This is a genomic window from Ruegeria sp. AL12 (assembly GCF_056540885.1).
Map to the genome: position 1 here is coordinate 1 of NZ_JBQFXN010000006.1, position 111,674 is coordinate 111,674.

107 protein-coding genes, 2 tRNA genes, 2 pseudogenes and 2 riboswitches are annotated in these 111,674 nt (G+C 57.5%); of the genes and pseudogenes, 50 read left to right on the forward strand and 61 right to left on the reverse strand.

Annotated features, from left to right (window positions below; translation table 11 throughout):
- Positions 1–417: 417 nt before the first annotated feature.
- A tRNA-Thr gene (locus tag ACR0C6_RS14915) sits at positions 418–493 on the reverse strand.
- A 235-nt stretch (positions 494–728) separates the two neighbouring features.
- Here ACR0C6_RS14915 and ACR0C6_RS14920 point away from each other — a divergent pair.
- The 4 genes from ACR0C6_RS14920 to arsB are packed head-to-tail and all read left to right on the forward strand — an operon-like array spanning position 729 to position 4,829.
- Positions 729–1,556, forward strand: a complete 828-nt coding sequence (locus tag ACR0C6_RS14920) for an arsenate reductase/protein-tyrosine-phosphatase family protein (protein ID WP_480446560.1) — start codon at positions 729–731, stop codon at positions 1,554–1,556.
- On the forward strand, positions 1,553–2,551 hold the full coding sequence (locus ACR0C6_RS14925) for an ArsJ-associated glyceraldehyde-3-phosphate dehydrogenase (RefSeq protein WP_480619998.1): 999 nt from the start codon (positions 1,553–1,555) through the stop codon (positions 2,549–2,551). Before ACR0C6_RS14920 ends, ACR0C6_RS14925 begins: the two co-directional genes overlap by 4 nt.
- Positions 2,548–3,813: an organoarsenical effux MFS transporter ArsJ gene (gene arsJ / locus ACR0C6_RS14930; protein ID WP_171116943.1), complete on the forward strand. Its 1,266-nt coding sequence runs from the start codon at positions 2,548–2,550 to the stop codon at positions 3,811–3,813. Before ACR0C6_RS14925 ends, arsJ begins: the two co-directional genes overlap by 4 nt.
- The gene (arsB, locus tag ACR0C6_RS14935) at positions 3,810–4,829 is read left to right on the forward strand and encodes an ACR3 family arsenite efflux transporter (protein ID WP_480620000.1); all 1,020 of its coding nucleotides are present in this window, start codon (positions 3,810–3,812) and stop codon (positions 4,827–4,829) included. The genes arsJ and arsB overlap by 4 nt, the downstream gene beginning before the upstream one ends.
- A gap of 74 nt (positions 4,830–4,903) precedes the next feature.
- On the opposite strand, the gene cobO is transcribed toward arsB, so the two are convergent.
- From cobO to ACR0C6_RS14960, 5 genes are all read right to left on the reverse strand, one after another.
- Positions 4,904–5,503 carry a cob(I)yrinic acid a,c-diamide adenosyltransferase gene (cobO, locus tag ACR0C6_RS14940; protein WP_171233952.1) on the reverse strand — a complete coding sequence of 200 codons (600 nt, stop codon included), beginning with the start codon at positions 5,501–5,503 and terminating at the stop codon, positions 4,904–4,906.
- A 56-nt stretch (positions 5,504–5,559) separates the two neighbouring features.
- On the reverse strand, positions 5,560–6,495 hold the full coding sequence (locus ACR0C6_RS14945) for a DMT family transporter (RefSeq protein ID WP_171724766.1): 936 nt from the start codon (positions 6,493–6,495) through the stop codon (positions 5,560–5,562).
- A gap of 45 nt (positions 6,496–6,540) precedes the next feature.
- Complete coding sequence (locus ACR0C6_RS14950) at positions 6,541–7,203, reverse strand: HD domain-containing protein (protein WP_480620002.1); 663 nt, start codon at positions 7,201–7,203, stop codon at positions 6,541–6,543.
- Positions 7,187–8,287, reverse strand: a complete 1,101-nt coding sequence (gene aroC, locus ACR0C6_RS14955; protein ID WP_480620003.1) for a chorismate synthase — start codon at positions 8,285–8,287, stop codon at positions 7,187–7,189. Before aroC ends, ACR0C6_RS14950 begins: the two co-directional genes overlap by 17 nt.
- A gap of 119 nt (positions 8,288–8,406) precedes the next feature.
- The gene (locus ACR0C6_RS14960) at positions 8,407–8,847 is read right to left on the reverse strand and encodes a 6,7-dimethyl-8-ribityllumazine synthase (protein ID WP_480620005.1); all 441 of its coding nucleotides are present in this window, start codon (positions 8,845–8,847) and stop codon (positions 8,407–8,409) included.
- Positions 8,848–8,966: 119 nt separating this feature from the next.
- Positions 8,967–9,166: riboswitch (FMN riboswitch) on the reverse strand.
- Positions 9,167–9,220: 54 nt separating this feature from the next.
- Here ACR0C6_RS14960 and ACR0C6_RS14965 point away from each other — a divergent pair.
- The gene (locus tag ACR0C6_RS14965; RefSeq protein WP_224858081.1) at positions 9,221–9,832 is read left to right on the forward strand and encodes an FMN-binding negative transcriptional regulator; all 612 of its coding nucleotides are present in this window, start codon (positions 9,221–9,223) and stop codon (positions 9,830–9,832) included.
- Between the two features lie 19 nt (positions 9,833–9,851).
- On the opposite strand, the gene ACR0C6_RS14970 is transcribed toward ACR0C6_RS14965, so the two are convergent.
- Positions 9,852–10,298: a c-type cytochrome gene (locus ACR0C6_RS14970; protein WP_480446567.1), complete on the reverse strand. Its 447-nt coding sequence runs from the start codon at positions 10,296–10,298 to the stop codon at positions 9,852–9,854.
- Positions 10,299–10,759: 461 nt separating this feature from the next.
- Between ACR0C6_RS14970 and petA the strand changes: the two genes are divergently transcribed.
- From petA to ACR0C6_RS14985, 3 genes are read left to right on the forward strand one after another with little or no spacing between them, the layout of a single operon-like run.
- Positions 10,760–11,344 (forward strand): ubiquinol-cytochrome c reductase iron-sulfur subunit, encoded by a 585-nt coding sequence (petA, locus tag ACR0C6_RS14975; protein ID WP_152459513.1) that lies wholly within the window; start codon positions 10,760–10,762, stop codon positions 11,342–11,344.
- 15 nt (positions 11,345–11,359) lie between these two features.
- Complete coding sequence (gene petB / locus ACR0C6_RS14980; protein ID WP_480446568.1) at positions 11,360–12,691, forward strand: cytochrome b; 1,332 nt, start codon at positions 11,360–11,362, stop codon at positions 12,689–12,691.
- A 17-nt stretch (positions 12,692–12,708) separates the two neighbouring features.
- Positions 12,709–13,500, forward strand: coding sequence for a cytochrome c1 (locus ACR0C6_RS14985; RefSeq protein ID WP_152459511.1), 792 nt, complete (start codon positions 12,709–12,711; stop codon positions 13,498–13,500).
- 145 nt (positions 13,501–13,645) lie between these two features.
- On the opposite strand, the gene mtaB is transcribed toward ACR0C6_RS14985, so the two are convergent.
- Both mtaB and dapF read right to left on the reverse strand, forming a co-directional pair.
- The gene (gene mtaB / locus ACR0C6_RS14990; RefSeq protein ID WP_480620008.1) at positions 13,646–14,902 is read right to left on the reverse strand and encodes a tRNA (N(6)-L-threonylcarbamoyladenosine(37)-C(2))-methylthiotransferase MtaB; all 1,257 of its coding nucleotides are present in this window, start codon (positions 14,900–14,902) and stop codon (positions 13,646–13,648) included.
- A complete protein-coding gene (gene dapF / locus ACR0C6_RS14995) occupies positions 14,899–15,741 on the reverse strand; it encodes a diaminopimelate epimerase (RefSeq protein WP_480446570.1) in 843 nt (280 codons plus the stop codon). The genes mtaB and dapF overlap by 4 nt, the downstream gene beginning before the upstream one ends.
- 210 nt (positions 15,742–15,951) lie before the next feature.
- Here dapF and ACR0C6_RS15000 point away from each other — a divergent pair.
- Positions 15,952–16,027: transfer RNA gene (locus tag ACR0C6_RS15000), tRNA-Lys, on the forward strand.
- 423 nt (positions 16,028–16,450) lie between these two features.
- Here the strand turns inward: ACR0C6_RS15000 and ACR0C6_RS15005 are convergent.
- From ACR0C6_RS15005 to ACR0C6_RS15020, 4 genes are all read right to left on the reverse strand, one after another.
- The gene (locus ACR0C6_RS15005) at positions 16,451–16,795 is read right to left on the reverse strand and encodes a YidH family protein (RefSeq protein ID WP_480620010.1); all 345 of its coding nucleotides are present in this window, start codon (positions 16,793–16,795) and stop codon (positions 16,451–16,453) included.
- 154 nt (positions 16,796–16,949) lie between these two features.
- Positions 16,950–17,450 (reverse strand): Dps family protein, encoded by a 501-nt coding sequence (locus ACR0C6_RS15010; protein WP_480446578.1) that lies wholly within the window; start codon positions 17,448–17,450, stop codon positions 16,950–16,952.
- A 69-nt stretch (positions 17,451–17,519) separates the two neighbouring features.
- Positions 17,520–19,145 carry an acetolactate synthase large subunit gene (locus tag ACR0C6_RS15015; protein WP_480620012.1) on the reverse strand — a complete coding sequence of 542 codons (1,626 nt, stop codon included), beginning with the start codon at positions 19,143–19,145 and terminating at the stop codon, positions 17,520–17,522.
- 51 nt (positions 19,146–19,196) lie between these two features.
- Entirely contained in the window at positions 19,197–19,358 is a 162-nt protein-coding gene (locus ACR0C6_RS15020) for a DUF1328 domain-containing protein (RefSeq protein WP_093961673.1), read from the reverse strand.
- Positions 19,359–19,481: 123 nt separating this feature from the next.
- On the opposite strand from ACR0C6_RS15020, the gene ACR0C6_RS15025 reads away from it, so the two are divergent.
- The gene (locus ACR0C6_RS15025; RefSeq protein WP_480620014.1) at positions 19,482–19,766 is read left to right on the forward strand and encodes a hypothetical protein; all 285 of its coding nucleotides are present in this window, start codon (positions 19,482–19,484) and stop codon (positions 19,764–19,766) included.
- Positions 19,767–19,932: 166 nt separating this feature from the next.
- Here ACR0C6_RS15025 and ACR0C6_RS15030 read toward each other — a convergent pair whose 3' ends face one another.
- Positions 19,933–20,787 carry a formate/nitrite transporter family protein gene (locus ACR0C6_RS15030; protein WP_480446581.1) on the reverse strand — a complete coding sequence of 285 codons (855 nt, stop codon included), beginning with the start codon at positions 20,785–20,787 and terminating at the stop codon, positions 19,933–19,935.
- Positions 20,788–20,975: 188 nt separating this feature from the next.
- Between ACR0C6_RS15030 and ACR0C6_RS15035 the strand changes: the two genes are divergently transcribed.
- The gene (locus ACR0C6_RS15035) at positions 20,976–21,167 is read left to right on the forward strand and encodes a PLDc N-terminal domain-containing protein (protein ID WP_171172676.1); all 192 of its coding nucleotides are present in this window, start codon (positions 20,976–20,978) and stop codon (positions 21,165–21,167) included.
- 93 nt (positions 21,168–21,260) lie between these two features.
- Here the strand turns inward: ACR0C6_RS15035 and ACR0C6_RS15040 are convergent, their stop codons facing one another.
- On the reverse strand, positions 21,261–21,659 hold the full coding sequence (locus ACR0C6_RS15040; RefSeq protein ID WP_480446582.1) for a hypothetical protein: 399 nt from the start codon (positions 21,657–21,659) through the stop codon (positions 21,261–21,263).
- 63 nt (positions 21,660–21,722) lie between these two features.
- Between ACR0C6_RS15040 and ACR0C6_RS15045 the strand changes: the two genes are divergently transcribed.
- Complete coding sequence (locus ACR0C6_RS15045) at positions 21,723–22,472, forward strand: Crp/Fnr family transcriptional regulator (protein WP_171172678.1); 750 nt, start codon at positions 21,723–21,725, stop codon at positions 22,470–22,472.
- Between the two features lie 87 nt (positions 22,473–22,559).
- Here the strand turns inward: ACR0C6_RS15045 and ACR0C6_RS15050 are convergent, their stop codons facing one another.
- The 3 genes from ACR0C6_RS15050 to ACR0C6_RS15060 all read right to left on the reverse strand — a co-directional run bounded on the left by ACR0C6_RS15050 (position 22,560) and on the right by ACR0C6_RS15060 (position 24,197).
- Positions 22,560–23,129, reverse strand: coding sequence for a PRC-barrel domain-containing protein (locus ACR0C6_RS15050; RefSeq protein WP_480446583.1), 570 nt, complete (start codon positions 23,127–23,129; stop codon positions 22,560–22,562).
- A gap of 154 nt (positions 23,130–23,283) precedes the next feature.
- A complete protein-coding gene (locus tag ACR0C6_RS15055) occupies positions 23,284–23,904 on the reverse strand; it encodes a PRC-barrel domain-containing protein (protein WP_480620015.1) in 621 nt (206 codons plus the stop codon).
- A 95-nt stretch (positions 23,905–23,999) separates the two neighbouring features.
- A complete protein-coding gene (locus ACR0C6_RS15060; RefSeq protein ID WP_093961665.1) occupies positions 24,000–24,197 on the reverse strand; it encodes a CsbD family protein in 198 nt (65 codons plus the stop codon).
- A gap of 212 nt (positions 24,198–24,409) precedes the next feature.
- Here ACR0C6_RS15060 and ACR0C6_RS15065 point away from each other — a divergent pair, with 212 nt between their 5' ends.
- From ACR0C6_RS15065 to ACR0C6_RS15080, 4 genes are read left to right on the forward strand one after another with little or no spacing between them, the layout of a single operon-like run.
- Positions 24,410–24,919, forward strand: coding sequence for a hypothetical protein (locus ACR0C6_RS15065; protein ID WP_480446585.1), 510 nt, complete (start codon positions 24,410–24,412; stop codon positions 24,917–24,919).
- A complete protein-coding gene (locus ACR0C6_RS15070) occupies positions 24,912–25,310 on the forward strand; it encodes a phage holin family protein (RefSeq protein ID WP_171116901.1) in 399 nt (132 codons plus the stop codon). The genes ACR0C6_RS15065 and ACR0C6_RS15070 overlap by 8 nt, the downstream gene beginning before the upstream one ends.
- Positions 25,303–26,064: a hypothetical protein gene (locus ACR0C6_RS15075; RefSeq protein ID WP_480446586.1), complete on the forward strand. Its 762-nt coding sequence runs from the start codon at positions 25,303–25,305 to the stop codon at positions 26,062–26,064. The genes ACR0C6_RS15070 and ACR0C6_RS15075 overlap by 8 nt, the downstream gene beginning before the upstream one ends.
- A gap of 9 nt (positions 26,065–26,073) precedes the next feature.
- The gene (locus ACR0C6_RS15080) at positions 26,074–27,075 is read left to right on the forward strand and encodes an AI-2E family transporter (RefSeq protein ID WP_480446587.1); all 1,002 of its coding nucleotides are present in this window, start codon (positions 26,074–26,076) and stop codon (positions 27,073–27,075) included.
- Here ACR0C6_RS15080 and ACR0C6_RS15085 read toward each other — a convergent pair.
- The 4 genes from ACR0C6_RS15085 to ACR0C6_RS15100 are packed head-to-tail and all read right to left on the reverse strand — an operon-like array spanning position 27,072 to position 31,039.
- Complete coding sequence (locus tag ACR0C6_RS15085; protein ID WP_480620016.1) at positions 27,072–28,568, reverse strand: phospholipase D family protein; 1,497 nt, start codon at positions 28,566–28,568, stop codon at positions 27,072–27,074. The genes ACR0C6_RS15080 and ACR0C6_RS15085 overlap by 4 nt on opposite strands.
- A complete protein-coding gene (locus tag ACR0C6_RS15090) occupies positions 28,546–30,306 on the reverse strand; it encodes a sensor histidine kinase (RefSeq protein WP_480446589.1) in 1,761 nt (586 codons plus the stop codon). The genes ACR0C6_RS15085 and ACR0C6_RS15090 overlap by 23 nt, the downstream gene beginning before the upstream one ends.
- Before the next feature lie 6 nt (positions 30,307–30,312).
- Entirely contained in the window at positions 30,313–30,858 is a 546-nt protein-coding gene (locus ACR0C6_RS15095) for an RNA polymerase sigma factor (protein WP_480446590.1), read from the reverse strand.
- Positions 30,851–31,039: a NepR family anti-sigma factor gene (locus tag ACR0C6_RS15100; protein WP_170452416.1), complete on the reverse strand. Its 189-nt coding sequence runs from the start codon at positions 31,037–31,039 to the stop codon at positions 30,851–30,853. The genes ACR0C6_RS15095 and ACR0C6_RS15100 overlap by 8 nt, the downstream gene beginning before the upstream one ends.
- 94 nt (positions 31,040–31,133) lie before the next feature.
- Here ACR0C6_RS15100 and ACR0C6_RS15105 point away from each other — a divergent pair, with 94 nt between their 5' ends.
- Both ACR0C6_RS15105 and ACR0C6_RS15110 read left to right on the forward strand, forming a co-directional pair.
- The gene (locus ACR0C6_RS15105) at positions 31,134–31,949 is read left to right on the forward strand and encodes a response regulator (protein ID WP_480446591.1); all 816 of its coding nucleotides are present in this window, start codon (positions 31,134–31,136) and stop codon (positions 31,947–31,949) included.
- 61 nt (positions 31,950–32,010) lie between these two features.
- Positions 32,011–32,946, forward strand: coding sequence for a mechanosensitive ion channel family protein (locus tag ACR0C6_RS15110; RefSeq protein WP_171725980.1), 936 nt, complete (start codon positions 32,011–32,013; stop codon positions 32,944–32,946).
- 355 nt (positions 32,947–33,301) lie between these two features.
- On the opposite strand, the gene ACR0C6_RS15115 is transcribed toward ACR0C6_RS15110, so the two are convergent.
- The 4 genes from ACR0C6_RS15115 to ACR0C6_RS15130 all read right to left on the reverse strand — a co-directional run bounded on the left by ACR0C6_RS15115 (position 33,302) and on the right by ACR0C6_RS15130 (position 34,940).
- On the reverse strand, positions 33,302–33,616 hold the full coding sequence (locus tag ACR0C6_RS15115) for a hypothetical protein (protein ID WP_480446592.1): 315 nt from the start codon (positions 33,614–33,616) through the stop codon (positions 33,302–33,304).
- Complete coding sequence (locus tag ACR0C6_RS15120; protein WP_480620017.1) at positions 33,613–34,059, reverse strand: DUF5681 domain-containing protein; 447 nt, start codon at positions 34,057–34,059, stop codon at positions 33,613–33,615. Before ACR0C6_RS15120 ends, ACR0C6_RS15115 begins: the two co-directional genes overlap by 4 nt.
- A 149-nt stretch (positions 34,060–34,208) precedes the next feature.
- Entirely contained in the window at positions 34,209–34,733 is a 525-nt protein-coding gene (locus ACR0C6_RS15125) for a hypothetical protein (RefSeq protein WP_480446594.1), read from the reverse strand.
- A complete protein-coding gene (locus tag ACR0C6_RS15130; protein ID WP_480446595.1) occupies positions 34,734–34,940 on the reverse strand; it encodes a transcriptional coactivator p15/PC4 family protein in 207 nt (68 codons plus the stop codon).
- Between the two features lie 39 nt (positions 34,941–34,979).
- Between ACR0C6_RS15130 and ACR0C6_RS15135 the strand changes: the two are divergent.
- From ACR0C6_RS15135 to ACR0C6_RS15160, 6 genes and pseudogenes are all read left to right on the forward strand, one after another.
- Positions 34,980–35,318 (forward strand): annotated as a pseudogene (locus ACR0C6_RS15135) (integrase core domain-containing protein); the annotation flags it as partial.
- A 21-nt stretch (positions 35,319–35,339) separates the two neighbouring features.
- Entirely contained in the window at positions 35,340–36,335 is a 996-nt protein-coding gene (locus tag ACR0C6_RS15140) for a thermonuclease family protein (RefSeq protein WP_480620018.1), read from the forward strand.
- A 1,288-nt stretch (positions 36,336–37,623) separates the two neighbouring features.
- The gene (locus tag ACR0C6_RS15145; protein WP_152456701.1) at positions 37,624–37,917 is read left to right on the forward strand and encodes a putative quinol monooxygenase; all 294 of its coding nucleotides are present in this window, start codon (positions 37,624–37,626) and stop codon (positions 37,915–37,917) included.
- Between the two features lie 41 nt (positions 37,918–37,958).
- Positions 37,959–38,417, forward strand: a complete 459-nt coding sequence (locus tag ACR0C6_RS15150) for a GFA family protein (RefSeq protein ID WP_152456702.1) — start codon at positions 37,959–37,961, stop codon at positions 38,415–38,417.
- A gap of 180 nt (positions 38,418–38,597) precedes the next feature.
- Positions 38,598–39,425 (forward strand): class I SAM-dependent methyltransferase, encoded by an 828-nt coding sequence (locus ACR0C6_RS15155; protein ID WP_254705291.1) that lies wholly within the window; start codon positions 38,598–38,600, stop codon positions 39,423–39,425.
- A 135-nt stretch (positions 39,426–39,560) separates the two neighbouring features.
- Positions 39,561–40,460 carry a hypothetical protein gene (locus ACR0C6_RS15160; protein WP_480446597.1) on the forward strand — a complete coding sequence of 300 codons (900 nt, stop codon included), beginning with the start codon at positions 39,561–39,563 and terminating at the stop codon, positions 40,458–40,460.
- Positions 40,461–40,618: 158 nt separating this feature from the next.
- On the opposite strand, the gene ACR0C6_RS15165 is transcribed toward ACR0C6_RS15160, so the two are convergent.
- A complete protein-coding gene (locus ACR0C6_RS15165) occupies positions 40,619–41,179 on the reverse strand; it encodes a TetR/AcrR family transcriptional regulator (protein ID WP_480446598.1) in 561 nt (186 codons plus the stop codon).
- A 215-nt stretch (positions 41,180–41,394) separates the two neighbouring features.
- Between ACR0C6_RS15165 and ACR0C6_RS15170 the strand changes: the two genes are divergently transcribed.
- Together ACR0C6_RS15170 and gntH are read left to right on the forward strand one after the other, a co-directional pair.
- Positions 41,395–42,195, forward strand: a complete 801-nt coding sequence (locus ACR0C6_RS15170) for an outer membrane protein (RefSeq protein ID WP_480446599.1) — start codon at positions 41,395–41,397, stop codon at positions 42,193–42,195.
- Positions 42,196–42,303: 108 nt separating this feature from the next.
- Positions 42,304–43,527 carry a guanitoxin biosynthesis MBL fold metallo-hydrolase GntH gene (gene gntH / locus ACR0C6_RS15175; protein WP_480446600.1) on the forward strand — a complete coding sequence of 408 codons (1,224 nt, stop codon included), beginning with the start codon at positions 42,304–42,306 and terminating at the stop codon, positions 43,525–43,527.
- A gap of 165 nt (positions 43,528–43,692) precedes the next feature.
- Here gntH and ACR0C6_RS15180 read toward each other — a convergent pair whose 3' ends face one another.
- Together ACR0C6_RS15180 and ACR0C6_RS15185 are read right to left on the reverse strand one after the other, a co-directional pair.
- Positions 43,693–45,636: a DUF3604 domain-containing protein gene (locus ACR0C6_RS15180; protein ID WP_480620019.1), complete on the reverse strand. Its 1,944-nt coding sequence runs from the start codon at positions 45,634–45,636 to the stop codon at positions 43,693–43,695.
- A 350-nt stretch (positions 45,637–45,986) separates the two neighbouring features.
- Positions 45,987–47,837, reverse strand: a complete 1,851-nt coding sequence (locus ACR0C6_RS15185) for a bifunctional 2',3'-cyclic-nucleotide 2'-phosphodiesterase/3'-nucleotidase (RefSeq protein WP_480620020.1) — start codon at positions 47,835–47,837, stop codon at positions 45,987–45,989.
- Between the two features lie 19 nt (positions 47,838–47,856).
- Here ACR0C6_RS15185 and ACR0C6_RS15190 point away from each other — a divergent pair, with 19 nt between their 5' ends.
- Positions 47,857–48,015, forward strand: a complete 159-nt coding sequence (locus ACR0C6_RS15190; protein WP_254430193.1) for a hypothetical protein — start codon at positions 47,857–47,859, stop codon at positions 48,013–48,015.
- A 465-nt stretch (positions 48,016–48,480) separates the two neighbouring features.
- Here ACR0C6_RS15190 and ACR0C6_RS15195 read toward each other — a convergent pair whose 3' ends face one another.
- Positions 48,481–48,972 carry a P-loop nucleotide/nucleoside kinase family protein gene (locus tag ACR0C6_RS15195; protein WP_480446602.1) on the reverse strand — a complete coding sequence of 164 codons (492 nt, stop codon included), beginning with the start codon at positions 48,970–48,972 and terminating at the stop codon, positions 48,481–48,483.
- A gap of 16 nt (positions 48,973–48,988) precedes the next feature.
- Positions 48,989–49,888 carry a LysR family transcriptional regulator gene (locus ACR0C6_RS15200; protein WP_480446603.1) on the reverse strand — a complete coding sequence of 300 codons (900 nt, stop codon included), beginning with the start codon at positions 49,886–49,888 and terminating at the stop codon, positions 48,989–48,991.
- A 6-nt stretch (positions 49,889–49,894) separates the two neighbouring features.
- On the opposite strand from ACR0C6_RS15200, the gene ACR0C6_RS15205 reads away from it, so the two are divergent.
- The 6 genes from ACR0C6_RS15205 (at position 49,895) to ACR0C6_RS15230 (ending at position 56,658) form a co-directional block, all read left to right on the forward strand.
- Positions 49,895–50,632 (forward strand): class I SAM-dependent methyltransferase, encoded by a 738-nt coding sequence (locus ACR0C6_RS15205; RefSeq protein WP_480620021.1) that lies wholly within the window; start codon positions 49,895–49,897, stop codon positions 50,630–50,632.
- 444 nt (positions 50,633–51,076) lie between these two features.
- The gene (locus tag ACR0C6_RS15210; RefSeq protein WP_480620022.1) at positions 51,077–52,624 is read left to right on the forward strand and encodes an arylsulfatase; all 1,548 of its coding nucleotides are present in this window, start codon (positions 51,077–51,079) and stop codon (positions 52,622–52,624) included.
- Positions 52,625–52,892: 268 nt separating this feature from the next.
- The gene (locus ACR0C6_RS15215; protein WP_480620023.1) at positions 52,893–53,345 is read left to right on the forward strand and encodes a potassium channel family protein; all 453 of its coding nucleotides are present in this window, start codon (positions 52,893–52,895) and stop codon (positions 53,343–53,345) included.
- A gap of 175 nt (positions 53,346–53,520) precedes the next feature.
- Positions 53,521–54,600, forward strand: a complete 1,080-nt coding sequence (locus tag ACR0C6_RS15220; protein WP_480620024.1) for an AI-2E family transporter — start codon at positions 53,521–53,523, stop codon at positions 54,598–54,600.
- Positions 54,597–55,661 carry an HlyD family secretion protein gene (locus ACR0C6_RS15225; protein WP_171640271.1) on the forward strand — a complete coding sequence of 355 codons (1,065 nt, stop codon included), beginning with the start codon at positions 54,597–54,599 and terminating at the stop codon, positions 55,659–55,661. Before ACR0C6_RS15220 ends, ACR0C6_RS15225 begins: the two co-directional genes overlap by 4 nt.
- Positions 55,651–56,658 (forward strand): DUF2955 domain-containing protein, encoded by a 1,008-nt coding sequence (locus ACR0C6_RS15230; RefSeq protein ID WP_171207152.1) that lies wholly within the window; start codon positions 55,651–55,653, stop codon positions 56,656–56,658. The genes ACR0C6_RS15225 and ACR0C6_RS15230 overlap by 11 nt, the downstream gene beginning before the upstream one ends.
- Positions 56,659–56,924: 266 nt before the next feature.
- On the opposite strand, the gene ACR0C6_RS15235 is transcribed toward ACR0C6_RS15230, so the two are convergent.
- From ACR0C6_RS15235 to ACR0C6_RS15280, 10 genes are all read right to left on the reverse strand, one after another.
- A complete protein-coding gene (locus ACR0C6_RS15235) occupies positions 56,925–57,674 on the reverse strand; it encodes a proteasome-type protease (RefSeq protein WP_152459500.1) in 750 nt (249 codons plus the stop codon).
- Positions 57,675–57,685: 11 nt separating this feature from the next.
- The gene (locus tag ACR0C6_RS15240; protein ID WP_152459499.1) at positions 57,686–58,483 is read right to left on the reverse strand and encodes a transglutaminase family protein; all 798 of its coding nucleotides are present in this window, start codon (positions 58,481–58,483) and stop codon (positions 57,686–57,688) included.
- 3 nt (positions 58,484–58,486) lie between these two features.
- Complete coding sequence (locus ACR0C6_RS15245) at positions 58,487–59,428, reverse strand: alpha-E domain-containing protein (protein ID WP_152459498.1); 942 nt, start codon at positions 59,426–59,428, stop codon at positions 58,487–58,489.
- A gap of 2 nt (positions 59,429–59,430) precedes the next feature.
- Complete coding sequence (locus ACR0C6_RS15250) at positions 59,431–60,849, reverse strand: circularly permuted type 2 ATP-grasp protein (RefSeq protein ID WP_171172167.1); 1,419 nt, start codon at positions 60,847–60,849, stop codon at positions 59,431–59,433.
- A 280-nt stretch (positions 60,850–61,129) separates the two neighbouring features.
- Positions 61,130–61,816: a D-lyxose/D-mannose family sugar isomerase gene (locus ACR0C6_RS15255; protein ID WP_480446609.1), complete on the reverse strand. Its 687-nt coding sequence runs from the start codon at positions 61,814–61,816 to the stop codon at positions 61,130–61,132.
- A complete protein-coding gene (locus ACR0C6_RS15260) occupies positions 61,813–63,090 on the reverse strand; it encodes an amylo-alpha-1,6-glucosidase (RefSeq protein ID WP_480620027.1) in 1,278 nt (425 codons plus the stop codon). Before ACR0C6_RS15260 ends, ACR0C6_RS15255 begins: the two co-directional genes overlap by 4 nt.
- A 12-nt stretch (positions 63,091–63,102) precedes the next feature.
- A complete protein-coding gene (locus tag ACR0C6_RS15265) occupies positions 63,103–64,143 on the reverse strand; it encodes an ABC transporter ATP-binding protein (RefSeq protein ID WP_171233370.1) in 1,041 nt (346 codons plus the stop codon).
- A 23-nt stretch (positions 64,144–64,166) separates the two neighbouring features.
- Entirely contained in the window at positions 64,167–65,003 is an 837-nt protein-coding gene (locus ACR0C6_RS15270) for a carbohydrate ABC transporter permease (RefSeq protein WP_152459493.1), read from the reverse strand.
- Positions 65,000–65,845 (reverse strand): carbohydrate ABC transporter permease, encoded by an 846-nt coding sequence (locus tag ACR0C6_RS15275; protein WP_152459492.1) that lies wholly within the window; start codon positions 65,843–65,845, stop codon positions 65,000–65,002. Before ACR0C6_RS15275 ends, ACR0C6_RS15270 begins: the two co-directional genes overlap by 4 nt.
- 74 nt (positions 65,846–65,919) lie before the next feature.
- On the reverse strand, positions 65,920–67,188 hold the full coding sequence (locus ACR0C6_RS15280; protein WP_480446612.1) for an ABC transporter substrate-binding protein: 1,269 nt from the start codon (positions 67,186–67,188) through the stop codon (positions 65,920–65,922).
- A 212-nt stretch (positions 67,189–67,400) separates the two neighbouring features.
- Between ACR0C6_RS15280 and ACR0C6_RS15285 the strand changes: the two genes are divergently transcribed.
- Positions 67,401–68,411 carry a LacI family DNA-binding transcriptional regulator gene (locus tag ACR0C6_RS15285; protein WP_152459490.1) on the forward strand — a complete coding sequence of 337 codons (1,011 nt, stop codon included), beginning with the start codon at positions 67,401–67,403 and terminating at the stop codon, positions 68,409–68,411.
- Between the two features lie 37 nt (positions 68,412–68,448).
- Here ACR0C6_RS15285 and ACR0C6_RS15290 read toward each other — a convergent pair.
- The 3 genes and pseudogenes from ACR0C6_RS15290 to ACR0C6_RS15300 all read right to left on the reverse strand — a co-directional run.
- Positions 68,449–68,580, reverse strand: a pseudogene (locus ACR0C6_RS15290) (integrase); the annotation flags it as partial.
- Between the two features lie 518 nt (positions 68,581–69,098).
- Positions 69,099–70,181 (reverse strand): FAD-binding oxidoreductase, encoded by a 1,083-nt coding sequence (locus tag ACR0C6_RS15295; RefSeq protein ID WP_480446613.1) that lies wholly within the window; start codon positions 70,179–70,181, stop codon positions 69,099–69,101.
- 5 nt (positions 70,182–70,186) lie between these two features.
- Positions 70,187–71,401: an aromatic ring-hydroxylating oxygenase subunit alpha gene (locus ACR0C6_RS15300; RefSeq protein WP_480446715.1), complete on the reverse strand. Its 1,215-nt coding sequence runs from the start codon at positions 71,399–71,401 to the stop codon at positions 70,187–70,189.
- Between the two features lie 121 nt (positions 71,402–71,522).
- Positions 71,523–71,726, reverse strand: a riboswitch (cobalamin riboswitch).
- 54 nt (positions 71,727–71,780) lie between these two features.
- On the opposite strand from ACR0C6_RS15300, the gene ACR0C6_RS15305 reads away from it, so the two are divergent.
- The 3 genes from ACR0C6_RS15305 to ACR0C6_RS15315 all read left to right on the forward strand — a co-directional run bounded on the left by ACR0C6_RS15305 (position 71,781) and on the right by ACR0C6_RS15315 (position 72,477).
- Entirely contained in the window at positions 71,781–71,921 is a 141-nt protein-coding gene (locus tag ACR0C6_RS15305) for a hypothetical protein (RefSeq protein ID WP_480446614.1), read from the forward strand.
- A gap of 71 nt (positions 71,922–71,992) precedes the next feature.
- On the forward strand, positions 71,993–72,244 hold the full coding sequence (locus ACR0C6_RS15310) for a hypothetical protein (RefSeq protein ID WP_480446615.1): 252 nt from the start codon (positions 71,993–71,995) through the stop codon (positions 72,242–72,244).
- A gap of 8 nt (positions 72,245–72,252) precedes the next feature.
- Positions 72,253–72,477 carry a hypothetical protein gene (locus ACR0C6_RS15315; protein WP_480620030.1) on the forward strand — a complete coding sequence of 75 codons (225 nt, stop codon included), beginning with the start codon at positions 72,253–72,255 and terminating at the stop codon, positions 72,475–72,477.
- A gap of 29 nt (positions 72,478–72,506) precedes the next feature.
- Here the strand turns inward: ACR0C6_RS15315 and ACR0C6_RS15320 are convergent, their stop codons facing one another.
- The 5 genes from ACR0C6_RS15320 to ACR0C6_RS15340 are packed head-to-tail and all read right to left on the reverse strand — an operon-like array spanning position 72,507 to position 76,713.
- A complete protein-coding gene (locus tag ACR0C6_RS15320) occupies positions 72,507–73,049 on the reverse strand; it encodes a DUF3833 family protein (RefSeq protein WP_480446617.1) in 543 nt (180 codons plus the stop codon).
- On the reverse strand, positions 73,046–73,663 hold the full coding sequence (locus ACR0C6_RS15325) for a DUF3833 domain-containing protein (RefSeq protein WP_480446618.1): 618 nt from the start codon (positions 73,661–73,663) through the stop codon (positions 73,046–73,048). The genes ACR0C6_RS15320 and ACR0C6_RS15325 overlap by 4 nt, the downstream gene beginning before the upstream one ends.
- Complete coding sequence (locus tag ACR0C6_RS15330) at positions 73,660–74,883, reverse strand: MFS transporter (RefSeq protein ID WP_480620032.1); 1,224 nt, start codon at positions 74,881–74,883, stop codon at positions 73,660–73,662. The genes ACR0C6_RS15325 and ACR0C6_RS15330 overlap by 4 nt, the downstream gene beginning before the upstream one ends.
- Positions 74,883–75,428, reverse strand: coding sequence for a hypothetical protein (locus ACR0C6_RS15335; protein WP_253283522.1), 546 nt, complete (start codon positions 75,426–75,428; stop codon positions 74,883–74,885). Before ACR0C6_RS15335 ends, ACR0C6_RS15330 begins: the two co-directional genes overlap by 1 nt.
- Complete coding sequence (locus tag ACR0C6_RS15340; RefSeq protein WP_480446620.1) at positions 75,382–76,713, reverse strand: NAD(P)/FAD-dependent oxidoreductase; 1,332 nt, start codon at positions 76,711–76,713, stop codon at positions 75,382–75,384. Before ACR0C6_RS15340 ends, ACR0C6_RS15335 begins: the two co-directional genes overlap by 47 nt.
- Before the next feature lie 193 nt (positions 76,714–76,906).
- Here ACR0C6_RS15340 and ACR0C6_RS15345 point away from each other — a divergent pair, with 193 nt between their 5' ends.
- Positions 76,907–77,632: an SDR family NAD(P)-dependent oxidoreductase gene (locus tag ACR0C6_RS15345; protein WP_480620034.1), complete on the forward strand. Its 726-nt coding sequence runs from the start codon at positions 76,907–76,909 to the stop codon at positions 77,630–77,632.
- A 3-nt stretch (positions 77,633–77,635) separates the two neighbouring features.
- On the opposite strand, the gene ACR0C6_RS15350 is transcribed toward ACR0C6_RS15345, so the two are convergent.
- Positions 77,636–79,288, reverse strand: a complete 1,653-nt coding sequence (locus ACR0C6_RS15350) for a Y-family DNA polymerase (RefSeq protein ID WP_480620036.1) — start codon at positions 79,286–79,288, stop codon at positions 77,636–77,638.
- Positions 79,289–79,350: 62 nt separating this feature from the next.
- Positions 79,351–79,638 (reverse strand): I78 family peptidase inhibitor, encoded by a 288-nt coding sequence (locus ACR0C6_RS15355; protein WP_171117012.1) that lies wholly within the window; start codon positions 79,636–79,638, stop codon positions 79,351–79,353.
- A gap of 130 nt (positions 79,639–79,768) precedes the next feature.
- Here ACR0C6_RS15355 and ACR0C6_RS15360 point away from each other — a divergent pair, with 130 nt between their 5' ends.
- Together ACR0C6_RS15360 and ACR0C6_RS15365 are read left to right on the forward strand one after the other, a co-directional pair.
- Positions 79,769–80,881, forward strand: coding sequence for an S-(hydroxymethyl)glutathione dehydrogenase/class III alcohol dehydrogenase (locus ACR0C6_RS15360; protein WP_171233384.1), 1,113 nt, complete (start codon positions 79,769–79,771; stop codon positions 80,879–80,881).
- Positions 80,882–80,970: 89 nt separating this feature from the next.
- Complete coding sequence (locus ACR0C6_RS15365; protein WP_480446623.1) at positions 80,971–81,699, forward strand: NYN domain-containing protein; 729 nt, start codon at positions 80,971–80,973, stop codon at positions 81,697–81,699.
- 8 nt (positions 81,700–81,707) lie between these two features.
- Here the strand turns inward: ACR0C6_RS15365 and ACR0C6_RS15370 are convergent, their stop codons facing one another.
- The 3 genes from ACR0C6_RS15370 to ACR0C6_RS15380 form a co-directional block, all read right to left on the reverse strand.
- Positions 81,708–82,646, reverse strand: coding sequence for a DMT family transporter (locus tag ACR0C6_RS15370; RefSeq protein WP_152459476.1), 939 nt, complete (start codon positions 82,644–82,646; stop codon positions 81,708–81,710).
- A gap of 135 nt (positions 82,647–82,781) precedes the next feature.
- Positions 82,782–83,195, reverse strand: coding sequence for a group III truncated hemoglobin (locus ACR0C6_RS15375; RefSeq protein WP_480446625.1), 414 nt, complete (start codon positions 83,193–83,195; stop codon positions 82,782–82,784).
- A gap of 49 nt (positions 83,196–83,244) precedes the next feature.
- Positions 83,245–86,163 (reverse strand): error-prone DNA polymerase, encoded by a 2,919-nt coding sequence (locus ACR0C6_RS15380; RefSeq protein WP_480620038.1) that lies wholly within the window; start codon positions 86,161–86,163, stop codon positions 83,245–83,247.
- A gap of 110 nt (positions 86,164–86,273) precedes the next feature.
- On the opposite strand from ACR0C6_RS15380, the gene ACR0C6_RS15385 reads away from it, so the two are divergent.
- Entirely contained in the window at positions 86,274–86,738 is a 465-nt protein-coding gene (locus ACR0C6_RS15385; protein WP_480620040.1) for a DUF1203 domain-containing protein, read from the forward strand.
- On the opposite strand, the gene ACR0C6_RS15390 is transcribed toward ACR0C6_RS15385, so the two are convergent.
- Entirely contained in the window at positions 86,735–87,727 is a 993-nt protein-coding gene (locus tag ACR0C6_RS15390; protein WP_480620188.1) for an ABC transporter ATP-binding protein, read from the reverse strand. The genes ACR0C6_RS15385 and ACR0C6_RS15390 overlap by 4 nt on opposite strands.
- 87 nt (positions 87,728–87,814) lie before the next feature.
- Here ACR0C6_RS15390 and ACR0C6_RS15395 point away from each other — a divergent pair, with 87 nt between their 5' ends.
- The 3 genes from ACR0C6_RS15395 (at position 87,815) to polA (ending at position 91,413) form a co-directional block, all read left to right on the forward strand.
- On the forward strand, positions 87,815–87,991 hold the full coding sequence (locus ACR0C6_RS15395) for a zinc-finger domain-containing protein (RefSeq protein ID WP_152459472.1): 177 nt from the start codon (positions 87,815–87,817) through the stop codon (positions 87,989–87,991).
- Positions 87,992–88,073: 82 nt separating this feature from the next.
- The gene (locus tag ACR0C6_RS15400) at positions 88,074–88,544 is read left to right on the forward strand and encodes a hypothetical protein (protein WP_480620042.1); all 471 of its coding nucleotides are present in this window, start codon (positions 88,074–88,076) and stop codon (positions 88,542–88,544) included.
- A gap of 70 nt (positions 88,545–88,614) precedes the next feature.
- A complete protein-coding gene (gene polA, locus ACR0C6_RS15405; protein ID WP_480446628.1) occupies positions 88,615–91,413 on the forward strand; it encodes a DNA polymerase I in 2,799 nt (932 codons plus the stop codon).
- Between the two features lie 20 nt (positions 91,414–91,433).
- Here polA and ACR0C6_RS15410 read toward each other — a convergent pair whose 3' ends face one another.
- Positions 91,434–91,664, reverse strand: coding sequence for a DUF2798 domain-containing protein (locus tag ACR0C6_RS15410; protein ID WP_171117031.1), 231 nt, complete (start codon positions 91,662–91,664; stop codon positions 91,434–91,436).
- A 74-nt stretch (positions 91,665–91,738) separates the two neighbouring features.
- Entirely contained in the window at positions 91,739–92,494 is a 756-nt protein-coding gene (locus ACR0C6_RS15415; RefSeq protein WP_480620044.1) for a hydroxypyruvate isomerase family protein, read from the reverse strand.
- 182 nt (positions 92,495–92,676) lie between these two features.
- Between ACR0C6_RS15415 and ACR0C6_RS15420 the strand changes: the two genes are divergently transcribed.
- Positions 92,677–93,621, forward strand: a complete 945-nt coding sequence (locus ACR0C6_RS15420) for a DMT family transporter (RefSeq protein WP_480620046.1) — start codon at positions 92,677–92,679, stop codon at positions 93,619–93,621.
- Here ACR0C6_RS15420 and ACR0C6_RS15425 read toward each other — a convergent pair.
- The gene (locus tag ACR0C6_RS15425; protein ID WP_480620048.1) at positions 93,604–94,179 is read right to left on the reverse strand and encodes a DUF1285 domain-containing protein; all 576 of its coding nucleotides are present in this window, start codon (positions 94,177–94,179) and stop codon (positions 93,604–93,606) included. The genes ACR0C6_RS15420 and ACR0C6_RS15425 overlap by 18 nt on opposite strands.
- Positions 94,180–94,243: 64 nt before the next feature.
- On the opposite strand from ACR0C6_RS15425, the gene ACR0C6_RS15430 reads away from it, so the two are divergent.
- The 4 genes from ACR0C6_RS15430 to ACR0C6_RS15445 are packed head-to-tail and all read left to right on the forward strand — an operon-like array spanning position 94,244 to position 100,921.
- On the forward strand, positions 94,244–95,251 hold the full coding sequence (locus ACR0C6_RS15430; protein WP_152459465.1) for an AAA family ATPase: 1,008 nt from the start codon (positions 94,244–94,246) through the stop codon (positions 95,249–95,251).
- Positions 95,248–96,123, forward strand: coding sequence for a DUF58 domain-containing protein (locus tag ACR0C6_RS15435; protein WP_480446632.1), 876 nt, complete (start codon positions 95,248–95,250; stop codon positions 96,121–96,123). The genes ACR0C6_RS15430 and ACR0C6_RS15435 overlap by 4 nt, the downstream gene beginning before the upstream one ends.
- On the forward strand, positions 96,120–98,882 hold the full coding sequence (locus ACR0C6_RS15440; protein ID WP_480620050.1) for a DUF4159 domain-containing protein: 2,763 nt from the start codon (positions 96,120–96,122) through the stop codon (positions 98,880–98,882). Before ACR0C6_RS15435 ends, ACR0C6_RS15440 begins: the two co-directional genes overlap by 4 nt.
- The gene (locus ACR0C6_RS15445) at positions 98,879–100,921 is read left to right on the forward strand and encodes a hypothetical protein (protein ID WP_480620052.1); all 2,043 of its coding nucleotides are present in this window, start codon (positions 98,879–98,881) and stop codon (positions 100,919–100,921) included. The genes ACR0C6_RS15440 and ACR0C6_RS15445 overlap by 4 nt, the downstream gene beginning before the upstream one ends.
- On the opposite strand, the gene pbpC is transcribed toward ACR0C6_RS15445, so the two are convergent.
- A complete protein-coding gene (gene pbpC / locus ACR0C6_RS15450) occupies positions 100,918–102,954 on the reverse strand; it encodes a penicillin-binding protein 1C (protein WP_480620054.1) in 2,037 nt (678 codons plus the stop codon). The genes ACR0C6_RS15445 and pbpC overlap by 4 nt on opposite strands.
- Before the next feature lie 36 nt (positions 102,955–102,990).
- Positions 102,991–108,420, reverse strand: coding sequence for an alpha-2-macroglobulin family protein (locus ACR0C6_RS15455; RefSeq protein ID WP_480620056.1), 5,430 nt, complete (start codon positions 108,418–108,420; stop codon positions 102,991–102,993).
- 116 nt (positions 108,421–108,536) lie between these two features.
- Between ACR0C6_RS15455 and ACR0C6_RS15460 the strand changes: the two genes are divergently transcribed.
- Positions 108,537–110,795, forward strand: a complete 2,259-nt coding sequence (locus ACR0C6_RS15460) for a response regulator (protein ID WP_480620058.1) — start codon at positions 108,537–108,539, stop codon at positions 110,793–110,795.
- A 90-nt stretch (positions 110,796–110,885) separates the two neighbouring features.
- On the opposite strand, the gene yaaA is transcribed toward ACR0C6_RS15460, so the two are convergent.
- On the reverse strand, positions 110,886–111,656 hold the full coding sequence (gene yaaA / locus ACR0C6_RS15465; RefSeq protein WP_480620060.1) for a peroxide stress protein YaaA: 771 nt from the start codon (positions 111,654–111,656) through the stop codon (positions 110,886–110,888).
- Between the last annotated feature and the right edge of the window lie 18 nt (positions 111,657–111,674).

The following is a 111,674-nucleotide window of genomic DNA, read 5'->3' on the forward strand; positions in this document are numbered from 1 at the left end:
CGAACGCCTGGGTTGGTTGAACGATCCGGATCTGATGGAAGGAACGAAGCCGAAGGGGATGCACTGGCGCACGTATTATCGCCTTGTTGCGCAGTTGGAGCATTGGGAGGAAATGTCGAACAAGTCGCTGCTGCGATACTTGGGTAGGCTGGCAGTTAACCTTAAGGCAACGTGAACTCAGAGCACTTCGGGGGCGGTGAATTCTTCACCGTGCTTCTTTCGCTAGACCCGCCGCTCAGGCTTTCGCGTGCTTCCGCAATTCAACATTTATTTTCACCAACAGTTACCAACCTTCGGAGTCCCTAAATATCCATCGGAAAACGCGGACACGGTGTTACAAAGGGTGGATATCGGGGTGGATAGAAAGGGAGGGAAAGCTGAAAATATCATTTAAATCAAATACTTACATCTGATATGTGGTGCCGCTGAAGGGACTCGAACCCCCGACCCCATCATTACGAATGACGTGCTCTACCAGCTGAGCTACAGCGGCACCGTAGGTCATACCGAACACATTATGACCTAATGCGAAGCTTCGTTTAAACTGTCAGCCTGGCGCCTGCAAGCCCGGTTGCCACCGTTTTGGCGTTGCCCAGCACGGCCGGGCCTTGAGTTGTGAACCGAAAGCCTGCGGCCAATCTTTCAAATTGGCGCTCTGATCCGTGAATTTTTTGTGACGACGTGGAATGAAATTGACTCACCGTCTATATTTCAATAATTCATGAAATATGATAGAACATATAACCGATCAATTGACCATCCTTGGCCACCCGCAGCGCATCACCGTGTTTCGCATGTTGATGCGACGGTTTCCTGACAGGGTTCCCGCGGGCGAGCTGGCGGCGGAGCTGGATATCAAACCCAGTACCATGTCGAACTACCTGAATGCTTTGCAGCGGTCGGGGCTGGTGAAACAGGAACGATCCGGGACGTCTCTGCTCTATTCGATTGAAATGAAAACTGTGCAGCAAATGCTCGATTTCCTGATCTTGGATTGCTGCCGTGGCCGCCCGGATATCTGCATGCCCTTTCCCAAAGACACCGCGACGAACCGAAAGTTCAATGTGCTGTTCATTTGTTCCGGCAACTCAGCCCGTTCGATTTTTGCCGAATCCTTGCTGCGACAGATCGGCGGCGACCGGTTCAACGTTTATTCAGCCGGGACGCGGCCCAGTTCAGAACTCAATCCCTTTGCTGTGCAGGTTCTGCGCGACAAGGGGCACGATATCTCGGTCCTGCGGCCGAAGAATCTGTCCGAGTTTTCGGCGCCGGACGCGCCCGTCATGGATTTTGTCTTTACTGTCTGCAATCAGGCCGCCAACGAGGAATGCCCGGCTTGGGAGGGTCAACCGATAAGTGGCCATTGGGGCGTGGAAGATCCGGTCAAGGCCGAAGGTACCGACGCCGAGAAAAGCCTGGCCTTTCAAACCGCCTACGGCGCACTGAAGCGTCGGATTCAGGCCTTTTGGTCATTGCCGGTCGAAAGCCTTGACCGGATCGCATTGCAATCCGCCGTTGATGAAATCGGGCGCACGCCTACCGAGGAAACGAAATGACCACCTACGCACTGAACGGCCTTGGCCGTATGGGAAAACTGGCCCTGAAGCCCTTGCTTGAAAAAGGCGCAAAGATAGCCTGGATCAACGATGCCGTCGGTGATCCCGAGATGCATGCGCATCTGCTGGAGTTCGACACAGTCCATGGGCGCTGGGACGCGGAATTCGACCATGATGCAGACAGCATCACGGTCAACGGTACCCGCCTGCCGTTCGTTGGCACAAAAGACCTGAGCGCGTTGCCGCTGGATGGTGTTGATGTGGTGATCGACTGCACCGGCGTGTTCAAGACCGAAGCGAAGCTGGCACCGTATTTTGACGCTGGGGTGAAGAAGGTTGTTGTCTCTGCTCCGGTCAAGGACGGGTCGACGGCCAATATCGTCATGGGTGTGAATGACGGAACCTACGACCCCGCGGCGCATAAGATCGTGACGGCGGCCTCGTGCACGACAAACTGTCTTGCGCCTGTCGTGAAGGTCATTCACGAAAACCTGGGCATCCGCCATGGATCGATGACGACGATTCACGACGTAACCAATACGCAGACAATCGTGGATCGGCCTGCCAAGGATCTCAGGCGCGCACGCTCGGCCCTGAACTCTTTGATCCCGACCACGACCGGGTCGGCCACGGCCATCACTCTGATCTATCCGGAACTCAAAGGTCGTCTGAACGGCCATGCGGTTCGGGTGCCGTTGCTGAACGCCTCGCTGACCGATTGCGTGTTCGAGGTTGAGCGTGAAACCACCGTTGAAGAGGTCAACGCCTTCTTCAAAGCCGCTGCCGAGGGCGAACTGAAGGGCATTCTGGGCTATGAGAGCCGCCCGCTGGTGTCCGCCGATTATACCGATGACGAACGCTCTTCGATCGTCGATGCGCCCTCGACCATGGTTGTGAACGGGACACAGGCGAAAATTTATGCGTGGTACGACAACGAGATGGGCTATGCGCATCGGCTGGTGGATGTCGCGCTGATGGTCGGGGCATCATTGTGACGCAACGCCCCGAAGGACTGTCGGCCTATATCGCGGTCACGGCTGCCTATTGGGCCTTCATGCTGACCGACGGGGCGCTCAGGATGTTGGTGCTGTTGCACTTTCACACCTTGGGCTTCTCGCCGGTGCAACTTGCCTATCTGTTTGTGCTTTATGAAATCGCCGGGATTGTCACCAACCTGTCCGCCGGTTGGATCGCCGCACGGTTCGGGTTGACCTCGACCCTCTATGCAGGGCTAGGGGTGCAGATTGTCGCGTTGCTCGCCATGACGCAGCTTGATCCGAACTGGACCGTCGCGGCTTCGGTCACTTTTGTCATGATCGTGCAAGGGGCCAGCGGAGTGGCCAAGGATCTGGCCAAAATGTCTTCGAAATCGGCGGTCAAATTGCTGGCTCCCTCCGAAGGAGGCGCGTTGTTTCGATGGGTTGCGGTTCTGACGGGTTCGAAAAACGCGGTCAAAGGGCTGGGATTCCTGTTGGGTGCCGCCATGCTTGCAACACTGGGCTTCCTTCCGGCAGTGCTTGCCATGGCCGCCGCTCTGGCGGTGATCCTGGTCGCGGTGATGTTGTTCATGCCAGCGGGCCTGCCGAAGGGGCGCAAGGGCGCAAAGTTCTCTGAGGTTTTTTCAAAATCAGCAAATGTGAACTGGTTGTCCGCGGCGCGTGTCTTCCTGTTCGGCGCGCGGGACGTCTGGTTCGTGGTCGGCATCCCGATCTATTTCTATGCTGTTCTTTCAGATGGCACCGAAGAGGGCAATCGGGCCGCGTTCTTCATGATCGGAACATTCATGGCGGTGTGGATCATCCTCTATGGCGCCGTGCAAGCCAACGCGCCAAGGATTCTTCGTGCGTCAGATCGAACCGAAGGTGATCTGATCCGTGCCGCACGCAGCTGGGCGGCGATCCTGTTCTGTGTTCCTGCGGCTCTGACACTGGCTGTTTTGCTGTCAAATGGGCCCGAGACCTGGCTGACCCTGACGCTGGTCGCAGGGCTTTTGGTCTTTGGTGCGATCTTCGCGGTCAACTCATCGCTGCATTCCTATCTGATTCTTGCCTTCACCCGGTCCGAGCGTGTGACGATGGATGTCGGCTTTTATTACATGGCAAACGCGACGGGGCGGTTGGCCGGCACCGTCTTGTCTGGCCTGACCTATCAGGTCGGGGGGCTGCCCATGGTGCTGGGCACAGCGGCCGTGATGGTCGGGCTTGCCGCGCTGACCTCTGGCAAACTTACGGGTCAAACGGCTGAGGCGCTGTCATGAGCATTTTTGAACGGTATCTCACGATCTGGGTTGCGCTTGCGATGATCGGTGGCGTCCTGATCGGACTGGCCGCGCCGGGGCTGGTGCAGCTGGTGGCAAGCGCCGAAATTGCCAGCGTCAACCTGGTGGTGGCAGTGCTGATCTGGGCAATGGTTTACCCGATGATGGTAAACGTCGATTTCGGCGCAGTCGCCGGAGTCGCCCGCCAGCCACGTGGTCTGATTGTGACGCTAGTGGTGAACTGGCTGATAAAGCCTTTCACCATGGCACTGCTGGCCGTCCTGTTTTTCGACTATGTCTTCGCACCCTGGATCGCGCCCGAAGATGCGGCGCAATACACTGCCGGTCTGATCCTGCTGGGGGCCGCCCCTTGCACCGCCATGGTGTTTGTATGGTCGCAGCTAACCAGAGGCGACGCGACATACACGCTGGTTCAGGTCTCGGTCAATGATCTGATCATGGTCGTGGCATTTGCGCCGATCGTGGCCTTTTTGCTGGGTGTCACCGACATCGAAGTGCCGTGGCAGACTTTGGTTTTGGCCACGGTCCTTTATGTGGTGCTGCCGCTTGTCGCCGGGTTGATCACCCGCCGCAGATTAGGCTCTAAACAAGCGATAGAAGCCTTTTCTTCGCGGGTAAAACCGTGGTCTGTCATGGGATTGATTGCAACCGTGGTCATCCTGTTCGGCCTGCAAGGTGAGACCATTCTGGCGAAACCTACGGTCATCGTTCTGATCGCCGTTCCCATTCTGATCCAAAGCTATGGTATTTTTGCCATTGCCTATGGTGCCGCTTATGCGCTGAAGGTTCCCCACCGGATCGCAGCGCCCTGTGCCATGATCGGGACATCGAATTTCTTCGAATTGGCCGTTGCCGTCGCAATCAGCTTGTTCGGTCTTCATTCCGGCGCGGCACTGGCGACGGTTGTGGGGGTCCTGGTCGAAGTGCCGGTGATGCTGTCGCTTGTGGCTTTCGCCAACCGAACACGCCAGCGTTTCCCGGAACCTGCGACATGACAGAATCGGTCAACGCGGTAGGGCGATGACCGGAACTGGCGGCTATGCACCGCCAGCCTTGCAGCAACGTTGCTTCAGAAATCCACGCCGCGCTGTGCTTTGATGCCCGCTTGGAACGGGTGTTTCTCCTCGGTCATTTCCGTGACCAGATCAGCATACTCACGCAGCGCGTTCGGCGCGTCGCGGCCAGTCAGGAATACGCTGGTCTTTTCCGAGCGCGCGTTCAAACCTTCGATGACCTGTTCGACCGACAGGTATTCGTAACGCAGGGCGATGTTGATCTCGTCCAGAACAACCAGATCGTATTCGCCGCTGGACATCAGGGCGCAGGCCTTGTCGAAGGCGGCATTGGCAGCTGCAATATCGCGCTCCCGGTCCTGTGTGTCCCAAGTAAAACCTTCGCCCATCGTATGCCATGTCACCAGATCACGCTCTTCGAAGAAACGGCGCTCGCCGGTTTTCCACTTGCCCTTGATGAACTGCACCACAGCAACCTTCTGGCCCCAGCCCAGGGCGCGAATGACCACGCCGAACGCGGCCGAGGACTTGCCTTTGCCCTTGCCGGTATTGATCAGGACCAGACCGCGGCCTGGATCCACGGCCTCGGACACTTTCTTGCGGTGCTGGGCCTGCACCTTCTGCATCTTTTCCTTGTGATCCTGCGCGTCGCTCATTTGGGAACCTCTTTGACTGTTCGGCCCAACCTAGGGGAAGATTGCAAAAGGTAAAGTCACGCTTTGGGGTCCGTAACCGACCGGGCCTTGCCGCGCTCCAGCCCCAACTGGTGTTCGCGCCAGATGACGACAACATTGCCTGCAATCACCAGCGCGGCACCGATCAGGATTGCAAGCGTTGGCAGTTCATCGAACCAGACATAGCCGATCACGATCGCAAAAAGCATCGTTGCATAGTCATAAGGCGCCAGCATCGAGGCCTGGCCAAACCGATAGGAAGATGTGACCAAAATCTGCGCGACGCCGCCGATCAGGCCCATCATGACCATGATCAGAGCCTGATTCCATGTGGGCATCGTCCATCCCCAGAATGCCGTCAGAGCGGACAGAAGCGTCGCGGTCATCGAGAAATAGAACACGATGGCCGCAGGGTGATCGACCTTGACCAATTGCCGGATATGGATCTGAACGAAGGCACGGGCGAGGGTTGCGCCCAACACGCATAACGCGCCGATGGTGGCGGCGACCTCCATCTCGGTGGTGCCAAGACGTGGCCAGATCATGATCAGGACGCCCAGCAGACCCAAAGCCACAGCGCCGATACGAATAAGCCGAATCCGTTCGCCCAGCATGACGGCGGCCAGAATCAGGGTGAAGATCGGTGTCGCGTACCCGATGGCAGTGACTTCCGGCAGGGGCAACAGGCTGAGGCCGGTAAAGGTAAGACCCATGGCGCTTGTTCCCAGAACACCGCGCCAGAAATGGCCCATGGGTTTCTTGACCACAAAGCCTTTCGACAACTCCCCCCGCGCGATGAGCCAAAGAATGATCACGGGGATTGCGAACAGGGACCGAAAAAACACCAATTGGCCCGGCGGGAATTCATCTGAAAGTGCTTTGACCAGCGCGGACATCGACGTGAACAGGAACAAGGCGCACAGCTTCAGCGTTACGGCAAGCAGAGGTCGATGCGAAGTTAAGGGTTTTGTCATCGGCGCGAACCTGCGTCTTTGACGGGCAAAGATCAACGGGTGGATTCAGCAATTCGCCCAGGATTGCGGCAAGGAACAGCCGATCTCGTCGGCGAATTCTTCAAGAAAGCGGATCATGCGCGCGGTGCGTTGTTCTGCAATCCGCCTTCCGGTCTCGGTCAACATGTCACCTGGCAGGCGCAGCAGTTTCACCTTCCAGTGGTCGAGCGAGAAATGAAGGTCATCCAGTGGCCGGGCTTGGGCAAAAGGGTCCGCAGGATGGTAAAGAGTACGCCCCAAGGCTCCGGAAACGGAAAAGTTGCGGGCGATACCGATGGCGCCCAGGGCGTCAAGGCGGTCCGCATCACGCAGAATGCGTGCCTCGATCGTCTCAGGCGGGATATCGGCCGAAAAACTATGGGCTTCGATCGCGTGCTGGATCGCGCGGACCTGATCGGCCTCAAACCCGATTTCTTTTAGAATAGGCTCTGATTCAGCTGCGGATCTGCGCGAGGCAAGATGCCGGTCGGGATCGTCCTTGGGCAGATTCACAAGATCGTGCAGATAACTTGCGGCCAGCAGCACGGACATATCGGTTTGATCATCAGCGATGGCCCGGGCGTTGGTCCAAACACGATCCAGATGGGCCAAATCATGGGCCGGTTCCGTTTCCATGCGATGTGCGACCACAGCCCGCAGGCGGGTGCGCAGATCAGCCGATCCGTCCACGGTTCTCTCCGATCTGGCCGCGATGCAACAGCAGGTGGTCGAGGATCACGCAGGCCATCATCGCCTCTCCTACCGGGACCGCGCGAATACCAACACAAGGGTCGTGACGGCCCTTGGTGATGATCTCGGTCTCTTCGCCTGATTTGGTGATGGTTTTGCGTGTGGTCAGAATCGACGAGGTCGGCTTGACCGCAAAGCGCACGACGATGTCCTGCCCGGTAGAAATGCCGCCCAGAATCCCGCCCGCATGGTTCGAGCTGTATTGAGGTCCGTTCTGCCCCATGAATATTTCGTCGGCATTGGCCTCGCCCGTCAGTTCAGCCGCGGCCATGCCTTCGCCGATTTCGACGCCTTTGACCGCGTTGATCGACATCATCGCAGCAGCTAGATCAGTGTCTAACTTGGCGTAAACCGGCGCGCCAAGCCCTGCGGGCACGCCGCGCGCCACAACTTCGACAATTGCGCCAACCGAGTTGCCGGACTTGCGCAGATCGTCCAGATAGGTGGCCCACGTCTCGGCGGCTTGCGCATCCGGTGTCCAGAACGGGTTCTGTTCGATCTGGGACCAGTCGAAATTGTCGCGCTCGATCTTGTGCGGCCCGATCTGGGTCATGTACCCGGTGATCTGCACGTTGGGTGCGATCTGTTTGATCGCCTCACGCGCCAATCCACCCGCAGCCACACGCGCGGCTGTTTCACGTGCAGAACTCCGCCCGCCGCCGCGATAATCCCGGATCCCGTATTTCTGCCAATATGTGATATCGGCATGGCCCGGGCGGAACTTGTCCATGATATCGCCATAGTCTTTCGAGCGCTGATCGGTGTTTTCGATCATCAGCTGCACAGGCGTTCCGGTGGTTTGCCCTTCGAACACACCGGACAGGATTTTCACCTGATCGGGTTCGCGCCGCTGGGTGGTGAACTTGTTCTGCCCCGGTTTGCGCTTGTCCAGCCAGTGCTGAATCATGCCCTCGTCGATCGTGACACCCGGCGGGCAGCCGTCAACAGTGGCACCCAAAGCGGGTCCATGGCTTTCACCCCAGGTGGTGACACGGAATAGATGGCCAAAACTGTTCATCGACATGGGGCGTGCTCCTTTGAGCGTCGTGATTAGCGGGGAGCGCCTTGAGCCTCAAGGGGATTTGCGAATTGGTGAGCGCCACCTTGCGGTGGCGCGAATGAATATTTTTGAAAAGATGAAGATCAGGCGGCCAGCATCAGCGCCGTTCGGGTCGCTGTGATTTTCAGCGCAGCTTGTGCGGCTTCGCGGCCTTTCTCAACAAAATGCGCGCGGTAGATGGCGTTGTGGTGATCGGTTTCCTGATACTGGTGCGGCGTCAGGGAAACGGACAGGACCGGTACGCCGGTATCCATGCCCGCGCGCATCAAACCGTCCACGACGGCCTGGGCCACGAAGTCGTGACGGTAAATGCCGCCATCCACGACAAATGCGGCGCAGGCGACAGCGGCGTAGCGGCCGGTTTGGGCCAGATCGCGGGCCAGCAGCGGCATCTCGAACGCGCCGGGTACGTCGAAAACATCGACCTGATCGGCCGGGATCAGTTCAAGAAATCCGTCCAGCGCGCGGTCGACGATGTCGGAATGCCAGTTGGCTTTGACAAAAGCATAGCGGGTGTGTGTCATCGTGATCTCCTTTCAGTTCGGTGGCCCGCTGGCGGTCGCGAAAACCTTCGCTGCCAGCCCGGCATGACACGTCACCCAAGGCGATCACGAGCAGGCGCGCCGGTTCACCGGCACGGCTTGCACGTTCTCTTCCATCCGGACTTTGACCGTCGGCTCTGGCCTCTCACCAGATCTGCTGACACTCTTTCGTGGTTCCACACTCTGTCCGAATACCGGCCTCTGCCGTTCGGATCGTGGACACGGCAGAGCCGCTCGCGGGCTTGCGGGTCATGGCCCGCATACCGCCGGTGGGGAATTCCACCCCGCCCTGAGAACGAGGCAGACTTTGCCAAGAACCAACCCCATCTGCAAGAGATTTGGCAGGAGGTCGCCCATGCACCCAAATCCAGCCTTCCGCGCCGAGGATCGAGCGCGTCATATTGAATTCGCCCGTGACCGGGCTTTTGGCGTTCTGGCGATTTCCGGCGACGGCGCGCCATTGATCAGTCACGTGCCCTTTCTGCTGTCTGAGGACGGTGCGGTGGTCGATCTTCATCTGGTGCGATCAAACCCCATTGTCCGTATGCTGCACGGGCCGAAAGAGGTCAGGATCGCGGTGCAGGGGCCTGATGGCTATGTCTCGCCCGACTGGTACGGTGTCGCCGATCAGGTTCCGACGTGGAACTATGTCGCCGTGCACCTGACCGGACGGCTTGAACTGCGCCCGCAGGACGAGCTGCGTGATTTGCTGGATCGACAAACCGCATTCTTTGAAGATCGACTGCTGCCCAAGGCGCCATGGGTCACCGGGAAAATGTCTGATGACGCGTTGGCCAGAATGATGCGGATGATCGTACCATGCCGGATGCAGGTAGAGGATATCCAGGGCACCTGGAAACTGGGCCAGAACAAGCCGGAGGAGGCAAGAATCGCTGCCGCCGACAAAGTGCCCGGCGGATTTGGCAGTGAAACCGGTCAGCTGGCCGCCTTGATGCACAAGGCGTAACCAGCACCGGGAAAAAGGATTACTCGGAACTGAACGTTGCCAGATAGGCGGCGATATCTTCCGCGCCTTTCCTGAGCTTGACGCTCATGTTCGGGCGGGCGGTTTCGTCATCCAGATACTCTTTGATGAAACCGATGGGGTCTTTGGAATAGGCGGCGATGTTTTCTTCGGTCCAGATCAGACCCTCTTCGCCGGCGCGGATCATGTCATCGGTGAACATGCCGACCGGCAGGCGCTCGCTGCCATAGCGATAGTCTTTTTCGGACCCGGCGACACGTCCGACGACGCCATAGAGATTCGGGCCGGTGATTCCGCCTTTGACCAGTACTTCGCCGTCCTTGATGATCGCATGACACGATGAACAGCGGTTGTACATCGCCTCGCCTTTCGCTGGATCACCTGCCGAAAGTGTTTGCGAGGACAGGGCCAATGTGAATATCGCAGTGGCCAGGGTGATTTTTGACATAGGGTTCTCCTTGCAGGAGTTCGCGCGTTTTTGCGCTGTCCGGTATTCACGGAAAAAGTGCAACTGTGTAATTGCGCTCAATTTTCGATTTAATTCATCTATTTGGCGAATATGATTTACTCAGCAGACAATCGTTGCTTCGTGATGCTGATTGTCAAGAATACGCTCTCAAATGACTGGCCGACTGGTGGTCAGAATCGGGCTGGATTTCGCCTGCAAAACGGAGTTCGAGGTTCGAATCAACCCCACTTGATTCGAAGCCGCAGGCAAAGTTGCGGACGAGAATCACCAAAAAAAGCCCCTCGTCACGTGCACGAAGGGACACATGCGGCGTATTGCGCGTTTATGAACGCTGGACGAACACTATTCTCCCCGATAGTAAGCGCGGTTAAGACACCGCATTCGTGCGGTGCGCGAGCTATTTGCCCGTCCTCGGGCGCCAGATAATCGGAGATAACCTCGTGTCCCACGCAGAAGACCACGAAGGCACCCGCAGAGATTTCCTGTACTACGTCGCTGGCGGCGCAGGTGTCGTTGCAACGGGTGCAGCCGTATGGCCACTGATCAACCAAATGAACCCGTCGGCAGACGTTCAGGCGCTGTCCTCGATCCGTGTGGATGTGAGCGGCGTCGAGCCGGGCACGCAACTGACGGTAAAATGGCTGGGAAAACCCGTTTTTGTCCGTCACCGCACCGGTGCCGAGATTCAGGAAGCACAGGAACAGGACGCCGAAGGTGTTGATGCGCTGCCAGATCCGCTTGCGCGCAATTTCAACCTGAGCGCAGATGCGCCTGCGACTGACGCAAACCGCGTCATGCCGTCACCGGAAGGCGAAGCGCCGGGTGCCTGGATCGTTCAGATGGGCGTTTGTACGCACCTCGGCTGTGTGCCTTTGGGGGATGCCGGCGACTTCGGTGGCTGGTTCTGCCCGTGCCACGGTTCGCACTACGACCTCGCCGGTCGTATCCGTAAAGGCCCCGCGCCTGAGAACCTGCCTGTCCCGCCCGCAGAATGGGTGGACAACAGCACAATCAAACTCGGCTAAGGGAGACCCAAACTTATGTCCGGAATTCCCCACGATCATTACGAGCCGAAGACAAACGGTGAGAAGTGGCTGAACAGCCGTCTGCCGATTGTTGGCCTGCTGTACGATACCCTTATGATCCCGACCCCCAAGAACCTGAACTGGTGGTGGATCTGGGGCATCGTTCTGGCATTCTGCCTGGCGCTGCAAATCATCACCGGTATCGTTTTGGTGATGCACTATACCCCGCATGTTGATCTGGCCTTTGCCAGCATCGAGCACATCATGCGCAACGTGAATGGCGGTTACTTTATCCGCTATCTGCACATGAATGGCGCATCGCTGTTCTTTGTGGCGGTTTACATCCACATGTTCCGTGGCCTGTATTATGGCTCGTACAAAGCCCCGCGTGAAATCACGTGGATCATTGGTATGCTGATCTACCTGATGATGATGGGCACCGCCTTCATGGGCTATGTTCTGCCCTGGGGTCAGATGTCCTTCTGGGGTGCGACCGTGATCACCGGCCTGTTTGGTGCGATCCCGTTTGTTGGTGACGCGCTTCAGACTTGGTTGCTGGGCGGGCCCGCCGTGGACAACGCCACGCTGAACCGATTCTTCTCGTTGCACTATCTGCTGCCGTTTATCATTGCGGCATTGGTTGTGGTGCATATCTGGGCCTTCCACACCACCGGCAACAACAACCCGACAGGTGTTGAAGTGCGTCGCGGTTCGAAAGCCGAGGCCGAGAAAGACACGCTGCCGTTCTGGCCGTATTTCGTGATCAAGGATCTCTTCGCGCTGGCCGTGATCCTGGTCGTGTTCTGGGCCGTCGTGGGCTTTATGCCGAACTATCTGGGCCACCCGGACAACTACATCGAAGCCAACCCTCTGGTGACACCTGCACACATCGTTCCCGAATGGTACTTCCTGCCGTTCTACGCGATCCTGCGTGCGTTCACCGGTGAGGTCTGGGTCGTTCAATTCGCAAGCTTCATCACCGGCGGTATCATCGATGCCAAGTTCTTCGGTGTTCTTGCGATGTTCGGCGCGATTCTGGCCATGGCGCTGGCGCCCTGGCTGGACACGTCTAACGTGCGTTCGGGTAAGTACCGTCCGATGTTCAAATGGTGGTTCTACCTGCTGGTCATCGACTTCTTTGCCCTGATGTGGCTGGGTGCGATGCCCGCGGAAGAGCCCTATGCGACCTTTTCGCTGATCGCGTCCGCCTACTGGTTCGCCTATTTCTTCGTGATCCTGCCGATCCTCGGAGTGATCGAGAAGCCTCTGGCACAGCCCGAGACCATCGAAGAAGACTTCAACGCGCATTATGGCAAGGCTGACGCCAAAGCCACGCCGGCCGAGTAAGAAGAGGGACCGGAAACATGTTCAAGAAACTTGCAATCGGCGCCGCGTTTGCCTTGGCCCTGACCCCTGTTGCATCCATTGCAGCAGGTGGGGGTGAGCAGCATATCGAAGACTTTGACTTCTCGTTCGAAGGACCCTTCGGTACCTGGGACCAGCATCAGCTGCAGCGCGGCCTTCAGATCTATACCGAGGTCTGCGCAGCCTGCCACGGTCTGCAATACGTGCCTCTGCGCGATCTGGAAGCGCTGGGCTATTCGGAAGAAGAAGTCATCGCCTATGCGGCTGACAACTTCGAAGTGTTCGATCCCGAGCTGGACGATTTCCGCCCGGCGATTCCGACTGACCACTTCCCGGCCAACAACGGTGTCGGCGCACCGGACCTGAGCCTGATGGCCAAGGCCCGCGCGGGCTTCCACGGACCTTACGGTTTGGGTATCAATCAGCTGGTCAAAGGCATGGGCGGAGCCGAGTACATCGCCTCACTGCTGGACGGCTATACTGGTGAAGAGAAGGAAGAGGCAGGAACTGTCCTTTACGAAAACAAGGCCTTCCCCGGTGGCTGGATTTCGATGGCACCGCCGCTGGCGGATGAACAGGTCGAGTTTGCTGACGGGCACTCGAACTCTGTCGAACACATGTCAGAGGACGTCTCGGCGTTCCTGATGTGGGCAGCCGAGCCGAAGATGATGGAGCGCAAGAACGCTGGCTTTGTTGGCGTGATTTTCCTGACCGTTCTGTCGGTGCTTCTCTATCTGGTCAACAAGCGCCTGTGGGCTCCGCATAAGGGTAAACTTCGTAAAGAAGACTGAGACCCTTTTCAGTAAGCATAAATTGAAACCCCCGCGCCATCCGGTTGCGGGGGTTTTTGTTACCAGAACGGGTCACGGGCCCTTGCCCCCCTTCTTGGCCATTAGCCAGTTCTTAACCGGGGTCTTTCTTGCCTGATGAAGGTAATCAGGCCGTGAGTTGGGTCACGGTCTGCCCGGTTATAGCAGCGCGTACGATCTGGCCTTCGGGTTGAGGTGCTTTGAACGAAACCTCGGTGAACTGTTCGGTCCGGCCCATATGGGCGTTTTCCATCAGGATGTGATGGGTCTTGCCGATTTGCTGCGACAAGTGCTTTGTGACCTGAGCGTCGCCTGCCGCGCGCAGGCGGGCGGCGCGATCCTTGATGACCGTTCCATTCACCTGCTGCGGTATGCGGGCTGCCGGTGTTCCTTCTCGCTTGGAATAGGGGAAGACATGCAGCCAGGTCAGGTCGCAGTCGGTGATCAGCTTCAGCGAGTTTTCGAAATGCGCTTCGGACTCGGTCGGGAAGCCTGCGATGATATCCGCGCCAAAAGTGATCTCAGGGCGCAGCTTGCGTGCCTCTTGGGTAAAGCGGATGGCGTCGTCGCGTAGATGGCGGCGTTTCATGCGCTTTAGAATCAGATCGTCGCCGTGCTGAAGCGACAGGTGCAGGTGCGGCATCAGGCGCGGTTCGGTTGCGATGGCCTGCATCAGATTCTCATCAACCTCGATCGAATCGATCGAACTGATGCGCAGGCGTGGCAAATCCGGCACCAGCTTGAGGATGCGCATCACAAGATCGCCCAGCTTGGGGCTTGCGGGCAGGTCGGCACCCCAGGATGTCAGATCGACCCCGGTCAGCACGACCTCGTTATACCCCTTGTCGACAAGCCGCTTGATCTGATCCACCACCACACCGGCCGGGACGCTGCGTGAGTTGCCCCGGCCATAGGGAATGATGCAGAAGGTACAGCGGTGGTCACAGCCGTTCTGAACCTGCACATAGGCGCGCGAGCGGGTGCCGAACCCGTCGATCAGATGGCCGGCCGTTTCGGTGACCGACATGATGTCATCCACCTGCACCGCCTCGGTCTGGCCGATGAAATCGGCAGCCATGCCTTGCCAGGTCTCGGGGCGCATCTTTTCAGTGTTGCCGATGACCGCATCGACCTCGTCCATCCGGGCAAAGGTTTCGGGCTCGGTCTGGGCGGCACAGCCTGTGACGATCAGACGGGCATTCGGATTCTCGCGCCGTAGCTTGCGGATTTCCTGCCGGGCCTTGCGCACGGCCTCAGCCGTCACTGCGCATGTATTCACCACCACAGCGTCTGTCAGACCGGCCTGTTGCGACAGCTCTTTCATCGCCTCGGTTTCATAGGCGTTCAGGCGGCAGCCCAACGTGGTGAACTTGGGCGGGTTCATCCCAGCGACCTCAGAAATTCAGGCGTCAGAGTGCCAGAGAAAACGTGACATGTCGGGCCGGTCATCCAGACACCATCGTCGCGCCAGTCGACCCAAAGCGTGCCACCATCCAAATCAATCCGCACCTTGCGCCCGGTCAGCCCCCGTCGCGCGGCAGCCACTGTTGTTGCACAGGATGAAGACCCAGATGCCAAAGTGATGCCTACTCCGCGCTCCCAGACGCGCATACGGATGTGATCCGGGCCAATGACCTGGGCCACCTGGACATTAGTGCGTTCGGGATAAAGCGGGTGGTATTCGTAACGCGCGCCGAATTCTGCCAACGGGATCGCTTCGGCGTTTTCAACGAAGAATGTGCAATGCGGGTTTCCCATTCCCGTTGCCGTCGGGGTGCCTTCGATTGGCAATTCCAGCGTGTCCATCTCTTCTGCCAGAGGAACTTCGCGCCAGTCCAGCTGCGGGTGCCCCATGTTGACTGAGGTAAGCCCATCGCCGGCATCCCGCGCATGAAGGGTTCCACGTTCCGTGGTGAGCTTCAGGGCAGAGCGACCCGTCTCATCCATAAGCAATCGTGCAATACAGCGGGTGGCGTTGCCGCAGGCGGCCGAGGTTGATCCATCGGAATTGTAGAACACCAGATGCGCGTCGGCTTCACCTTTTTCGATAACGGCCAACTGATCGAATCCCACACCAAATTGCCGATGCCCGATTCCCCGGGCCAGCGCCGGCGTGATCGGGGCATCCTGCGCGCGTGCGTCAACAATGACAAAGTCATTGCCCAGCCCGTGCATCTTTATGAAGGGCAGTCCGGTGTCGAGTCTCTGTTGCATGGCGGGCATATAACGTCGGTCCGAACATGAATCCACCCTGTCGCGAAGATTCCTCAAAAAAGGGGTTGACCCTCCAGCGCCACCTGCCTAATTAGGCCGCCTATCGGGTTGCCGGAAACACAAGTTGTCACGGCGAAACGAGGCGCAAAATAAGGGCTTGAACCCGGTCGGGGAATTGCCGTAAAGAGCGCCACGGATCAACAGATCCAACAAAAGAGTGGGCCGTTAGCTCAGTTGGTAGAGCAACTGACTTTTAATCAGTGGGTCGCAGGTTCGAATCCTGCACGGCTCACCACTTTTTTCTAAGTTAAAATAATGTGTTATGCGCTGTAGCGATTGTGTTGCTACTTGCTCAGCAAGAACATCTGCTTTGAATGGGGGACTTATGGGGGACAAATTCCGCTGATTTCTAACCCTAGTTCAAACCCGTAGCCAGCCTAGCTGATGTCAGGTTTTTTAAGCATTTCTTCAAAGGAGGTGCGTCTGCATCATCTTTCGTCAAAAACGCTGACCAGCTTTCATCGGCGAGTGTTTATTGATTTGCGCGGGCGGGCTATGTGCAATGATGGCCTCGTTCCGGGCCTCGACACACAAGTCAACATGCGTCATGTCGTTGGAATGACAGCTCAGAGCCCTGTACGACGCCTAGTCCGCGATCGACACGAGATTCAGGAGTCCGGTCTTGACTGGCTGGAAGGCGATGTCGGCGCAAGCCCGCTTAGACAAGCCACAACACAAGGCAACATGCGATTGATCCGAGGGACAGGCTTCCAACAACCAATTGCAAGTGGAAGCGAGATGCCGGTTGGGCGCTGTGCGCTTCCAATCGGGAATACACGCGGCGGGCGTTCATCCACGCTCCACAGTAGATTAGCAGCGAGATCAACACAAAAAGGGTGGCTGCAGCCTTCGCCAGCCACTCGGGTTCGACGGCGGAAAATACGGCCTTAAGGCCAAGGGCGATGGCCACGCATGCCATTCCGGTTCTCATCCATCCCGCAAATGTGCGCTCATTTGCCAAAATGGTGCGGTCTTCGGCCCAGTCGGTCCGCTCCTCGGCCAAGTTTTGGCTTTTCGTGTTTTTTTCAGACATTGCCGCCCTTTGGACTAGTCACCAGATCGGAATGTGCAGGCTTGCCGGTTTTTCGGCAAGCCTGCCCAAGACCTTAAACGCGCACAGTTGGGTCGCAAAACGACACACGCGCCCGGTCACCGCGTCAGCTTGATTTCGAGATCGCCCGCAGCATCCAAGCTGCCTGCTCATGAAATGCCGAACGTTCGGTCGCCAGATCTTCAGTCACGACGTCTTTGCGGCTTCCTGCAAGCTCGGTCAGGGTGTGCAGGCGGTGCGCCACCCGCTCGTGATCAGCAGCCAGATCTTCGATCATGTCGGCGGCGGACAGGTCCCCTTCGCGATCCTTGATGGCCGAGAAATCCAGGATGTCGGACATGCGCGAGGGCGCCAGGTGTCCCAGCGCGCGGATGCGTTCCGCGATCTCATCAGCGGCGGCGAACATGTTTTCGTACTGTTCTTCGGTCAGCTTGTGGATCGAATAGAACAGAGGGCCTTCCACGTTCCAGTGATACGCATGTGTCTTGAAGGTCAGCCGGTAGGTGTCGGCCAGAACATCAGCCAGACCTTTGGCCAAAGGCGCGGTGTCGCGCACGCCAGTGGAAACGGGGTTTTCGTTCGGGACAACGTTCAATGCGTCGGTCATGACAACTCCTTTTTTCTACTGGGGAAGAAACGCCCAAAACCGGATTTGGTTCCACTTTCGGCGGAAAAATCAGTTGACGGTGGGCATCCCGCCATCAGCCGAATAGTCGACCGACACCCGCAGCAGGGTTGGAATGGCGACGTCAGCCGCCGCCTGCAGCGCAGGAGCAAGATTGCCGAGACTTTCGATATCTTGGTAGATCCAGCCAAAGGATCGGGCCAGAGACTCCCAATCGGGGTTGCCGAAGCAAAACTCGCGCGCACCAGGCTGTTTTTCGTCGATCAGACCATAGCCGTTGTCTTCCCAGACCAGAACAGTCACGGGCACGCACAACCGGGCCGCCGTCTCCATCTCCTGAACATTCATCAGGAAGTCCCCATCACCGCAAACGGCGATCACCCGACCCTCGTCCAACAGACGGGCAGCCTCGATCGCTCCAGGCAGCGCAAGGCCCATACCGGCCAAGCCGTTCGGAATGATGATTTGCCCCGCTCGGCGTGCTTGAACCTTGCTGGCGACCCAAAGTTTGTGCAGGCCCACGCCAGACAACAGAACGTCGCTTTCGCGAAGCGTTTCGGAAATCGCCTGACAAATGTTCGACGGCGCGACACAGGCGGCATCGGAAGCTGTTGCTACACCTTCCAGCGAGGCGTCAATCCTCCGCTGGAGACCTTTGAACCAGCTTTGCGCGGGACGTTCGGCCGAGGCCTTGGCCAGAACGTCAATGCAGTGCGGAAGGTCCCCGGTCAGAGCGGCCTTTACCGGCCAGTCCACATCAACAGTCGAGGCCACGTCCGAGACCTCGAGAACCGGCTTCTTACCGCCCATCGAAATGTTCGAGGGTGGATATTCGACCGGGTCAAACCCGATGGCAATGATCAGGTCGCACAGGTCGAAGGCTTCAGACGCCAACTCCTTGCCCGGCTGACCGATCGAATGCAGCGAGAGCGGGTGCCCCGGAGGCAAAACGCCTTTGGCCATGAATGTCGTGACGACCGGGGCAGAAAGGCTTTCTGCAAGTGCCCGAACGTCGCTTGCGGTGCCGGATCGGATCACCCCGTGTCCCGCAAGGATCAAGGGCTTTTTCGCCTCGGCCAGCAGGCGCGCGGAACGGATGACCGCATCGGCCGCCGGTCGCACCTCGGCTGGCGTCGAGGCCACGAAAGGTTCGGCCAGTGTCGGGACCTCGGCGAGATCCTCGGGCAGGGAAAGGTGGACGGCTCCGGGTTTGTCGATCTTGCTCAATCGCACGGCCTCGGCCACGACTTGGGGAATTTCATCCGCGACCATCAGCGTTCGGCTCGACTTGGTGACTGGCGCAAAGAGTGCTTCGAGATCGATGATCTGATGGCTTTCACGGCCCAGCCTGGACCGCGCCCCCTGTCCTGTGAGGGCGATCAGCGGCACATGGTCAAGCGTGGCATCCGCCACACCGGTGACAAGGTTGGTCGCTCCAGGTCCAAGCGTCGAAAGGCAAGCCGCCGGGTTCCCCGTCAACCGACCGTGAACCGATGCCATGAAAGCCGCCGACTGCTCGTGCCGGCACAAGACGAAGTCGATGCTCGACTTGTCGATTGCGGCGATCAGATCGGTTGTTTCCTCACCCGGAACACCGAATGCACAGGTCACGCCGTTGGCCTCGAGGCAGGCAATCAGCAATTCGGCGGCGGTTTGGGTATGGACGGCATCTTTCATAGGGCTTTGAACCTCGGAGTACTGTTTCAGGGAGTGCGGATGCGCGGGGGCTTACCCACGGATCAGCCGCAAGATCAGCGAACCGATGAACAGGACCAGAAAGATCACGAAAAGGATCTGCGCGATACCGGCCGAGGCCGACGCGATGCCGCCAAACCCGAAGATGCCAGCAACGATAGCAAGTGCGAAAAAGATCAGCGCCCAGGACAACATGGGATTTCCTTTCATTTTTGTGACTACTGACGGAGCAACGCTTGGAACCCCAGATTGGTTCCGGATCATTTTGGTGGAACCTTTGGCGACCGCCCGCGTTGGGTCGATGAAAGGAGATCTGACATGACACAGAAAACGGCGAAGAAGGCCCCTCAGGACACTCCGCATTTGGAGATGGCGGCGCGGATCGACGAAGTGGCCAAGGAGGCCAAATCAGCGTTGGAAGATGGCGTAACCGCAACGCGTGACACGTTGAAGACGGCGCGCGACGAGGTGCAAAAGCAGCTGACACAGACATCCGAGAAAAGTACAGCATTCGTGCGCGAGAACCCGGGCTTGGCAATGGTCGGAGCGTTGGGCGTGGGTGTCCTGCTGGGCCTCGCGTTGCGCAAGGTGAACCGCAGCTAGAACACGCGGTACACCGCGACCGATATGGGCATCGAATACGTATTGCCGGCCATGCTCGGCTTGGGTTTGGCCGGTCTACTGATCTGGTTTTTCATCAGGAATCGCTGACACCGCTATTCGTCATTGCCACGCCAACCAATCCGCCATCCCAAAGACCCAAAGCGCCTCAGCCGCGCTTTGGGTCTTCTTCTATTTCGGGTTTGATCTGGGCGTATGCCAGCATCGTGAAGACAGCAGTTCCTCCGATGATGTTGCCGGCGAGGACGGGCAGGAAAAAGCTGAAAACGGCTGCGCCTACTGGCAACTGCACCTGAAGCATCAGAACCGCCATTTCTACCGAACCGGCAACGACGTGGGTAAAGTCACCGGCCGCAATCATCCAAGTGAAGATTACGATGACCAGCACCTCGTTGTTCTGCGCCGATGGCAGCATCCAAACGATCGCCGCAATCAGGATTCCCGCCGGTATTCCGCGCAAAAAGCCATCCCAGGCGCCCATGCCGGTGGCGTGATGACTCAGGTCGTTGATGACCGAGACGAGCTGAGGTGACAACACTGGCGTGTGGATCAGGAAGGCAGATATCGCAAACGCCCCCAGCACATTAGCACCCAGTACGATTGCCCACAGCCTGGCGGTATTGGTGAAGCAGGCAACGGACGGATTTATCATGGCTGGAACGACAGTCGTAATCGTGTTTTCGGTAAACAACTGCATCCGCCCCAAGATGACCAGGACAAAGCCGAGGGAATAGCCCAGGTTCTCGATCAGAAAGCGCCCGCTGGTTTCGGGCAGATGTGCCCGCAATATCGCTTCGCCCAGCACCGAAAAGCTGATCAGCACTCCAGCGGCAATCCCGGACCAGAACAACGCTTTGGTCGGGCGGTCCAGTTCCTCCTCACCGTTTTGGCGGATGGTCTCGAATATCAGGCGCGGAGACAGCCCGGACGCTTCTTCGACCGCTTCGCGCTCACTCTCTTTCTCGACAAGATCGTCTCGCGGCGCGTTGTGTGTATTGAACATTTTGACCCCTTGTATCGACCTTCAAGCCCAACGTTCTGCCGGTCGTTTTGGTTCCATCAGGCGTAAAAAATCCTCAAGCCTCGTGCGAGAACTGGGATCACACCCAGATCTTTGTCGGGAACTTTTAGCCACCTATCGCGTTGTGACCTTGTAGGAACAACGACAAGTAATTCGAAAGGAACTTCGGTATGGTGGAAGTATATGGCATTGGCGGTCTGATCGTCCTGGTTTTGTCGATCTGGGCCATTATTTCGATCATCGGCTCGTCTGCGACGACCGGTGCAAAAATCCTGTGGGTCCTTTTCGTTCTGTTGCTTCCGGTCGTCGGCTTCATCTGCTGGCTGATCTTTGGCCCGAAGGCAGCGCGCAGCGCGATCTGATCAGCGCGGAAATTGTCGGTACAAAAAAGCGCGGCATCGGCCGCGCTTTTTTTGAGTCAATTGTATAGATGGTGAAATGGGCCTTGTGCCAGTTCACCCAGGATCAGCGCCGATCTTCAAGCCGTTCCCACTGAAATCAATGGCTGCGATCTTGCGGGCAAGATCTGCGGCAGTAAAAGGCCGTATCAGTGCCGCACATTCAAATTGCGCTTGCACCTCGGGGGACGGGTCCAACAGCAACAGTGCACTGCCGCGCTCGGCCAACAGCCGCGCGACGGCGTCAAATGACGTCTCACTTCTGCGATAGCTCAGAACGCTCAAGGCCGGGGCGAATTCGGGGTCCTGCCAGAAATGCCCACCCGCGTGCAGCTCGCGGATATGGACAATGCGATCGGTCGAAACTCCGGGGATGGCGTCACTGATGTCCGCTGCTTCGATAAAGTTTTCCGTAACAATCAAAACATCTGCTACGCTGCGGGAAGAGGCTTCCATAAATACCATCCTAAAATCTGTTCGATGCCACCGTAGGGCAATCCCGCAGCGCCGCAATAAACTATGACACAGCAACGAAAAATTTCTCTGATCGCATGTGCTGACTGTCCGCTGAGGCAGATGGACGTCTTCCTGCCGTTTTCGGAAGACGACCTGCGATTCATGCAGGGTTTCAAAACCGGCGAGATGCAGGCCGAACCCGGAACACAACTGTTCATCGAGGGCGCGAAATCCGCGCATCTGTTCACGGTCCTGAGCGGGATGGGCGTTCGCTACAAAACGCTGGAAAACGGTCGTAGGCAGGTCATAGGCTTTGTGCTTCCAGGCGATCTCGTCGGGCTGCAGGCTGGCGTCATGGGCGAGATGCGGCACTCGGTCGAAGCGACAACCGCGATGCGGCTGTGCGTTTTCAATCGCTCGCGGCTGTTCGAGTTATATCAGAACCAGCCTGATCGCGCCTTTGACCTGACATTCCTGGCCGCGGTCGAAGAGCATTTTCTGGGCGACGCCCTGACAACCGTCGGCCAGCGCGGCGCGATCGAGAAGATCGCGTGGAGCCTGCACCGCTTCTACACAAGGTCGCAGGCTGTCGGATTGGCCAAAGGCTTGCAGTGTCCGCTGCCCTACCGGCAGCAGGATCTTGCGGATGCGTTGGGCTTGTCGCTGGTTCACACGAACAAGACCCTGCGTCGGCTGAAGGATCTCGGTCTGGCCGAGTGGTCCAACAATGTGCTGCAGATTAACGATCTTGAGGGTCTAGCCGAGCTTGGCTTGGTCGAAATCACCGAAGCCGTTCCGCGCCCGCTGATCTAAACGTGGCGGATGGACAGGAATTAAAGAACCGCCGACCGAAAAATCGGCCGGCGGCTTGATCACATGCTTTGCGACTGAGGAGCCGTTTTACGACCCTTCGTAGGCCGGCATACCCTTCAGCATCTCTTTGTCAGCGTGAACGAAGGCATAGGTGTTGTCACCATTGACTTCACGCATCAGCGACACGCGCGAGAAATCGATCAGAACATCCTTTTCCCCCAAGCCGAGGAACCCGCCAACGCCGATCACGGCCCCATCGACCGATCCGTCCATGTCGACGACGACCTCTTCGATCTCGCCGATCCACTCTTGCGAGACGTCATAGACGCGCATGCCGGTCAGATCTTCGGCCGGGATAGTGCCCTGGGCAACGGGGACATAACCCTCGATGTCGATGGTGGTTGGATCAACCGCATCAGCCATCTGTCCGGCTTTTTCGCTGATGTACTCACCGGTTGCTTCGGCTGCCTGGTCGACGTCTTCCGCCGTGTTCTGCGCAGCGTTCTTGATATCCTGCGCGGTATTGGACAGCGCATCACCGGCTGCCTCGGCTGCCTCTTCCAGGTTCTTGCCGACTTCTTCGACATTCGAGCTCTCTGCATAGGCCGATGCCGACATCACCAGAACGATCGAAGTTGTGGTCAGAAAACGTTTCATAGCTCACTCCTTTGGTCTGTTCTGACCGCGTTTCCCGCGGTCTTGTTGAACAAACGAATGACGCCGGAACTTGTTCCCAGAAAAATGCAAAAATATCTGTTTTTAAAACAAAAAACCGCGCATCTGCGCGGTATGACAAGCCGTGGCCAGACCCTCAGACCGGGTGCAGCGGATCGGAAGATCTGGACAGAACCATGTAGTGTTCATCGTCGGGAATATTGCGTAACTCAGCGAACGGAAAACTCAGGGTATCTGGTCGCCCGTCGATCAAGAGAAATCGCAGAGCCTTGGTGTTTGGGTCTAGCTCAATATCCATAAACCTTCCCAACTCACCAGTCGCGTCAAACACGGGGTTGCCCTGCAACTTCGCAAACCATCGGAAGTTGCTTCCGGGTGGCGTGGGCTGGGGGCGTTGGCGGAGAGCGTCATTCAGGATCGCCCCCATCACAACCGGCGCAATCGCGTTGCCGAACGGCCCTACGACCAGGGGCGGCAGGCCTTTAATGTCTACTGCGAGGGGGTCTTCGCCTCCTTCGCTCTGTCGAAGATGATTCACTTGGTGATGGGATAACGTGCACACTACCTCGCTTGCACCAAATTCGAGCGAATCGGCGGTGAACGCCACCGGGTCATTCCCTCCGGCCACGCTCAGATTGACTAAGACGTACTCCAACTCGGTCTGCCCAGCGCGAATGGCGATATCGGAAACGCGACCAATTGCGTGGTCGGTTCCAGATGGGACAACGGGCGTGTTGATGAGGTCAGACAGTTTCATAGTCTCGGAGATTACCTGTTGGGATCGGTCTTGAGAGTCTGTGGGGCGCCATCGATTTGATGCCACCCCACGCGATGTGCGCATCCACCTTTGGGCTACATGTCCTTCATCAGGCGATCCACGATTTCCCGAACGTCTTCTTTCGAATCTCCGTATTTCTTTTGGATGATGCCTTCCAGTTGCTCGCGATCGCCGCGGGCTTGCTCGATCTCATCATCGGTCAAATCGCCGAAACGCTCGATCAGCTTGCCTTTGAATTCGGTCCAGCGTCCAAGAATTTGGTCCCAGTTCATCGTAAATTCCTTTCGATTGCTTCGTCGCTGTCAGTGAAACGCACCAAACTCGAACTGGTTCCGGGCACCGGCGATATTTCTTCATTGGTCGGCAAAAAGGGGGGATCGAACAGATACCGAACTGGGTCCACCGTGGCGTTCGAACTGGTCTTGGGAACAATCTCGTCTTCCATGCGTTGAAGGACCGAGACCTCAACACAGGAGATCGAACCATGCCACGTCGAACCGAGACCACGGAGAAAGCAAAAGCCCATGCCCAGGATCTGACCGGCAAGGTCAAGGACACCGTGACCGCCGAGGTCTCGGCCCGGGCCGAATCCCTGAAGGACAGCGCAGCGCAGGAGGTTGAGAGCGCCGCTCATGCAGCCGACGCAGCTGCCGATGCATTTCCCGACCAATCGGTACAGCATCAGGTCTTGTCGAGGATTGCGGACAACATGGAAGCTGTGGCTGGGCAAGTCCGCTCTGCCGACTTGGCCAGTATGAGCCGAAAGGTGTCTGATTTCGCCCGCGAAAACCCGCTGTTGTTCGTCGGATCGGCTGCCTTGGCCGGGTTTGCTGCAGCCCGTTTCCTGAGCGCGCGCAATACGGGCGCGGCCCAATCCGCATCTTTTCGTGCAGATCCTTGGGATATTGATCCGTCGCTGCTGCATGGTACCTCGGTCGATACCTCGGGCCACACCAGCGCGTTGGCGCGAATGAATGGTGGCCGCGATGCATAACCCCAACGATCTGCGATCTGCACCGGGGCTTTTGGCAAACGCGCTCAAACATCTGTCGGGTTTGCTTCAGGCTGAGGTAAAGCTTGCCAAAGAGGAGTTGTCCCGAAACCTGACGCGAGCGGGCTTAGGGCTGGCCTGCCTTGGCGTTGCTCTGATCCTTTTGATGATCGCACTGAACCTCATGGCGACATCCTTGGTCGCGTATATCGCCGCCAATGGTTTTTCGGTGGGTATGGCCTCGTTGCTCGTTGGCGCGGGCTTGGCACTGGTTGCTGGGTGCCTGGCGCTTTTTGGCCGGTCCCGCTTGTCCGCCACCGCGCTGGTCCCCGAGCAAGCCATGAAAAACCTGCAGCGCGACATCGAAGCGATGAAGGAGTCGACCCATGTCTGACCTGACACCTCTTGAAACGCAGATCGCATACGAACGCAGCGCTCTTGCACGCTCGCTTAATGCTCTGTCGGATACGCTGGCACCGCCGCGCCTGGCAGACGAGGCGAAATCGACGCTCGAAGCCTATGGCGGGCAGATCGGTGCGCAACTCTGGTCCGCGGCTCAAAAAAACCCGGCCGCCTTTGCTCTGCTCGGTGCAGGAGCAGCCCTTTGGGTTGCGGGTCCAGGGTCTGGCTCAAAAAGCACCCAATCCCCGCGCCAGGCCGTACCTCCGCAGCAGGCCTTCGACGGCTTTGATCGGCGTGTCGCCGACGCCGACAGCCGCATGAAACAGGAGATGACCGGAATGACTGAACACAGCCAATCTGCCAGCGTGCTGTCCGCCGCCTTGGATCGTGGTCTGGACAAGCTCTCACCCCAGGCCCGTGCCCGTGTGATCGAAGCGCGCAAGGCCGCAATCGGTGCGCAGCAAGCGGTCGAGAAGCGTGCGCGGAAGGCGGCGAAGGCCTCGCAAACCTTCGTTCATGATCAGCCGCTGGCGGCCGGAGCATTAGCGCTGGGCGTAGGTATTCTGGCTGGCGCTCTGCTGCCCAACACCCGCAAAGAGGACGAGTTGCTGGGCCATCGGCGCGATCAGCTGATGCGACAGGCCCAACGGGTTTTGAACGAAGAACTGGACAAGCTGCATGCCGCGGCCAACGCACGGCTGGATGAGGCCGCTGATCGGGCCTCCGACGCTTTGCGCAGTCAGTGAAGCGCGCCCATGCCCACTGCTTTCAGCTCTCCATCGGCCTTGCGTGCGATGCTGGCGATCCTGACCGGGATCGCCATCATCACCGCTTTGTACCTAGCCCGGTCGATCGTCGCGCCGATCACCTTCGCGTTGGTTCTGGGGGTCGTGGTCGCCCCACTCGCCGACAAGCTTGAGGGGGTTGGTTGCCCGCGTGTGATATCCGCTTCGGCACTGCTGTTCGTGACCAGCACCGTCATCGTCGCGGCGTTCCTTCTGCTTGAACCGTTGCTGTCCACGCTGGTCGAACAGTTGCCCGCCATCAAACGCGAGTTGCGCTCTTGGGTCGCCGCAATGTCCGAGTTCATTCGGGGTATCGAAACGCTTGGGCGCGAGATCGAAGAAACCGTCGGCGCCGATGGGGCAGCGGAAACGGAGTCCGCCCTTCCGTCAGTGATGGATGCCTTGTGGCTGGCGCCCAATTTCGGATCAAAGATCCTGATTTTCATCGGCACGCTGTTCTTTTTCGTTTTGACCCGACCCGAGCTCTATGCCGCAGCCGGCCCGTTGACGGAGCGGCTGTATCTGGCCGACCGCGCGGTCTATCGCTATTTCGCTGCCGTGACGTTGGTCAATATCGGCCTCGGGACGGTAACGGCTGTGGCCTTGGGGCTGATCGGCATCAATGACGCCGTGATCTGGGGGCTGGCCGCCGGCCTTCTGAACTATGTGCTGTATCTCGGTCCGCTGATGATCCTGACCGGCCTTCTGATCGCCGGTTTAACCCAGTTCGGTGGAGCCGCGGCCCTGTTGCCCCCCCTGGTTTTCCTGGCGATCAATCTTTCTGAAGCACAATTCGTAACACCCGCCTTCGTCGGCCAACGTCTGCAGGTGAACCCGTTGGTCGTGTTCATTGCCATCATCTTTGGGCTTTGGCTGTGGGGGCCGGTCGGCGCCATCGTCGCACTCCCGATCCTGCTGTGGTTCGGCGTATTGTTGCACCCCAAGGTCATGAGCCCGGTCGCGCCCACCTAAACGATGTTTTCAGTTACCCCCGGAAGCGGTTGCCGCATGTCGCGCGCAACGTCGGCGTCATGCGGAACCAGGAAGCCGCTGCGCGCTTCGGGGCGCCGCACGCCGTTGGCCTGTACCTCTCGCCCCCACCACGCGAACATGGCATCGGGCTCGATCGGTTTGCTCAGATCATCCGAGAACCACCAATGATCCACCAGGGCCTGCCGCAGAACTGCGACCCGCTGCCGGTCGGTGACCCGAAGGGCGACTTCTGTGTCCCACCGCAAAGACCGTCCGTTCAGGTTGGCGGACCCGACCAAAGCATGATGGTCATCCACCACCAGAACTTTGTTGTGAACGTGAATGATCGGAGACCCGCTCAGAACTTCAGCGCTGGCATCGGCCCCACTGGCCGGAATCGGTTGGACCGGGGTCGACACCGAAACCCGGTCTTGGAACCCCTGCTGAATGATCTCCAAGCATTTGGCCTGCAGGTCCAACCCGTATTGCGCGTCCAATCCGTCATGGCCGCCAAAGGCCACTTCCTCGGGCAAGGCTGGTAAAACAAGTACCAGTTTCAGATCCTGCTTGGAATGGCCCGCGTCAGCCAAGGCCTCGGCCAGCCGGGTTGATCTGAAATACTGGGTCTCGATGTGCAGAAGTTGCCGCGCGGCTTGAAAGGCGGCTATGTGCGCATCCTCGATCTCATGCGCGATGGTCTTTGGCGACAGCCGCCAGAATGCAAACCGGCGCGGGCTGGACAGGGTGCGGCGCAGGTGGGTTGCCTGTGGGACCGGTTGTCCGGTTGCGATTTCATGTTCGAACCGGTCGATATGGCGCGCGGCCTCGGCGGCCTCGGGTCCGCGGACCAGCAATTGAACGTCTGACCAGGTGTTTTTGGCCAGACGATCGTGATCCGGTGTGTCAAAGCGCCTTTCGTTCAAGTCCAATCCGCCGAGGTAGCAGATATCATTGTCGATCACTGCGACTTTCTGATGGTGCGACACGGTGTGAAGCCGGGGTAACGTGTCCGACCCCAGCCGTACTGCCTGCCGTTCGCGTCGTTCGCGGGACAGCTCCTGAATCCGCTGCGCCTTTTTCCGAAGAACCGCCGGCAACAGCGCGGCCCACGGCAATGCGCCAGCCTGCGCCGGGTGCATGGACACGCGAACGGTCAAGCGCGAGGCGATTTCTGGACCCAGGATTTCCGCCAGCGCAACCGCCTGCCGTTTCGTGCGCCAGCTCAGCTCGTGCAACTCGGTCGCGAAGATCGGATCGAAATCGCTGATGACCAAATGAAACGTTACACCCTTGCGAATGACATGCTCGATCAGGTCAAACCAGGTTTCCCCAATCTGGCGCGCCTCGTCGCTGCGCAGCCGTGTCATGAAATCGAATATCCGAAAACTTGCCTTGATCTGGTGCCGGGCCTTCAGAACCGCTTTTTCCAAGGCGGGCCAGGCTTGCTCGGCCGTGATCAGGACCTCAAAGTCATTCTGCTGCGGCACGGGCATCACCGCCTCTCTCATCCGCAATGGTCTGTGGTTCGCTATCCCCTTCTAATTCAGCGATTTCGAACGTCACCTCATACACATAATGCGATGATGTCTCGGTTATGGTTTCGGAACCGTCCAATTGGCGGAGGAAGGCCTGCATCAGCCGCTGACCGATCCCGCCGCTGTGAAACAGATCCGCACCGTCGTCCGTCTGCCCGCGCGTGTTGGAGATTTTCAGATGCAGGTTGCTCTCCTCGGGTCGGGTCAATTCCACCGAAATTGTCGGCGGTCCGTCCTGCGGAACGCCTACGTATTTGACCGCGTTCGTCAGCGCCTCGGCCACCAGCATCGACAGCGTGACTGCCTGATCCTGCCCCAGTTCGACAGGCGCGATCCGGCAGTCAACCTCGACCACCTGACCCAGAATTGGCGGTCGATGCGCCAGTTCGGCGACCAAATGTCCGATCAGTGCCTCGGTGTTGATCGTCGTCATCTGCGAGTTCTGGTTCAAGCTCTGGTGCACCATGGCCAGGCCGCGAACCCGACGCTGCAACTGTTCCAGCAAGCGCCGGGCCTCGGTGGTTTCGGCCTTGCGCAAATGCATGTTCATGATCGAAGCGATCAGTTGAAGATTGTTTTTGACGCGATGGTGTACCTCGCGCAACAACAGCGTTTTTTCGACAAGGTCGCGTTCGTGCTGCGCCTCAGCCTCGCGGATCAACAAGACCATGCGGTTGAATGCAGTCTGTATTTGCTGAAACTCCTGCGGGGCGCCTGCGAGGCTTTCAATTGGGTCGCGCTCGCCCAACGCGAAACGACGCACGGCCGAACGCAAGCTGTCGAGATGCCGGATCACCAATCGATGCAGGCCCCACAAGGCAACTCCCAGACCGGTCACCCACATCAGGATCGGAAAAGCAATGGTCAAAGCAGTGCTGCCTGCACCGACTGAGGCCAGCGCCGCCTCGCGTGGCCAACTGCCAATCACGGCGACTTCGCCCGGAATGATGCTGGCAACTGCAAAAACCCGATCCTCTCCGTCGGCCGTTTTAGCCGAAAATGTTTTACCGGAACTGGACAGAACCAACAGGTTTTCTTTCGCGGGCGGCAGGAATGGTTTGACCTCATCCAAGCCCACATTTGATGACAGCACTTCTCCGGTCGCGTCGAACAGGGCGATGACCACGTCACTACCAATGTTGCCAACATCCAAGGGCGTGCGCGCCAGCGCATGAGGTATCGAGATGGAGACGAACCCCATAAGCTCGGTCTTGTTCATGACCGGCTGGGTTACGATGATCACTGATTGCCCTGTCGCCGCCCCGGCACGACTGACAGAAAAAGTAAGCTGCGGATTTTCCGAGATCTGCCCGAAACCGGGCGCGTCCGACAATTCGATGGTCCGTTCGACGGTTGAGCAAGCCATAACACCGTTCGGCTGTATAAACCCGGCAAATACAAACTCGGGCTGTCGTTCGACGAACCTGCGCATAAGGCCCGAGCAAGCGGCTTTGTCCATACCTCCAGCCGAAAGCGCGGCGGTAAGTCCCGAACTGGCACCAACAGCTTTCTGCAGAAGCTCCCGTTCCCGGGTGGCAGCTTCGATGGTGCGCGCCAAAACCGAGGCCCGAGATCTTTCGTCGGCCTCGGTAATCACAGCGCGTGTCTGCAATACCGCAATCAGCCCCAAAGGCAAAAGCGCCAAGGTGACCAGCGCGGCAAGATAGACGGTCAGGCTGCGCGGTTCCGCATCCATCGATCGTCAGGCCGCCGGTTGCGTCTGAACGATCGCCACCGTCACCGCATCGGTCAATTCGATGGGTTCGTCATCTTCCAAATCCATCAGTTCGGCCAGTTGCGCGCGGGCACGGTTCACCCGGCTTTTGATCGTACCAAGAGCGACGCCGCACATCTCGGCTGCTTCCTCATAGGAAAATCCCTGTGCACCGACCAGCACCAATGCTTCGCGCTGTTCATCCGTCAGTTGGTCAAATGCAACAGCAAAATCCTTCAACGCCAGCCGTCCGTCATGGTCGGGCTTTTGCGACAGGCTTTCGGCCATCGCGCCATCCACATCCTCGACCTCGCGCTTGCGCTTGCGGTGCAGCGAAAAATAGGTGTTCCGGACGATGGTGAACAACCAAGCCCGCATGTTGGTGCCTTCCTGAAACGAGTCGATATTGCTCCATGCCTTTATCAATGCGTCCTGCACGATGTCATCGGCCGTGGCCCCGTTTCGGCACAAGCTGATCGCAAAGGCACGCATCGCGCCAATATGTTCGACAAGCTCTTCTCGGGGATCAACCATCCGAGCCTCCCGTGTCACCGCTTTTGGGAACACTGGTCTGATTGCGCAGTTTTTCAAGAAGATCGACGAACCGATCCGGAACCGGTTCGTTGGCTACCTCATCGAAAGCCCGCTTGAGGTTTTCGTCGATCCTTTGCTCTATTTCTTGCCGATGGCTTCGGCTGGGCTGTGGTTTTGTCATGGCATCATCAAAAATTTTTTACTTTTGCTGGAACCATAACGCCCCAGTATGCGTTTGGTTCCCGAGTTTAGAGAAAAAAATGAGGAAAACATAGATGACCGAGCTGACCGGAGTTTCCGTCGCAGATCAAATTGGCCCGCTCTTGCCGTTTCTGCGCCGTTATGCCCGTGCCCTCACCGGCTCACAGGACAGTGGCGACGCCTACGCCGCAGCATCGCTTGAAGCGATCCTTGCAGATCCCGCCCAGTTCGATGCCGATCTCGCGCCGCGGGTCGCGCTGTTTCGTGTGTTTCACAGCATCTGGTCAACATCGGGAATGCCTGTTGACGCAGATGGCCACAGCTCTGACATCCAAACGCGCGCCCACGCCCAGCTGGCACGCCTTACGCCGAACACGCGCGAGGCCTTGCTGCTGCGCACGGTCGAAGAGTTCTCGGTCAGCGATATCGCCACAATCATGCAGATAGAACCCGCCGAGGCTCAGAAGCTAATCGATATCGCCTACGAGGAAATGGCCCGCCACACTTCTGGGCGCATTTTGATCATCGAAGACGAGGCAATCATCGCGATGGATCTTGAAACTATGGTGACCGACCAGGGCCACCGGGTCACAGGGGTCGCACGCACCGAGACGGCCGCCATCGAACTGGCCGAGCGCGAGCCGTTCGACCTGATCCTGTCGGACATCCAACTGGCGGACAAATCCAGTGGAATCGATGCAGTGAACCGCATCATTGCCCAGCACGGCGATTGTCCCGTCATTTTCATTACCGCATTCCCCGAGCGCCTTCTGACGGGCAAAGGGCCCGAACCGGCCTTTTTGATTTCCAAACCCTACACCGAAGAACAGGTCAAATCGGCCGTCAGCCAGGCCATGTTCTTTGCCTCTAGCGCCGTGATCGAGGTCTGACGCGGCAGGGCCGCGCTGCAAGACACGAAAACTCAGGCGATTAGACACGACGAGGAACCCCATGGAAAACGAGATTGCACAGACCGCAGAGACCGTGACGAACACCGTTTGGGCCGAACTGTCGCAAGTTCTGAATGCCGAGCTGTATGACGGGAAATCGCTGAGCGACCTGTTGACGCTCGAGGCCCTTCTTGGCCTCGTCGCGAACACGATTGCCGCGCTGATCCTTCTTGTTCTCGGGCTTGTGATTTCAAGATATGTCAGCCGGAAGATCCGGGGCGTCGGTGAAAAATCGGAACGCCTGGACGATACGTTGTTCAACTTTCTTGGCAATCTGGCGCGCTATACGATCCTGGCGTTTACCGGGCTGTTCATTCTGAACACGTTCGGGGTGCAGACGACGTCGATCATTGCGCTGATCGGTGCCGCCGGTTTGGCCATTGGTCTTGCGTTGCAAGGCACATTGTCCAACGTTGCAGCCGGCGTGATGATCATCCTGTTCAGGCCGCTCAAGATCGGCGATTTCGTCGACGTGAATGGCGTGCTCGGAACCGTTAAAGACATCACTCTGAACTACACCGAAATTGCCGATATGGGAAACGTCAAGGTTATCGTTCCCAACGCCGAGGTGTGGGGAAACACCATCAAGAACTATTCCGTTTACGAGACCCGTCGTGCCGAGTGGACGTTCGGCGTTGGATACGGCGTCAACTTGGCGGAGGCCGAGCGCGTCATTCGCGAGACGATCATGTCGGACGCCCGTTCGTTGGCTGACCCCGAACCGTTCATCCAGGTGAACAATCTTGGCAGCAGCAGCGTCGATTTTCTTGTCCGCGTGTGGTGCAAGTCTTCGGACTACTTCCAATACCAGGCGGACATGAAGCGCAAAGTCAAAGAGGCGTTGGACGAAGCCGATATCAATATTCCGTTTCCGACCCGCACTCTGTTGATTGAAGGCGAAAAGACTCAGCGAGAAAAAGCGATCGCGGCAGAGTAACCTTGACTGTTGACCCCAGGTGCCTGAAGCCAGCACTCTTCAGGCAAAATTAGGGGTTTGAGCAACGGAGGTGCGGTCATCGGCCTGAGTCGCCAAAATGATTGCCGCGACTGAAACGCCAAAATGAGTTGGCCTGATCCTCCCCCAATGAAGTGGTCCGCCATTATGCTTGGGAAAACCGAAGATCAGCATGGCAACGAAGAGACACAAGCCAGAGGAGATTGTCACGAATAGTAATCCTTGGGCTAGAACCTGAGCGGCAGTACCTGTCTTGGTAGGCCAAGAGCTGGTCAATATGATCCTAATCAGTCTTTTCACGCTCAGACTCCGGCTGGCTCGAAGCTCAAACATGCAATTAAGTCCACTTGGCATCCCAGGGCAGGCTAACGGTCGCGCCAACCTTCTTACCTATCTCGATGCCTGTCTGGTCGAAGCGACGCATAAACTCAGCGCCCGACTCGTCTTGTCTCCGTTGCAAAGTGACAGTTTCCTCTGAATCCGAAACGCTCACTATGGCACGATGAACGTCCTCTCTTAGACTGGGGGGCCAGCCGTTTTCGGTCGAAATTGGGTTCCCGTGCTTGTCAAAGAACTCGCCCTGAGTGACGACGACTTTGAACTGGTTTCCTGCGTCCTTTTCCAGTTTTTCCACCCTGCTACGAACACTCATTTTGAAGCCTCCAAAGCTGCTATTCGTTTCTCTAGTTCCGTCGTTTCCAGAACCCGCCTGTATTGCTCAATAAGCCCCATGACCGTCGCTCCCTCCAAAGGTGTCACGTCACCCTGAGAAACGGCTTGTAGCACCGCCTGTGCGGCCTCTGAGGCGTCGGCAGCGGATCTGATGGGGGGAAGGTCAAAACTGACCGGTGCGTCCTTTCTGGTGGGCGCAATCCGCTCCAGACAAAGACGGAGGGCCGTGCTGTCACCCTCAAGCGCCAACTCAACCGCTTTTTGCGTGATTGCCTCCGATTGCCCCTCAAGCAGTTCCTCTACTGCCCGAGAGACCCGGTTTCGGGTTCCTCTGGGCTTGCCGGGATTACCAGTCGCAAAGGTCCCATCCGGGTTTCGTTCGTCCGTATTGGTTCCGTTTTTTCGGTCGGGTTCATCCGTCATTGCTCATGCCTCGCTTGTTAGATTGTTAGTGTTGAAGGTGTCCGTTTCCCCCAGACCCCCTGGTAGATTAAGGATGTCTTAAATATTGCGACGGGGGACTTGCCGAAATCGGGCGTTTTCGTCGCAAATATTGATACGGCCCGTCGCATTTATTGCGTCGCCTCCGTCATTCTCGTCGCAAAATCTACGACGGTCTCGTCGCAGTTATTTAGACAGGGTTTTGTTTTTCCGCCCTTGCCAGTCGGATTGTGAACTGGAGCTTTTACGACCGGGAAATCTGCCCCTTCAGACCACTGCTTGTACAATCTGCGACCTGCCTCCCTGTGTGCGGTCGGTAGCGAAATTTCGGTCAGTTCAAACAGCGGAGATGATGCGACGCCACTGGTGCCGAGTTTGGGCGGACGCGTCACGGCGATGAAGCCCTTCGCCTGTAATTCACGAAACCCTTTGGCGGCTGTGTTGTACGACACGCCTAACCGGTCAGCGGCTTGTCTGACGCTCAAGCAAATCCTGCCGTTGTTATTGTTGGCCGCTCCGTGCCATTCCAGCCTAAGCCATGGATACAAGGCCTGCGCGGTGGACGAGAGGGCCCGCCAGGCGGGCTCCTCCATCATGTTGCGAACAAGCTTGGTCCAATGCTCGACGCGCTTTTCGTTTCTCTTGTCGCGCCCCATCTAAGCCGCCTCCGCCTTGTTGAGCGCGTCTATGAACTCCGGCAGCAACTCCGCCTTGAAGGCGACGCCTTGCTTGCCCGGTAGCATCTCTCCGTCTTTTGAGGTGAAGAACACGCGGATATTGATGAGGTCATGCCCCTGAAAGTCATTCCGGCTGACACGGTATTCCTCGTGGCTGTTCTTGGGGATCTGGGTGATGAGGGCCATTAGCGGCCCTCCCCGGAGTACAGCGTTGCGACGACGGGTCTGTTCATACTTCGCGGTGCGCCGAGTTTCATACGTTCTGACAATGGACCGGAATTTGTCGCCCAGGCTGTCCAAGGCTGGATCGCCGCCGTTGGCGCCAAGACGGCTTACATCGAACCTGGCAGCCCTTGGGAGAACGGACACTGTGAAAGCTTCAACGGCAGGTTAAGGGACGAGTTGCTCAACGGTGAGATCTTCTACAGCCTGCGCGAAGCTCAAATTCTGATCGAACAATGGAGGAGATACTACAACACAAAGCGGCCCCACAGTGCACTGGGCTATCGCCCGCCAGCGCCCGAAACCATCATACCAATGGATCGCAGGCCGACGATGCACTAACAATCAATTTGGACCAGTCAGATGAGGCTGCTCAGGCTATCCACAACTTATCCAACGGAACTGCTGTTTGTGCTGAGCGCCCATTTTAAGTTCCGAACGTTTCTGCTGTCCGGCAGCTTGGGTGTTGCTCATTGGGGCGTTGTCAAGCCTCGGCACAACCCACTCGCCAATAAAGTCAAATACACGAAGAAAAATGGCATAAAATCAAAAGTGCTCGTCGGTCATACTCTCTATTTTAGCCCAAAGCCTTTTTGCTTGAGTTTCATCGTGACCGACATGTCCAATTCCCTTCCACCTCTCACCAGCTCTTTGCGGCCCAAATTGCGCGCCGATCAAGCAACATCGGAAATAGCTACGCATCAATTTGATTTTCTGTTCAGTACAACCGAATTGGAAGACGTGGCAGTATTGGCCCCTTTAATCCTTTTTGGCCTCGTTTTTTTGGCATTTCGCTTTGCGCCTCGCTCAAATAGCAGGGCTAAATTCGAGAACTCCGCTCAGTATCGCCAAACTCCCGAAAAGCCAAAGTCTGTTACGCAGTCTTCAAGACGGCAACCCACACCATTTGATGTCAAAATTGCAGAGCATTTACCGGTAAGAATAGTTCTGCAAGGGAAAGCATGGGTTACGGATGGCGATACAATCGTCATCAACAAAACGCAGATACGATTGTTCGGTATTGACGCACCCGAGATCGATCATCCTTTTGGGCAGAAGGCAAAATGGGCGATGGTGAAACTTTGCAAAGGTCACAAAGTAAAAGCGGTAGTAACTGACGTGGATCATTACGGCCGTACTGTTGCGCGTTGTACTTTACCTGATGGTCGAGATTTATCAGCTGAACTTGTGAAGATGGGATTGGCAATCGATTGGCCCAAGTTTTCTGAAGGTAAATACAAGCATTTGGAAGTTCCGGGTGTGCGCAAAAAGTTGTGGTTGGCTAATGCGCGTCAGACAGGGAAGATGCATCTCTGGGAACAGTTTGAATACGATCAACGAAATCCGGAGAAGCGGTGAACGATACGACTTGAATTTTAAGTCGGAAATTGGGTTCGATGCTGTCGAATGCACTCGCAGCATCCTGTTGTCGTGGCGACCGCTGCATAGGACTCAAACTGCCCAAATGGACACGGCACAAATGCATGCGGCCGACCTTCAGTGGTTTACGCAGTAAACCGATGCCTACTCTTGGCTTCATGCAGTTTCTTTGCGGCTCGCGGAGGATCCGCCTTAATGCTCTCTGCGAGCTTGGCTCTAACACTGTCGATAGAATCACTAAGCTCATTTTCCTGAATGCCTTCAAGTGCGGCCAATGTAACTCCAAGGCCTGCAAATTTCGTCGTTATCAACCTAATATGCTGATGGCGATGCGCGCGCTTAACGCTTGTGGTGTCGATGTGGCTGCGCATTTCCAGTAGGTCATCCTCGGATGATCCAGCAACCAAGCCCTACATTGTATGGTTAGACCACCGCGCGTGGTTTCCATCGTGAAGATCAGGCTCGCAGTATCGTACCTTCTTTAAAGCCTCGGCAATGGCATCGCCGAACAAGGCATCGAACTGGGACCACGTCCTGATCTGCCAACGATCTTTGAGCGCTCGTAACTCAACACGTCACACGCGGCTCTGAGACGTATCAGAAGGTTCAAATGGGGGTGTAAATGCGGAAATGTTCCAAGCCCGCCGTCTTGCGTATGTGCCGCCACGATTTCTACAGGTCATTTCGCAGTCCACTGTCAGAAGCGCTTAATTTTATACATGGATTTCCCGGTTGACGAGGCAATTCCATCAGGATGTCATAGGCTTCTCTCGGTAGAGGAATGCGGCGGCTTCCGGTCTTGCTGCCCTGCAATTCCAGATGGTGCGACGTTACATAGCCCCAGCGCAGCGTCAGAATCTCGCTGATGCGACTTCCAGTGTAAATCAGCAGCAATAGTGCCGACACTCTGTCCCGCTTCCGGCGATTAATCTGAGTGTCAGAAGACCAAAAGCATCTAGTCGGACACTGGGAAGACGTGACTCTCATGGTTGTTAAGTCATTGAAAATCAGGAAGTGGTATAGGGTAGTTGTGACCGAAGGGTCGTGACAATGCGTGATCTGGTCTTTGAGAATAGATTCGCCGACTGAATCACCGGCGTGGTTGCGGTCACGCGACGACGGCAATTTGGCAGAAAGAAATCATCCAACAGAATTGGTCAGATGACTACAACGAGCCCAAAGCAGACAATCTCGGAACGAAATGATATGGTCGCGGAACCAGAGGCGCTCATACATTCAGGAACCGTACTTTACGGAGGTCGGATGAATGATCATGCGTATTTTTCAGGTCGTGACACGGCCGGGCAAAGAGGAAGAGTTCAGCAAGTTCTTCCATGAAACAGCTATCCCCTTGATGAGAGGTACCAAGGGCATCGTTCAAGTGTTTCCTGGTGCCGCACGTGCTGACACACCGCGAGAGTTCAGCTTTGTGATGATTTGGGAAAACCTGGAGTCACTAAAGGCTTTTGTCGGCGATAACTACCAGAGCCCGCATATCGATCCGGCGGAAGCCGAATTGGTCGAGTCGCGTTCGATCAAGCATTATGAACTGGTTCAATAAGAGCGATGGCTTGAATGCAAAGAAGCAATTAGGGGGAAACAATGATCAAGGGGAAATGCGGTTGCGGAGCCGTAACGTATCAAATGACGTCACCACCCATGTTCGTGCATTGCTGCCACTGCGGCGAATGTCAGCGACAAACCGGAGCGGCCTACGTCTTGAACGCCATCATTGAGGCAGATCGCGTGCAGTTTGAGGGGCCAATCACTGAACATGAGCTCTCTACTCCAAGCGGGAAAGGTCAGATCATTACGCGCTGTAGAGATTGTGGCGTCGCCGTTTTTAGCAGCTACATGATCCGCCTTGGCAAGCTAAGGTACGTGCGCGTCGGAACATTGAACAACCCGGATCAATGTCCTCCGGATGTACAGATTTTCACCAACAGCAAGCAGGCCTGGGTGCCACTCAGCAAAGACATTCCTATCTTTGAGGAATTTTACAAATTCGATGAGGTGTGGCCGCCCAATGCGTTGGACCGTTTGGAGATAGCTCTATCCTGACGGGCCAGTCGCTCGAGCCGAATGGCAGCTTTGTCCGTATTTCGGTCGTTCGCAAAACTATGGCGAACGCAGCCATCGAGATCAGTGCGGACGCTTTAGCGAGGCTACCATTTGGCGCAAAGAACGCTTCTGTTGGTGTAAAAAAACGTTGATGCTACTCTGGCCCGGCTTGGAGGGTGCATGAACGGCCTAAGTGATTTTGAAAAGATGGAGCGCGAAGGCTGGGCCAATCCAGCTATCGCCAAAGGTTATGCAGATGGATTTCACCAAGCCACGCGCCTTGTTGCGCAGAGGCTCTCGGATGCGGTTTCCGCAGGACCCAAGTCAACGGTTCTTGATTTATGCACCGGGCATGGTGTTGTTGCTGCAGAACTGTCGGCAAGAGGGGCATCCGTAACGGGGCTCGACTTCTCGGGAGTTATGATATCTCTTGCTCAATCAGCTGTGCCAGACGCTTCCTTCATTCAAGGAGATGCGATGTCAATGGACTTTGCTGATAGCAGCTTTGACGCCGTCACTATTGGTTTTGGTGTCCCGCACTTTCCCGATCCTGAACGCGGTTTGGCGGAGGCGGCAAGGGTTTTGAGACCAGGAGGGCGAATCGCGTTTTCAATCTGGAAGGGGAAAGGATCAGATGGTGCTTTCGGTTGGTTGTTCGATGCGGTTGGGCGACTGGGCGATCCGTCTGTAGAACTGCCTTTAGGACCGGATGCCCATATGCTTGCCGACCGTTCTTCTGCTGAGCCTATGGTCACTCAAGCGGGATTTGCAGAGTTTCAGTTGTTCGATGTGCCTTCTGAATTGCACGTACAACACCCTGAGGACTTGTTTGATGCATTTGACCAGGGTGCCGTTCGCGCGGCGTCACTATTAAGATCGCAACCTGCTATGAAACGAGATTCAATTCGCTCTGATCTGGCGGAACGCACTCGCTCTTTAGGCAACATGCACAATGGCGGTTTTCTTGTCCCGGCCCCGTCTGTCATCATATCAGCCGTTCGCCGCTAACTTTTTCGAACCTTTGACGATTACGCACGCTCTTCGATCAGCAGCTTTGTCCGCATAACAGACTTGAAAGCACTTGAACCGCTGGTTCAGGAGTGGCAACCCGAAAGGGAACCAGCGTCACTTAGGAAACGTCATATGAAAAACCTTATTCTAACGTGTTGCTTTGGAACTATTTCCCTATGTTTCACAGCGTTTCCGTTGGCTGCACAGCCGCGGCTAGGTTGGGCGTATCAAGTTGATGGGCTTGCCGCATTTCAAGGGGATGCGGATTTGAGCGGCGGTGGCGAGTTCTCTGCAAGTCGAACATTTCTTCGTGCGACCGCACTATACAATCTGGACGGAGGAAATTCAGTTGGGCTTTCCACCAGCTTTGGCAAACTGGATTATCGCTTCAGCCAATCGAACAACCAGCCATGGGAAAACATCCGTGACCTCCGCGTCGCTGTTCCTGTGCGGCTTCGAGTGAGTGATACAGCAACAGTTTTTGTGTCGCCACAGATCAGATGGGACTATCAAAGCGGGGCCTCCTCATCTGAAGGAAGAACCCATGGTATTTTTGCAGGAATTGCTTGGCAACTGAGCGAGCGCTTGACGATAGGTCCGGCCTTTGGCGCGTTTTCTCAATTTGACGAAAGCGGTACAGATTTTTTTCCAGCCCTGCTGATCGACTGGGACATAAACGATCGCTGGAACTTGAATACTGGCTCTGGTGTCGGAGCGACGCAAGGTCCCGGACTGACACTGAGTTACGCGTTGAATGACGCCTTGGACATTTCGTTGACCGCGCGATCGGAAAAAATTCGATTCAGGTTGGATGGGGATGGCCTTGCCCCGAATGGGGTGGGTGAGGATAAAAGTATCCCTGTAGTTCTTTCTGTTGGGTATAACCCGAACCCTGGGGTTTCATTAAGTGTCTTTGCTGGCGCAGAATTTGACGGCCGCCTGACGCTAGATGATGCGAATGGATTGGAAATTAGTCGTCAGAGCTATGAAACAGCGCCATTGGTTGGGCTGGCGTTCAGAGTCAGGTTCTGACCACAGCATTGAGCCAGTTTGCCAGTTGTGTGCGGAGTTTTCTCGCGGCTGAGTTCACGCGTCTACTTTGTTCGCATAGTGGGCGTTCATCCCAAGTGCAGCGAACGGCTGCAACGAGCCCTGAGCGGTCGTTCAAGACTGCTTGGAGGAAGCAGCTTTCATGGCTTCGATAGGAGCTTTAGCCGCAGATCACGGAGTTTCTTTCGGTTTATTGCGGTCAGATCGGGGAACAGCTCTCGCTCACTGACTTGGTAGCCGAGAAACAGACGAGTTCTCATTTCGAGTTCGTCACCAGCAAACCCTATCTCAGAAAAAAGCTGACGAATGACAGCTAGCCTGTGTTTCATCTGCCTGCGCCAAACTCGACGAACCTTAGGGCTTTGATATGCCCATTGCCTGATAGCTGTATCCAATTGGACGAGTTGAGCTCGGTCTACATGTTCATAAACAAACGCAAGTCGACTTTCCGGTGATTGCTCAACTAGCGTTTTGGTATCTTCAATGGGTTCTTGGTCAAGCTCTAGCCAGTAGTTAAGCAAAGCATTGTGCAAACCGTCCCTGCTACCAAAGTGATAGTAGAAGCCGCTCTTCGATACATTAAGCTCCGCGGCAAGCTTTTCTACGCGAACAGCTTCGATCCCACTGCGTTTCAACAAGTCCAACGCGGCACGTAACCAGTCTTCTTTGCTAACGCGACGTTCTCTTTTGATCTGGGTCATGTACAACACGTAACGCATGGTGTTATACAGAACAACTATACGGCACCGTTTAGTTTGTATAGACGTCAGCGTACAAAAGCACGTAGCCTCTGCTATTTGAACGTCGTGGGAGCGGCTGGTTCGCGCGCAATTCGAAATAACCAGCGAAAGGGCTCTCGTGGGCCAAATAAGATCTACGGGTGCAGGATACGCGAAGCGAAAGGAAGCAGTGGACCATGAAAAATGATCTTTCAAGCTTGATAGCAACTATTGCGCTAGGCCTAGTACCGGCGACTGCTCTCGCAGAACCAATTCCGCTTGCCGGACAAAGCGAAACAGAATGGCGCCATACACTTTCGGTCTATGCGTTCCTACCAGCAAGAACCAGCGGGGACTCGACGGTTGCAGGAGTGACAGTCCCACTTGACCTGGATTTTGGCGACGCGCTGGAGCTCCTCGATTTCGCCGCCGCCGGTCGATACGAAGCCTGGCGCGGCGATTGGGGTTTCATAATAGATGCCAACTATGTGTCACTTGAAGCCGACGGCAGTTTGCCCACGCCTGGAAGCGCTCCGTTCAGCGCTGATATTCGACAGGAATGGCTGGGTTTACTTGCGGCGTACAAGGCCGTTGACGCTATCGGGGGTAACGGGCAGCGCTACGCTATCGATCTGCAAGCAGGTGTGCGTTACAACTCTTTGCGCCAAGAGATAACGGTGACATCTCCGGCACCAATACCGGTATTGGGCGGCGATGAAGGCTGGTGGGAACCCGTAGTCGGCGCACGCGGCACTTGGGTGCTTAACGAGCGGTGGACCGCAATTGCATCCCTGGAACTTGGCGGCTTTGGCGCAGGCGGTAACGACCTGCAAGTCGGAGCCAATGTTGGTGTAGATTGGCGTCCATGGGAGACAACTTCGCTGTTCATTGGATGGCGTTACTTCAGCATGGACTACAGCGACACGCTTTCAACAGGGGCGTTCGAATATGACGTCGAACAGCACGGGCCGGTTCTTGGCGTCAAGTTCAGATTCTGAGCTGTGGATGCGTACCCAATTCGGGAACATGTAGATGGATGTTTCCAAACACAGGGCATTGCGTTCAAACCGAACGAACATCGATAACTTTTAGGGGAGGGTCTAGAAATGAGAGAAGGATTCATTGGAACCACTATTTCTGTGCTTGTTCTTTTGGCCGGGAGTGTTTCGGGTTGGGCGCAGGTGTCGCCCACCGAGCCGCTGCCAGAACACGACGTTTATTACCCGGGAACAGAGGCACTAGCGCCGGATGAAATGCGTGTTACTGCCTGCGGCACAGGGATGCCGACAGTTCGACCAAAGCAGGCGGCAGCCTGCTGGTTAGTCGAGCTTGGAAATGGTGACAAATTTCTATTCGATATCGGTGCGCAATCGATGAGTAGGATATCGGCGATGAAGATTCCCTATGACTACCTCGATAAAGTATTTCTCGGACACCTCCATCTGGACCATATGGCTGACTTGCCCTCACTCTGGATCAGTGGACTTAAAGCTAACCGAACCTTTCCCTTAAGAGTTTGGGGGCCAAGCGGTAGAACGCCAGAACTTGGCACGAAGGCATCGATGGAACACATGCAGAAAATGTATGCATGGGAGGTTGCGTCGGTCATTGGAAAACTTGATGATCGAGGACTTCAGATTGAGGTCAACGAGTTCGACTATAAAGGGGTCAACGAGGTAATTTACGACGAAAACGACGTCGTTATCCGTACGATACCCGCGGTCCATGCGATTGATGGTGCCGTAAGTTTTATACTTGAGTGGAACGACATGAAGTTCGCATATTCTAGCGATACCTCCCCAACTACTTGGTGGGTTGAATATACCAAGGATGTCGATATTTCAGTGCATGAAAGTTTTGCGCCACCAAAGACATTAATTGAAAAGCAAAACTACGGCCCGGAGTTTGCGCTTTTGCTTGGGACACTGCTGCACACTTCACCAAGTCAATTTGGCAAGCTCATGGCAATGACAGAGCCGCGTATTGCAGTTGCGTATCATTTCTTTAACGACCACGACACTCTACCAGAACAAATCGAAGAAATCCGCAAAGTCTACGATGGGCCGCTCGCTTTGGCGCAAGATTATATGGTCTTCAACGTTACGAAGGACGACATTAAAGTACGAATGGCGGTCGTTGATGAGGAGATCTGGCCTTCACCGCCAACTCGACCCAAAGTCGCTGAGGATGAACCCCGAGAAAAGCTTTCAGAGTTTACCAAGTCGGGTGACCTTTTTATGGAAGACTTGCTTAAGCAGATTTGGGATGAAACTAATTCAATCTATGGTAGCAATGCTGTGCTTCCGCCGAATGGCATCGGTGGAGAATAGTCGATAGTGTATCCCGTTGTCGGCTCGAGTGCATCATCCAAAACAGGCTCTGAATTCAAATTTAACGTCTGCTTTGTCCGTAAAGTAGACGTTCAATGAATTTGGGCGAACGACTACAATGAACCCATTTTCGCCCTGAAACATGAGCGCGTTTTTGGTGAGGTGCTATCCCTCCGGAGTGTACCAAATGGGCGAAGTATAAGCCCGTTCTTGTGTGGATGTCGGTACTTCTTCGGGTAGTTCGTCGCCGAACCTAATAGCTTCGTAAACCGTCCATCGCGGCGTGGGGATTTCCAGCACGCGCGCGTAGTAAAAAGCCTTTTGTTCCGGATCAAATTCGGGATCAGACCAGACGGTTATCAATTCTGGCGATCCGATTGAGTTCGTGAACGTACCGGTTTCGACGTCCACGGTGTTGCCGACAGGCGGCAGCTTGCCTTCCGCGCCGAGATCCCGATCGCCGGACCAGACGACATCAAAAACCTTTTCTTGTGTCTCACCGTCTTCTGTTACCCAGCCCTTGACTATCTGAATACGATCCAGATTACCCGAGTACGGATCTTTGAGTGCAGCGACGAGAAAATTTGGCGCTAAGGCATCACCGGGCGCTTCCGGTAGATCTGCCCCCATGGGTACGCCTTTGTCATAACCAATCTTCGCAGGAAGCCGCGATTGAGCGTCGTTTTCTTCGAAATCCCATCCCCCGAAGAAACGTACCGTGATCCGACTACCTGTTGTCCCATATACTTCCTTACGTTCCATCGCATCGAAAATAGATGCTCGTGTATTTTCCTCGGCCCAAACCGCCGCATAACCAGAGGCAGCCATCTGCCAGCCCAGAATTTTGGTCGCTTCAAACTCGCCGACAACATGCTGCCAACGCCCAGGCTCAGGTTCCACGCCCGAGTGCTTACCAAAAAAGTTATCTTCCTGGGCTGTCGCCAAAGCCGTGTGACTGTCTGTAGACCCAACGACACCGAACTTGTAAGGGTTGGTCCCAAGCTGCGCCTCAAGCTTCAGGCCATTTTTCAAAGCCTCGCGAGCATACTCGTACTGCAACATCCAGTCTTCTTTGGGCACAGGGCCAAGGTTTGCGACGTCCCACGTTTCGTAATCTGCAAACTCATCATTTGGGCTCAGGAACGGGTGGGCCTCGCCGTCGCCTTTGATCTGAGTGATCTCGTACAGTGGCTCCCATTTGGCGCGTCTTTCCGCGTAATCTCCTGTGAGCGGTTCGCCGGTATCGGGGTTTGTCTCGACAGGAAACATCAAACCATTAGAAACATTTCCGTTGTGCGCCAATGCAAGGACGCGTCCGCCTGTCGTTTCTTCGTATCTTTCCATCCAATCCCACAGATCTTCCGGATTGAATGTCTCGGCAGTCGTAAACGGCAACATTTGCCGCGCCCGAATCCTGTCGTCCCTATAGATGACATTGCGGTGCAAGTTGTTGCCACCTTCCGTCGAGGTCCATTCGTAGCCGATAAACGCGGTAAACGATCCCGGTTGATCATAGGCATCTGCAGTTTCCGTAAAGTCATCCCAAACTGACTGTACGAAACGACGGTCAGCAATCGCCTCCGGCAAAGCTTCACCGGTAATTCCAGCGAAAGTCTCGATAACCTCCATTGTCGCTCCAAGGGCAACATTCCCTCCTTGGTTCAACCTGTCGTTCCAGTCGCGTAACGTTGGATCGCCCATCAAAGTTGCGTTCCCCGCGACGATCTCGTTCATCGCGCCCATCGCGTCTGAATGGTCTGAAACAACGAGCCAATCCAACGGGCGAGACAGCTTCGCCCGTAGGCCGTGAGAAGTAGTTACTTCTTCTCCACGCGCAAACCGAAACGCGTCTGAAGGCGAAAGAAGTACACCAAACGCACGCGCGTCGAGTGAGAGCGATGTATGCAAGTGGGTGTCGCCCCAAAGAGGTCTAGTTGGAAAGTCACGTCCTGCATAAGGCGAAAACGCATCTGATGCAGGGGCATGCATGTCGGCCCCCGAGATGGTCATTTCACCAACTTGTCCACCCTCGGCGGTTTCCTGTGCCCAAGCAGAGGTCGAGGACAAACAGAGACAAAAGAATAAGGTCGCACTGAAAGGAACTTTCATGGCTGTAATCCCTGCAAATCAGATTATAGCTCATGCGACCATTCTCATATGCTTGCTGTCAACCTCGTTTTTGTTTCCGCGAAGAGCGTCTGTACTTGGTTGAATTGGTGTGCAACTATCCAATTCCCTCGCCGCGTCTTAGTCTCGTTTACGGCGGAACCAAACAGCGGCTTTGTCCGCAGAGCATTCACTGATGCACTGCGCAACGAGGACTGCTCCGAGCCCAGATCAAACGTTCATTTCTAACCGCTTATAGCCTTTGAAAGTCGCATGCGGGCGTTCAGCGTAAGCCTGATGGTAGCTGCTTTCGTTGACTTCCGACTTCCTCAAAGTACGCACATGCGATTGTACTAGAGCTTGATGCGGAAAGCCGCGAAGCCATCTGCACCATCTCCGGCGTCTTCGATTAAAACGCCTTTGACATCGGCGATGTAGTCTCGGGCCTTAGGGCCGGTCTCAAATAGCACGGTTGTGTTCTCTAAAGGAGCAAATGACCAGTTGCCGTCCGCTTTTGGGTTGATCGTTCCCTGTTCGACAATATAGCGCACAATAACGTCGCGATTAGTGTCCGGGGCTTCGAACACGGTTGTATCACCCAATGCGCCGGGGAATGAACCGCCACCCGATGCACGATAATTGTTTGTGGCGATGATGAACTCCATATCATCGGTGACCGGTTCGCCTTGGAAGGACAAGTTCACAATACGGGCTGCATCGGGATTCACCTCTTCCCCCTTTGGCCCAAAGCGCGACGGCTGCGACAGGTCGATCTGGTATGTTACGCCATCCATCACATCGAAATTGTAGGATGGAAACTCTGGATTCAGAAGAACCGCATCCTCTGAGCCTCGCTCGATCTGGTTGAACATACCGGCCGAACGCTCCAGCCAACCACGCAGTTGCACACCGTTCACTCGCACCGCGCGCACTGTGTTGGGATAGAGATACAGATCAGCCACATTTTTGATAGCAACATCCCCGACCGGGACGTCGGTGTAATAGTCCGGGCCCCCGCGACCACCCGCCTTGAACGGCGCCGCCGCTGACAGGATCGGCAATCCTTCGTGCTCGGTGCCTTTCAGCATTTCTTCGACATACCATTTCTGTGCGATCGAAACGATCTGTACAGACGGATCATCAGCGACCAATGCAAAATAGCTGTGCAACGGGGCAGATGTTTTGCCAACGGCTCGACGGACATAGGCGAGCGTTTCGTCGTGATCCTTCGCAACCGAGTCGAGAACCTTCTGATCGTCTCCGACCAAAGCGGTGATTGAGCGGTCTTCATTGCGTTTGGAAATCGCGCGGGCCTCGGACGTGGTGGTAACCACGCGCCACTCATTTCCTTCCCGTTCCAGCAGCAGGTCCAGCAACCCAAGATGTGAGCCCCAGAAGCCGCCCATAACAGCAGGTTTACCCATCAGGGTGCCCTTTTCGACGTCGATGCCGGGTCGGTCCGCAAATGTCGGCGAGGGAAAGACAAGGTGATTGTGCCCCGTGACCAGAGCGTCGATTCCGTCAACACCCGCCAAAACGACTGAGGCGTTTTCCATACCGTCCACATGATTGGCGTCGCCGATCCCAGAATGTGAAAGGGCGATGATTAGGTCACATCCTTGTTCCTTCATCTCTGGCACGTATGCCCGCGCGGTTTCAACAATATCGCGGGCCTGAACATTGCCTTCCAGATGCTTTCGGTCCCAGTTCATGATCTGCGGCGGCGTAAAACCTATGACACCGATTTTGATTGAGTGCTTGGTCCCATCACCCATTTCGATTTCACGGTCGATAATTGTATATGGTTTAATCAGCGTTTTGTCGTCGCGCGGAGTTGCGCCTTGTGCCTTTGCAACATTGGCCAAAACGACCGGGAACTCTGCGCCCGCGAGTGATTTTTCCAGGAAATCCAGCCCGTAGTTGAATTCGTGATTGCCCAGAGTTGCAGCATCATAGCCAACCGTGTTGAAAGCGTTGATGATGGGGTGCGTGTCCCCTTCTTTCATGCCACGCTCATAGGCGATGTAGTCGCCCATTGGGTTCCCTTGAAGAAAGTCACCGTTGTCGACCAAGATCGAATTTGTCGCCTCAGCACGAATTTCGTTGATGATTGAGGCCGTACGGGACAAGCCCACTGTGTCACGGGGTTTGTCGGCATAGTAGTCATAGGGGAACACATGAACATGGATGTCCGTTGTTTCCATGATGCGCAGATGCGCTTGAATGTTGGATGCCAAAACTGAAAAAGGATGCAAGGTGATGGCCGCTGCACCGGCTGTTGTTGCAAGAAATTGGCGACGCGAAATTGACGAGCGGTTGGAAAAAGACATGGGTCACCTTTCGAGTTGGCTGGCAATGAGAATAGTTGCCGGTATTGCATAACGATCTTATGACAGTGTCTTCTAACACATTTTGCAGACTTATTTCAGGGGGTATGGACGAGGCCATGCGCCAGATCCGTGAAGTCGCTGAATGATTGGATCAGGTGAAACCAAGCCGGGACTGGTTTGACAACGTATGTGAAGAATAATCAGTGCCTTTTCCCATCACCCGTGCTGTATTGTCGGCGCAAAACTATTCTGGAGATGGTTGTTGGAGCCGGCATTTGCCGATGTGTTGCCCATGCCCGCCAGCGACGTACACTACCGATAATCGACGTGAACGACGCTGCCCGCGTTGCCGTCGCCATGACTAAAGAAGGACGCAACGGGATACATCTTTTGTTGTCACGCAATCTCCGTACCTGAGGCCCAGTGAAAGCTGACTGTAAACATCTGGCCAATCGTCGACTCGGAGCAGGCGGCCGAAAAACACTTAGCTCCGCCGCGATATTTCGAAAGTCTGGTGCTACTGACGGTGAGTTATGATGCTAAAACCCTCTTCGGGTGATGGTGGCACGAAATACCGCGCAATACGCCGATATTGATCTTCCGTCGCTGCAAATGCATGCGCGCCTTCTCTGTTGCGCTTGTGCAGCCGGTGCAGACAAACCTCATCTGACACATCCAAAAAGTGAAGGTGGTGCTGCGCAGCAGTGTCTTCCAGCAGGTCGCGCATCCAGGCCCTGTTTTCAATTGTGTTCGCTGGAAAATCGAGAACGACCGAAACGCCAGCCTTCAGCAGAGCAGCCACGTGAGGACCCATGACCAGTCGCAGTTTCAAAGCGCAGTCTACATAATCCTGCAAGGACTTCATTTGATCCCCAAACAGCGCGCTAAGCCATTCATCTTCTGAAATGAGCACGGCCCCGTCTCTTTTTGCAAGTCTCGCTGCCAGAGTTGATTTTCCAGAAGCAACTTTGCCGCATAACAAGTGGAGCGTTGGAATAGCCTGTGACATAGAGCGAACTCCCGGATTACCTGATGGTCCCTGCGCTAAGTTGGTCTGCCAGTTGATCAAACACCAACCTGATCCTTCGAGCGGTATGTAGCTCGGAGTGCGTCGCCAGCCAAATCGGGAACTTAAACGGCTCGCGGTCGGGAAGCACGCGCTCCACTCCTGGTGTTAAGGCAGCCACATCATCCGACATTACACTTATGCCAAAACCTTGGCGCACCAGTTCCCAGGATACAATCCCGCTTTGTGAGCCAATCCTGAAGCTTTTTCGGGTGACATTTATGCCCGCCGGATCGAGAAAGCCGATCATCGTGTCAATGTCACCAAATCCGACAAAGTCCAACTTAGCGAGTTCGCATTCATTTTTTGGCCGTCCAACCTGATCAAGGTACGAAGGTGCCGCGTAGAAATGTGCCGTGGCCTCGGCGACAAGCTTTGCCGTCAGATCCGGCTGCGTCGGACGTACATGTCGGATGGCAATATCAGCCTCACGTCGCTGTATGTCGCGTATGTCATTTGCAGCAACGATGTCTATCTCCAGTCGCGGTGCCGCAAGTCGGATCTTTTTCAGGATAGGCGGCAGTTGATAGGCAGACATCACATCGGACGCAGTAATCCTGACTTGCCCTTCAACAGCTTGCGACTGACTTGTTGCGGTAAGAGAAATCCTGTTTGCCACATCCGCCATTTCTCTGACATGCAACAAAAGCTCGGCGCCAGCGGTCGTCAAATTAAGCGACTTTCCGACTCTTTCAAACAAGGTGATGCCAAGCGCCGTTTCCAGCGCAGCAACTTGACGGCCGACAGTGGGTTGAGTTTGCTCAAGAACGCGCGCCGCTGCTGAAAACGAGCCTTCTTCGGCGGTGGCAAGAAAGGACCGCACCTGATTCCAGTCGAAATTGATGGCTTTCCAGTTCATGCATTTATGCATAACACTTCTGCAAATTGGGGCAATTCCATAAATGAATGTTTGGTATTACAGGATACGGCGACAACCTTGTTAGAGAGTATTGAAATGGCTGCTTTGTCTAAGGATGCCGCGTTCTGGAGCAAAATCTCGCGAAAATATGCGGCAGACCCAATCCGCAACATGGAAGGGTACCTGAAAACACTGGAACGTACCAAGTCGTACCTGAAAGCGGAGGACAGCGTACTCGAAATCGGGTGCGGGACGGGTTCAACTGCGCTGCTGCTTGCACCGAATGTCGCCCATGTCACTGCCACGGATCTCGCTCCGGGCATGATCGAAATTGCCGATGAGAAGCTTGATAAAGAAGGGCTGGAGAATGTCACTTTCAAGGTGGCCGACGTTCTTGAGCACAGTCTTGACGAAGGCTCTTACGATGCCGTCTTGGCGCATAACTTGCTTCATCTTCTGCCCGATTTGGACCAAGCGCTCGAGCACATTGCTGCGCTGACAAAACCGGGTGGGCTTTTCATATCCAAAACCGTCTGCGCGCCTGAGAGCGGTGGTTTCAAGTTTGCGATGATCAGTCGGATCGCAATCCCAATCATGCAGGCTTTTGGGAAAGCCCCATTTGTGAACTTCGTGTCTGGATCGGCACTTGAGAGGAAAATTGCGTCCGCAGGCTTCGAAGTCCTTTATACTTCTGATCAAGCCTCGATGCTCCAGAGTCGTTATATTGTCGCGCAAAAATCATGAAGCTCCAGTTCGTACAGCTTCGTCCTTTGAAATGATCTTTGCATCACAGTGTTTTATTTAAACTGTTCACAAGTGATCGGATGTTACAAAGGTCTGTTTCCGATTTAATAATGCGACTGCGAGTGGCAGCATTGTCCGCATAGCGATCGCTCGCGATATTCAGGCGAATGTCAGCATCGATTCCGAAGCAGAAGAAAAAGTGGTCCAGCAAACGCTTTGGCGTGGTTCCGAAATGCGGCGAATTCAGTCTTGACCAATTACGTGTTTGAAGCGCTGGAAAAAGGTATCGGTCAGTTCGTTTAGTAAAGCCATTTAAGTCGACAGCTTTTTTAATTCACTTGCGCGTTTCCGCCTGAAATCCTGTAAACCACAAGGGTCCCGACAAAACACTTCGAATTTGTGGTAGGTTATTCGGTGTTAACAAGAAATTTTGGGAGGACGAATATGAAATGCAAAACAAAATCCACCATAGTAGCGGCATTACTTGCCGCAACCGCTACGGCCGTTTACGCACAAGATGAACCTCCTATGAACTTCCTGATTATTTGGGGAGATGACATTGGGTTTTGGAATATTAGTGCCTACAACCATGGCATGATGGGTTATCAGACACCCAACATCGACCGTATAGCCAAAGAAGGCGCGCTATTTACTGACTGGTACGGAGAGCAGTCCTGTACTGCAGGACGAGCGGCTTTCATAACTGGACAATCTCCCATTCGTACGGGTTTGACGAAGGTCGGCCTTCCTGGCGCACCTGAGGGCATGCCCGTGGAAGACCCCACCATCGCTGGACTACTCAAAAACCACGGGTATATGACAGGCCAGTTTGGCAAAAACCATCTAGGTGACCGTGACGAGCACCTCCCCACCAATCACGGTTTCGATGAATTTTTCGGGAATCTCTACCATCTCAACGCAGAAGAAGAGCCTGAAAATCCAGATTATCCCAAGGATGAAACCTTTAGGGAGAATTTCGGCCCGCGCGGGGTGATCAAATCGACCGCAGATGGCTCGATCGAGGATACCGGGCCGCTTACAAAAAAACGCATGGAAACCGTTGACGAAGAAGTCACGGCAAGTGCGTTGGACTTCATGGATAGAGCTGTTGAGCAGGACAAGCCTTTCTTCCTTTGGTGGAATTCCACTCGCATGCACATTTTTACGCATCTTAAGGAAGACTCCGACGGAGTGACGGGACTTGGTGTTTATCCTGACGGCATGGTCGAGCATGATGGGCACGTCGGTGTACTACTTGATAAACTTGAGGAGCTTGGGATCGCCGAAAACACTGTCGTAATGTATTCAACGGACAACGGAGCCGAGACCTTCACGTGGCCGGACGGAGGTACTACACCTTTCCGCGGCGAGAAAAATACGCAATGGGAAGGTGGCTATCGTGTCCCGACTGTCATCAAGTGGCCGGGCGTCATCGAACCGGGATCGAAGATCAATGGCGTAGCTTCACATGCGGACATGTTGCCAACCATTATGGCTTCTGTCGGCGAGCCAGACATCAAAGAAAGGCTACTTGATGGTGGCGTTGAAGCGATCGGTCGCCAATACAAGGCACATCTGGACGGCTACAATCTACTTCCGTCGCTCTCAGGTGAAACTGATGATTGGCCACGCAGTGAATTCATTTATTGGACTGACGATGGCAGCGTAGCCGCCTTGCGCTATGAACAGTACAAGGTGACATTCCTAAAACAGAACGCACATGGACTTGATGTTTGGCTCTCACCTTTCGAGGTGTTGCGCGCACCGATGCTTTCAAACTTACGCAGCGATCCGTTCGAGAGAGCCGAGGAAGAGAACGCTATGGGTTACCAGCGCTGGTTCCTTGAACATATGTTCGCGATAGCTCCTGCTGCCGCCTACGTTGGGCAGTGGTTGCAAAGCTTCGAGGAGTTTCCGCCAAGGCAGAAACCCGGCAGCTTCAACCTCGACAACGTTATGGAGGAACTCACCAGCCGTGCCGGCAACCAATAGCTCTGACGGAAGCCAGTGAGCTTGAATTCAAAGACAACACTCTGTCGAATTTCAACGCGCGAATCATCCCCTTGGACTGAAAATTGGCGTAGTCCATTGGCGCAGTCCATTGGCGCAGTCCATTGGCGCAGTCCAAGGGAGAGAATGAACGGCGGCTTTGTCCGCGAAGCAGTCGTTCACGCCGAGTGCACCGAATGACTCTGCCGAGCCCATTGCCGACTTTGCCGGGTGACTAAAAACAGAATTGACTTGAGTAATCCCGAAGCGATTGAGCGAGAAATTGGTTAACATTCCTGCCGGACACACACGGTGGGAGCGCAACAGAGTTTTGGAAAAATACGAGAAAATTCAAAAAAATTCTATGTATAAACAAATCCCTTGGTATTCTTACGTTATGAATTCACTAACGAGAATTACGCGAGGTATAGGCGTCGCCTTTAAAGATGGCAGGGTGAAGGGCCTTCTAGCATTCACAGCTGGCATGATCCTGTGGGCGTCGGTGTTTTACCGTTATGTCGAAGGTTGGAGCTGGCTTGACTCTATTTACTTTTCTGTTGTGACAATTTCGACCGTTGGGTTTGGCGACTTTTCCCCTGAAACAGCCGCAGGGAAAATATTTACAATTTTCTACATCATCGTTGGGCTCGGTATCTTCGTGACTGCAGCGACTACGGTGGCAGATACAATCCTGTCCCAGGACGACAAGCAAGAGGACAACTAGTTTTGCCCCGCCGAGCCAATGCGATTTCATACGCAGGCAATACGTCGACCGAATAGCCCCTCTGAAATCCGAATTTGCGATATAATCCAACTGGTTACAGGTTTTTGGTATTTTAAATATACATATTAATTTTTTTGAGTGTAAAGTTTGAACATACAAATGTTGGAGGGATGGTATGGAAAAGACTCAGGACGCGAAGATTGTCGATCTCGCGATTAGACTGCTGTTTCTCGGGCTGTTCCTTTACAGCGCTTTGGTAATGGTGGCCCCGCTGGCAAGCGTGGTCATCTGGGCGACGATCCTGTGCGTCGCACTCTATCCGGTTTTCGATTGGCTGCAGTCCAGGTTGGGCGGAAGAAAGAAGCTTGCGACGACGATACTGGTATTGTTGGGCCTCGTTCTGACCTTGGGGCCGGTCGCGACAGCGGTATCCGGAGCAGCCGAACTTGGGTCTGGATTTGCAGAACAAGCTGACAACGGCGAGCTAAAAGTCCCACCGGCACCCGATGGCTTAAAGGAGCTGCCGCTGGTCGGAAACAAAATTTCTGAAGTCTGGGGCTTGTTTGAACGAAACCTTGACGGCGCGCTTGCCAAATACGGCGCGCAGATTCTTGAGATCACCAAATCACTGTTCGGAAAGGTGCTAAGCATCGGGCTTGGGCTCTTGGCGTTGGCCCTGTCCGTCTTGATCATGGGGGCTTTGTTCAGCCCTGGTCCAAGTCTGGTGCAAGGCCTGCAGCGCTTTGCCAACCGTGTCTTTGCGCCCCGTGGCGGTGAGTTCGTTACACTTGCCGGCGCTACGATCCGCAATGTGACAAAAGGTGTGATTGGCGTGGCTGCGATTCAGGCGGTCGTGGTTTGGATATTGTTGGCGCTGTTCGGAATTGGCTCGGCCGCCACGCTGGCGTTTATCTGTTTGATCCTCTCGATTATCCAGATCGGGCCCGGCTTGGTTCTTTTGCCAGTGATTATTTACGCCTGGAGCACCATGTCCGGCGGTGCCGCGTTGATCTTCACAATCCTGGCTATTCCCGTTGCGATAATGGACAGCTTCCTAAGGCCTGTATTCATCTCAAAAGGCCTCGAAACACCAATGCTGGTCATACTCATTGGTGTTCTTGGCGGCATGATGGCCTATGGCTTGATCGGCATTTTTATGGGACCTGTTCTGTTTGCCGTGTTTTATGAGTTGTTCAAGGTCTGGATCGACGCCCCTGCAGAAGCTGAAAGCGCGGCTGAAGGAGCCACGAAATGAGAAAGACGATTTGGACCACTTTGGCCGTCATTCTTGTTTTTCTTGTCTGGTATCTTGTCGCTGACCGAAAAACGCCGTTTACCGGGAATGCCAGAGTAAAGGCCATTGCGACCCAGATCGTTCCACAGGTCACGGGTACAGTGACCGAAGTTCTTGTCGAAAACGGGCAGATCGTCTCGGCAGGTGATATTCTGGTTCGGATCGACCCCAGGCCCTACGAAATTCAACGCAACAAGGCGGAAGCTGATCTAGAAGCGGCAACGCAGGAGGTGGGTGCATCCTCGGCGGAGGTAAGAGCCGCGCAAGCCAAACTGGCGCGGGCCCAGAGCGATCTGGACACAATACGCATTCAAACAGAGCGTGTTTTTGCGCTGGAAAGAAAGGGATTGATCGCCGTCTCAAAAGCCGACGATGCCCGAGGTCAACTGGCAGAGTCCGAGGCAAATTATGAGAACGCCAAAGCGGATCTTGAAAAAGCAAAGCAGAGGCTGGGTGACGACGGGATCGAAAATCCAAAAATTCAGCGCGCGTTGGCTGCCTTGGCGGATGCAGAGCTAAACCTGGAATGGACTGAACTGCGTGCTCCGGCGACGGGTGTCATATCCAATCTGTTGATCGCCCCGGGTACGTATGCACGGTCCGGTCAGGACCTTTTGACGTTCCTGGATGCAACCGACATATGGATAGAGGCGTATTTTACGGAAAACAACCTAGGCCGGGCTGGGGTGGGTTCTCCTGTTGATGTCGTGTTGGATATGCACCCCGGTCAAATTATCCCGGGTGTCATTGAGAGCTTCAGCGCGGCTGTATCCTTGAGCGGTGGCGATGAACCTGGCCAGTTGGCCAGCCCGCCAAGTACCAAGGGGTTTCTGCGCGAACCAGAACGGTTTCCCGTTCGGATCGTGCTGCCGGGATACGAGGCCGGAAACGCCGAAGACGAACTGCGCTTCCAACTCAACGGGCAGGCCGACGTGATCATGTATTTGAGCGACAATTCCCTGCTGAATGTGGTCGGCCGGACCTATATCCGTTTGGTCTCAATACTATCCTATGCCTATTGAGGATCGAAAATCCGTTATCCGGCTTGCGCTGGGTGTGACCGGCGTTTTCGCCTTGGGCTTGTTTCTTGGGTGGCCTTTGGCGGTTGTGGGAGCAGTTTTCACCGCGCTGTTCCTACAAGCGCCCACCGCGCTGCCGTTGGCGGCATTCGCAAAGCTGTTTGTTTTCTCTATAGGATTGATGTTCATCTCATTCCTGTTGTCGTCCGTTTTCGCTCCCTATCCCGTGGTATTCCTTATTCTGGTTGCCATCGGGATCATCCTGTCCTTCATGTGGTCAGTTTCAGGGGCCGGAGTTCTACCCGGTGTCATAGCACTCATGGGGGCGTTGATGATCCCGAACCTCGTTTTGCAATCGCAGGATCTGGCGCTTGTGCTTGTATTTTGGATACCGATTAACCTGCTATTTGCAGGTTTCGTATCCACGCTGATGTTTGTGATGATCCCAGCGGAACCTCAAACAGTCGCCCAAAAGAAAGCCGACGCGCCACCAGATTTTGACCGGTACCGGCGGATCGTCAGAATGTCGCTTGTGACGCTTCCATTTGCCATGGTGTTTTTTGTGTCCGGGGCATCTGCATTGTTGGTTCTGTTCTTTGTCGCTCTTTTGAGCCAGCAACTGGCCGCCATGCCGTCGATGGGAAAAGCCGTCGCCAAAGCTATGCTTACGGCAAACCTGCTTGGGGCAGCGGTGTCGATCATTTGTTACGAGGTAAACGTGATCGCACCGGTTATTCTGACGCCCATTTTATTATGTCTGTTTTTCTGCTTCACCCTCGGAGCGCTTGGGAAATCTCAGGTCGCACTCGCAGCAGCAGCCGGTTCGGCGTTGACAACGGTTCTGATCGTTTACGGTGGGTCGGTTGCACCGTTTTCGGATGAAGCTGACGTCAAAAGTATCACGCGCGTATTGCAAGTTGCAGGGGCCGCTTTCTTCGTGATTGTCGCTTATGTCATAGTGGACGAGTTCTGGCCGGAGAGGGAAATGCAAGCTTCATGAGTTGCCTGAAGTAAAGCTTTCAGGCGTCCAATCCAGCAACAAGAACAATGTGCTTCGAAGTCAGTGTTACTATCCAAGCACGCGTCGACAACTCAGGTTAATCCCTTTCAGATTCAACACTGTTCTTCCGAATTTGGCAAACACGGCGCGCTTATATTGCGGGCAGAAACACGGGTGCGATCGTATAAACCATCGTCTGCCTAGCCCGCCAAGTAGACACTCAAGCAAAGCTCAGCGAAAGTCGGCGATGCGGACAAAGCGGACGCTCAATCGTTTGGCTTTCGCTCTGGTTTGTATTCTGGAAGCTTGGACAAGGCCGATTTCAACGCGTCGCCCCACACCTCGGAAATGGTGCGAAAGTACTGATCGTCGGGTTCGAATCTGGACCGTGTGCCGCCTTCAAGACTGTCTTCATCGTAAAGAAGAAGGTCAAGCGGAGCTCCGACAGATAGATTGGCCTTGATCGTGGAGTCGAAGCTGACAAGCAGGAGTTTCACAGTTTCCGCAAAGCTCATCTCCGGATCATAGGCGCGCACCAGAATTGGACGCCCGTATTTCGTCTCTCCAATCTGAAAGAACGGAGTGTCAGCGCCAGCCTCGATAAAGTTGCCTTCGGGGTAGATCAGAAACAGGCGAGACGGGCCGCCTTTGATCTGGCCACCTAAAATGAGTGTCGCATGAAAGGCGCTGTCGGCTTGCTGACCGGATTGGGAATGCTCCTGTATGACGTCATTCAACGTAGCCGCGACCAGTTGCGCGACTTGGAACATTGTCGGTGCTTCCAGTATGGACGGCGAGCGATCTTCTGGCGCTTTGGTCCGCTCTTCCAGAAGGCTTATGGTGGCCTGAGTAGTCGCAAGGTTTCCGGCCGTTAGGATAGTGATCGACCGATCGCCATCAACTGTCCAATTGAACATCTTGTTGAAGGTCGAAACATTATCGACGCCTGCATTCGTGCGCGTGTCGGACATGAACACCAACCCGCGATTCAGCCGCATACCCACAGCATAGGTCATCAAGTTCTCCGTTATTGCTGTGCGACCTGCAACTGCACTGTCAATTGCTCACCCGCTGCCCCAATTCTGTTCCCTATTACTGGGGCAGCTTGGGAATAGTCCAGACCGGTCGCGACGCGTACGTATCGATCGTCAGGTGAAATCCCGTTTGAAACGTCGAACCCTACCCACCCAAGCCCGTCCAAGTACACTTCGGCCCAGGCATGGGTCGCGTCCTGTAGTTCCGTTTCGTTCATCATCAGGTAACCCGATACATAGCGTGCCGGAACTCCGATCTGTCGTGCGCAGGCAATGAAAATATGCGCGTGGTCCTGACACACGCCGCACCCGGATTCGAGTGCGTCTTCTGCGCTCCAGCCCGGGTGCGAACTTCCAATCTCGTACGCGACCTGAGTGCGAATGCTTTCGGAAAGGGCATGCATCTTTTCCAGCGGTTCGCCTTTGGGCAACGCGCCTATTACTTCGGCAACCCCTTTCCCCGGCGTTGTCTGCGGGGTGCTCCTTTTGAATAGCCACAATGGAGTCGACCCTTCGTGACGCCCGAGGACGCCATGTGTGTCTTCCACTTCTACAACGCCTTCTGAGATCAACGAGATGCTTTGGGTGTTTACGTCGAAACTGATCAATTCCACGGTGTTGCGGTGGTAGTCTTCAAAAGTCAATTCTTTGCGCCCGCCAGTGATTTGGGTGCTCCAACTTACAATGTTCTGATTGCGAAATGACTTTGGTGTCTTTCTCAGCTGTTGCAGCCCGAAGGGAACGGGTGCATCGAAATCGTATCGTGTCTCGTGTCGAATGTGCAGTTTCATTGGCTACTCGTAGAACCTGTAATCAACCTCGATCTGTCGACTTAAGCTGCCGAGATCTGTCAGAAAATCCTGAATGTACTCATGCAGACCAATTTCGAAGATATCAGAGATTTTTTGATCCAGGTATTTCTCGTAGAGGCCATTCGAGGCCTCGCAGGAAGGCCCGGCAAAGCCATAGTCTTTCTTTAGGTAAGAAAGGTTTTCTTGAATTTTTCTGCAGCAAAAGTGAAGGCTGCGCGGCATTCGCTGATCCAAGATCAAAAACTGTGCGATATCAGACGGCTGGGTTTTCTCACCGTGGGTCATTCGATATCCTCCGCCAGCGCCGACGGAACGGAGAATGCTTTCCCATTGGATGTTGTCCAGTGATGAGCCAACTGAGAAAGCTGTGGGCAGAAGAACGTAGTATTTCACGTCCAGAATGCGCCCGGTATTGTCGGCTCGTTCAACGAACGTACCAATGCGGGTGAAGTCGAAAATGTCATTGCGTAGCATCGTGCCCAATGTAGCGCCACGAACCAGAGCTGCCTGTTGGCGAATAAGCTCCAGCGTCGCTGGCAGGTCCCGCTCATTCACGCGGCGCTTCATGACATCATCAATCTGCATCCAGGTAGAGTTTACTGCGCTCCAAACATCGTGTGTCAGTGCGGTTCGAACAAGACGCGCATTGTCCCTTGCCTGCTTGATGACTGATTTGATCGAGGATGGATTATCCGCATCACGCAGCATCCAATCCACCGCGTTGTCTTTTGAAACATCATCGTATTTGGCGTGGTAACCATCGAGAACGCCGGCCGTTTTCAGAACAGAACCCCATTCTTCGGTCGAATTCTTGGTGCGGGTCAACGCCATCCGCTGACCTGTTTCAAGCAGCCTGGCCGTGTTTTCCGCTCGTTCCAGGTAGCGGGACATCCAGAACAACCCACCAGCAGTTTTTCCCAGCATGGTCAGTCCTCCAGAACCCAGGTGTCTTTGGTTCCACCGCCCTGGCTCGAGTTTACGACCAATGACCCTTTCTTAAGTGCCACGCGGGTCAGGCCGCCGGGAGTGATCTTGATCCCCTCAGGCGACACTAAAACGAAAGGCCGCAGATCGACATGTCTGGGGGCCAGCCCCGAGCGCGCGAAGATCGGAACGGTTGAAAGCGACAGTGTCGGCTGAGCAATATAATTCGCTGGCCGCGCTTTGAGCTTGTCGCGGAAAGCTGAAATCTCTTTCTTGCTGGCGGTCGGGCCGATCAACATCCCGTAGCCGCCAGACCCGTGCACTTCTTTCACAACAAGGTCGGACAGATTGTCCAGTACGTAGGACAGAGATTCGGGATCGCTGCAACGCCACGTAGGAACATTTTGAAGCAGGGGCTTCTCACCCGTGTAGAATTCAACGATTTCAGGCATGTATGAATAGATCGCCTTGTCATCGGCTATGCCTGTTCCCGGGGCGTTCGCAATTGTGATACCGCCAGCGCGATAAACGTCCAGAATACCCGGCACACCCAATGCGCTGTCGGGGTTGAAATTCAACGGGTCCAGAAAGTCGTCATCCACTCTGCGATAGAGAACGTCAATGGGTTTATAACCTCTGGTGGTGCGCATGCAGACACGCCCGTTTACAACCCGCAGGTCGTGACCTTCGACCAATTCCACGGCCATCTGATCTGCCAAGAAGGCGTGCTCGTAGTAGGCTGAATTGTAGATGCCAGGCGTCAACACGGCGACAGTGGGTTCTCCCTCGGCGCAAGCTGGCGCGCATGCAGCCAGAGACCGTCTTAAACTACGCGGGTAATCGGAAACATTCCGGACATTTGTGGCGCTAAACAGTTCCGGGAACATTTTGAGCATCGTTTCCCGGTTCTCGAGCATATAGCTCACACCGGACGGTGTACGCGCATTGTCTTCCAGCACGAAAAACTCGTCCGGCCCGGTTCGCACCAAATCAACACCGACTATGTGCGTATAGACCTTACCAGGTGGCGTGATGCCCAACATCTGCGGCAGGAACGCTTCGTTTGCGGCGATCATCTCAGCTGGCACACGGCCAGCGCGAACAATTTCCTGACGGTGGTATATGTCATGAAGAAACGCGTTGATTGCTCGAACTCGCTGTTCGATACCTCGTTCCAGCCGCTGCCACTCTCGTGCCGAAATGACACGCGGCACGATATCAAACGGTATCAGTCGTTCTTCTGCCTCTGCTTTGCCGTAAACATTAAAGGTGATGCCCGTCAGCCTAAAGACTTCTTCGGCTTCACGCTGTTTCGCCCTCAGCCGTGATACGTCTTCAGCATTGAACCAGCGGCCGATCTCTTCATATGGACCTCTGAGTGATCCATCGCCGTTGAACATTTCATCAAAATACTCACTCATGTGTTAAGTTTCACGCTCAAATCAGAATTTTCAAGTCGTTCAGGCTCGATTTGATACTGTCGTCGTAAGTAACGTCTAATTTTCAGGCGAATTGAATATTGTGGTGATACTAACAAAGTTGCGTTATCCGCGTTTCCAGCTGTTGAAGCACAACGCAGCGAACGGGCAAACAAGGCCCATAGATATTGCCAATTTTCTGTGAAGGCTGACCGCCCAAACTCGGATAAAGAGGGTTAAGTTCGCGTCAAAACCCCGCGAACTCCTTCAATGGTTTCATCAATCAGCCTAGCCATTTTGAGTAGTCGCTGACCAGAAGATGTGTTGGCGCGACGTCCTCCTGAACCTCGGCAAATCGGCCAATTGGGTCGCGAAAAACATTGTCGGTCTCGTCGTCATTGACGGTCGAGACCTCGCCGATCAGCACATCGCCACCTTCGCCCCAAAACGCGTGCCAATCACCAGGGCGAAGGGTGACGCTTTCACCAGGGGCCAGGCGCAGTTTCTCGCCCGGGCCGTAATCGCGGCGGATACCATCCAGCCAGACTACGCCGCCGCGATCCTCTGCAAAACCACCGGTATCATCCGAGCCGAAAAGCTCGATCACTAGGGTCGCGCCACCACGGTTGATGATATCTTCTGCCTTCAGAACATGCGTGTGCATCGGCGAAAGCTGATCCTGCCGTGAAATCAACAGCTTCTCAGCGTAACACATGCCGCCGCCTTTTGCCAAGTCGCTCTGCAGACCGTTGCGCAGGGTGAAAAGAAACAGGCCCATCCGATCAAAATCGCCGTCGCCGTAATCAGTGATATCCCAACCGCAACGCGCGTCGATCACGTGACGGGCATCGCTTTCACGAGCCTTAAATTCTTCTGGCGTCCAATAGGCAAACGGCGGCAATGTGAAACCGTGAGAGCGAATTAGCTCATTTGCTTGCGCCATAATCTCGTTGATGCGCGAACGTTTCATGCGGGCACTTTTTGAATCTTGAGAATTTCAATCACCATTGCCGCTGTCCAAGTGAAATCTCCACCCCCACACGGTTCACCGCTGATGGGATCATAGTATTCCGCAAAGCCGCTTTTCTCAATGAGGCGCAAGCTGCCAGCAAGGATACGTTGTGCCATTGCTTCCTGTCCTGATTGGATCAGCCCTTCGGCAATCATATAGTTCACGACCAGCCATGTCGGTCCACGCCAATAGCGTTTACTGTCAAAGGCGTCATCCGCCGGGTCGTGGCTTGGCACCAGATAATCGCATCGCTCGGACAGCAAGGCGATCCTTCGCACCAGGGCTTCGGTGCGCTCGGGAGGCACCTGAGCAATTGCCGCAAGTAACCCGCCGACCGTTGGCGTGTCTTGCAGAACCCCGGCGGCGCGGTTGTAACACGTGTATTGTCCAAGATTTGCATTCCATAAGCTTTCCAACGCTTCACGGCCCTTGGTGGCCATTTCGCGCGCTTCAGAGGCCATGGCAGGAATACCCAAGATCTCCGCTAATTCCGCGACATCGTCACAAGACCGAATAAGGATGGCATTGAACCCCGGGTCAACCAGTCGGAAAGGCGAGGCGTCATGTAGTTTTGCGTTATCCCATCGCAATCCGCGGAAGTGTTCCACCAACCAGATATACCTTTGGTACTGATCATCTGTCGGGCGATGATCGGGATTGGCATGAGTTGTATCGCGTCGCGTGAACGGTGCTATGCCCTCAGTCGGTACAGCATCCAGCCCTTCGTCCCAGTCCACCGAGTTGTCTCGCCCGGATTCCCACGGGTGAATGATTGCCACCAGCCCGGTGTTTTCAGGATCGCGGTTGCGGTAAAACCACTGATGCCATGCGTGGACCTTGGGCAGAAGTTCAGCAAGCCGCGTCCGGGCGGCGGCTTTGTCTTCGGCGCGATTATAGAGTTTGCGCAGGGCAAGACCCGCAACCGCCGGCTGGGTGATACCGGTCGTCGGCACAGCTTGGCCGGTTTGCCAGACGTCAGGACCGGGGAAATACCCATCATCGGGTTCGTGAAATACGATATGGGGCACCATACCGTCTTCCCACTGATGGGCCATTAGGGTCTCGACCTCGACCCAAGCCCTGTCCATGTCGAAATGCGAAAAGCCTAGCGCAGACAATGCGCTATCCCAGTTCCACTGAAAGGGATAGAGACCGTGGGTGGGCACGGTATAACTGCCACGGTCGTTGCCTTCCATTACTTTGCAGGCCTGATCGATCAGCGCTTGGCTCATCGTGGTTCTCCTTTACGCAACGGCCAGAGTTGTTTTGGGGTCAAACCAGCGTCCGCGACCCTCTTGCGGCGCCAAGGTGAGTACGTCACCGGGTTTCACGTCGAGCTCACTATCCAGCACAGCGCGGAATTGGTGCCCGTCCACATCGCAAGTGACTAGCAAGTGCGCGCCCAGAGGCTCCACGACTTTGGCCCGCGCTCCGAAACCCTGATCTGCAATGCGCAGATCTTCCGGTCGAATCGCCCATTTCAGCTCTTTGCCGTTTGCCGGCCCGTCAAAGTTTTGCCCTGCCACATTCCAGCGCCCGGAACCCGCTGCTTCGGCAGGAAGGAAGTTCATTGGCGGATTGCCGATAAAGCTGGCCACAAACTCGGCCGCGGGATCCCGGTACACCTCGATAGGCGAGGCGGCCTGAACTATTTTGCCCTGATGCATGACGCTGATCCGGTCAGCCATGGACATAGCTTCGACCTGATCGTGGGTCACGTAGATTGCTGTGGTTTTACTTTCGGCCAGAACACCCTTCAGCTCGGCCCGCATCTCCATCCGCAACAATGCGTCAAGGTTAGACAACGGCTCGTCCATCAGGATCACATCCGGTTCCATCGCCAATGCACGGGCAACGGCGACCCGTTGGCGCTGACCACCCGACAGCTCGCCCGAATAGCGCTTCAGAAGCTGCTCGATATGCATCAATCCAGCGGTGCGTTCGACCCGACGTTTGACTTCCGCATCGGGCAGTTTCTGCATCCGCAGACCAAAGCCGATATTTTCGAACACCGTCAGATGCGGGAACACCGCGTAATTCTGGAACACCATCGAGATACCGCGATCCTTTGGCGACAGGTGATCCACCCGGCGACCACCGATCCAGACCTCGCCGGTGGTCGCTGTCTCGAGCCCGGCAATGATACGCAAAAGCGTGGACTTGCCGCAGCCCGAAGCACCTAAAAGCACCATGAATTCCTGATCCGAGATGGTCAGGTTGATGTCGTGCAGAGCCTGGTAGGACCCAAAGTTCTTGGCGATGTTTTTGATCTGTATTTCAGCCATAACAGTTTCCTTTCAGCCACCGCTCAGCGGTTGGCAATACCCCACATGGCAAAGAGATATTTGCGCACGGCGAAGATGAAAATCAGTGCAGGCACCACGAGAATGAACCCGCCTGCAAATTTCAGATGCAGCGGTGCTTCGCCCAGGGTCTGCAACAGGAACGCGGGAAGCGTCCGGTTTTCGATGGTCAGAACGGCGGCTGCGAAAACCTCGTTCCACGAGATCACGAAGGCAAAGATAGCCGAGGCCGTGATCCCCGGGAGGACCAACGGCAGGATCACCTTGGTAAAGGCGGTCAGCCGCGTGCAGCCCAATGTCCAAGCCGCTTCTTCCAGCTCAAGCGGAATGCCTGAGAATAGCGAAAAGGTTATGAGCACCGCAAAGGGGATTGCCAGTGTGGTGTGGACAAGGGCCAGACCGAAGGCTGTGTCATCCAGACCCGTGCGGATAAAGAGAACCGCCAGAGGCAACGCCAGAAGTGGCAGTGGGAAAGCCCGTGTCAGCAGGATCAAAAGGCGGAACAGTTCCTTCCCCCGGAAGTCGAACCGTGACAGGGCGTACCCAGCTGGGGCTCCGATCGCGATGGACATCACCATCGTCATCAAAGCAACCACAACTGAATTCCACAGTGCCGCCAGCATTCCCTGGAACCCCGCAAAGAATTCCAAGGATCCCATGTCAAATTCCGGGAGGAAGCTCTTGGGGAAGCTGTTCACAGTATCCGGTGAGGACATCGTGTTCACAAACAGCAGGTAGAGCGGGACGATCACCCAGGCGCACAGCAGGATAACTCCTGCCCGGTAAAGCCCTTTGCCCGCCTTACGTGCGTCGGGGGCAACTACGTCTGCAACAGCCGTCATATCGTGGCTCCTTTCGGGACGCGCAAGGCGCGCATAATGATCAGAGTGAAGACGATCGAGATAATCAGAACGATGATCGCGAGTGCTGCTGCTGCACCGCCATTTTGCAGATCAAACTGATAGGCGTAGATCTCGCCCATAAGCACCGGGAAAATCGTGCCCCCAAGGGCGGCGACCACGGCAAAAACCTCAAAGGCAAGGATAACGCGCAGGACCAGTGCCGTTTGCAGGGACGGGCGCAAAAGGGGCAGGGTGATCCGCGTGAATTGCTTCCAGCGCGAGGCTCCAAACACATCCGCAGCCTCGTAGTATTCCTTGGGGATCAGACCGATGCCCGCCACAAGGATCACAAGCATAATCGCGGTCGCGCGCCAAATCTCGGCCAGCATAATCGCAAGGAATACAATCCAGGGGGTCTGATAGCTCAGCAAACTCACAGGTTGGTCAGTGACACCCAATCCCACCATCATCGAATTCAGGAAGCCTGACTGCTCGAAGATAGCCAACCAGATGATACCAGCTGCAAGGTCCGAAATGCCCAGCGGGATGGTCCAAATGTACAGAACCAGATCGCGACCCCTTTGCATCTTCGTGACCATTGTGGCCATCAGAAGCGAAAGGGCCAACTGGATCGGCACCACAGCCGCTGCCAGAAGAAAAGTGTTCTTCATTGAAATCGGGAACTTCCAGTAGTTCACAACCTCGCGAAAATTATCCAGTGAGAAACCGCTCTCGGTTCCAAAAGCCTGCTGCGCCACCAACGCAAACGGGTAAAGAAAGAACAGGCAGAGAAACAGAGTCACCGGGAGGATCAGAAGGTATGGCAATAGCCGTGCTTCCATCGGACCGCTCCTTCAAGTTGGGAAAATGCTGGGGAGCCGGGCCGCTATTTCAGTGGCCCGACCGTTGGAAGGTCTTACTCGACCGGGCACGCGCCTTCCGAAGGCGCATCAGGTGCCCAGCAGGGCGCGCCGGTTTCAGTCATGATTTTTTCAAGCTGTTTCTTCTGATCATTCAAGACTTGCTCGATGGGCTGGCCAGCCAGAACAATGCGTTCAAACGTATCTACGTAGACACGATTGAAATCACCACCCATGCTGCCCAGACCTGCGGGCAACAATCCAGGATTGGCATCTGCCGAACCGCTCATCTTGGCAACGGCTTCACCGGCAGCTTTTACCGAAGGCGGCAAATCGTCTGGCAACTCGACGTCAACTACAGGGAAGAAGTTAGTGGCTCTCAGAGTTGCGATCTGCGTCTCTGGCTGCATCAGATAAGTTACTAGAGCTTTGGCACCTTCTGCATCCGGCGCGGTGCGCGGGATGGCAACACCTGCCAGAACAGGCATGAAGCCACGGCCGGTCGGACCTGCGGGCGCCGGTAAGGCGACGAAATCATCGGGGCGTTCATTGAATGCCTGCGCCAGGCGTGAGGTGTGATCGAAGACGATCCACGCATCTCCGTTCAATAGCTGTTCCTGCATAAACGAGAAGTTGGTTGATGCAGGGTTCGTATGGCTCCAAAGCTCTTTGAACTTCTCCCATGCGGTCACAGCCTCGGGCGAAGCAAACGTTCGCACGACACCGTTAGTGTAGGAGGGGTAAAGATAGCCTTGGAAAAAACGGTGTTTCAACCCTTTGGGCCCAGCCGGAAAACCGAATTTCTTCTGACCAGTCGCTTGTTCGACATTGGCTGTCCATGCGATCAACTGGTCATAGGTCAGCGCGTTAATGTCTGCACCTTCTGGCAGGTATTGCAGCGCTTCCTTGTTGGCGGCCATGATATAGCTCGCTTGCATCCACGGCATGTATTGCAGGCTGTCCGTTCCCAGCTTAGCCAGATCGTTGAAAGTGTCCGACGCCGACATCACACCCAGATCGCTGAGATCCATCAGATCATCAGGGTTCATTGCCGAGAAGTTGCCGTGCAAAGAGCCCAGCAGATCAATACTACCCGAGCCCGCCTGCAACTCGGCTTGGAGCCGGGTCAACCAAGGGCCATCTTCGTTTGGCTGGTAATCAACTTCGCCATCAAATCCACCAAGCACCTCGGCCCGCATGGCTTGCGCCTCTTCAGCAGGACGGGCTTGGGTCGACCAGAACAGAGTTTCGGCTTGTACGGCAGCTGCGCCAACAAGAATAGCCAAACCTGATACGGCACCCGCAAGTTTCGATTGAATGGACATGTTTTCCTCCGTTTGTCTGAGGCTGGCCAAAATCTGGCAACCTCCCTCCCTCGCCGACAATCTTGGATCAGTCTATGGCGAATGTTGGCACTATGATATATCGTTTTATCATGAGTCAAGTCGGATAGCCCGTTTATTTTTCCATATTTTACTTGAAGTATTCGATTTCGACTGCAAAATAGACAAAACGTTATACCTGAAAAAACTCATCCATGGCGAAGAAACCCACCCTATCCAGCGTTGCCAAAGAAGCTGGCGTGTCAGTTCCAACTGTTAGTCAGGTCTTGCGCGACACAGGTCGAATTTCAGAAAAAACGCGTCAAAAAGTTTTGAGCGCGGCTAAGCGGCTTCGATACGTTCCAAATCACGCTGCGGCCACAATGCGATCGGGCGACAATCGCGAAATCGGCTTTATCCTTAACAAGTTGGCAAACCCGTTCAACGCAGAGGTCGTTAGCGGCGCTGTTAACCTGCTGGAGGCCGAGGGCTTTATGGTTTCGGTCCTCGATGCTCAAGGAGACCTTCAACGCCAGGACCGCCTTCTGGAAGCCTGCATCAGATTTGGTCGACGTGGTCTGATCTGGGTTCCGGCACTCAACACCAGCGGGGACGCCATGGGGCTTCTGGATGCTCACGGTGTTCCTGCTGTCACATTCATGCGAAAGGTGTCTCAGTCTCTGGATCACGTTGGTGTTCTAAACAAAGAGGCCCTCGTGCAGGCCACACAACACTTGATTGACTTGGGGCACAGGCACATCGCCTACTTAGGCGGAACCGAACAAACGTCTGTGCGCGAAGAGCGCATCGCCGGTTACCTGAGTGCCTTGGAGAAATTGGGCGGCGTGCATCCGGTTATCTGGCCATGCGAAGAAACCAAACGCTCTGGTGTTGAAGCAATCACCGCACTTCGTCAGCGACACCCTGAGGTAACAGGCGTTGTTTGCAATGGCGATGTTGTTGCACTTGGGGCATGCTTTGGCTTGATCCAATCCAACTTGAAACCCGGGCGTGACTTTTCAGTAGTAGGCTTCGACGATATCGAAGATGCCGCCGTCTCGACGCCTGGCCTCACAACAATGGCGATCAACCCAAAAAAATTGGGTACGCGATTGGCCGAGATCCTTCTGGACCGCATGCGAACACCTGAAATGCCAGTTCGTCATTTCGAGTATTCTGCAACCCTGACAATTCGAGGAACATCAGGGGCAGCCTCTGACCAATAAAATGGACGTCTTGGCTGCTGTTGCGCGTCCATTCCGGGTAACGCACTGTACTGTCCGTCTTGCTATGGCCAAGCAACAGTTGGACAACACGCAAAGTACCCGTTTTCTGATAGATCAACTGAACCAACGCCGCTTTGGTGCGTCTGGGTGAATGGGTTCTCTGGCTTGATGACGCTCATCCAATCGCTTAAACCTACTCTCGGACAAGCTTAGCGTATTGGCTCCGGGCCCAAGCTTCGACACCGCGCCGACGAACACATTATCCACTGCCATGATTGATCAACCGGTCTGCGGACGATGAAGTCGTCAGCTTGAGCTTATTGCCGCAAGGGGTCGTCTGCGAGGCGCGTGCCTGTGATCATGTTTTCGTTGTTTTTCCAGATGTGCGGTCATTTGACTGACCGCCAGAACTTCTTCAAACCCTTGTAAGGGTGCTCAGGAACGGCCGCGGGGAACAACCACGGGCATTGTGGGGCTCTCTCTTCTCGCGTTTTCGATAACAGCATAATGGCCGGCGAAGACAAAGGCAGATGCTCGCGCCGCGTCTGTGAGATGGCGGGAAAGCCCCGAAAGCGCCGGACATCCGGCGACCCGATCTGGCCCGCGTTCTGCAACGGGCAGAAAAACCGCGCCGAAAACCGCAGCGGGTGTCAGCCACGCTGCGGCTTTGATCGGGATGCGAAGCACCTAAACCTCGACTTTAACCTTGCCGATCGGGTTCGAGCAGCAGGCCAGAATGTACCCCGCGTCGATATCGTCTTCCGAGATCCCTCCGTTGTGGACCATATGGACCTCTCCGGCAGTTTTCTTGACCTTGCAGGTCCCGCACACGCCGAAGGTACAGCCTGACGGAATGTTCAGGCCAACCGAGCGGGCGGCGGCAAGCACCGTGTCGGTCTCGGCAACCTTGGCCGTCACGCCCGAGGTCGCGAACAGGATCTCGGCGCTGCTGTCGTCGTCCAGAACAACGTCATCCAACTCGGGCTGATCCGCCTCGGTTTCCACCGGCGCGCCGAAGCTTTCCTGATGGTAGTTGTTCATATCAAAACCAAGACCGGCCAGCGCGTCGCGTACCGCTTGCATGAAGGGCTCAGGACCGCAGCAATAGACTTCGCGCTCAAGGTAATCCGGCGCCATCAGCCCCAGCATCAATTGGTTGAACTGACCCTGATATCCCGTCCATGGGCGGTAGCGGTCCGGCTCTTCCACCACGAATTTCAGGTCCAAACCATCCGTGCGGCTGGCCATCTGTTCCAAGCGCTGGCGGAAGATGATCTCGGATGGCCTTTTGGCGCAGTTGATGAAGACAACGTCCAGATCGCGGCCTTCGTCCCACATGCAGGTGGTCATCGACATCATCGGTGTGATGCCTGAGCCAGCCGAGATAAACAGGAACTTGCGCGCATCGCTCAACGCGTTGGTGAACAGGCCCGCAGGCCCAATGGCCTTGATCCGCATGCCGGGTTGAAGATTGTCAAGCATCCAGCGCGTGCCGATACTGTCGGGTTGCGCTTTGGCGGTGATGGTGATCGACCGCGGCCGCGACGGCGACGATGAGATCGTGTAGGTGCGATGCACAACGCCTCCGGGCTGGTCGGGCGCCGGAATCTCGAGCGTCAGGAACTGACCGGGGTGATAGGCGAACTGCGCCCCCGAGGGGGCACGGAACGAAAAGCTGGCAGTGTTCGGCATCTCGGGCACGACCGAGACACATTCCAGCATCTCTCCATCCTGCCAGACGGCTGATGAAAGCGTGTTCAGGTCTTTCATCAGACTTACTCCGCCGCCATTGAGTCAGGGGCCAGGCGGGCCGACACTGTGTTGCAATACCAATCCACGAATTGCAGCACACCGGATTCCTGAATGGCTGAATATGGGCCGGGCACATAGGCCGGGCTGTTGATGCCCTGCTGGTTGTCCTCGACCACCTGTCGATCTTCGTCATTCGTGGCGACCCAGACTTCGGTCAGGCGTTTCACGTCATAGTCAACGCCTTCAACCGCATCCTTGTTGACCAGCCATTTGGTCGTGACCTCGGTCTCTGTCGGGCCGATCGGCGTGACGCGGAAAACAATCGAGTGATCGGCAAGAAAGTGGTTCCACGTGGTCGGATAGTGGAACTTCAAAAGCGATCCCGCATCCGCAAAGGGCGACCGGCCCAACCAACGGCGCACGGCGGATTTCCCGTCCATCGTATAGCTCTCGGCCCCTTCTTTCAGTGGCATCCGCGCCAGTCTATATTGGCCGTCCTCGTGCAGATAGAACTGCGATGGCATACCCGCAGCCTGGCACCTGTCGAAATGGGCTTGCATATAGGCTGGGGTTTCGCCACCTTCGATCCCCGTCACACCCGGATCATCAGGGAAGGTCCGGCACAGCGCAGGGTGGTTTCCGCCGCAGTGATAGCATTCGCGATTGTTTTCCCAGACCAGTTTCCAGTTGCCGTTCTCGATGATCGAGCTTTCAAAGGCGACCTTGGCATTCCCCAGATCATGCGGCTCAAGATACGGGCGGGCGATATTGGCGAACACGTCGAAATCCGGAGCCTCATCCGCCAGACAGATATAGACCAACCCGGCAAGCTCGCGGCAATGGACAGTCTTCAGACCATGCTGTTTGGGATCAAAGTCCGGCCCCATGTCGCGGGCCCACAGCAAAGAGCCGTCCAGCTCATAGGTCCATTGGTGATAGGGGCATACCAGCTTGGGCGCATTACCCTTTGCGGCCTTGCAAATGATCGATCCACGGTGGCGACAAGTATTGTGAAAGGCGCGGATCTGATTGTCTGCACCCCGTACGATGATCACGCGGTAGGCGCCTACATTATAGGTGACATAATCGCCCGACTTCACCAGCTCACACGCCGGAATGGCGAATAGCCAGTCGCGGTAGTGGATGGTTTCAAGGTCGGTCTGAAAAATCTCGGGATCGGTGTAAAACGCCTGCTCCAGAGCGTAACCCGGGTTTCGACGCGCCAACAGGCTTTGCATGTTGTTCACTTCTGGCTCTCCTGCCGCGCCCCGCGGCATTGCTTGGGCAGGTGACAGGGAGGAACCGTCCGGAGGCGCGCGAGGACCACGTCCGAAATCCGTGCCCCCACCGCCACCCGCGGTTTGACATATCTGAGAGGCTGGTTTCCGGACTTGAAAGGGGCTTGCACCCGGTTGCGACACCTTCCCGGGATCCTCGTCCCAGTGGTTGATTGTCGAACCTGACCTTCCTTACCGTTGCGGGGGCAGTGCCGGAATTCCACCGGCTTCCCAATTCTCCGCTGTCTGAGAATCAAACAGCGGCACCTCACGATGGCAGCCTACTTTTTACCCGCTTGGGCGCTGAAATGCTTGCGACATTTCCGGTTTCAAAACAGACATGGAAATTTTCCGGCAGCGTGGACGGCGCCGGGATCACAGTCCTTGGCACAGGGGCGTGGCAGGCCCGCCGGCATGGCGTTTTGCGGTGGCCGATGGCCTTGCGATGGATGCGGCCACGTCTGACATCGGCGCCGCCTAATTGTCCCCCAACCGCGACGGCGAAGGCCCGGCTGCTCTGATCAGAAACGAAACGCTGGGCGTCGCCTGAGCATGGCTGGAAAAGAGAGTGTCAGGCCAAATGAAGGAGGTTTGCAGCAAACCCTTTTAGGTGAAGTTGATCCGTTCGGGATAGTGCTGGCTTTCAATGGGGCAGGTGAAAAAGGCCAATATCCGTCATGCGAGAGTTGCCAGTCCATCCTGTCAACGGCCGGTAGAAAACCTCATTTTGTCCATAAAAAATTGTCTTTTTCGGGAAAAACCATTACGTTTTCCGAAAATGGTGGAAAACACCGGAGGCAGTAAGAGAGCAGATGCCAAAACCGAAAACAGGTGTTTTGCGGACAACAGTTCCTTCGCGCCTCATGGGAAAACGAGATGGCCTGTTTTTCCTCTGGGGGCAGATAGAACGCGCGCGCTTGAAGGTCGACGGCTGCGAACGCGCCGAGGGTGCAGCCCCGGACGGGCCAAGGGCGAACACGGCCGGTGAGGTCAAGGGATCGACGACAGCATTGGTGGACGAGTTTATTTTCTACTGACTTTTGTGATGAAACCGGGCCTGGCAGCCCTATTTCTTCTCGAAGAACAGGATGACTTCACCCAGACGGACGCCATAGCGTGAGACATAGGCGCGGTTCAGCAGACGGTCGTCATCCAGCAGCCACATCCAGTCGTCGAATTTGACACGCATGGTCCCGTCCTTGATCGGCAGGTCGATCTTGTATTTCCAGTTGAACGTATCCCCGCGTTCAATCCCGCTGGCGGTACCCAGTACGCCAGGAGCCGTACCGGTCCACGCATCCTCTCCGGTTTTGGTCAATGTCCAGATGCGTTGTTCCGTCGCGCCATCGTCGTAGACGAAGTCTTCGACCAGTGTCAGGGTTTCGCCGTCCCATGTCCCGTCGATATCAACCGTGAATCTGCGGGGGATATTTCCCAAAACATCCTGAAACTGACCGTAGGCCACTGTTTTGCCTTCGAAAAATTCCTCGAGGTTCAACTGTCGGTCCGACAGAAACGTTTTGGGTACCTTCGGTTTGCTGGAGCAGGCCGCCAGAAGTGCAAGGCTTGCGATGGCGACGCAGGCGATGAAAGAGCGAAAGGTGATCATTGCAACGGCTTCCTTTCCGAAGTCGCGTCATACCCGTTTGACCCACTTGGATGAATCGGTTTCGAACTGGGGCTTGGACGCATTGTGGCGATCAGTTCCGCGACCTTGACGCCAAACTTGCGCATCTCGGACCGATTCATGATGACGCCGGTTTCTGTCAGATACATCCAATCGGTGACATCCAGTGTGTGTCCACCAGCGTCATCTGGCAGAATGATACGATAGGTCAGTTTCACCGTGGACCCCGAGATGATGCCCCGACCTTCGCCCACGATATCATCCGCTATTGCCGTGAACGTGTTGCCGGTTCCCAGCGTCAGGTACCATTTGCGGGTCATCTGTTTTCCGTTGGAATAGGTGAAGTATTCGGTCAGCGTGCCCGAGTTGCCTTGCCATTCGCCGGACATGCGCGCGACAAAGCTGTTCGACATTTTGCCGTTGGGGCCATAGATCAGGCCCTCGGACAAGATCTCTCCGTTCAGGTGCTTTTTCAGGGAAAAATCTGGCCCAGTGCCACTGTAATCGGACGGCGATTGCGCGCGAAAGCTCAGCAGCCTTGCACGGATGAAGACAGCGGTCAGAAGGACCAGAAGGATGATGGTGAAAGCGTTCATTTGCTTGTGACCTCGGTGGGCAGGGTCAACACCATCCCGAACGCTCCGACTTTCAGGATGCAGGGCAGCACCGCGTAGGCAAGATTGAGTGTTTCCAGTGCCTGTGCGGAATTGGTTTGACCGGGGGTGAAACCGCTGCGTTCCAGCAGCGGCAGAGTGAAAAAGGCAGCCAGGGCGAGGCCCAGTTTGCCAGCGAAGGACCAGATGCCAAACGCGGCTGATGCGTTCAGCCCGGCCCGTGTAAGCACGACCGAGAACATGGCCGGCAATACGACCATATCCGCGCCCAGCGCCGCGCCCGAGGCGAGACAGATCATTGCAAACCCCGCAACGTTTCCTGCACTCAGTGTGGCAGCGCCAATAAAGCCGGCGATCGAGAGGGGCATGGCGATGATCAGAGTCTGTTTCGGGCCAATTCTGTTGCTGAGTTTTGCCCAGAGCGGGACGCTCGCGCCTGCGCTCAGGAAGAACAGGATCAACAAAGGACCCGCCTTGCCCGGCAGTTGCAGCCGGTCTTCCACAAAAAACAGAAACAGGGTGGAGGTTATGGCAACCGGGAGACTGTTGACCAAAGCCAGCGCAAGAAGGCGCAAGCCACCTGCCTGACCCAGCCCTGCAAAGGACAGGCCTGATCCGGTGATCGGTCTGCGACGCCAGATCGGGATCGTCAGTATCAGGGTCAGAACGGACAGCAGCCCCAGAAACGCTCCGAATGCGGGGTAGCCTTGGGAGTGTGCCCCGAAAGCAACCAACAGGGCCGGAGCGCTGGCTGCGATGACCACCCCGGTCAACTGCCCGCCTTCACGATAGGCGGCCAGTATCATCAGCTCTTTCGGATCGGTTCGCTTCGCCAGAGTTGCGCTGCGACCATACAGAAGAATGGTTCCCAGGCTGTACGCCGAGAACAGCAAGATCAGGATCGCGACCAGTTCCGGCACGCTGGCACCCTGCGGCAGATTGAAAAGCAGGGGAAACCCGATTGCCAGCCCCAAAGCCGCCATCGCCGCAAATGCAAGCTGGCCGCCGGGCCATCGGTCGATTGCCCAACCGATCAGCGGATCCTGCACCAGATCCACCAAGCGGATCACCAGCAGCACCGTACCAATGACCCCAAGGCCAATACCCAGGTTCACGGCTGCAAAGCGCGGCAAGTGGATATAAAGCGGGATACCCGCCGCAGCGAGCATCAACGCATAGAGACTGACCCGGGGATAGAGCATCACCGCCCCTGTAGCCTGCGCGTGAAAGACGCGGACCGCGTGTTGTCTCCCAGGAACACGGACATGAAACTGCGCTTGATGCCCGGATACGCCATGGTGCAGGTCTTTTGCCCGTTCAGCCAGAAACTGACCTTGTCGGGACCATCAGAAACCGCCAGATAACTGTCCCCTTTTGCCACGGCTTTGAAACACCGGTTCAGTTGGTCGCGAACGGGTGCTGAACGGCCGATGCGGTCCATCTCGTCAAGTGTCGAGTTGACCAGCGCTTTCTTCTTGATGTTCTTGCGATAGGTCAGTTGCAGGGCGATATCTTCGCTCCAACTGAACGGCGCACCTTTGGGCGTGTAGAGTTTGGCGTCATAGATTGGCAAACCCAGATAGCGGAACGTCGCGGTTCCGCGCAGTTGGGCATCGTTCAGTTCTTCCGTGACCGGTGACGCGACCAGCCCATTGGGGATCAGCAAGGAAAGTGCAAGAAACGCTGTGCGCCATATCGCCTTATTCAGCGGCAACAGATAGGGCCGGGTCTTTCCCAGGAATGCCATTTTCAGCTCCGATGGTTTGCGGGGCGCCATTTATTCGAGCAACGACATGCATCGCGCTGGCTATCCCGTCTTCGTGAAATCCGTGCCGGTTGTAAGCACCGGCAAACCAAGTTCGGTTCTGTCCCTGCATCTCGCGGATTTGCCCCTGCGCCTTCAGGGCGGCCTTGTCGAAGACCGGATGGGCAAATTCGACCTGGTCAAAGATCTTTTCCGCGGGAATTTCTGATGAAGCGTTCAGCGTTACAAACAGCGGGTCACTGTCCGGAATGTTCTGAAGCCGGTTCATCCAGTAGGTTACCCCCACATCTCCGGCTTGCGAACGATAGGTCCAGCTTGACCAACAGGCGCGCCGCTTTGGCATCTGACCTGGGTCACAATGCAATATGGCCGTATTGGGCTGGTAGCGGATTGCGCCCAATGCAGCGGCTTCCGCGGGGGTCGCGCCATCACCTAAAATGGCAAGCGACTGGTCCGAATGGGTGGCCAGGATGATTTCATCGAACTGATCCACGGCGCCCTGGCTGTGGATGGTGACGCCCATCTCGTCACGGGATACATTCTGAACGGGGCTGGCCAGACGTATTTCCGCCCCCCGCGCACGAAGGGCCGCGTCGATCCGGCGGACATACTCTATGCTGCCGCCTTTGACCGTGTACCATTGATGCTGGTTCGCACGACCACTTGCCAGCAAAGCGTGATTGCGGAAAAACTGCACCAAAGAGCGTGCGGGGAACTGATCCACGAACTCGACCGGAGTAGACCAGATGGCACCGCACATCGGCATCAGATAATTGTGCCGGAACCAGTGACCCAGCCGCAGCTGGTCCACCAATTCGCCAATCGTGGTGTCATCGTCCTTGGCGGCTTCGGGGGCTTCTTTGCCAAACCGCAGAATATCAGCGATCATTTTATAGTAAGCCGGACGCGCCAGATTGCGCTTTTGAGCGGTCAGTGTGCGCAGATTGTTCAACCCGTATTCAATGCGGCCATTGTCGATTGTCGCGCCAAAGCTCATCTCGCTTTCGATCACGGGCACGCCCAGCTCATCAAACAGCCGGGTCAGGTAGGGATATGTCGCATAGTTGAAGACGATGAAGCCCGTATCGACCGGTTGATCCCCGTTCTTTCCGGCCATCACCGTGCGGGCATGGCCACCAAGCCGAGGTTCGGCCTCATAGACTGTCACGTCGTTGTTTTCTGAAAGATAGTAAGCGGCGGAAAGTCCCGAAATGCCTGCACCTACAATCGCGATTTTCTTCCGTACGCCCCGGGGTTCGTCGAACATTCCAGCCTCTTTATGTGACAGTTTACAAAAAGATACGCAGGGTAGGCATAAGTGGATCAATCCGATTAGAAGTTTTTAACAGATGCACTACCTTATGGCTTCTGGTTTGAGCTTCCGTGACCTGCGCTACCGTTTTGATCCGAAGCGGATGCGAGGCCGTATTATCGTGAAACACAACTGAATCGGCCCACACATGAGCAGCTTTGACGGGAAAACCATTTGGATCATCGGCGCAAGCGAAGGGCTGGGTCGCGCTTTGGCGCATGCGCTTGGCCAACAGGGTGCTTCCCTGATCCTGTCTGCGCGCAATCTTGAGCGGTTGTCCGAACTGTGTTCTGAACTGCCGGATGCGCGCGCGATCCGGTGCGATGTGACCGATTTAGACTCTGTTCGCTCGGCTGTTGCCGAAGCGGGGCATGTCGACGGGCTGGTTTACAATGCCGGGGCTTATGACCCCATGCGTTCGGTCGAATGGGACACCGAGGCGTCGCTCAGGATGAGCGATGTGAACTATCTGGGTGCGCTGCGGGTTCTGGGTGAAACCGTTCCGGGTTTTGTCCGGGCAGGCCAGGGAGAGGTTTCTTTGATCGGGTCACTGGCCGGGTATCACGGGCTGCCCGCCGCCATCGGGTACGGAGCCAGCAAGGCCGCGTTGATTTCTCTGGCCGAGACGATGCGACATGACCTGGCGGGTACTGGCGTGACGGTGCGTATCGTCAATCCGGGCTTCATCAAGACCCGCCTGACCGAGAAGAACGGTTTCAAGATGCCGATGCTGATGTCGCCCGAGGATGCGGCGGATCGCGTGGTCAAGGCGATGGCGCGTCGTCGTTTCCGTACGGATTTTCCGGCACCGTTTTCCTGGTTCATTCGTCTGATCGACTGTCTGCCGGATCTGCTGGTTTATCGTGGAAAATAGACTCTAACAAAACTGCCCCTGACAGAACCAGCCTGCGGACATCGCGCCTCCGTGGCCATAGAACAACCACAGGCGCTCCCCTTGTTCTGTCACCACCACCCAGTAATCGCGTACCCCGCTGCGCCAGTTGGGGTCATCCAGCCACCATTCCGGCGCGATGCGTTCCGGGCCGGTGGCCTGCGCCAGTTGCCAATCCCGTCCACGCCAGCGAAAGGTGCAGGGCACATTCGGGGTTTCCGGGGCCATCACGGGTTCGGGCTGCCACATCTGCAAGGGCCGGGGGCGCGGCGGGGCAGGCCAGTCGCGCGCGGGTTCCGACCACGCAGCCGCCAGCGTTTGCGCCGTTTTCTCGGGGATATGAGAGGCCGCAGGATGCCGCCGGGTGATCGCGTCCAGCCCGACCCGCGCGCCCAGCTTGGCCGTAAGGTCATCCACGGCTGTATTGCCCTCAAGCCGGTTGCGGGCCACGCGGCGCGCTTCGGCATGACCGGCGATGGTGCGGGCGTGGATGGGTTCTGTCTGGATCGCTTCAAGCCGCAGCAAGTCGATGCCATAGCCTGCGTCGATCTTGTCAACTTTCATCTCTAACAAAGGGCGAATGCGATTTTTGTCATAGGTCGGACGGGCCAGGCCGATCTCGATGATTTCAGCGGCCTGATCCGCACGGTGGGCTTCCAGCCGCAGCGTGCGGGCCCCGCGCCCCTTCTCTTCCAGTTTGGTGCAGAGCGTTGGCAGAATCCGATCGACAGCGGCCATCACGTCTTCGACCAGGCCAATCGGGTTGGGCAGAGTCATCCGCACCGCAAAGTGATGTGGCGGACGGGCGGGCGAGACCGGCTCGGGCGCGCTGCCCATCGCCTGATCCAGACGCAACACCAGCCCGCGGCCGAACCGCCGTGCCAAACTGGCACGCGGCTGGCCCAGCAGATCACCGATCCGGCGCAGGCCCAGGCGGTTCAGTTGCGCCACGGTCTGATCGTCCAGCCGCAGCGCCGCGATGGGCAGGGGGCTGAGCGCGCCATAGGCCTGCCCCGGCGTGGCAATCCGCGCGCCACCGCCCAGCGCCATCACCTGTGGCGCGGCCCCGCCCCTGGTCCAGTGCCGCCGCTTGCTTGCCCGGGCGCGGGTGGCGCGGGCCTCTTGGTTGATGGCGTCGCCGTTGCGGTAAGACGTGGCCTCTTGCCCGGCATAGCGGGCCAGCGCCCAGGCCGCGCCCAGCGTGTCGGCGATACCCATCTGCACGCTCAGGCCCATGTCGGCGCAGTCGGTCTCAAGCACGCTCAGCAAGGTCTCTTCACCGCCGAACAGATGGGCACAGCCCGACAGGTCAACGATCAGGCCATCGGGGGCCTCTTCGGCCACCCATGGGCTGAACTTGCCCGCCCAGCGGCGCAGCGCGGTCAGAAACGCAGCCTCGACCGGGGCGTTGCGAGGGCGGGTGATCAAGCTGGCGCACATGGCATGGGCATCGCGTACCGGCTGACCCACGCGCAATCCGGCGGCCTGTGCCTCGGCATTCAATGACGTGACGATCTGCATGTTCGACTGTTCGGCCACAACGGCCAAAGGCCCGGCATGCAGGCCCCGCGCGGCGCGGACCAGCCGTTCGGCCCCCAGACGGGGAAACCACAGCGAAAGAATTCGGCGTTTGGGCATCGGCAGGCATCATTGATGTTCTTATTTTGTTCTTAATCCAGAATCACCTGCCGAGTCCACGCTTACCCGCAGGTCAGACGCTGAATAACACCAGCGTCGTTCACATAGACGTTCAGCCTGTCGATACGGTAATCCTGTGTGGCGATGTCATCCGGGCCCAAAACACGAGACCGTTCGGGAAGATCGGCCTGAATCGTCGACACGGGCTGACCGACCGTTTCGGCAAAGGGCTCGCCCTTGCAAAATGCCAGATCAACAGGAGCGTCTTCTGAGGTGGTGGCGACATCCTGCGGAACGCTTGTGTCTGCGCAGGCCGCCAGAAAGATAAAGATCGGTAAAAAACGGTGCATTGGCGTTCCTCATTCTGGCAATGTCGTTTCTGCAATATCAAACAATTAGCCAACCTGCCAAGAAAGCACAGTTGAAAACACCCTGTATTTGACGCAGGGTCGGGGCAAAAGTGACAGGGAGATAAGTACCATGCGTACCCGTGCTGCCGTCGCCGTACAGGCGGGCAAACCTTTGGAAGTGATGGATGTGAACCTTGAAGGCCCAAAGGCGGGCGAGGTTCTGGTTGAAATCAAGGCCACTGGCATCTGTCATACGGATGAATTCACCCTGTCGGGCGCCGACCCCGAAGGCCTGTTCCCGGCCATTCTGGGGCACGAGGGCGCCGGCGTGGTGGTCGAGGTCGGCCCGGGTGTGACCAGCCTGAAGCCAGGCGATCACGTGATCCCGCTCTACACCCCCGAATGTCGCGAGTGCGAATACTGTCTGCATCCCAAGACCAACCTGTGCCAGGCCATCCGCGAGACGCAGGGCCAGGGGCTGATGCCCGACGGCACCTCGCGCTTTTCGACGCTGGATGGCGATCCGATCCTGCATTACATGGGCTGCTCGACCTTCTCGAACCACACGGTTCTGCCCGAGATTGCACTGGCCAAGGTGCGCGAAGACGCGCCGTTCGACAAGATCTGCTATATCGGCTGCGGCGTGACCACGGGCATCGGCGCGGTGATCAACACTGCCAAGGTTGAAATCGGCAGCCGCGCCATCGTGTTCGGTCTGGGCGGGATCGGTCTGAACGTGATTCAGGGCCTGCGTCTGGCCGGGGCCGATCAGATCGTCGGCGTCGACCTGAACCCCGCCAAGGTCGAGATGGCCACCAAGTTCGGCATGACCGATTTCGTCAACCCGTCCGAGGTCGAGGGCGATCTGGTGCCCTATCTGGTGAACCTGACCAAGGGCGGCGCGGATTACACCTTTGATGCAACAGGCAATGTCGGCGTGATGCGCGCGGCGCTGGAATCGGCGCATAAAGGCTGGGGTGAGTCGATCATCATCGGCGTGGCGCCCGCGGGGGCCGAAATCTCGACCCGTCCGTTCCAGCTGGTCACAGGCCGGTCGTGGCGCGGTACAGCTTTCGGCGGCGCACGTGGGCGCACGGACGTGCCCAAGATCGTCGACTGGTACATGGAAGGGAAGATCGAGATCGACCCGATGATCACCCACACCATGGGTCTGGACGACATCAACACCGGCTTTGACCTGATGCACAAGGGCGAAAGCATTCGGTCGGTGGTGATTTACTGACACCCAGAAATTGCAAGGGCGGGGTTTAACCCGCCCTTTTTGTCTCCTATCTTCAGGATATTGATAAATATTTGAATAGAGTGACTAAATTGACCACTGAAGCAACGGAACGCCTGGCCGTTCTGATTGACGCCGAAAACGTTCCGGCAAAGCATGTTGCCGAGATTTTCGAAGAAGTTGCCACATTGGGTGAGGCAAGCCTGCGCCGGATCTACGGAGATTTCTCGGGCGGTACGCCGCAGGGTTGGAGCGCCGAGAAACTGGCGGAATACGCCATCGTACCGCACCAGCAATTCGCCAATACCACTGGCAAGAACGCCGGGGATATCGCCCTTGTGATTGATGCCATGGATATATTGCATTCCGGCCGGTTCGGTGGGTTTGTACTGGTGTCGTCAGACAGCGACTTTACCCGACTTGCCAGCCGGATCCGAGAACAAGGGTTGAGCGTGTTCGGGATCGGCGAGGAAAAGACGCCAAAAGCCTTTGTCGCGGCTTGCAACCGGTTCATCTACATCGAGAATATCAAAAAGGAGGAGGTGCAGGCGAACGATTCCCCGGAGAAAGCTAAGAAGCCCTCTGCCAAACAAGAGCTGAACCATGCTTATCAGTTGATCCGGAATGTCGTGCTCAAATCCGAGGAACCGGACGGATGGGCGGGCCTTGGCTGGGTCGGCAGTCAGCTCGGCATGAACTATCCGGATTTTGACACGCGAACCTACGGCTTCAAGCGGCTGAGCGACTTGGTACGAGCCACCGGGAAGTTCGAGGAAACAGGCGAAAACGGTGGCCGGAAGATCAGACTGAAAGATCAGTAGCGGCCGCCCTACGACCCCGGCCGCGCCGAGGCGCCGGTGTCGGAACGCGGCGAGCGGACACGCAGAACCGGCTTGTTCGGCGATACATTGGCCCGGCTCTCGCGCCAGACAACGAACACACCGGACGCGATGATGATGCTGGCCCCGACTGCGACCCACATGTCGGGCGTTTCGCCAAAGAACATCATGCCGAATATCGTGGCCCAGATGATCTGGCTGTACTGGCTGGGGGCGATGACGCCGGCGGGCGCAGCCCGATAGGCCAGAATGATCAGGTGCTGGGCGATCACGGAAAACACGCCGACCAGCGCCATCATGGCCAGATGCAACAGGGACGGCGGCTGATAAACGGCCGGTTGGGCCAGGCTCATGACCACGATCGCCAGCAGCATCGGATACAGGATCAGGACGGCCGAGCGTTCCTCGTTCCCGATCTTGCGAACCAGCACCGATGCGAAGGCGCTACAGAATGCGGCCATCAGGGCGGCCAGATGGCCGAGCGTGATATCCGTTGCGCCGGGGCGCAGAACGATCAGCACCCCGATCAGACCCACGCCAACCGCAGCCCAGCGCTGGGCCCGGACGACTTCGCCCAGTATCGGAATCGACAGGACCGTGACGATCAGCGGGAAAGAAAACAGCAACGAATAGACCTCGGCCAGGGGCAGGACCGAAAAGGCATAGAACGCGCAGGACATGGCCGTGACCATCAGACCCGAGCGCAGCAACACCAACCAGGGGTGATGCGGCCGAAAGTTGCCCGTGGTCCGGTCCGTCAAGATCGTCACTGCCATCGGGACAAAGGAAAACAGCGTGGCAAAAAAGATGATCTGCATCACCGAGTAGGTCCCGCCCAGCGTCTTGATCAGCGCGTCATGGGTGGCAAAGACCGCAAAGCCCGCGAATGCATAGCCAAGACCCCGGAGGGTGGTGTTCTGAGTGCTCATGGGTCGGCCTCGGGTGATGTGTCGATGTGAAGGGGCAGCGCAAAAGGGGCTGTCTTGTCTCTGACTAACCCTATTTCCTCGACCCGCATAGCCCCTAATTTACCGCTAACATCGCAAGGCAGCCATGACGTGGGCTCAACGCAGGATCGGTGGCGCGTCCTTGGGCTGGCGGGCCGATTGCACCCCAGCCTTCATCCCAACACCGATGCGGCGCGCCAGAGCGACCCATGGTGTGGCGGTTTCCGGAGGCAGGGTCTGGGTGGCGACCTTTTCGAACAGGTCCAGCCAATGGGCGAACATCTCGGGCTTTACGTCCGGTCGTTCGATATGCACCCGCTGCGGGTTGCCGTCATAGCTGCGCTCGAACAGGATGGCGTTGCGCCAGAAGGATGCGATCTTTTCCTCATGCGCGGGCCAGTCGGTGACATGGTTGGCGAATACCGGGCCAAGTACCGCGTCCTGCCGCACACGGGCGTAAAAGGCGCGAACCTGTGCGTTGATCTGCTCGGGCGTCGCGGGAAAGCGCGGCGGAAGGATTGGTCTGGTCATGGTGGCCTGTTTTCGACTCTGTTTTTTTGGCAGATAGGCGGTTCCGGCGTTATGTGACAGAGGTGGTATTGTCGCGCTGCCCCGGCGTCAGCAGGTGCCGCAACAGGGCCACCGGGTGTGCCCGCAGGCTCAGGCGGGTGGCGACGTAATCCTCGACCACCTGTTCACCCAGCGACATCTGCGGCAGATGGGCGGCGGGTTCGTCCAGCGCCTCGCCTTCCAGATCCTGCGCGAACAGGGGCAGAGGCCGGGCGGTGGCGATCGCCTTGGCCTGCCACAGCGCCTCGCGCCGGGTCAGGCCGCAGGCGGCAAAGGCATCGGCCTCGGCCAGCCGCTCGATCACCGAGGGGCCAAGGCCCGCGCGGCGCCAGACGTCGTCAACCTGATGATAGCCGTTGCCGCGCGCGGCGGTCAGCCAGCTGGCGTCCTCCTCGCTCAGGCCCTTGATCTGGCGGAAGCCCAGCCGCAGGGCCAGCCCGCCATGGCCGTCGGGCTCCATCACGTTGTCCCAGAAGCTGGCATTGATGCAGACCGGGCGCACCTGCACGCCATGTTCACGCGCATCGCGCACGATCTGGGCGGGGGCATAGAACCCCATCGGCTGCGAGTTCAGCAGCGCGCAGGAGAAAATCCCCGGATGGTGGCACTTGATCCAGGCGCTGGCATAGACCAGCAGCGCAAAGCTGGCCGCGTGGCTTTCGGGGAAGCCGTAGGAGCCGAACCCCTCGATCTGCGAGAAACAGCGCTCGGCAAATTCGGCGTCATAGCCGTTGCGCTGCATCCCGCGCAGGAACAGGGTGCGGAATTCGCTGACATTGCCGTGTTTCTTGAAGGTCGCCAGCGACCGCCGCAGCCGGTCGGCCTGTTCCGGCGTGAAGCCCGCGCCGACGATGGCGATCTGCATCGCCTGTTCCTGAAACAGCGGCACGCCCAGCGTCTTGCCCAGCACCTCGCCCAGTGCGTCCGAGGGAAAGCTGACCTCCTCCTCGCCGTTTCGCCGCCGGATATAGGGATGCACCATGTCGCCCTGGATGGGGCCGGGGCGGATGATGGCGACCTCGATCACCAGATCATAGAAATTGCGCGGCCGCATCCGGGGGAGGAAGTTCATCTGCGCACGTGATTCCACCTGGAACACGCCCACCGAGTCTGCCTTGCACAGCATGTCATAGACCGCCGGGTCCTCGGGCGGCAGGGTGGCGAGCGTATAGCTGGTCTGATGATGCTGGCCGATCAGGTCGAAGGCCTTGCGGATGCAGGTCAGCATGCCAAGGCTCAGAACATCGACCTTGAGGATGCCCAGACTGTCGATGTCGTCCTTGTCCCAGCAGATGACGGTGCGGTCCTCCATGGTGGCGTTCTCGATGGGCACCAGCTCGTCCAGACGGCCCTCGGTGATGATGAACCCGCCCACATGCTGGGACAGGTGGCGAGGGAAGCCGTTGATCTGATGCACCAGTGTTAGAGCCTGTTTCAGGCGGCGATCCTCGGGGTCGAGGCCGATTTCACGCATCCGTTCCGCCTCGAGCCCCGAGGCCGAGAAAAACCCCCACAGCTGCGAGGACAGGGCGGAAATCGTGTCCTCGGTCAGGCCCATGGCGCGGCCCACCTCGCGGATGGCGCGCTTGCCGCGATAGTGGATCACCGTGGCGCACAACCCCGCGCGGTGACGGCCATAGCGTTCATAGATGTGCTGGATCACCTCTTCGCGGCGTTCATGTTCGAAATCCACGTCGATGTCGGGTGGCTCGTCCCGTGCCTCGGAGACGAAACGTTCGAACACCATGGTGCCCATCTCGGGGCTGACCTCGGTGATGCCGAGACAGAAACAGACGACAGAGTTCGCCGCCGAGCCCCGCCCCTGGCACAGGATACCGCGCGAGCGGGCGAAATGGACGATGTCGCGGACGGTCAGGAAATAGGGTTCGTATTTCAGCTTGCCGATCAGCGTCAGTTCATGCGCCAGCATCTTTTTGGCTTTCTCGGACGCCCCGGCGGGATAGCGCCATTTCAACCCTTCATGCGCCAGCCGATGCAGGCGCTGGGCGGGGGTTTCGGTGCCGCTGACCTCGCTGGGATATTCATAGCGCAGCTCGTCCAGCGAGAATGTGAGTTCCTGGCTGAGCGCATAAGCGCGGGCCACGGCGCCTTCATGCCCCTTGAAGATGCGCAGCATCTCGGGTTCCGAGCGCAGGCGCTGTTCGCCATTGGCCAGCGCGTGGCGGCCCAGATCGTCCACCTTGCGGCGCAGGCGGATCGCGGTCAGCACATCACCCAGTTTGCGGCGCGACCCGTGATGCATCATCGGTGCGGCGCTGGCGATTGTGGGCAGGCCCAGATGATATGATTCAGTCTCTAACAAATGGAAAAATGCCGCATCCGCCCCGTCATAGCGGGGATGCATCAGCAGGTGCATGCGCCCGGCAAAGCGGCGCGTCAGCTGTTGCGCCTGTGTCCGCCATCCGCTCGCGCCGCCGGTCGGATGGCCCGCCTGTGGCCAGAGCAGCAGGTGCAGACCGTCGGAGAACTCCAACAGGTCGGACAGGTGCAGGATGCAGTCGCCCTTGGCCGCGCGCAGCCGTCCGGTGGACAGGAGGCGGCACAGGCTGGCCCAGCCTTGCCGGTTGATGGGCAGGGCGGTGACGGGCGGGGCATCGGTAAAGATCAGCCGCGCCGCCGGGATCAGGCGCGGCACCGCATGCACCGGGAACGAGGGCGGTTTCGGGATGTGATCGGGGCAGGGCGGGCCGATGGGCGTGTTCTGTTCTTCCCACGCGCGGCGTTCGCGCACCTTGCGGGCGATCTCGCGCGCCTGGGTATGGGCGCGGACGATGCCGGCCACCGAGTTGTCATCGGCGATGGCGATGGCGGGCAGGCCCAGGGTGACGGCGCGCTCCATGTACTCCTCGGGGTGCGAAGCCCCGGTGAGAAAGGTGAAGTTCGACGTGATCGACAGCTCGGCATACATGGCGATTCCACATTATATTCACGTTTTGTTCTTTTTCGAGTCCTTTGCGCAGGAAACGGGTCGCCTGGACCAGGCCAGGCGCGCATGGTTGCAGAAAAAGGAGACCTGATATGTTCAAGATCACCGCTCTGCCCACTGACGAAGTCCGCGCCCTTCAGGCAGGTCAGCCTGATGCATATGGCGCCGCGCCCGAGCGCGCCGTTTCGTCGGGGGCTGGCAATCCCTGTCGCCACTGCCTGAAGAACATTCCCGAAGGCGCAAAGATGCTGATATTGGCGCATCGCCCCTTTTTAGAGCCACATCCATACGCTGAAACAGGGCCGATCTTTCTGTGCGCAACGCCTTGCGAGCGCTATGAAGGCGACGCCCTGCCCGAGATCTTGACCACTGCACCCGACTATCTGATCAAGGGGTATGGACCAGATGACCGGATCGTCTATGGCACCGGGGCAATCACGCCCAAAGATCAGATCGGCGCAAAAGTCAGCGATATTTTTGCCCGCCTGGACGTGGCCTATATTCACGTCAGATCGGCGCGGAACAACTGCTACCAAGCACGGATCGACCGGGCTTAGAGCTTGACCCGGTGCAGGCCCCGGCGCGGCTGGTCCTGATCGTCGGCCGGAGCATCGTCGGTCCGCGAGGAGGTCAGGGCCAGGAACACATCCTCGAGATCGGCCTCTTCGGTACGCACGTCGCGGATGCGGATGCCCGCCGCCCGGACGGATTCCAGAACCTGCTCGGCGCTGGTCCGGGCGCTGCGATATTGCAGTATAAGGCTGCCGTCTTCACGTAAGCTGGCCTCGACGCCTTCGGTCACCGGCAGGTCGACCACCGGGGTGTCCGGCACAATGACCATGGTCCGGCTGTCCATGCGGCCCAGCAGGTTGGCGGTACTGTCCTGAGCGATCTTTTCACCGTGGTTGATGATGGCGATTTCGTCGCACATCTCCTGCGCTTCTTCCAGATAGTGGGTGGTCAGGATGATGGTCACGCCCTGCTGGTTCAGCTTGCGCACATTGGCCCACAGCATCTGGCGCAGTTCGATATCCACGCCTGCCGTGGGTTCGTCCAACACGAGGATTTTGGGGTGATGCACCAGCGCCTTGGCCAGCAGCAGCCGCCGCCGCATCCCGCCCGACAGCGTGCGGGCATAGGCCTCGGCCTTGTCGCTGAGGCCGACCAGTTCAAGGATTTCATCGCTGCGCCGCTGCGATTTGGGAACGCCATAGAGCCCGGCCTGCACCTCGAGCGCGCCGCGCGGGGTGAAGAACGGGTCAAGGTTCAGCTCCTGCGGCATAACGCCGATGGCGGCGCGGGACTGTCGCGGATTCTGATCCTGATCGAAGCCCCAGATCGACACTCGGCCCGAGGACTTCACCACCAACCCGGCGAGAATATTGATCAGGGTCGATTTCCCGGCGCCGTTCGGGCCCAGCAGTCCGAAAACCGAACCTTTGGGAACAGTCAAATCAATGCCTTTCAGCGCGTGTTTCTCAGGCTGACCCTTGCCGCCTCGATAGGTCTTGCGCAGACCTTCGATCCTGATTGCCGCATCGCTCATGTGGCTCTTGCCCCCGGATTGCTCATCGCTCATAAACGCACCTAATACATGCCCGCGAGGCCGACAACCGAAGAAGGATCGCCAGCCGTGACCATCGAAGCGCCGGAAACCAAGATCGTCGAAACCGCCCGTGTCGCCTGTGACGGCGGCGAAGGCGCATTGGGCCATCCGCGCGTCTGGCTGCAAATCCCCGAGGATACGGGCTGGGTCGAATGCCCTTATTGCGACTGCAAGTATGTGCTGAAGGGCCGTGAACAGGGCTGATTGCCCGACCAACCGGGTTTTGCCCAAATCTTGCCTCGGTTTTCATGTTAGTGCTTTGGCGCAACCAAAGCAGGGATACGTGATGACCGGAATTTCGGCCACTGACAATGTGAACCCGGTTTTCGGCTGGGTTGGGTTCTGCATCGCGTCTTTGGCGTTGTTTGCTGCGTTGTTCGTATTCTGGGCGGGGCCCTTTGCACCTCAGCAGACTGCGGGTGCGTCGCTGGGCGAACTGGCGGCCGAGATCGGCAAATCGACCCTGAGGGCCGCTGCGGGGATGGAACAGCCCGAACCCGTTGCCCGCGCCCGCGATCTGGATGATTTCCTGCGGATCGGTGTCGCCATGCTTGGCGGGATTGCGATCGTCATATCAGCCGTTGGCATCCTGCGTCACGAAAAGCGGCGCCCTGCCATCGCCGGAATGGTTATAGGTACGGGGGCAATCCTGTTCCAGTTCTTTGCCTTTGCGTTTTTTGCCTTGCTGGGGGTGTTGGTGATCATGGCTTTGCTGAACAGTTTCTCTGACGTCTTCTCGGGATTGTTTGGCGGTTAGGCTGCGTTCTTGGCTGGTCACCCGCGCGACCCTGTGGCAGAACCATCCCTGACCGACAGGGAGCGCGCGCATGAGCAATTTCGGAAAAGGATGTCACCTGCATCTTATCGACGGATCGGCCTTTATTTTCAGGGCCTATCACGCGCTGCCTCCGCTGACCCGCAAGTCGGATGGTCTGCCGATTGGGGCGGTGTCCGGGTTCTGCAACATGCTTCAGAAATATGTCGAAGGGAACACCGGGCCGGATGCGCCAACCCATGTGGCGGTGATTTTCGACAAGGGGTCGCACACATTCCGGAATGATCTGTACGACCTGTACAAGGCCAACCGCGAAGCGATGCCCGAGGACCTGCGCCCGCAAATTCCACTGACCCGCGAGGCGACAAAAGCGTTCAATATCGCCTGCAAGGAACTCGAAGGCTATGAGGCCGACGACATCATCGCCACCCTGACCGTGCAGGCGCGCGAGGCTGGGGGCCGCGTGACCATCGTAAGCTCTGACAAGGATCTGATGCAGTTGGTCGGTGACGGCGTCGAGATGCTGGATGCGATGAAGAACAAGCGTATCGACCGGGACGGCGTGATCGAGAAGTTTGGAGTTGGCCCCGAGCGCGTTGTGGATGTTCAGGCGCTGGCCGGGGATTCCGTTGACAATGTGCCGGGCGCTCCGGGCATTGGCGTTAAAACGGCGGCCCTCCTGATCAATGAATATGGCGATTTGGAAACGCTGCTGGATCGCGCGGAAGAAATCAAACAGCCCAAGCGCCGGCAGACCCTGATCGAAAAGCGCGATCAGATCGAACTGTCGAAGAAACTGGTGCAGCTGGACGAGAACACACCGGTGGATTTCACGCTGGATGACCTTGAAGTGAGAGAGCCCGATGCCGAGACCCTGCTGGGTTTTCTGGCGGATATGGAATTCCGCACACTGACCAAACGGATCGCCGACAAGCTGGGGGCCGAAGCACCGGCCATCGCCGACGCTCCGGCGCCTGCGTCCAAGGAAGTTGAGGCCGAGACGATCCCGTTTGACGCGGCAAAGTATGAATGTGTCCGTGATGCAGCGGCTTTGCAAAAATGGATCGATCAGGCCCATGAACGAGGCTGGATCGCGGTTGATACCGAAACCACCGGTCTGAATGAAATGATCGCCGATCTGGTCGGTATTTCGCTCTGTGTCGAGGCCCGCGAAGCCTGTTACATCCCGCTGACCCACCACGATGGCGCGGCGGATGATCTGTTCGGGTCGGACGCGCTGGCTGAAGGGCAAATGCCGCTGGATGAGGCGCTGACGCTGCTGAAGCCGGTGCTTGAGGATCCGTCGATCATCAAAATCGGGCAGAACATGAAATACGATGCCAAGATTTTCCGGCGTCACGGTATCGATGTGACCCCCATCGATGATACGATGCTGATGTCCTATGCCATGCATGGCGGTGAGCACGGGCACGGTATGGATACACTCTCGGAACGGTATCTCAGCCACACGCCGATCCCGATAAAGCCGCTGCTGGGGTCAGGCAAATCTGCGATCACCTTCGACAAGGTGCCGATCGACGAGGCCACCGCCTATGCCGCCGAGGATGCGGATATAACGCTGCGCCTGTGGAAACTGTTCAAACCACAATTGCACCGGGTGCAGGTGACGACTGTCTACGAGACGCTCGAACGACCACTTGTGCCGGTTCTGGCCGAGATGGAGATGCATGGCATCAAGGTCGACCGTGATGTGCTGAGCCGTATGTCGAACGCCTTTGCCCAGAAAATGGCCGGTTTAGAGGCTGAAATCCACGAGTTGGCGGGTGAGAATTTCAATGTCGGTTCCCCCGCGCAGTTGGGTGAGATCCTGTTCGACAAGATGGGTCTGGAAGGCGGCAAGAAGGGCAAGACCGGCAAGTACTCGACCGGGGCCGATATCTTGGAAGATCTGGCGACCGAGCATGAACTGCCGCGCAGGGTGCTGGATTGGCGGCAACTGTCCAAGCTGAAATCAACCTATACCGACGCGCTTCAGACCCATATCAACCCCGACACGGGCCGGGTGCACACGTCTTATGCCATCACCGGGGCGAATACCGGGCGTCTGGCTTCGACCGACCCCAATTTGCAGAATATCCCCGTGCGCACCGAGGAGGGCCGCCGCATCCGCGAGGCCTTTGTCGCCGAGCCGGGCAATGTTCTGGTCAGCCTCGACTACAGCCAGATCGAACTGCGCATCCTGGCGCATATCGCCGACATTTCGACCCTGAAACAGGCCTTTGCCGATGGTCTGGACATCCACGCCATGACCGCGTCGGAGATGTTCGACGTACCGCTGGACGAGATGACGCCGGACATCCGCCGTCAGGCCAAGGCGATCAACTTTGGTGTGATTTATGGCATCTCGGGTTTCGGCCTGGCGCGCAACCTGCGCATACCGCGGGCCGAGGCACAGGGTTTCATCGACCGCTATTTCGAACGCTTTCCGGGCATTCGCCAGTATATGGATGACACGGTGGCATTTGCCAAAGAGCACGGCTATGTCCAAACCCTGTTCGGGCGCAAGATCCACACGCCCGAGATCAACGCCAAGGGGCCGCACGCAGGATTTTCGCGCCGGGCGGCGATCAACGCGCCGATTCAGGGCACGGCCGCGGATGTGATCCGGCGCGCGATGGTGCGGATGCCGGGCGCGATCAACGGGCTGCCCGCCAAGATGCTGTTGCAGGTCCATGACGAACTGTTGTTCGAAGTCGCCGAGGATTCCGTGGATCCGCTGATCGACGTGGCGCGCGAGGTGATGGAGGGTGCCTCGGACCCGGCGGTGAAACTGGATGTGAAGCTGAGCGTGGATGCCGGCCAGGGCGCGAACTGGGCCGAGGCGCACTAGCGCCAAGTCAACCTTCCGGGTCAGCCCTGCGGCCTGACCCACCCTTCGACCATACGTTTGACCGAAGGTCCAAGGACCAGGATCACCGTGAACGCGATAGGCCAGCAAAAGGCCCAGGACGCCATCCAGTCACCCAGCGTTTCAGGATGGAACCCCACTGCCTTGACCGTAGCGATCCCGGTGACAATGCACGACATCAGCCCTGACATGATCAGACCAAAGATGGCATGAGCAAAGCGGGCAGGGATCATATCGGTCATCCTTAAAAACGGTTTGCCCGTTTTGTGCGCCTTTCGGGCAGCGAATTCCAGACCAATGAACGGCGTTAACGTCGCATCCAAGCCAGGGTCGCATCTGTTCGAGCGGTAGAAGGCGCGTATTCGGCGCTGACCCAACCGGTGTAACCAGCTTCATCCATTGCCGCGAAAAGCTGCGCGAAATCCGTAGGCCCGCGTCCCGGTTCAGAACGTTCGGGGGCGGCCCCGATCTGGGCGTGGACAACACTGGGGTGAAAACGCTCCCAGACGGCCAGCGCGTCGCCGTGGATCATATGTGCGTGAAAACTGTCATATTGCAGACCGACATTCGGGCGATCCACGAGGCCCAGTACCTCGGTTGCCAGATTATAGTCGTTCAAGAAATAGCCGGGTTGGGACATCGGATTGAGGGGTTCGATCGTGAAAGTCTGCTGCGGTGCGAAATCGGCGGCCCATTGTAAGTTTTGCACGAAGCAGTCCAACGCATCCGTCCCGGCTGCGTATCCGGACATGATATGAATGAAGCCCGGACGCAGCACCTGAGCGTAGCGCAGAACGCGGCGGATATCAGACTGAAACCGGGACGCACCGCCGGGGATGGCGGCATAACCCGGCACGCCACCGGTATAATTCGGCGGGGGCGCGTTGATCAGAACCAGTTCGAGCCCGTTGGCCAGCAAGGCACGCCGGGTTTCTTTTGCAGCAAGTTCGTACGGAAACAGGATCTCGACCGCCTTGAACCCGGCATCTGCAGCTGCCTGAAACCGGTCCAGATACGGAAGTTCGGCAAAGAGCAAAGAGATATTCGCGGCGAATTTTGGCATAGGCGGCCCACGGATTTCAGGTGGCCCGACCTTATCCGCGCGTTGATTTCTGTGAAAGTGACAGAAAACGACAGTTTGTCGAAATTCGACCAGATCGACCCGATGAAATCGGAAACGCTTCCTGCATTGCGGCGAATCAATTTTCTGACGCCGTGCCAATGGAAGGTTTGAAAACGATGGCGATGAGCCCAGACCCCGTCCGCGGGAACAGCCTTTCTGCGCCGACGGGACAGCATTCTGCCTTGTCGGGCAACGGGTTGGCCGTGGCTTCGATGCTGACATGGGCGGCCGGGTTTCCGGCGGCCGAGGTGCTGTTGCAAACATGGCCGCCCGTCGCCCTGTTGGCCGCGCGACTGGCGCTGGCCGTGTTGGTGATGGTGCCGGTCTGGGTGATTCTGGACGGGCCGCGCCGGGTTGTTTCAGCCCGCTGGGGTCATGCAATGACCGTCGGCGGCCTTGGAATCGGGTCGGGAATGTTCCTGTTGATCTTGGCGCAAAAGCTGACCGACCCGGTGACGGTGGCAATCATCGTCTCTTGCGCACCTTTGGTGGCCACATTGCTTGAATTGGCTGCTGGCACACGCCGGCTGAAGTGGAATTTTGCGCTGGGCGTAACTGTATCGATTGTCGGCGGGTTGATCGCCACCAGCGCCTTGGCCCCGGCCCAGTTGGGTCTGGGCGCGGCCTGTGCGGTTGGATCAACGGTGCTATTTTGCTGGGCCAGCATGGCAACCGCCCGGGATTTCGCCGAACTGAGCCAGACCGGACGCACGACGATCACCTTTGTCGGAGGGCTGGCCATGGCATCGCTGCTGGTTTTCGGATCGGCGCAGTTTGGTCTGGACGTGATGCCTGCAACTGCGTTCGACATGCAACAGGCAGGCATGCTGATGATCTATGCGCTTATCTCAATGGGTCTCAGCCAGGTATTTTTCATCACCTCCGTCGGCAAGCTGGGCGTGGCGCTGGCCTCTTTTCACATCAATGTTGCCCCGTTCTACGTGATGCTGATCATGCTGATGCTGGGGGACGAATGGAACTGGACCCGGGCATTGGGTGCGAGCATTGTTGCAATGGCTGTCGTGCTGGCACAGGATCGCGCGCCACGGTTAGCTCAGGTCGGCTGAGGGGATCAGGCCAAAGAACTGCCCGCCTGACCAAACACCGAACCAGCCGTCATGGTGCGTTCCGATCTCGACGAGGCGGTAAAAGCTTTTGCGGTCTATCCGAGCTTCGAGGTTGTCGCGGATCAATATGTAGGGTGAGGGTTCGTCTGTTTCAGGGTCTATAACAATTCGGATCGGATGATCAGCTCCGGCCACAGCCCTGTCGCCAACATGGGTTGTGAAGGTCAAGGACTGGTCCTTTCCATCCCCGTCCTGGTCGAAATCCACAGCGACAAACGGCGCGTCTTCGACAGTGATTCCCACCTTCTCGACCGGGGTGACGAGGAAGTACTTGCCGTCTTCCTTATTAAGAATTGAGGAAAAAAGCTTCACAAGCTCGAAACGGTTGATGGGTGAGCCTAAATAACTCCATGTGCCATCTTTTGCGATCTTGATGTCCAGATCGCCGCAAAACGGAGGATTCCAGAGGTGAACGGGCGGTAAACCGTTGGTTTTGGCCGCTTTGACCGATGCCGCCAGACCATCTGGCGACGGTTTCACAGGTTTTTGTCCGCTCATTGCTTTTGCCATTTCCTCTCAGCGCGATACACTTCAATTATAATAGTCCACGGAAGGGAAAGTCATGACCGAACCTGCCGACCTCGTAGCCGAGATCGAAGCGCTGGAAAACAAGCTGCAAGAGGCCAAGGCCTCGATCACCCGCCGCTTCATCGGGCAGGAGAGGGTCGTGGACCTGACGCTGACCGCGCTGCTGTGCGGCGGCCATGCCCTGTTGATCGGTCTGCCGGGTTTGGGCAAGACACGCCTGGTCGAGACTTTGTCGACGGTGATGGGCCTGCATGGCAGCCGCATTCAGTTCACGCCCGATCTGATGCCCGCCGATATTCTTGGGTCCGAGGTTCTGGACACTGCCGACGATGGCAGCCGCCATTTCCGGTTCATTCCCGGCCCGATCTTCTGTCAACTGTTGATGGCGGATGAAATCAACCGGGCAAGCCCGCGGACACAATCGGCGCTGTTGCAGGCGATGCAGGAACGCACCGTTACCGTGGCAGGTGAAGATCGTTCATTGGGTACGCCGTTCCACGTGCTGGCAACGCAAAACCCGATTGAGCAGGAAGGCACCTATCCGCTGCCCGAAGCCCAGCTTGACCGGTTCCTGGTGCAGATTGACGTCGAATACCCCGACCGCCAGACCGAGCGGGATATTCTGCTGGCCACGACCGGGGTTGAAGAGGAAGAGGCGCATCAGATTTTCAGCAAGGAAGAGTTGCTGGCTGCGCAGGTCTTGTTGCGCCGGATGCCGGTCGGAGAATCCGTCGTTGAACTGATTCTTGATCTCGTGCGGGCCTTCCGCCCCGAAGAACCCGGTGTGTCCGAACGGGTTGCCGAAACCGTGGCCTGGGGTCCGGGCCCCCGTGCCGCGCAGGCGCTGATGATGACGGTGCGGGCGCGTGCCATGTTGCAGGGACGCCTGGCACCAAATGCCGAGGATGTTCTGGATATGGCGCGCCCGGTGCTCAGCCACCGGATGGCACTGAACTTTGCGGCAAGGGCGCGTGGTGACAGCCTTGCAGAGCTGATTGACTCGACCGCTGTCGGGCTGATCCGGACCGAGGCCGCGGCGTGAATGCCGAGCTGACCCTTCGCGAAAGATCCGAAGCCGAGGCATCACGGCTGCCGCCCCTCTTGGCGCGGGCCGAGCACTTGGCCGGAACCGTTCTGCTGGGCGACCACGGTCGACGGCGGTCCGGGATGGGGGATGATTTCTGGCAATACCGCCCGGCGCAGGTCGGCGACAGCCGTCGCATGATCGATCACCGCCGCTCGGCGCGGGGGGATCAGCAGTTTGTACGTGAACGGGAATGGCAGATCGCGCAATCCGTAATGCTATGGGTCGATCAGGGGGCTTCGATGCGGTTTGCGTCCGACAAGATCCTGCCGACCAAGGCGGATCGCGCGCGGCTGTTGGGGCTGGCGACATCCATCCTTCTGGTGCGCGGCGGTGAACGCGTAGGTCTGACCGGCACCACCTTGCCGCCCCGGCGCGGCAATGCGCAGATCATCCGGCTGGCGCAGGCCTGGTCCGAGGATAATCAAGCGGATTACGCCCCGCCCGAACACCGCGCCATGATCCCTCATGCCCGCGCCGTGTTCATCTCGGATTTTCTGGGCCCCATGGATGAGGTTGAACTTGCCCTGACCAAAGCCGCCGACCGTGGCGTGCGCGGCGTAGTTCTGCAAGTGCTGGATCCGGGTGAAGAGTCGTTTCCCTATCGCGGGCGCACCATTTTCGAAAGCGTCGGAGGGTCTGTCCGACACGAAACGCTCAAGGCTGCCGAGCTGCGGGACCGTTATCTGGAACGCCTGGCGCACCGCAAGGACGCGCTGAGGCAACTGTGCCGAGCGACGGGCTGGCAACTGGGCCTGCACCACACTGGCGACAGCGCGCAAGCGGCTCTGTTATGGCTTTATCGGGCCTTGGATGGGGGCACGCGATGACGGTTATGGCGGGCATCGGCTTTACCGCGCCATGGGTGTTGCTGGGTCTTCTGACCCTGCCGATCCTGTGGCTGATCCTGCGCGCTGTTCCGCCCGCGCCGATCCGCCGCTTGTTCCCGGCGGTCACGCTGCTGTTGGGCCTGAAGGACGACGAAAGCGTATCCGACCGCACCCCATGGTGGCTGCTGCTGCTGCGGATGCTGGCGGCGGCTGCGATCATCATCGGGCTGGCAGGGCCGGTTCTGAACCCGTCACGGGATGAAACCGGAACCGGGCCGCTGCTGCTGGTGCTGGACGCCAGTTGGGCCGGAGCCGCGCGCTGGCCGGCGACACTTGACCAAATCGACACGCAACTGTCGGAGGCCGGGCGCGCGGGCCGAACGGTTGCGATTTTGCGCCTGACAGAACCGGAAACACCGGTATTTCAGGCTGCGGAAGCGTGGCGCGGGCGTTTGCCTGGGCTGACCCCGAACCCCTGGCAGCCGAATGCGGATCAGATTGCTCAGACCATTGCCGCGTTGAACGCCGTTGACGGCGGATTTGATACCCATTGGTTCAGTGACAGGCTGGACTATGCAGACCACGCTGAACTGGTGTCCAGCCTTCAGGCGCGCGGAGATGTGACGGTCTATCAGGCGGCCTCCCGGCCCGTTGCGATCCGGCCTGCGGCCTATCAGGACGGGCTGATCCAATTGGCCGTTCAGCGCGCGGGCCCCGGACCGGAAGACCGCGTGACGGTATTGGCGCAAGGCCGTGATCCGGCGGGCACGGCCCGGGTGCTGCATTCCGTTGAGCTGACCCTTGAAGCCGGCGAAACCACGGCGCAGGCCGATCTGGCGCTGCCGTCGGAATTGCGCGCCCGTATCACGCGGTTTGAAATACAGGGCCAACGGTCCGCCGGGGCCGTGACTTTGACCGATGACAGTCTGCGCCGGCGCGAGGTTGCGCTGATTGCCGGAACCCGCAACCGTGAAGGGCTGGAGCTGTTGTCACCCCTGCATTACCTGACGCAGGTCCTGGTCCCGACCGCGGATTTTGTCGATGGCGGCCTGCTTGAGGTTCTGCCCGCCAACCCGGATGTGATCGTCCTGTCGGACGTGGCGCAGGTGTCGGAGCCAGAAGAGGCCGCTTTGATCGAATGGGTCGAACAGGGCGGGCTTCTGCTGCGTTTTGCCGGTCCGCGCATGGCGGCCAGCGATCTGGGCAGGGACACCGAAGACACCCTGTTGCCGGCGCGGCTGCGCAGCGGTGGACGATCCGTCGGCGGTGCGATGAGCTGGGGCGAAGCCAAGACGCTGGCTCCATTCCCCGAAAGCTCTCCGTTTTTCGGCCTGGATATCCCAAAGGACGTGGTCGTTTCGACCCAAGTCATGGCTCAACCAGACCCTAACTTGGCGGATCGCGTGATTGCTTCGCTGTCCGACGGAACTCCGTTGGTGACACGCAAGGCTTTGGGGCTTGGGCAGGTGGTGCTGTTTCACGTCACTGCGGATGCCGAATGGTCCAGCCTGCCGTTGTCGGGCCTGTTCGTCGAGATGCTGGATCGTTTGGCCGTGGCTTCGGCGGCCAAGTCGCGGCAAGAATCGCAACTGCAAGGCACCACGTGGGAGCCGGTTCAGATCATGGACGGGTTTGGCGCCCTGTCAGATGCCGGAACCCTGGCCGGTGTGGATGGTGTTCAGCTGATCTCGGGCCGGATCGGGCCAGATTTGCGTCCGGGTCTCTATGAAAGCGGAAAGCAGAAGCTGGCATTGAACGTGGTATCGGAAGAAACCGAGCTGCGCCCGGTGACCTGGCCCGCCAATGTGCCGATCAAAGGGCAGGAGGTCAGCACGGAAGCCCCGCTTGGTGGCCTGTTGCTCAGCCTCGCACTGATCTTGCTGACGGTTGACGTGATTGCCTCGCTGGCCTTGTCGGGCAGGCTGGGTCTGGCGCGAACGGCGGCTGCCGCGCTGGCCGCTTTTCTGCTGGTGCCGGATGTTCAGGCGCAGACGCCCGAAGATACCGAATTTGCCCTTGCCGCAACGCAAGAGCTTGTGCTGGCGCATGTGCTGACCGGTGAGGCGCAGGTGGATGACATTGCCGAGGCCGGATTGCGGGGCTTGGCGCAAACCCTGTTCTTTCGCACCTCTGTCGAACCGGCGGACCCAATCGGCGTGGATCTGGAACGAGACGAACTGGCATTCTTTCCGCTTCTCTATTGGCCCATTACGCCGAACCAGCCGCAACCTTCGGCCGAGGCGTATATCAAACTGAACGCCTATTTGCGTTCGGGTGGGATGATCCTGTTTGACACGCGCGATGCGGATATTGCCGGTTTCGGCGCATCCAGTCCGAATGGCCGCAAGTTGCAGCAACTGGCCGGACCGTTGAATATCCCTGCATTAGAGCCGATACCCCGCGATCATGTCCTGACCAGAACATTCTATTTGCTCCAGGATTTCCCGGGCCGCTATTCCGGCGCAGAAGTCTGGGTCGAAGCCGCGCCCGGGGATGCAGAACAGATCGAAGGGATGCCATTCCGAAATCTCAATGACAACGTGACACCGGTGGTTATCGGCGGCAATGACTGGGCCGGGGCCTGGGCCGTGGATCGCAACGGCCAGGCCCTTTTGCCTGTCGGTCGTGGGTATGCCGGGGAACGGCAACGCGAACTGGCCAATCGTTTTGGCGTCAATCTGGTGATGCACGTGCTGACCGGGAATTACAAATCCGATCAGGTCCACGTGCCCGCCCTTTTGGACAGGTTGGGACAATGACCGGAACCGTCATATTCGACCCGCTGATCCCGTGGCCGCTTTTGGCTGCTGTGGGGGCGATTGCCGCTGTCGGAGTAGCTCTGGCCTTGTGGCGCGGCTTGTCGGGCTGGGCCCTGCGGGGATTGGCGGCCCTGGTTGTCATCGCGGCACTGTCCGGTCCGGTCTATCAAGTCGAGGACCGCGCGCCGCTGACGGATATCGTTTTGATGATCGAGGATGAAAGCGCCAGCCAGACACTTTCGGACCGGGCCGAACAAACGGCGCAGGCCGCCGAAGACCTGGCCGCCGAGATCGAGGCGCGGGACAATACGGAACTGCGCCGCATTCGGGTCGGCGACGGTGAAGGTGATGAGGGCACGCAGGTCATGGCCGCCCTGAATGAGGCCCTGGCCGAAGAACCGCGTGCGCGCATCGCGGGCATTCTGGTGGTATCGGACGGGATCGTGCACGATGCCGATCAGGCCCCGGAATTGCCGGCGCCGATGCATCTGCTGCAAACCGGGCGTGCGGACGACTGGGATCGCCGGCTTATCGTCCGAAATGCGCCTGCTTTTGCCATCATCGGTGAATCGGTGACTTTGACCCTGCGCGTTGAAGACAGCGGAGCAGCCCCCGCGGGTGCCGCGACAGCGCCGTTGGAGATTTCCGTGGACGGTGGTGAGCCTCAGCAGCTGAGTATTCCAATCGGTCGGGATGTCGAACTGCCTGTCACCTTGCCTCATGGCGGGCGCAACGTGATCCAGTTTTCCGTGCCCCTGGCCGAAGGCGAGTTGACCGACCGCAACAACACCGCGCTGATCCAGATGAACGGCGTTCGGGATCGCCTGCGCGTTCTGCTGGTCTCGGGCGAGCCGCATCCGGGCGGGCGCACATGGCGCAATCTTTTGAAATCCGACAGCTCGGTCGATCTGGTGCATTTCACCATCCTGCGCCCGCCCGAGAAACAGGACGGCGTGCCGGTGGACGAATTGTCTTTGATCGCCTTCCCGACACGCGAGTTGTTTCTGGAAAAGATCAACGATTTCGATCTGATCATATTCGACCGCTACAAGCGGCGCGGCATCCTGCCTGCGATCTATCTGGACAACGTCACCAGTTATATCAATGACGGCGGCGCGGTTCTGATTGCGGCCGGTCCCGATTTCGCCGGAGCTGACAGCATTTTCCGGTCGCCGCTGGCGCCGATCCTGCCGGCGCAACCTTCTGCGCGTGTCTTCGAGGAACGCTTTGTTCCGAAGGTCAGCGAGTTGGGTCAGCGCCATCCGGTGACAACAAATCTTGGCGATTCCGAGGATTGGGGGGCCTGGTTGCGCCAGATCGATGTGAACCATCGCTCGGGCGAGGTTCTGATGACGGGCATTGACGAACGCCCCCTGCTGGTTCTGGACCGAGTGGGCGAAGGGCGTGTTGCGATGCTGGCTTCGGACCACGCCTGGCTGTGGAGCCGTGGCTTTGAAGGTGGCGGCCCGCAACTGGAGCTTTTGCGCCGGCTGGCCCATTGGATGATGAAGGAACCCGAACTCGAGGAAGAGGCGCTGTGGGCCGAAGCCAACGGGCAGTCCATGCGCATCATTCGACAGACGCTTGGGGATGATGTGGGCCCGGTGACTGTGACGCGCCCGAACGGCGAAACGCTGGAAATCACCTTGCAAGAGGTCTCTCCGGGGCGGTTCGAAGCGCAATACTATGGGCCCGAGATTGGTCTTTACCGTTTGCAGGAAGGTGACCACATGGCCGTCATCGGACTTGGTCCCGCCGCGCCGAAGGAGTTTGAACGCACCATCGCAACGGGGGATGTTCTTGAACCGGTTCTGGCCGGCATGCGGGGCGGCGTGATCCGGGTGGAAGATGGGTTGCCGTCGATCCGCAACGTGCGCGCCGGGCGCCCGGCGACAGGTCGGGGCTGGATCGGTCTGACCCCGCGCGACGCCTACGAGACACGGGATGTTACCCAGGCGGGTCTGCTGCCACCTTGGCTGGTTTTGCTGTTGGCAGGAGGTTTCCTGTTGGGCGGTTGGCTGCGCGAGGGGCGGCGCTAATCGATCCTGATTGACGCCCTGTCGGATTGACCTTGCGCATCCACCACGACAAGTGAGGTGAAGCCGGTCCCCGGATTGGGGATTTCGAACTCTCGTCGCCGCTGCCCGGTCAGCACCGGCACGCCATCCGCCAGTACGGAAAACGGCCCGACGCCGCCACGCAGTTTGACCGTCAGAGGTGCTCCTGACGTCTCTAACACGGCGTTATCGGGCGGGAACAGCAGGTCTGGCGCCGAGGGATCATCCTTGAAAGCTGTCGTGCGGGGGCGAAATCGCTGCAACGGCTGAGGCAATTGGGCCGCGCCCACAAGCAGGGTCGAAGGCGGCGGCGGGCGCAGGGGAGTGAGGTCGGGTTTCAACAGGTTGAAAGCCTCGGCCAACAGGGGTGCGGCAAGGTCGCCCCCGAATGCACCGGGAACAGGCGTTCCATCGGCGCGGCCCAGCCAGACCCCTATGACGTGCTGCCCGTCAAAGCCGATGGCCCAGGCATCGCGGTGGCCATAAGACGTGCCGGTCTTGTAGGCCAGCGACCCTGTTGCACCACCTGCCGGTGGCGCAAGCCCGGCCAGAATGTCCGAAACCTGCCAGGCCGAGGTTTCCGACAGAACGCGCCGGGTACGCCGGGCGTCTGCCAGAACGTCATGATGCAGGATCGGGCCTGTGCCGCCAGCTGCCAGAGTGGCGTAAACCTGTACCAGATCGCGCAGGTTCAACCCCACGCCACCCAAAGAAATTGCCAATCCGGGTGTTGCGCCATTCAGACGTGGCTCTGACCCGGCCAACCGCAAAGCCGTCATCAACCGAGCGGGCCCCAGCTCATTCGTCAGGCGCACTACGGGGATGTTCAGCGACAGCTGTAGGGCGTCCCGCACCCGGACATCGCCACGGAAGGCGCCGTCGAAATTGCGCGGTGCGTATCGGCCAAACATCACGGGGCTGTCGCTGATCAGGGTCTCGGGATGGGCCAGCCCCTGATCGAAGGCCAGCCCGTAGACCAGAGGTTTCAGGGTCGAACCGGGTGACCGTACGGCCCGGGTCATATCCACGAACCCCTGACGGGCATCTTGGTACCCGGCAGATCCAACCGATGCCAGAACCTCGCCGCTGCGATGGTCGGCCACGATCAGAGCCCCGGAAACGCGTGGTCCGACGCGGGTGGCGGCCTGGGCTACCAAGGTTTCCAGCCGGGCCTGCAATCCGGCATCCAGGGTCAGATCGAAGGCCTGGATAGCGGGTGCTTGCCGCCTTTCGCGGTCAGTCAGATGCGGTGCAAAGCGTGGAAACGGATTCATCCGATCCGGAAGGGGTTCGGTCATGGCCGCACGCGCTTGGGCATCGGTCAGGACGGTGTGGCGCACCAGCCTGTGCAGAACCCGGTCGCGGGCCTGTCGGGCAGCCTCTGGCCTGCGATCCGGGCGCCGGGCCTCGGGGGATTGCGGCAACGCAACCAACAGGGCGCTTTGCGCGGGGGTCAGCCGCGTGGCGTCCTTTCCAAACCACGCGCGGGCGCCGGCACGGAGCCCTTCCAGATTGCCACCATAGGGGGCATGGGTCAGATAAAGGTTCAGGATTTGCTGTTTGCTCAGACGCCGCTCCAACGCCAATGCGACTCTGATCTGGCGAAATTTCCCGCTCCAGCGCCCGGTTGGGCCATCTTCGATCAACCGCGCCACCTGCATGGTCAGGGTGGACCCGCCCGACACGTTACGCCCGTTCCACAGGCTTTGCCCGGCAGCCCGCAGCATCGCGATGAGGTCCACTCCGGCGTGGGTCCAGAACCGTTTATCCTCGTACCGGATCAGCATAGCGATGAAATCCGGGTCAACTGCGCCGGGCCGCAGCCTCCAGATGCCATCCTCGACTGGAAACGCCCGCAAAAGCTCGCCATTCCGGTCCCGCATCTCGACCGAAGTTTCAGCCAGAACGGAAGGCAGCGTTGTGGCATCGACCCAGCGGTCAACACCATCCCGTGCCAGTGCCGTCAGGTAGAGTGCTCCGGCCAGCGCAAACAAGAGCCGCGACCGCCTAGGCATGACGACCACCCAAACAAGGGTATGGCGCAAGGCCGGTCACTGGATCTCGACCCGTCCGGTAGATGTCCGCGCCCGATTCTGTGGGCGGTACATGTCCTCGACCGAGGCCGCTGGATGATGGAACACGCCAGGTGTCACGGCGCGCGCCACGTAGGCCAGCGTCACGGTTTCACGACCGGACAAATCAACGGCGGCCAGGAACCGGTCCGAGCGGAACTCGGTATGGGTGGCGTCGGACAGATCCAGCCAGTCCAGCGATCGGACATCCCCCGAGCGGAGCAGGCTCGGGTTGTCGATCTCGATCCCGGCGGACAGTGGATCGTCCACCATCAACCGCGCACCGCCGTTTTCGAACGGTGTAACTTGCAGCACAGTGACGAACCGATCACCCACGGCAAAGCGTTCTGAATCGATCAGATCGCCATCCATCGAGTAATACCGCCGTTCGATTGCATAGCCGGTGCCGCCTGCCTCGGGCGGAACCTCCGGGATGCCTGTGACCGTCAAGGTGATATCCGTCGCCTGACCGTCGGCGGCCGTGACGTTGATCTCGTACGCCTGTCCGGATTGCAGAACTTTCACGAACGGACCGGAAACCGGCGCCCCGTTGACCACCAAGCCCGACCCCGTTGGGTCAGACACAAGCGCGTGCGCCGCCAGCAATGACCACGTGGCCTCCTGCGTGGACAACGGCGTGCGGCCCGTGCTCACCCGTTGGATCAAAGCATCGCGGTCAATCGCCTCGCTGCCCGCGTCCACGGCAAGGGTCAACAGACCGGCCGCATCCCGCAGGTGGGTGCCGTAGTCAGCGCGCCAGACGTTCTGTTGCTGGTTCCGTTGCCGATCATCCAGCATTCGCGCGGCACGGTTGAACATCGCATCCGCGCGGGTCTGGTCGCCGTAAGAGGCCAGAGCTGCGCCCAATTGCGCCGCCGCCAGAGGGGTGTCGAAGGCATCCCCTTTGACATCCGCGTAATAGCGCAGATCGCCCATCGAGGCCGCGCCTTCCCGCGCAAGAACCATCAGGGCATAGGCGATGTCCTGACCGCCTTCGTCGAAATCAGGCGCGTAATTGACCCTGTTCCGAAGATTGTCCATCGCCTGAGCAAACGCCCGGTCCGGCACGGGATGCCCCTGAATGCGGGCACGGGACAGGAAATCGGTCACATAGGCGTCCAGCCAGAAATCCCCGCTGTCTGCGCGCCACAGGCCAAAGGCGCCGTTTGCGGCCTGACGGGTCAGGATACTGCGGATCGAATCGGCGATGCGTTGATCCACAACCGGGCCATCCCCCAGCCCCGTTGCTTGCGCAACGGATGACAGGTACAGCAACGGCAGCGCTTTGCTGGTGATCTGTTCGGTGCAGCCATAGGGGTAACGGTTTAGCTGATCCAGCAGACCGGGCGTGTCGAATTTGGCCAACGCTCCGGCGGACAGGATGGCCTTGGCTGAACCCGGCTGGAACCCGTCAAACACATCCTGAGAAAACAGGAAGCTATCGCCTGCGCCCAAGGCAAAACGCCGCGTCTGTGCAATCACCGGGTCATTGGCCCGCACCGGCATGCGCAGGGTTTGCGACAGGTCGCGCCCATCAGGTGTGGTGATCGATACGCTGATTTCAGGATCGCCGATGGCGCTGGCCGTGATCGGGATCTCGAAAACCGCCTTGCCACCGTCCTCCAGCACAAAGCTGGCCGGTGCCGCGCCCAGTTCCAAACCATCGGAGGCGGTCAGCCCAAGTGCCATTTCTCCGGGTGTGGCATCTGCATGGACGATCTCAAGACGCATCCGGCTTTGATCGCCCGGGGCAAGGAAGCGCGGAAGGCTGGCGGTGACGACCACCGGGTCGCGGACGATCATTTCAGCCTCGGCCTGACCGACGGCTTTGCGCGACCACGCGACGGCCATCAACCGGACGGTTCCGTTGAAGGCGGGAAGGGGAATGTCGATCTCAACCTCTCCATCCGCGCCGATCTTGACCGGGCCACTGAACACGGCCATCAGGTCTTGTGTCGGTGGCGGAGACTGGCGTCGCATCCCGCTGTCATTGTCGCCGCCCGAGCGCACTGTGCCCATGGCTCCGTTCATGCCGTCGATCAGTCGCCCGTAGACATCCCGCAGATCAACACCCAGGCGGCGTTGCCCGAAATAGTATCCTTGCGGGTCCGGGCTTTTGAACCCGGTGAGGTTAAGAATGCCCACGTCGACGGCGGCCAGCGTCAGCCAGACCGGTTCGTCGTCCACGGAATTTTCGACCCTGATACGGGCTTTTTGCGTCTGACGCGGTGCGGTGACCTCGGGCACATCGACAGTTACGGAAAGTCTGCGGTCCCCTGGATCGATGCTGGCATGGGCCACGCCCATCGCCCGCGCGGGGTTCCGACCAGCTGCAACATCCATTGGGCGGATCACGGTTGCGGTGACATAAGCCCCGGCGCCCCAATCCTGGGTCACCTCAATCGGGATCAGAGTTTCCCCTTCGGGCACCTCCACGATCTGGCGATGGATCAGACGGTTCGAAAGGACTTCGATCTGAGCGACACCGGCCATGCGGGGCACGATCCGCAACTGCGCGGTATCCCCGATGCGATAGCTGTCGCGATCCAACGACATTTCCAGCCGGTCCGGCGTGGTCGATGCATCGGCGGCCTGATACCAGCCCGCATAGAAATCGACGGCGGTTTCGGAATATGTTCCGTCAACCCGCTGCACCACCAGTTCATAGCGCCCCCATTCCACCGGTTGGGTCAGTGTCAGAGGGTCAGAGGAGACGTCTACCTCGCCGGTGGCGACACGGCTGCGGCGCGTTGTCGGTTCCCAGTTCCAGTCGCCGTGAAGCTGGTACCACTGATAGCGCGTTTCTATCTTGTTCAGCGTCCAGCGGAGATGCATCGGAATGGGCGTCAACTCAGGAGACAGGCCAACGATCTCGAATGCAGCTTCGGTGCCTTCCGGAATGACTTCGTCGAACAGAGGTTTGACACCAATAACAGGGTGCGGCGGCAGGACGGGCGCGGTCAGGCGACGCTCGACCGGGCGGCCCGAGCCATCGGCCAGCCGGGCGATGATTTCGACCTCGATCGGCTTTCCTTCAGTCTCTAATACAGGGACTTCGACGGCCACTGTTACTTGCCCCGCCGTGTCTGTGCGCATGTCACCGAAATATGTGCTCTTGTTCGAGATCTCTGCATCATAGCGACCAAAGCGATATCCGTCGTAGCCCGGAACCGTGTCCGCCGGGCGCGCGATGACCTGCCCGTCAATGCTCAGGTCCGACCCCGGCGCTCCAAAGAGATAGCGCGCGTCGATCGCGAGCGGTGGGCTGTCGCCGGGGCGCAAGGGTGCGTCGGGCAGGGTCAGTTCGAAATCGATACGCTCGGGCAGGAAATCCTCGACAAGAACGGTCTGACGCGCCAGCGCATCGCCCTTGGGATCGGATTTGATTTCAATCTTCCATGCGCCACGCGGTACGTCTGCGGCCACGGGCAGGGCAAAGACATGGCCCCCGGCAACACCGCCATCCGAGACAGACCGGCGGTATTCCACCCCGTCCGGGCGATACAGGATCGCCGTCAGAGGCAGGCCCTCGATGGCCTGCGCCTTGCCATCGCGGGACAGGGCGGTGACATGGATCACTTCGCCGGCCCTGTAGGCACCTCGGTCGGTGGTCAGGAAGACATCGACCGGCCCCGCCGGTGCGCGCCCTTCAACGCCGCGATCCGACAGGTCAAAGGCAGGATCGGTCAGCGAGAGAAAGCTGAAATCGCTGTCATCGATTGCCGCCGTCACCAAAGCAGGCGCGCTGGCCCCTTTGCCGCGTGTCAGGCCCGGATCGAACCTTACATAGCCGGTTTCATCGGTCTGTGCCGATGCGATAACGGCGTTCGCCCCTGAGACCAGCGAAACTTCGACACCCTCGCGCGGTGCCGCGTCGCTTAGCCCGCGCACGGTCACGTGCAGCCCGTCAGTGCCCAGGGCGGTGCTGATCCCCAGATCAGAAAGCACAAACCATTGCGTTGCGCCGGGATTGTCATAGGGATCGGCCCCCGGAACCCGGGCGGTCAATGCATAGATACCCGCAGGTTGATCCGAGATCGCTTCGGCCATGGGAAGACGTGCCGTCATGGTCTGGTTCAACTGGTTTGAAACCTCGGCAGTACCCGTCCAGATGTCCTGGGCAATCTGGTCCGAGAATTCTTCCTCCTGCCATTCGCTGAGCGGGCGGCCAAAAAAACCCTGTTGCACGGCTCGCAACAGGTTCCGGTCGCTGACCCGCCGCAGGGTCAGGTCAAGTTCGGTGACATTGACCGTTTCGACGGGCAAGGCCGCGTCGGCAGATTTCGGAAGGACATAGCTGCGTCCGGGAAACCGAACCGAAGGCGTCCGGTCGCGTACATAATGGGTCAGTTCGATGCTGCGATTCAGTGCTTCGCCCGAGGCGGCAGGCAAGCCTTCGCGCAGCGTCAGGCGATAACGCTGGCCATGCGCGACCCCATCGACGCAAAGCTGGCTGTCCTCGGCCTGCACGACCAGCCCGTCGGCGTCACGTTGAACGAAGGGATCATAGTCGACCCCGGCCTTGACCAGCGATTCCGAGAATTCGATACAGATCCTGGGTGTTGCCGCATCGCTTTCGACCGAGCTGTCGACCACGCGGAAACCGTATTTGCCGATCGCTTTGTCCAATGCGGACAGCACGTCTTCGCGCGGCTGCACTTGCTCGGCCAGCCGAAGAACGGGAATCATGTCGCGCCCGCGCTCAACCTCTTCCAGGGCTTCCGCAAGGGTCATCAGGGCAGCGATCTGGGTGCCGGGGGTTTCGGCGCGCAGATAGCCATTGATCGACGCATTCAGCGCGCGGTTGCGCAGGTCGCGCCGCTCATTCCAACCCGAAGGGTTCATGGCCAGCAGCAGGCGCGCATATTCCACCCAAAGATCCGCGCTGTCGCTGAGCGATACGGCGACACCGATCCACTGCATCGCTTGTGCGACACTGCCCGTGTCGCGCGCCGCATCCAGAACGGCCTGAAGGTCATACCCCCCTGCCGGGTGCAGGAATCCCAGATCGCGGGCTTGCTTTCTTGCGTGCACCAGATCGTCAGAACTCAGGACGCTCAGTGCTTGCTCGCGCGTTTTTCCCAAGGTTAGGGTCTGTTCAGCGCTTGGCACCTTTTGCGCGGACAATGCGCCTTGATACGCCTCTTGTCGGTTCACGCCACTTTTGGGAAAGCAGGCATCGGATCGGGTGTTGTAGGTGAACGCCGTACATTGCGCGTTGGCCGAGCAAGCCTGAATACAGGACTTCAGATCGGTGTCGAACAACGGATCCAGATCCGCCCCGTAAAAATCCGTATCCCGAGAGGTGACATAGCGGAACTCAGGCACCGCACTCTGCGCCAGAACGGCAGCGGGAAGGATCAGAAGGAAAACTAAGTAAGTTATTGAAATAAAAACAAAGCGGTGCATCGTGCTCTCCTCTTTGCGCTCAACCTTGCATGGCGCGCGCCTGTAGCGCAACGGCTTAAACAGTTTTTCATTCTCTGTCGCGATGCTGAGATCCGAACGTCCCGGAAACGATCAAAATGAGTCTTGCAAACAAACTGGCACAGGAACGGCGTGCGCGTCTGGCAGCCGAACGAATGCTTGCCTTGAAACAGGCCGAACTTTCGGCCGCCAATCGCAAACTGGGCCAACACGCCATGGCGTTGACCAGGCGCATTGGTGAAACTCAGGCCGAAGTTGAAACTGTTCGCGGCGAAAACGAAAAGGTCAAATCGGATCTCACCGTCGCTCATGCCAAGATCGAGATTGCCGAACGCCGCCTTTGGCATTCGATCCAGACCATTCAGGACGGGTTTGCATTCTTTGACGGCGACAGCAGGCTCATCAGCGCAAACGCTGCGTATCTCAGCGTGTTTGAAGGGCTGGATGAGGTGGCGCCAGGGATTTCCTACCAGCGCATTCTGCAATTGCTGACCACCGAAGGAATTGTCGATACCGGTGACGAAACTGCCGAGGAATGGCAGGCCAGAATGCAGGCACGCTGGAATCGGGCCAATCCACCTCCGATCGTCATGCAACTGTGGAACGGTCACTACATCCGCCTGATCGATCAGCGTGGCAGCGGCGGTGACGTGGTCAGCCTGGCGCTCAACATCACCGCGTCGGTCCGGCACGAATCAGAACTGAAGGCTGCCCGCGAACGGGCGGAAGCGGCCAACAGGGCCAAATCAGCCTTTCTCGCCAATATGAGCCATGAAATCCGCACGCCGATGAATGGTATCGTGGGTATGGCCGAACTGCTTGATGAATCTCCGCTGGACGAAGAACAGCGGCTCTATGTCAACACCATCCGCAATTCGGGTGAGGCATTGTTGGTTATCATCAACGACGTGCTTGATTACTCCAAGATCGAGGCGGACAAATTGGTTTTGCACCCTGAACCCTTCGATCTGGAGCGCTGCATTCTTGAAGTCGCAATGCTGTTGCAGCCAAGCGTGCGTGACAAGGGGCTCACGTTGCTTGTGGATTACGACCTGTTCCTGCCCACCCTTTTCGTGGGCGATCCGGGCCGAATACGGCAGGTTCTGACCAATCTGGTCGGCAACGCAGTCAAATTCACCACGGAAGGGCATGTCCTGGTCCGTGTGACAGGCGTTCCGCATGCCCAGGCTCAAACATGCGACATCCATGTTGCCATCGAAGATACCGGCATCGGTATCGATGCGGACAAGATCAACCACGTTTTTGGTGAGTTCAATCAGGTCGAAGATGAACGCAATCGTCAATTTGAAGGTACCGGGTTGGGTCTTGCGATCACCAGGCGCCTGATCACCATGATGGGCGGTTCAGTCTGGGTCGAAAGCGAACCGGGTCGGGGATCCTGTTTCGGGTTCAGGGTGTCGCTGCCCACGGCAGAAGGCCCACAGCCCGAGCCTCCGAAACTGGCGGATTGCGTGAAACACGTCATGGTGGTCGAGGATCTGGCCGTAAACCGGGCCATTCTGGCGAAACAACTTGGCCGTTTGGGGGCCGAAGTGACGGTTTGCGCATCAGCGGCCGAGGCGCTGGCAGAAATGCATGACGCGATTGAACTTGTCCTGTGCGATCATGATCTGCCGGATATGGATGGCTTGGATCTTGCCGTCACCCTCAAAGACCGTGGGTGGGGCGACGCTTCGGTCATCGTGATGTCTGCAAATCCATCTCTGATCCACACGCACCCAGCCCGCGAACTGATCGACGGTGTGTTGCAGAAGCCGATCCCCAGGGCCGAGTTGTATTCCAGGCTCGTGGCTCTCAAGGACACCCCGCCGCCAGAACGTCGTTCGACGCAGCGAAAACCCGTTGCCGACGGCCGAGAAACCAAGGTCTTGGAAACAAGGCGCATGAAGGTACTTGCGGCCGAGGACAATCTTACCAACCAGCTGATCCTGAAAAAGATGGTCAAAGACCTGCATATAGATCTGCGATTTGCGTCCAATGGAATAGAAGCCGTCGAGATCTTTCAGGAATTTGACCCGGACTTGGTCTTCATGGATATATCGATGCCAAAAATGGACGGCAAACAAGCCACTGCTGAAATCCGCAGGCTTGAGGTCGAAACAGGGCGTCATGTCCCGATCGTCGCCTTGACGGCTCATGCAATGGCCGGTGACGATCAGGGCATCCTGTCCGCGGGGTTGGATCACTACATGACGAAACCGCTGCGCAAAAACCACATTCATCAAATGATCCTGCAACACCAACCAGATGGCGTAAGCGAAGTCATGGACAATCACCTCGCCCAGGAACACGCACCCATGTGTGACCGCAAACAGGATCCCACTTCATCTGGCTGAAAATATCCCGGGGAGCGCGAGGGGCTGGCCCCTCGCCCGGACCCTCGGCCCAAAACCGTGGAGGGAAGCATCGATCAGGCTGTCACGGTTTCAGGCCGAATAAGGTCGAACAAAGACAGGTTTGTCCTTTTCCGACAGGTCAGCACGATACGCGTAACCGCCCGTATCGAAATCCAGCAGGGCATCGGGGTCGGTCAGGCGGTGCTGAATGACATATCGCGCCATTGCGCCACGCGCCTTTTTGGCAAAGAAACTCACGATCTTCGGTGTGCCGTTCCTGTCTTCCATGAACACCGGCGAGATGACGCGCAATTTCAGCGCGTTCGGGTCCACGGCGCCGAAATACTCCTGACTGGCGCAGTTGATCAGAACGTCGCTGCCGATCATGTTGACTTGTGCGTTCAGAGCTTTGCTCAGCTGGTCGCGCCAAAACTCGTAAAGGTTCTTGCCGCGCCGTGTTTTCAGCTTGCTGCCCATTTCCAGCCTGTAAGGCTGTATCGCATCCAGTGGCCGCAACACACCATAGAGACCGGAGAGGATGCGCAGATGATCCTGTGCCCATGCCAGTTCGTCAGGATCGAGCGAAGCTGCTTCCAGACCCTGATAGGTGTCCCCCGCAAAGGCCAGCGCGGCCGGGCGCGTTGCATCGGCGTCTGGCATGTCGGAAAAAGCACGATAGCGATCGCGGTTCAGGCGCGCCAGATCATCGCTCAGACCCATCAGCTTTTTCAGATCGCCAAGGGTCAGATTGCGCGCGGTTTTGGACAGTCTGATCGCATCATCCTGAAAATCCGGCTGTGTGACTTGAACGTCCCGCTCTGCCCAGTCCAGCCGCTTGGCCGGGGAAATCACTACCAGCATACCTGCCCTCTTTTCTTG

What these genes read in the sequence shown, in the direction of transcription:
- ACR0C6_RS14920 (WP_480446560.1), top strand. Translation starts at nt 729, where the DNA reads ATGATAGAACATATAACCGATCAATTGACCATCCTTGGCCACCCGCAG.
- ACR0C6_RS14925 (WP_480619998.1), top strand. Translation starts at nt 1,553, where the DNA reads ATGACCACCTACGCACTGAACGGCCTTGGCCGTATGGGAAAACTGGCC.
- arsB (WP_480620000.1), top strand. Translation starts at nt 3,810, where the DNA reads ATGAGCATTTTTGAACGGTATCTCACGATCTGGGTTGCGCTTGCGATG.
- cobO (WP_171233952.1), bottom strand. Translation starts at nt 5,503, where the DNA reads ATGAGCGACGCGCAGGATCACAAGGAAAAGATGCAGAAGGTGCAGGCC.
- ACR0C6_RS14945 (WP_171724766.1), bottom strand. Translation starts at nt 6,495, where the DNA reads ATGACAAAACCCTTAACTTCGCATCGACCTCTGCTTGCCGTAACGCTG.
- aroC (WP_480620003.1), bottom strand. Translation starts at nt 8,287, where the DNA reads ATGTCGATGAACAGTTTTGGCCATCTATTCCGTGTCACCACCTGGGGT.
- ACR0C6_RS14960 (WP_480620005.1), bottom strand. Translation starts at nt 8,847, where the DNA reads ATGACACACACCCGCTATGCTTTTGTCAAAGCCAACTGGCATTCCGAC.
- ACR0C6_RS14965 (WP_224858081.1), top strand. Translation starts at nt 9,221, where the DNA reads ATGCACCCAAATCCAGCCTTCCGCGCCGAGGATCGAGCGCGTCATATT.
- ACR0C6_RS14970 (WP_480446567.1), bottom strand. Translation starts at nt 10,298, where the DNA reads ATGTCAAAAATCACCCTGGCCACTGCGATATTCACATTGGCCCTGTCC.
- petB (WP_480446568.1), top strand. Translation starts at nt 11,360, where the DNA reads ATGTCCGGAATTCCCCACGATCATTACGAGCCGAAGACAAACGGTGAG.
- ACR0C6_RS14985 (WP_152459511.1), top strand. Translation starts at nt 12,709, where the DNA reads ATGTTCAAGAAACTTGCAATCGGCGCCGCGTTTGCCTTGGCCCTGACC.
- mtaB (WP_480620008.1), bottom strand. Translation starts at nt 14,902, where the DNA reads ATGAACCCGCCCAAGTTCACCACGTTGGGCTGCCGCCTGAACGCCTAT.
- dapF (WP_480446570.1), bottom strand. Translation starts at nt 15,741, where the DNA reads ATGCCCGCCATGCAACAGAGACTCGACACCGGACTGCCCTTCATAAAG.
- ACR0C6_RS15010 (WP_480446578.1), bottom strand. Translation starts at nt 17,450, where the DNA reads ATGACCGACGCATTGAACGTTGTCCCGAACGAAAACCCCGTTTCCACT.
- ACR0C6_RS15015 (WP_480620012.1), bottom strand. Translation starts at nt 19,145, where the DNA reads ATGAAAGATGCCGTCCATACCCAAACCGCCGCCGAATTGCTGATTGCC.
- ACR0C6_RS15020 (WP_093961673.1), bottom strand. Translation starts at nt 19,358, where the DNA reads ATGTTGTCCTGGGCGCTGATCTTTTTCGCACTTGCTATCGTTGCTGGC.
- ACR0C6_RS15025 (WP_480620014.1), top strand. Translation starts at nt 19,482, where the DNA reads ATGACACAGAAAACGGCGAAGAAGGCCCCTCAGGACACTCCGCATTTG.
- ACR0C6_RS15030 (WP_480446581.1), bottom strand. Translation starts at nt 20,787, where the DNA reads ATGTTCAATACACACAACGCGCCGCGAGACGATCTTGTCGAGAAAGAG.
- ACR0C6_RS15035 (WP_171172676.1), top strand. Translation starts at nt 20,976, where the DNA reads ATGGTGGAAGTATATGGCATTGGCGGTCTGATCGTCCTGGTTTTGTCG.
- ACR0C6_RS15040 (WP_480446582.1), bottom strand. Translation starts at nt 21,659, where the DNA reads ATGGAAGCCTCTTCCCGCAGCGTAGCAGATGTTTTGATTGTTACGGAA.
- ACR0C6_RS15045 (WP_171172678.1), top strand. Translation starts at nt 21,723, where the DNA reads ATGACACAGCAACGAAAAATTTCTCTGATCGCATGTGCTGACTGTCCG.
- ACR0C6_RS15050 (WP_480446583.1), bottom strand. Translation starts at nt 23,129, where the DNA reads ATGAAACGTTTTCTGACCACAACTTCGATCGTTCTGGTGATGTCGGCA.
- ACR0C6_RS15055 (WP_480620015.1), bottom strand. Translation starts at nt 23,904, where the DNA reads ATGAAACTGTCTGACCTCATCAACACGCCCGTTGTCCCATCTGGAACC.
- ACR0C6_RS15060 (WP_093961665.1), bottom strand. Translation starts at nt 24,197, where the DNA reads ATGAACTGGGACCAAATTCTTGGACGCTGGACCGAATTCAAAGGCAAG.
- ACR0C6_RS15065 (WP_480446585.1), top strand. Translation starts at nt 24,410, where the DNA reads ATGCCACGTCGAACCGAGACCACGGAGAAAGCAAAAGCCCATGCCCAG.
- ACR0C6_RS15070 (WP_171116901.1), top strand. Translation starts at nt 24,912, where the DNA reads ATGCATAACCCCAACGATCTGCGATCTGCACCGGGGCTTTTGGCAAAC.
- ACR0C6_RS15075 (WP_480446586.1), top strand. Translation starts at nt 25,303, where the DNA reads ATGTCTGACCTGACACCTCTTGAAACGCAGATCGCATACGAACGCAGC.
- ACR0C6_RS15080 (WP_480446587.1), top strand. Translation starts at nt 26,074, where the DNA reads ATGCCCACTGCTTTCAGCTCTCCATCGGCCTTGCGTGCGATGCTGGCG.
- ACR0C6_RS15085 (WP_480620016.1), bottom strand. Translation starts at nt 28,568, where the DNA reads ATGCCCGTGCCGCAGCAGAATGACTTTGAGGTCCTGATCACGGCCGAG.
- ACR0C6_RS15090 (WP_480446589.1), bottom strand. Translation starts at nt 30,306, where the DNA reads ATGGATGCGGAACCGCGCAGCCTGACCGTCTATCTTGCCGCGCTGGTC.
- ACR0C6_RS15095 (WP_480446590.1), bottom strand. Translation starts at nt 30,858, where the DNA reads ATGGTTGATCCCCGAGAAGAGCTTGTCGAACATATTGGCGCGATGCGT.
- ACR0C6_RS15100 (WP_170452416.1), bottom strand. Translation starts at nt 31,039, where the DNA reads ATGACAAAACCACAGCCCAGCCGAAGCCATCGGCAAGAAATAGAGCAA.
- ACR0C6_RS15105 (WP_480446591.1), top strand. Translation starts at nt 31,134, where the DNA reads ATGACCGAGCTGACCGGAGTTTCCGTCGCAGATCAAATTGGCCCGCTC.
- ACR0C6_RS15110 (WP_171725980.1), top strand. Translation starts at nt 32,011, where the DNA reads ATGGAAAACGAGATTGCACAGACCGCAGAGACCGTGACGAACACCGTT.
- ACR0C6_RS15115 (WP_480446592.1), bottom strand. Translation starts at nt 33,616, where the DNA reads ATGAGTGTTCGTAGCAGGGTGGAAAAACTGGAAAAGGACGCAGGAAAC.
- ACR0C6_RS15120 (WP_480620017.1), bottom strand. Translation starts at nt 34,059, where the DNA reads ATGACGGATGAACCCGACCGAAAAAACGGAACCAATACGGACGAACGA.
- ACR0C6_RS15125 (WP_480446594.1), bottom strand. Translation starts at nt 34,733, where the DNA reads ATGGGGCGCGACAAGAGAAACGAAAAGCGCGTCGAGCATTGGACCAAG.
- ACR0C6_RS15130 (WP_480446595.1), bottom strand. Translation starts at nt 34,940, where the DNA reads ATGGCCCTCATCACCCAGATCCCCAAGAACAGCCACGAGGAATACCGT.
- ACR0C6_RS15140 (WP_480620018.1), top strand. Translation starts at nt 35,340, where the DNA reads ATGAGGCTGCTCAGGCTATCCACAACTTATCCAACGGAACTGCTGTTT.
- ACR0C6_RS15145 (WP_152456701.1), top strand. Translation starts at nt 37,624, where the DNA reads ATGATCATGCGTATTTTTCAGGTCGTGACACGGCCGGGCAAAGAGGAA.
- ACR0C6_RS15150 (WP_152456702.1), top strand. Translation starts at nt 37,959, where the DNA reads ATGATCAAGGGGAAATGCGGTTGCGGAGCCGTAACGTATCAAATGACG.
- ACR0C6_RS15155 (WP_254705291.1), top strand. Translation starts at nt 38,598, where the DNA reads ATGAACGGCCTAAGTGATTTTGAAAAGATGGAGCGCGAAGGCTGGGCC.
- ACR0C6_RS15160 (WP_480446597.1), top strand. Translation starts at nt 39,561, where the DNA reads ATGAAAAACCTTATTCTAACGTGTTGCTTTGGAACTATTTCCCTATGT.
- ACR0C6_RS15165 (WP_480446598.1), bottom strand. Translation starts at nt 41,179, where the DNA reads ATGACCCAGATCAAAAGAGAACGTCGCGTTAGCAAAGAAGACTGGTTA.
- ACR0C6_RS15170 (WP_480446599.1), top strand. Translation starts at nt 41,395, where the DNA reads ATGAAAAATGATCTTTCAAGCTTGATAGCAACTATTGCGCTAGGCCTA.
- gntH (WP_480446600.1), top strand. Translation starts at nt 42,304, where the DNA reads ATGAGAGAAGGATTCATTGGAACCACTATTTCTGTGCTTGTTCTTTTG.
- ACR0C6_RS15180 (WP_480620019.1), bottom strand. Translation starts at nt 45,636, where the DNA reads ATGAAAGTTCCTTTCAGTGCGACCTTATTCTTTTGTCTCTGTTTGTCC.
- ACR0C6_RS15185 (WP_480620020.1), bottom strand. Translation starts at nt 47,837, where the DNA reads ATGGAAACAACGGACATCCATGTTCATGTGTTCCCCTATGACTACTAT.
- ACR0C6_RS15190 (WP_254430193.1), top strand. Translation starts at nt 47,857, where the DNA reads ATGTTGGATGCCAAAACTGAAAAAGGATGCAAGGTGATGGCCGCTGCA.
- ACR0C6_RS15195 (WP_480446602.1), bottom strand. Translation starts at nt 48,972, where the DNA reads ATGTCACAGGCTATTCCAACGCTCCACTTGTTATGCGGCAAAGTTGCT.
- ACR0C6_RS15200 (WP_480446603.1), bottom strand. Translation starts at nt 49,888, where the DNA reads ATGAACTGGAAAGCCATCAATTTCGACTGGAATCAGGTGCGGTCCTTT.
- ACR0C6_RS15205 (WP_480620021.1), top strand. Translation starts at nt 49,895, where the DNA reads ATGCATAACACTTCTGCAAATTGGGGCAATTCCATAAATGAATGTTTG.
- ACR0C6_RS15210 (WP_480620022.1), top strand. Translation starts at nt 51,077, where the DNA reads ATGAAATGCAAAACAAAATCCACCATAGTAGCGGCATTACTTGCCGCA.
- ACR0C6_RS15220 (WP_480620024.1), top strand. Translation starts at nt 53,521, where the DNA reads ATGGAAAAGACTCAGGACGCGAAGATTGTCGATCTCGCGATTAGACTG.
- ACR0C6_RS15225 (WP_171640271.1), top strand. Translation starts at nt 54,597, where the DNA reads ATGAGAAAGACGATTTGGACCACTTTGGCCGTCATTCTTGTTTTTCTT.
- ACR0C6_RS15230 (WP_171207152.1), top strand. Translation starts at nt 55,651, where the DNA reads ATGCCTATTGAGGATCGAAAATCCGTTATCCGGCTTGCGCTGGGTGTG.
- ACR0C6_RS15235 (WP_152459500.1), bottom strand. Translation starts at nt 57,674, where the DNA reads ATGACCTATGCTGTGGGTATGCGGCTGAATCGCGGGTTGGTGTTCATG.
- ACR0C6_RS15240 (WP_152459499.1), bottom strand. Translation starts at nt 58,483, where the DNA reads ATGAAACTGCACATTCGACACGAGACACGATACGATTTCGATGCACCC.
- ACR0C6_RS15245 (WP_152459498.1), bottom strand. Translation starts at nt 59,428, where the DNA reads ATGCTGGGAAAAACTGCTGGTGGGTTGTTCTGGATGTCCCGCTACCTG.
- ACR0C6_RS15250 (WP_171172167.1), bottom strand. Translation starts at nt 60,849, where the DNA reads ATGAGTGAGTATTTTGATGAAATGTTCAACGGCGATGGATCACTCAGA.
- ACR0C6_RS15255 (WP_480446609.1), bottom strand. Translation starts at nt 61,816, where the DNA reads ATGAAACGTTCGCGCATCAACGAGATTATGGCGCAAGCAAATGAGCTA.
- ACR0C6_RS15260 (WP_480620027.1), bottom strand. Translation starts at nt 63,090, where the DNA reads ATGAGCCAAGCGCTGATCGATCAGGCCTGCAAAGTAATGGAAGGCAAC.
- ACR0C6_RS15265 (WP_171233370.1), bottom strand. Translation starts at nt 64,143, where the DNA reads ATGGCTGAAATACAGATCAAAAACATCGCCAAGAACTTTGGGTCCTAC.
- ACR0C6_RS15270 (WP_152459493.1), bottom strand. Translation starts at nt 65,003, where the DNA reads ATGACGGCTGTTGCAGACGTAGTTGCCCCCGACGCACGTAAGGCGGGC.
- ACR0C6_RS15275 (WP_152459492.1), bottom strand. Translation starts at nt 65,845, where the DNA reads ATGGAAGCACGGCTATTGCCATACCTTCTGATCCTCCCGGTGACTCTG.
- ACR0C6_RS15280 (WP_480446612.1), bottom strand. Translation starts at nt 67,188, where the DNA reads ATGTCCATTCAATCGAAACTTGCGGGTGCCGTATCAGGTTTGGCTATT.
- ACR0C6_RS15285 (WP_152459490.1), top strand. Translation starts at nt 67,401, where the DNA reads ATGGCGAAGAAACCCACCCTATCCAGCGTTGCCAAAGAAGCTGGCGTG.
- ACR0C6_RS15295 (WP_480446613.1), bottom strand. Translation starts at nt 70,181, where the DNA reads ATGAAAGACCTGAACACGCTTTCATCAGCCGTCTGGCAGGATGGAGAG.
- ACR0C6_RS15300 (WP_480446715.1), bottom strand. Translation starts at nt 71,401, where the DNA reads ATGCAAAGCCTGTTGGCGCGTCGAAACCCGGGTTACGCTCTGGAGCAG.
- ACR0C6_RS15305 (WP_480446614.1), top strand. Translation starts at nt 71,781, where the DNA reads ATGGAAATTTTCCGGCAGCGTGGACGGCGCCGGGATCACAGTCCTTGG.
- ACR0C6_RS15310 (WP_480446615.1), top strand. Translation starts at nt 71,993, where the DNA reads ATGGCTGGAAAAGAGAGTGTCAGGCCAAATGAAGGAGGTTTGCAGCAA.
- ACR0C6_RS15315 (WP_480620030.1), top strand. Translation starts at nt 72,253, where the DNA reads ATGCCAAAACCGAAAACAGGTGTTTTGCGGACAACAGTTCCTTCGCGC.
- ACR0C6_RS15320 (WP_480446617.1), bottom strand. Translation starts at nt 73,049, where the DNA reads ATGATCACCTTTCGCTCTTTCATCGCCTGCGTCGCCATCGCAAGCCTT.
- ACR0C6_RS15325 (WP_480446618.1), bottom strand. Translation starts at nt 73,663, where the DNA reads ATGAACGCTTTCACCATCATCCTTCTGGTCCTTCTGACCGCTGTCTTC.
- ACR0C6_RS15330 (WP_480620032.1), bottom strand. Translation starts at nt 74,883, where the DNA reads ATGCTCTATCCCCGGGTCAGTCTCTATGCGTTGATGCTCGCTGCGGCG.
- ACR0C6_RS15335 (WP_253283522.1), bottom strand. Translation starts at nt 75,428, where the DNA reads ATGGCATTCCTGGGAAAGACCCGGCCCTATCTGTTGCCGCTGAATAAG.
- ACR0C6_RS15340 (WP_480446620.1), bottom strand. Translation starts at nt 76,713, where the DNA reads ATGTTCGACGAACCCCGGGGCGTACGGAAGAAAATCGCGATTGTAGGT.
- ACR0C6_RS15345 (WP_480620034.1), top strand. Translation starts at nt 76,907, where the DNA reads ATGAGCAGCTTTGACGGGAAAACCATTTGGATCATCGGCGCAAGCGAA.
- ACR0C6_RS15350 (WP_480620036.1), bottom strand. Translation starts at nt 79,288, where the DNA reads ATGCCCAAACGCCGAATTCTTTCGCTGTGGTTTCCCCGTCTGGGGGCC.
- ACR0C6_RS15355 (WP_171117012.1), bottom strand. Translation starts at nt 79,638, where the DNA reads ATGCACCGTTTTTTACCGATCTTTATCTTTCTGGCGGCCTGCGCAGAC.
- ACR0C6_RS15360 (WP_171233384.1), top strand. Translation starts at nt 79,769, where the DNA reads ATGCGTACCCGTGCTGCCGTCGCCGTACAGGCGGGCAAACCTTTGGAA.
- ACR0C6_RS15370 (WP_152459476.1), bottom strand. Translation starts at nt 82,646, where the DNA reads ATGAGCACTCAGAACACCACCCTCCGGGGTCTTGGCTATGCATTCGCG.
- ACR0C6_RS15375 (WP_480446625.1), bottom strand. Translation starts at nt 83,195, where the DNA reads ATGACCAGACCAATCCTTCCGCCGCGCTTTCCCGCGACGCCCGAGCAG.
- ACR0C6_RS15380 (WP_480620038.1), bottom strand. Translation starts at nt 86,163, where the DNA reads ATGTATGCCGAGCTGTCGATCACGTCGAACTTCACCTTTCTCACCGGG.
- ACR0C6_RS15385 (WP_480620040.1), top strand. Translation starts at nt 86,274, where the DNA reads ATGTTCAAGATCACCGCTCTGCCCACTGACGAAGTCCGCGCCCTTCAG.
- ACR0C6_RS15390 (WP_480620188.1), bottom strand. Translation starts at nt 87,727, where the DNA reads ATGAGCGATGCGGCAATCAGGATCGAAGGTCTGCGCAAGACCTATCGA.
- ACR0C6_RS15400 (WP_480620042.1), top strand. Translation starts at nt 88,074, where the DNA reads ATGACCGGAATTTCGGCCACTGACAATGTGAACCCGGTTTTCGGCTGG.
- polA (WP_480446628.1), top strand. Translation starts at nt 88,615, where the DNA reads ATGAGCAATTTCGGAAAAGGATGTCACCTGCATCTTATCGACGGATCG.
- ACR0C6_RS15410 (WP_171117031.1), bottom strand. Translation starts at nt 91,664, where the DNA reads ATGATCCCTGCCCGCTTTGCTCATGCCATCTTTGGTCTGATCATGTCA.
- ACR0C6_RS15415 (WP_480620044.1), bottom strand. Translation starts at nt 92,494, where the DNA reads ATGCCAAAATTCGCCGCGAATATCTCTTTGCTCTTTGCCGAACTTCCG.
- ACR0C6_RS15420 (WP_480620046.1), top strand. Translation starts at nt 92,677, where the DNA reads ATGAGCCCAGACCCCGTCCGCGGGAACAGCCTTTCTGCGCCGACGGGA.
- ACR0C6_RS15425 (WP_480620048.1), bottom strand. Translation starts at nt 94,179, where the DNA reads ATGAGCGGACAAAAACCTGTGAAACCGTCGCCAGATGGTCTGGCGGCA.
- ACR0C6_RS15430 (WP_152459465.1), top strand. Translation starts at nt 94,244, where the DNA reads ATGACCGAACCTGCCGACCTCGTAGCCGAGATCGAAGCGCTGGAAAAC.
- ACR0C6_RS15440 (WP_480620050.1), top strand. Translation starts at nt 96,120, where the DNA reads ATGACGGTTATGGCGGGCATCGGCTTTACCGCGCCATGGGTGTTGCTG.
- ACR0C6_RS15445 (WP_480620052.1), top strand. Translation starts at nt 98,879, where the DNA reads ATGACCGGAACCGTCATATTCGACCCGCTGATCCCGTGGCCGCTTTTG.
- pbpC (WP_480620054.1), bottom strand. Translation starts at nt 102,954, where the DNA reads ATGCCTAGGCGGTCGCGGCTCTTGTTTGCGCTGGCCGGAGCACTCTAC.
- ACR0C6_RS15455 (WP_480620056.1), bottom strand. Translation starts at nt 108,420, where the DNA reads ATGCACCGCTTTGTTTTTATTTCAATAACTTACTTAGTTTTCCTTCTG.
- ACR0C6_RS15460 (WP_480620058.1), top strand. Translation starts at nt 108,537, where the DNA reads ATGAGTCTTGCAAACAAACTGGCACAGGAACGGCGTGCGCGTCTGGCA.
- yaaA (WP_480620060.1), bottom strand. Translation starts at nt 111,656, where the DNA reads ATGCTGGTAGTGATTTCCCCGGCCAAGCGGCTGGACTGGGCAGAGCGG.